Below are 115,343 nucleotides of genomic sequence, written 5' to 3' on the forward strand. Positions count from 1 at the left end.
GGAGATGTGGATAAGATACAGCGGCCAAGACCCCGAACCCGACCTGGACCCCACCTGCCTCGATCCGTGCCGAGCATGCCGCAGATGGTGACATCCTGCCCACCGTGGTGCCGGCTGGGCCGGATAACCCGCTGGGGCCGTTCAAGTTCACCCTGGGCACGCCGGGTTACCTGATCCATGGCTCGAACAAGAAGTTCGGCATTGGCATGCGCACCAGTCATGGCTGTTTCCGCATGCTCAATAACAATGTGTTGGAGCTGTCGAAGATGGTGCCGGTGGGTACGCCGGTACGTATCATCAACGAGCCTTACAAGTTCGGCGTAAGTGGCGGCAAGGTGTATCTCGAGGCCCACACGCCGTTGGACGATCATGGCAATCCGTCGGTGGTCGACAAGCACACGGCGGTTATCAATGCGTTGCTCAAGCGCGAAGACCTGGCCAATAACCTGCGCATGAACTGGGACATGGTTCGTGACGTGGTCGCCGCAGAAGATGGCATGCCGGTAGAAATTGCCGTGCCGGTCAGTAACCAGAACGCAGCACCGATGGTTTCGAGCATTCCGCCCGAACTGCAGTAAGCGTTTTTGCGTCACATCCGGGCCTGCAGCAGGTGAACGCCTGCTGCAGGCCTTTTCATTTGTGCTGGCCGCTTTTGTAGCGGCAATAAAAAAGCCGGCCCACAAGTGGGCCGGCTCCATAACAATCCGCGAGGATTATTACTTGCGGCTGGCTTTGTCCAGCATGCGCAGAGCGCGCTCGTTGGCTTCGTCAGCGGTCTGCTGAGCCTTCTGAGCGGCAGCCAGAGCGTCGTCAGCCTTACGGTAGGCTTCGTCAGCACGGGCTTGAGCGCGAGCTGCTGCGTCTTCAGTCGCAGTCAGACGAGCTTCGGTTTCTTTGGAGACGCTGCTGCAACCGGTAGCCAGAACTGCGGCCAGAGCCAGAGCAGAGAATTTCAGAACGTTGTTCATCGTGTTCCCCTTCAAGGACTTTCTATTAAATAGCCATCTCTCGGAAAAGAGAAACTGGCCGGCGTACATAGTACCCATTACTTGTAGTAAGTAAACTGACAGAGCGCAAGAACTGCAAAAAAAATGTTGCCGTCACGGTGCCCGACAAGATTTGTAGGGCATTTGTGAAAACGCCGTGCAGATGGCGCAAGCGATTGTAGTACGGGAACTTTTTTGTTGAACTAAAGGTGACTTTAACTGTCGGTTAGCGTCTTAAGCCCAAGAGCATCCGGCTGTTGTTGCGGGCATGGCGGGGCAATGGCCCAAGCCACTCGCCCGTGCTACTTTTTAACCGCAATCACCTTGAGCAATCCCGCCTGGCACGCCTACTATTTGAGGTGCTTGCCCTGGTAGAACGATTGCAAGCGAGCCGCGGTCCAAGGGGCAAGAGGTGGCGTAGAGGTTCCTCCGCCGGATAAACCACCATCGGTTAAGGTAAAGGTCTGCCGAAAAGACCTGCGAGGAGTAGTGATGAGTGAAGCGCTGACCATCCACCATGACCAGGCCGGTCATCAGTTCGAGACCACTGTGGACGGTCATCGTGCCTACCTGACGTACATGGACTTGGGTAAGCAGACGCTGGATATCTATCGCACCTTCGTGCCCAACGCCCTGAGGGGGCGCGGTATCGCTGCTGCTTTGACCGAAAAGGCCCTGGAGTACGCCGACCAGATGGGTTACACGGTGATCCCGTCCTGCTCGTACGTGGAGCGCTACATGGAGCGCCAGCAGCGCCATTCGAGCAAGGCCTGACGCCGCGTAGCGCGCACATGCAAAAACGCCGGGCATTGCCCGGCGTTTTCATTGGTGGCCCCCGCTTAGCCGCGCTTGCGCTGCGGCAGCACATCCTTGAGTTTGGCATGCATGCTGCGCAGGGTTTTCTCGGTGGCGGACCAGTCGATGCAGGCATCGGTGACCGACACGCCGTACTGCAGTTCGTCCAGGTTCTTGGGGATCGACTGACAGCCCCAGTTCAGGTGGCTTTCGACCATCAGGCCAATGATCGACTGGTTGCCTTCGAGGATCTGGTTGGCCACGTTCTCCATGACCAGCGGCTGCAGGGCCGGGTCCTTGTTGGAATTGGCATGGCTGCAGTCGACCATGATGTTGGCCTTGATCTTGGCCTTGGCCAGGTCCTGTTCGCACAGCGCAACGCTGACCGAGTCGTAGTTCGGCTTGCCGTTGCCGCCGCGCAGCACCACGTGGCCATAGGGATTGCCCTTGGTGGTGACGATGGACACGCCGCCTTCCTGGTTGATACCCAGGAAACGGTGCGGCTTGGACACCGACTGCAGGGCGTTGATGGCCACGGTCAGGCCGCCATCGGTGCCGTTCTTGAAACCGACTGCCGAAGACAGGCCTGAAGCCATCTCACGGTGGGTCTGGGATTCAGTGGTACGGGCGCCGATGGCCGACCAGCTGATCAGGTCTTGCAGGTACTGCGGGGAAATAGGGTCGAGCGCTTCGGTGGCGGTCGGCAGGCCCATTTCGGCCAGGTCCAGCAGCAGCTTGCGGCCAATGTGCAAGCCATCCTGGATCTTGAACGAGTCATCCAGGTACGGGTCGTTGATCAGGCCCTTCCAGCCAACCGTGGTGCGCGGCTTCTCGAAATACACCCGCATGACCAGGTACAGCGTGTCGGAAACTTCTTCGGCGAGCACCTTCAGGCGCTCAGCGTATTCGTGTGCGGCCTTGATGTCATGGATCGAGCACGGGCCGACCACGACGAACAGGCGATGGTCCTTGCCGTCGAGGATATTGCGCACCACTTCTCGGCCAGCAGTCACGGTCTGCAGGGCCTTGGCGCTGAGGGGGATTTCCTTCTTGAGCTGATCGGGGGTGATCAAGGTCTCGTTGGAGGCAACGTTAAGGTCGTCGATCGGTAAATCAGCCATCGTGTTACTCGTCAGGTCACGGGTGCCGGCCGCCAGCAATCCCCGTGCGGCCCAGCAGCAAGAATGTTCGCAGCGGGGAGCGGAACCTTAACGCGTTACAGGGAGCGCGACAATGGGGTTGCCTGCCGAGGGTGCGCAGAGAGCGCAATCCGGTGTAAAAAAGCCCACCGACCTTTATCTGGAGATCAGCATGGACCCTCGCACACCGCGCATCGGCATCATCGGCAGTGGCGCCATTGGTGGCTTTTATGGGCTGATGCTGGCGCGTGCTGGCTTTGACGTGCATTTTCTGTTGCGCAGTGAGTATGCGGTGGTGCGCGAGCAAGGCCTGAGGCTGGACAGCGCTGTGCATGGGGCTGTGCAAATGACCGTGCAGGCCTATGCCAACGCTGCCGATATGCCGCCATGCGACTGGCTGCTGGTGGGCGCCAAGGCCACCAGCAATGCCGAACTGGCACCGCTGATCGCCCAAGCCGCAGCACCCGATGCCAGGGTGCTGCTGTTGCAGAACGGGCTGGGTGTCGAGGAGCAGCTACGGCCGGCCTTGCCCGGTCACCTGCATCTGCTCGGCGGCTTGTGCTTCATCTGCGTCAACCGCCAGGCCCCTGGCGAAATTCGCCACCAGGCACTGGGCGCCGTCAACCTGGGGTATCACAGCGGGCCCGCCAGCGATGGCGGTACCGCCATCGTCGAGGAGGGGGCGGGGCTGTTCCGGGCCGCAGGGATCGATTCCCAGGCCATGGAAAACCTGGGCCAGGCACGCTGGCAGAAGCTGGTGTGGAACGTGCCCTACAATGGCCTGTCGGTGCTATTGGGCGCCAGTACCGCGCCGTTGATGGCCGATGCCGACAGCCGCGAGCTCGTGAAGGCGCTGATGGCCGAAGTGGTACAAGGCGCGGCGGCCTGTGGCCATCCGTTGCCGGCGGGCTATGCCGAGCACTTGTTCCGGATCACGGAACAGATGCCTGACTACTGGCCAAGCATGTACCACGATCATGTCGGCAAACGGCCACTGGAGCTGCAGGCCATTTACGCCGAGCCGCTGGCCCGGGCCCAGGCAGCCGGCTGTAGCTTGCCCCGTATGCAGCAGCTTTATCAGGCGCTGGCGTTCATTGACCGCAGCAATCGGACCGGCTGAAACCTCTGCAACCCGCGGCGGCAGTGCGCCAGACGACAACGCGAGCGTCTGGCGCACTGCTAAGCTGAAGCTTGCTCTGCCGCAACGGCAGTCGAGGAGGTCGAATGATCCGCTCCATGCTGTACGCCACCGACCTCGGTGTCTATGCCCCGTTCGTCATGCAGCACGCCTTGGCCCTGGCGCGCACCTTCGGTGCGGAGTTGTACCTGATCCATGCTGTCGAGCCGATGGGGCAGTTCGCCGAATCCCTGCTGCAAAGCTATCTCGATGAGCAGACGCTGGATGAGCTGCACAGTGAAGGCGTCAATACGGTAATGGCCAATATCGAGCAGCGGGTGCTCGAGAATTTTCGCGACGAACTGGGCGAGGACGCAGACCTGGCGGTTATCAAGGCGGTGAGGGTGCGCCAGGGCGACCCGGCCCAGGTCATCCTGGAGCAGGCGCAACGGCTGAGTGTCGATCTGTTGATTTTCGGCAGCCACAGTGCGGGCGCCGGGGTGGATGTGCCCATTGGGCGCACCGCGGTGCGCTTGCTGCAATTGTCACCGGTGCCGGTGTACATGGTGCCCCTCTCGCAGCACCTCGGCCGTAGGAAAACGTGAAGCTGGCAGTAGGGTATTTCGGAGATCCGTGTAACAAAATAGTTCTAGTTTTATTTCCAGAACCACTAATATAGTTATATCCCGTCGCTGCCTGCTGCCGCTGACTTACCGCTGATTTGAGGGAAACCTATGAAGCTTCAACAACTGCGCTACATCTGGGAAGTGGCGCACCATGACCTCAACGTCTCCGCGACGGCGCAGAGTCTGTACACCTCGCAGCCGGGGATCAGCAAGCAGATCCGCCTGCTTGAGGATGAACTGGGGGTTGAAGTCTTCGCCCGCAGCGGCAAGCACCTGACCCGCGTCACCCCAGCGGGCGAGCGCATCATCAACACCGCTGGCGAGATTCTGCGCAAGGTCGAGAGCATCAAGCAGATTGCTCAGGAATTCTCCAACGAGAAGAAGGGTACGCTGTCCATCGCCACTACCCACACCCAGGCGCGCTACGCGCTGCCGCCGGTGATCAGCAGCTTCATCAAGCAGTACCCGGAAGTGGCCCTGCACATGCACCAGGGCTCGCCTATGCAGATCGCCGAAATGGCAGCCGACGGTACCGTGGATTTCGCCATTGCCACCGAGGCGCTGGAGCTGTTCGGCGACCTGATCATGATGCCGTGCTACAAATGGAACCGCTGTGTGGTGGTGCCGCAGGGGCACCCGTTGACCAAGCTGCCGAAGCTGACCCTGGAAGCGGTCGCCGAGTATCCGATCGTGACTTACGTGTTTGGTTTCACCGGCCGTTCCAAGCTCGATGAAGCCTTCAACCACCGTGGCCTGACGCCCAAGGTGGTGTTCACCGCGGCGGATGCCGACGTGATCAAAACATACGTACGCCTGGGCCTGGGCGTGGGCATCGTGGCCAAGATGGCGGTGGATACCAAGCTTGATGCCGACCTTGTGGCCCTGGATGCCAGTGAGCTGTTCGAGGCCAGCATCACCAAGATCGGCTTCCGCCGTGGCACCTTCCTGCGGGGGTTCATGTGCGATTTCATCGAGAAGTTCGCGCCGCACTTGACCCGTGAAGTGATGGCCAAGGCCATCCAGTGCCATAACAAGCAGGAACTTGAAGAGTTGTTCGAAGGCGTTGAGCTGCCGGTGCATTAACCGCAGCTACACACCGCCCGTGACAAAAAAGAGCAGCCCGAGCGCGGGCTGCTCTTTTTTTTGGCTGCAGCGCTGCTCTTCAGGCTTTGCTGATCAGGTTGCCGGCATGCAACCCGCATTCTTTCTGGGTTGACTCTTCCCACCACCAGCGGCCTTCGCGCTCATGCTGGTTAGGCAATACCGGGCGGGTGCAGGGCTCGCAGCCAATGCTGATGAAGCCACGCTCATGCAGGCTGTTGTACGGCAGTTCGAGCATGCGGATGTAACCCCATACTTCAGCGCTGGTCATCTGCGCCAACGGGTTGAACTTGTACAAAGTGCGCGCCGGCGTGGAGAACGCGCCGTCGATTTCCAGTGCCGCCACCTGGCTGCGGGTGCCCGGGCTCTGGTCGCGGCGCTGGCCGGTGGCCCAGGCGCTAACGGTGGCGAGCTTGCGCCGCAGGGGTTCGATCTTGCGGATGCCACAGCACTCGCCATGGCCATCCTTGTAGAAGCTGAACAAGCCCTTTTCCTTGACGAACGGGTCCAGCTTGGCGCGGTCCGGGCTGAGAATTTCGATCGGCAGCTGGTACTGCTCGCGCACCTGGTCGATGAACCGGTACGTCTCCGGGTGCAGGCGGCCAGTGTCCAGGCTGAATACCTTGACCTGCTTGTTCAGCTTCCAGGCCATGTCGACCAGCACCACATCCTCGGCGCCACTGAATGAGACCCACAGGTCGTCGCCGAAGTGTTCGAAGGCGAGCTTGAGGATATCCTGCGGGGACTTGTTGGCGTAGGTCGCGGCCAGGGCGGCGACGTCGAAGGGTTGGCTCATCAGGCGGTTTCCATCTTGGCTGTGGCGCTGTGCGCTCGTAATGAGGTGATGGTAACAAAAAATGCCGGGGCAGACGGGCTCAATCGGCGCCTTCCGCTTGGTGGGCAGGGGCGCCCGGGCGGGCTCAGAGCTGCTGCAAGGTCTGCATCAATACCCGCACCTTGGCGATCGATTCCTCGTATTCGGACTGCCAGTCCGAATCCGCCACCACCGCACCGCCCCCCCAGCAATTGACCTGCCCATCCTTGATCAGCAGGCTGCGAATGGCGATTGAGCTGTCCATTTCTCCGCGTACGTCGATGTACAGCAGCGAGCCGCAGTACAGGGCGCGGCGCGTAGGTTCCAGTTCGTCGATGATCTGCATGGCACGAATTTTCGGTGCGCCGGTGATCGAGCCGCCGGGGAAGCTGTCGCCGACCAGGTCCAAGGCATCTTTGCCTGCGGCCAGTCGCCCGGTGATGCTGCTGACCAAGTGGTGAACGTTGGGGTAGCTTTCCAGGCTGAACAGCTCGGGGACCTTCACCGAGCCCGTCTGGCAGGTGCGCCCCAGGTCATTGCGCAGCAGGTCGACGATCATCAGGTTTTCCGAGCGGTCCTTGGGGCTGTTGCGCAGCGCCTCGGCATTGCGCGCATCGATGACCGGGTCTGCCGAGCGTGGTCGGGTACCCTTGATCGGGCGCGTCTCCACCTGGCCTTGGCTGACGCGAATGAAACGCTCCGGAGAAAAGCTCAGCAAGGCACTGCCATCGGCCAGTTGCTGGTAGCCGGAGAACGGTGTCGGGCAGGCCTTGCGCAGAGCCTGGTAAGCCCACCATGGGTCGCCTTGGCAGGGCGCACGGAAGCGCTGGGTGAGGTTGATCTGGTAGCAATCGCCGGCCTGGATGTAGCGTTGCACTCGGTCGAAGGCAGCCTGGTATTGCTCGGGGGTCAGGTCACCTGTCATGGCAGAGAGCAACTGGAAGCTGCTGTTTGCAGCGCTGTCAGGTGTCTTGAACAGGGTAACCAGACGCTCGCGTTGTTCGGCGGCCAGGCTAGGGTGAAACACCAGTTGGCTGGTGGCCAATTGGTGATCGGTGATCAGCGCCCAGTCATAAAGGCCAAGCTGTGCGTCCGGTAGACCAAGATCGTCGTTGGCCAGGCTGGGCAACTGTTCCAGGCGCCGGCCGAAATCGTAGCTCAGGTAGCCGATGAGGCCGCCGGCAAATGGCAACTCGACGCCGGCGGGCAGTTGCGCATTGCCCAGTTGTGCCAGGCCGTCACGCAAACGCTGCAGGAACGTGCGACCGTCCTCACCGGGCTGGGCTTGCAGGTGCTGCAGCGGCCAGGCGCTGAGCAGATCGAAGCGGCCGCGCTCGGCACCGGGGCGGGCACTGTCGAGCAGGATCGCGCCGGGGGCCTGGCGCAGGCGGGCGAAATAGGCGGCGGGGTCGGGCTGGTAGGGCAGGGGGTAAAGCGTACAGGTCGGCATCAGTGTGGACGGCGATGTAAAAGCGAGGAGGGCGATTGTAGACCTGTGTAGGAAATGCGCCTAGCACTGGGCGCGACATTCAAACAGTGTGTGGCGCCGTGGGGCTGCTCGGCAGCCCCTTCGCGGGGCCAGCCCGCTCCTACAGATAACGCGTTAGCCACGCAGCCTGTGCTGACTCAGCGCGGATGCACGTGGCCGAACAGGCTTTGTGCCACCCGCACCCGCTGCTCCGCATCTTCGGTCACGCCGTCCTTGGACAGTGCCTCGATGTGCGCCTCGATGGCATGGGTGCGTTGGGTCAGCCCGGTGTCATTGGCAATCTGGATGTTCAGGCCAGGTCGGGCATTGAGCTCGAGGATCAGTGGCCCCTTTTCCTGGTCCAGCACCATGTCCACGCCGATATAGCCTAACCCGCACAGCTCATAGCAACCGGCCGCCAGCTTCATGAAGCCGTCCCAGTTGGGCAGTTGTACACCGTCCACGGCATTGGTGGTATCCGGATGCTTGCTGATGATGTTGTTCAGCCAGGTGCCGCGCAGGGTCACACCGGTGGCCAGGTCTACCCCTACGCCGATGGCGCCCTGGTGCAGGTTGGCCTTGCCGCCGGACTGGCGGGTCGGCAGGCGCAGCATGGCCATTACCGGGTAGCCCATCAGCACGATGATACGGATGTCCGGTACACCCTCGTAGCTGATGCTCTTGAAGATCTGGTCCGGGGTGACCCGGTACTCGATCAGTGCACGATCGCGATGCCCGCCGAGCGAGTAGAGGCCGGTGAGGATGCTCGAGATCTGGTGCTCGATCTCTTCGTGGCTGATGATCTTGCCCGACACTGTGCGGTAGCGGTCCTCGAAGCGGTCGGCTACCACCAGAATGCCATCACCGCCTGCGCCTTGCGCCGGCTTGATGACGAAATCGTTGCGCCCGCCGATGATCTCGTGGAGCTTGTCGATCTCTTTCTCGGTTTCGATGATGCCGTACATCTCCGGCACGTGAATGCCGGCCGCGAGCGCGCGTTCCTTGGTGATGATCTTGTCGTCGACGATCGGGTACAGGCTGCGCTTGTTGTACTTCAGTACATAGTCCGCATTGCGCCGGTTGATACCCATGATGCCCCGGGCCTCCAGGGCTTTCCAGGTCTTGATCAGGCCGAACATCAGGCGTCAGCCTTCTTCAGGAAAGCCTTGAAGCGCACGAGCTCGGTCAGGCGGTAGCCGCGGTAGCGACCCATCGCCAGCATGAAGCCCACCAGAATCAACAGTACCGCCGGGAAGGTGAAGACGAAGTACACCAGCTCCGGCACCATCATCAGCAGGTGTGCCAGGGAGGCTGCGAACAGGGTGCCGATGGCCACTTTCATGGCATGGCCGCCGCCACGTTCTTCCCAGGTGATCGACAGCCGCTCGATGGTCATGGTCAGGATCACCATCGGGAACAGTGCCACCGACAGCCCGCGTTCCAGGCCCAGTTTGTGGCTGAACAGGCTGATGGCGGCAATCAGCACCACGACGAAGGTCAGCACCACCGACAGGCGCGGCAGCATCTGCAGCTTAAGGTGCTCAAGGTACGAGCGCAGCGACAGGCCCAGTGCGGTGATCACCGTGAACAGCACGATGCCGAAGCCCAGTTGCGTCTCGCGGAAAGCCAGGGCGATCAAGACCGGGGTGAAGGTGCCCAGCGTCTGGATGCCGATCAGGTTGCGCAGTACCAGGATCACCAGCACGCCGATCGGGATCATCACCATGATCATGAAGGTCTGCTGGGTCTGCAGCGGCAGGCCATACAGCGAATACTCGAGGAAGTCGGCGTCGGTGTTCTCGTCGGTCAGCTTGGCCAGGCGGATGGCGTTCATCTCGCTGTTGTTCATGCTGAAGGTGACATTGGCCTTTTTGCCGCCATCGACGGTGATCAGGTTGTCGTCACCGGTCCACCACAGCAGGCGATCGTTGGGCAGGCCCTGCTCGCCGGTGTCCGGGTTGAAGTACAGCCAATCGCTGCCATTGAAGCTGCGCAACCACAGTTCGGGCGTTTGCGGGGTATCGGCCACCAGGCGGATGGTGTGCACCTTCTCCATCGGCACATGGGCGATGGACAGCAGCAGGTCGATCACCTGAGCCTTTTTCATCGACGAGGTATCGCCGGCCAGCAGCAGCTTGACGTTATCGTCGTTGAGGTTGTTGACCCGCTTGATGGTTTCGCTGACGAAGGTCTCGACGTCGGCCGAATGCTGGCGAATAGGCGCCATCAGCGCTTCGGCGGCGATCTTCTCGGGCCCTTCGACCGCCAGGCTGTCACGGAAGGTTGGCCCCTTGATAGTGGTTTTTTCATTGCTGTAGCGCTTGGTCAGCACCAGGCGGTAGTAGAGGGTCTGGTTGCCGCTGGCACGGCGTGCCGACCAGGTGACCTTGCGGTTGCCGTCGGCGCGGTTGACGCTGACCCCGTAGTTGTTGGAGATGAAGCTCTCGTTGAGGCTGACGTAGTCGCGGTTCAGCGGGGGCACGAACATCTGCACCTTGACCGGGTCCTTGGTGCTGGCGACGAACTCGACCTTGGCGTCGATGTTCCACAGGTCATCGGTTTCATCCTCGGTCACCGGGATGCCGAGAACGAGGATCTGATAGGCCGTGACCGCCACGCCGAGCAGCACCAGCACGGTGATCAGGACTTTCAGATGGAGGGTAAGAAAGCGCATCGGGATTACTCTGCTTTGGGAGCGTCGGTGGCACAGGCAGGTTTGCCGGCCGCGTATTTAAGGCTTGGGTCGACCAGCGCGTCGAAGTGCTTGAGCGCCTCGGAGCCGATCAGCAGCGGGAACTGGAAAGCGCTGCGGTCGGTGAGGTTGACTTCGATGGTGCGCCGGGCCTGGCCCATGCAGATTTCGAGTTCGATGACCGGGCGTGCGGTGTAGGCCTTGCCCGACTCCGCATCATAGTCGCCTGCCCGGCGCTTGATCTTGCTGACACGCGCCAGGGGGCGTTCGATCGGGTGCGAATGGGCGGCGTCGATGGCCAGGTAGAAGCGCACCCAGCTTTCGCCGTTGCGCTTGAAACGCTTGATATCGCGGGCGCTCAGGGACGCGGTCTTGGCGCCGGTATCGAGCTTGGCGGCCACTTCCAGGTCAAGGTCGCCAAGGCGGGCATATTCGTTCAGACCATACACGGTCTTGCCCGCCGCCTGGCCAAGGGCCGGCAGCAGGGAAAGGCATAACAGCAATAAAACGGGTGTAAGTCTCATAGTCCTGGCGCGGTGCTGTGCAAGATTCGGGGCAAGGCGACTGGCAACTACTGCGCAAGCTTCCTCGTTAATCTGTCAACAACATGAATTGATGACAAATACACTGTCCATACTCCTTCGGAGGCGCGGCATTCTATCACGCCGATGTCTTGACGCCAGCGCGTCGCGATCTGACAGCGCCGCCGGCGCATAAGTTCGTTCTTAGACGATTGTCGACAATATTGATTTTGTCTTTGACTAGAGCCGCTTGATTCGTTAGTTTCAGCTCAAGAGATTATCAAGGTGTCGACAATATGCTGGACCTCAGCACCCCCAGCGCCACCGCGGCAGACGAAACGGAAACCTTGTCCGAAAACGTCTTCCGGCGCATTCAGGCCGCCATCGTCAAGGGTGATATCGCCCCGGGCAGCAAGATCTCCGAGCCGGAGCTGGCGCGCACCTATGGCATCAGCCGAGGCCCGCTGCGCGAGGCCATCCACCGGCTGGAAGGCCAACGCCTGTTGGTGCGGGTACCCCATGTAGGTGCGCGGGTGGTATCGCTCAACCATGGCGAACTGATCGAGCTGTATGAGATCCGCGAGTCGCTCGAAGGCATGGCCTGCCGCCTGGCTGCCGAGCGCATGAGCCAGGTCGACATCGACGAATTGCGCCGTGTGCTCGATACCCACGAGCGTGATGCCGCGTTTCAGGCCGGGCAGGGCTATTACCAGCAGGAAGGCGACTACGACTTCCACTACCGGATCATCCAGGGCAGTGGCAACCAGACCCTGGTCAAGATGCTCTGTGGCGAGCTTTACCAACTGGTGCGCATGTACCGCATCCAGTTCTCTGCCACGCCCAACCGCCCACGCCAGGCATTCGCCGAGCACCACCGCATACTCGATGCCATTGCCGACCGTGACGGCGAGCTGGCTGAGCTCCTGATGCGCCGCCACATCGGCGCGTCCAAACGCAACATCGAGCGTCACTACCTGGACGCCAACAACAACAGCCCACGAGGTGAGAAATGACTGTGAAGAACACCCCCGGTCAGCGTTTTCGCGACGCCGTTGCCGCCGAACACCCCCTGCAGGTGGTTGGCGCGATCAATGCCAATCATGCGTTGCTGGCCAAGCGCGCGGGCTTCAAGGCCATCTACCTCTCCGGCGGCGGTGTTGCCGCAGGCTCGCTGGGCCTGCCGGACCTGGGCATCACTGGCCTTGACGATGTGCTGACCGACGTGCGCCGCATCACCGACGTCTGCGACCTGCCGCTGCTGGTGGATGTCGACACCGGCTTTGGCGCCTCGGCCTTCAACGTGGCTCGCACGGTGCGTTCGATGAGCAAGTTCGGCGCCGCGGCCATCCACATCGAGGACCAGGTCGGTGCCAAGCGCTGCGGTCACCGGCCGAACAAGGAGATCGTTTCGCAGCAGGAGATGGTCGACCGCATCAAGGCCGCAGTGGATGCCCGCACCGATGACAGTTTCGTGATCATGGCGCGCACCGATGCCCTGGCGGTGGAAGGCCTGAACGCGGCGCTGGACCGCGCTGCAGCCTGCATCGAGGCCGGCGCCGACATGATCTTCCCGGAAGCCATCACTGAGCTTTCGATGTACAAGACCTTCGCCGACCGGGTGAAGGCGCCGATCCTGGCCAACATCACCGAATTCGGTGCCACGCCGTTGTACACCACCCAAGAGCTGGCCGAGGTCGACGTGTCGCTGGTGCTGTACCCGCTGTCGGCGTTCCGCGCCATGAACAAGGCGGCCGAGAATGTCTACACCGCGCTACGCCGTGACGGCACCCAAAAGAACGTGATCGATACCATGCAGACCCGCATGGAGCTCTACGATGCCATTGGTTACCACGCATTCGAGCAGAGCCTCGATGCGCTGTTTGCGCAGAAAAAAGGTTAAGCCTTTGCCAGCCCTTTTGCCGGCAGCCCGGCGATAGGGCGGGGATAGCCACCCGAATTAGCCAGAAAGATATCCATAACAAATTCAAGAAAGGAGAAACACCATGGCCGAAGCAAAAGTTCTCAGTGGCGCAGGCCTGCGTGGCCAGGTAGCCGGCCAGACTGCGCTGTCGACCGTCGGCCAGGCCGGTGCCGGCCTGACCTACCGGGGCTACGACGTGCGCGACCTGGCGGCCGGTGCCGAGTTCGAGGAAGTGGCCTACCTGCTGCTATACGGCGAGCTGCCGAGCAAGGCCGAGCTGGACGCGTACAAGCACAAACTCAAGGGCCTGCGCGACCTGCCGCAGGCACTGAAAGAGGTACTCGAGCGTATCCCGCTCAATGCCCATCCGATGGACGTGATGCGCACGGGGTGCTCGGTGCTGGGCACCCTGGAACCGGAACTGACCTTCGAGGCCCAGCGCGACAAGACCGATCGCCTGCTGGCATTGTTCCCGGCGGTGATGTGCTACTGGTACCGCTTCACCCACCATGGCGTGCGTATCAACTGCACCAGCGACGAGGACACCCTCGGCGGCCACTTCCTGCACCTGCTGCACGGTAAGAAGCCGAGCGACCTGCACGTCAAGGTGATGAACGTTTCGCTGATCCTCTACGCCGAGCACGAGTTCAACGCCTCGACCTTCACGGCCCGTGTTTGCGCCTCGACCCTGTCCGACCTGTACTCCTGCGTCACGGCGGCCATTGGCTCACTGCGCGGCCCGTTGCACGGCGGTGCCAACGAAGCGGCGATGGAGCTGATCGAACGTTTCCAGAGCCCGCAGGAGGCCACCACCGAGCTGTTGCGCATGCTCGAGCGCAAGGACAAGATCATGGGCTTTGGCCATGCCATCTACAAAGAGTCCGACCCGCGCAACGAGGTGATCAAGGGTTGGTCGAAGCAGTTGGCCGACGAGGTGGGGGACAAGGTGCTGTACCTGGTCTCGGAGGCCATCGACAAGACCATGTGGGAGCAGAAGCGCCTGTTCCCCAATGCCGACTTCTACCATGCCTCGGCTTATCACTTCATGGGTATCCCGACCAAGCTGTTCACCCCGATCTTCGTCTGCTCGCGTCTCACCGGCTGGGCGGCGCACGTGTTCGAGCAGCGCGCCAACAACCGCATCATCCGCCCGAGCGCCGAGTATGTCGGCGTCGAGCAGCGCGCGTTCGTGCCGATCGAGCAGCGCTGATACAGGCCCTGTAGCGAACCGGTGGGAGCCGGCTTGCTGGCGATGAAGGCGTCGCCTGATGCGGCCCGATCGCCGCCAAATCGACTCCCACAGTGATCGCAGCGTCTGTGAGCCTTATCCACGACCGTACCGTGACCGAGCCTGATAACGATATGAACACTGCATACCGCAAGAACCTGCCAGGCACTGACCTGGATTATTTCGATGCCCGCGCCGCGGTCGAGGCCATCCAGCCAGGCGCATACGACGGCCTGCCTTATACCTCCCGCGTGCTCGCTGAAAACCTGGTACGCCGCTGCGACCCGCCTACCCTGAATGCCTCGCTTGGTCAACTGATCGAGCGCAAGCGCGACCTGGACTTCCCATGGTTCCCCGCCCGCGTGGTGTGCCACGATATCCTCGGCCAGACCGCATTGGTCGACCTGGCCGGTCTGCGTGACGCCATCGCCGAAAAAGGGGGCGACCCGGCTGCGGTCAACCCGGTAGTGCCGGTGCAATTGATCGTCGACCATTCCCTGGCGGTCGAGTGCGGCGGTTTCGACCCGCAGGCGTTCGACATGAACCGCGCCATCGAAGACCGTCGCAACGAAGACCGCTTCCACTTCATCAACTGGACCAAGAAGGCGTTCAAGAACGTCGATGTCATCCAGCCTGGCAACGGCATCATGCACCAGATCAACCTGGAGAAGATGTCACCGGTGATCCACAACGACCGTGGCGTGGCCTACCCGGACACCTGCGTCGGCACCGACAGCCACACCCCGCATGTAGACGCCCTGGGCGTGATCGCCATCGGCGTCGGTGGCCTTGAAGCCGAAAACGTCATGCTTGGCCGCGCTTCGTGGATGCGCCTACCGGAAATCGTCGGCGTCGAGCTCGGCGGCAAGCTGGCCCCGAACATCACTGCCACTGACCTGGTGCTGGCCCTGACCGAATTCCTGCGCAAGCAGAAAGTGGTCGGCGCCTATCTCGAGTTCTACGGCGAAGGTGCTCGCGCCCTGACGCTCGGCGACCGTGCGACCATCTCCAACATGGCCCCGGAATACGGGGCGACCGCTGCGATGTTCGCCATCGATCAGCAGACCATCGATTACCTCAAGCTGACCGGCCGGGAAGAACAGCAGGTCAAGCTGGTGGAAACCTACGCCAAGGCCACGGGCCTGTGGGCCGACGCCCTGGTCAAGGCCGAGTACGAGCGCGTGCTGCACTTCGATCTGTCGAACGTGGTCCGTAACATGGCTGGCCCGTCCAACCCCCATGCCCGCGTCGCCACCAGCGAGCTGGCGGCCAAGGGCATTGCCGGCGCCTGGGACGACGTGCCGGGCCAGATGCCTGATGGCGCAGTGATCATTGCGGCCATCACCAGTTGCACCAATACCAGCAACCCGCGCAATGTGATCGCCGCTGGGCTGCTGGCGCGCAACGCCAACAAGCTTGGTCTGGTACGCAAGCCCTGGGTCAAGTCGTCGCTCGCCCCTGGCTCCAAGGCCGTGCAGTTGTACCTGGAAGAGGCCGGGCTGGAGAAAGAGCTGGAACAACTGGGCTTTGGTATCGTCGCCTTCGCGTGCACCACCTGCAACGGCATGTCCGGCGCGCTGGACCCTGTGATCCAGCAGGAGATCATCGACCGCGACCTGTATGCCACCGCAGTCCTGTCGGGTAACCGCAACTTCGACGGGCGTATTCACCCCTATGCCAAGCAGGCGTTTCTCGCGTCGCCGCCGCTGGTGGTGGCCTATGCCATCGCCGGCACCATCCGCTTCGACATCGAGAAAGACGTACTGGGCGTGGTCGATGGCCAGGAAATCCGCCTCAAGGACATCTGGCCAAGCGATGAAGAGATCGATGCGGTAGTGCGCGCGGCGGTCAAGCCGGAGCAGTTCCGCAAGGTGTACATCCCGATGTTCGCCATCGAGGAAGACCGCGGGCCGAAAGTGGCGCCGTTGTATGAGTGGCGCCCGATGAGCACCTACATCCGCCGTCCGCCGTACTGGGAAGGCGCGCTGGCCGGTGAGCGCACCCTACGCGGCATGCGCCCGCTGGCGGTGCTGCCGGACAACATCACCACCGACCACCTGTCGCCGTCCAATGCCATTCTGCTCGACAGCGCCGCAGGCGAGTACCTGGCGAAAATGGGCTTGCCGGAGGAGGACTTCAACTCGTATGCGACCCACCGTGGCGACCACTTGACGGCGCAGCGCGCCACCTTCGCCAACCCCAAGCTGTTCAACGAAATGGTGCGCAAGGAAGACGGTAGCGTGAGGCAGGGTTCGCTGGCGCGGATCGAGCCAGAAGGCAAGGTGACCCGCATGTGGGAAGCCATCGAAACCTACATGGCGCGCAAGCAGCCGCTGATCATCGTGGCCGGTGCCGACTATGGCCAGGGTTCGTCCCGCGACTGGGCGGCCAAGGGTGTGCGCCTGGCCGGTGTGGAGGCAATCGTGGCCGAGGGGTTCGAGCGTATTCACCGTACCAACCTGGTGGGCATGGGCGTGTTGCCGCTGGAGTTCAAGCCGGGCACTGACCGCAAGACCCTCGGCCTGGATGGCAGCGAGACCTATGACGTGCTGGGTGAGCGCAAGCCGCGTGCAACCCTGACGCTGGTGGTAACCCGCCGTAATGGTGAGCGCGTCGAGGTGCCAGTGACCTGCCGTCTGGACACTGCCGAGGAAGTGTCGATCTACGAGGCGGGTGGGGTGTTGCAACGCTTCGCCCAGGACTTCCTCGAAGCGACCGCATAGTTGCAGGGGGCTGCAACGCAGCCCCAAGGGTTATCTGCATATCAGACAGGACAACCAAGCAATGGCTCATGTACCGCAAACAAGAATTCCCGCCACCTACCTGCGTGGCGGTACCAGCAAAGGCGTGTTCTTCCGCCTGCAAGACCTGCCCGAACGGGCCCAGGTCCCAGGCCCGGCCCGCGACGCGTTGCTGCTACGGGTAATCGGTAGCCCTGACCCGTACGGCAAGCAGATCGATGGCATGGGCGGCGCCACGTCGAGCACCAGCAAGACCGTGATCCTGTCGAAAAGCCTCAGGCCTGATCACGATGTCGATTACCTGTTCGGCCAGGTGGCCATCGATAAGGCGTTCGTCGATTGGAGCGGCAACTGCGGCAACCTGTCCGCTGCGGTCGGCTCGTTCGCCATCAGCAACGGTCTGGTCGAGCCGGCACGTATCCCGCGCAATGGCACTGCCACCGTACGCATCTGGCAAGCCAACATCGGCAAGACCATCATCGCCCATGTGCCGATCACCGAAGGCGAAGTGCAGGAAACCGGCGACTTCGAACTCGACGGCGTTACGTTTCCAGCAGCCGAAGTGCAGCTTGAGTTCCTCGACCCGGCGGCTGACGAGGACGGCGACGGCGGCGCGATGTTCCCTACCGGCAACCTGGTGGATGACCTGGAAGTGCCCGGCATAGGCACCTTCAAGGCCACCTTGATCAATGCAGGCATCCCGACCATCTTTGTCAACGCGGCCGATATCGGCTACACCGGCACCGAGTTGCAGGATGCGATCAACGGTGACCCACACGCGTTGACCCGTTTCGAGACAATCCGCGCCTACGGCGCCGTGCGTATGGGCCTTATCGAGCATGTCGACCAGGCAGCCGGGCGTCAGCATACGCCGAAGGTGGCTTTCGTTGCGCCGCCGAACTCCTACACTGCGTCCAGTGGCAAGGCCGTTTCGGACACTGATATCGACCTGCTGGTGCGTGCGTTGTCCATGGGCAAGTTGCACCACGCAATGATGGGCACTGCCGCGGTGGCCATCGGGACCGCTGCCGCCATCCCGGGCACGCTGGTCAACCTTGCCGCTGGCGGGGGCGAGCGCAGCGCCGTGCGTTTCGGGCACCCCTCCGGCACCTTGCGGGTCGGGGCCCAGGCGCGGCAGGTGGAAGGTGAGTGGACCGTGACCAAGGCAATCATGAGCCGCAGCGCACGGGTGCTGATGGAAGGCTGGGTGAGGGTGCCTGGCGACAGCTTCTGACGCACCACTGGCGCTTGGTTTTGGCTGAGTCGGGCTGCCCAGCAGCCCCAATTCACAGGAGCTGCAGATGAGCGCCAACGTCGACCTGAATGACCGCCCGGACTATGACCGGGTATTGCAAACCCTCGCTGACTACGTGCTCACCTACCGGGTCGAGTCCCCTGAAGCGCTGGACACCGCGCGCAATTGCCTGATGGACACGCTCGGCTGTGGCTTGCTGGCCCTGCGTTTTCCCGAATGCACCAAACTTCTTGGCCCGCTGGTGGAGGGCACCGTGGTACCCAACGGCGCGCGTGTGCCGGGCACGTCCTACCGGCTTGACCCGGTCAAGGCCGCCTGGGATATCGGCTGTGCCGTGCGCTGGCTGGATTACAACGACACCTGGCTGGCGGCCGAATGGGGCCACCCCTCCGACAACCTCGCAGGCATCCTGGCGGTGGCTGATCACCTGTCACAACGGCGCGTGGCCAGCGGTGAAGCGCCGCTGGTCATGCGTGATGTGCTCCAGGCCATGGTCATGGCCCATGAGATCCAGGGTGTGCTGGCACTGGAGAACGCGTTCAACCGCGTCGGCCTGGACCACGTGCTGCTGGTCAAGGTCGCGTCCACTGCCGTGTGTGCCAAGTTGATGGGGGCCAACCGCGAGCAACTGCTGTCGGCGTTGTCCCATGCCTTTGTCGACGGCCAGGCGTTGCGCACCTATCGCCATGCCCCTAACGCCGGTTCGCGCAAGTCCTGGGCGGCGGGCGACGCCTCCAGCCGCGGCGTGCGCCTGGCCGATATCGCGCTGCGTGGCGAGATGGGCGTGCCGGGTGTGCTGACGGCGCCGCAATGGGGGTTTAACGATGTGTCGTTCAGCCACACCAACAAGGACCTGGCGCTCAAACCTGCGGACCAGCAGGCACTGCGCCTGCCGCAACCCTTGGGTAGCTACGTGATGGAAAACGTGTTGTTCAAGATCAGCTTTCCGGCCGAGTTTCATGCCCAGACCGCCTGCGAAGCGGCAATAATCCTGCACCCGCAGGTGCGCAACCGGTTGCATGAAATCGACCGCATCGTCATCCGTACCCAACAGTCGGCTATCCGTATCATCTCCAAACAGGGCCCACTCGCGAACGCGGCCGACCGTGACCACTGCCTGCAGTACATGGTGGCGGTGCCGCTGATTTTCGGGCAACTGGTGGCCGAACACTACGAGGACGCCTTCCATGCTGCGCACCCAAGCATTGACCGCCTGCGCGAAAAGATGGAAGTGATCGAGGAGCCGCGCTTCAGCCGCGAATACCTGGAGCCGGACAAGCGCTCGATCGCCAACGGCTTGCAGGTGTTCTTCAAGGACGGCAGCAGTACCGAGCCCGTGGTGGTGGAATACCCGCTGGGGCATCGGCGCCGGCGCGGCGAGGGTATACCCTTGCTGGAGCGAAAGTTCAGGGAGAACCTGGCAACGCGGTTCGCGCGGCAGCGCTGTGTGGATATTTTCGAGCTGTGCGAGGATCAGCAGCGGCTGGAGGATACGGCGGTGCACAGGTTTGTGGATTTGTTCGTGATTTGAGAGTGCCCTTGGCCAACGCCAAGCCCTTGCAGAACCCACAAAAAAAGCCCCGGCATCACTGCCGGGGCTTTTGCTTGCTACTTACAATCGCTTACGCCTGGACCACTGGGATCTTGGCGTTGGCTGCCGCTTCACGGAACTCGGCAATCTGGTCGAAGCTCAGGTAGCGGTAGACGTCGGCAGCCATGCTGTCGATGTCCTTGGCGTACTGCATGTACTCTTCGACGGTCGGCAGCTTGCCGATGATCGAAGCGACTGCAGCCAGCTCGGCCGAGGCCAGGTACACGTTGGTCGCGTCGCCCAGACGGTTCGGGAAGTTTCGGGTCGAGGTGGAAACCACGGTCGAACCGGTCTGCACACGTGCCTGGTTACCCATGCACAGCGAGCAGCCTGGCATTTCCATGCGTGCACCGGCTTTGCCGTAGATGCCGTAGTAGCCTTCTTCGGTCAGCTGGTGGGCGTCCATCTTGGTTGGCGGAGCCAGCCACAGACGGGTCGGAATGCCGCCCTTGACCTTGTCCAGCAGCTTGCCGGCAGCACGGAAGTGGCCGATGTTGGTCATGCACGAACCGATGAACACTTCGTCGATCTTCTCGCCCTGTACCGAGGACAGCAGGCGGGCATCGTCCGGGTCGTTCGGCGCGCAGAGCACAGGCTCCTTGACGTCGGCCAGGTCGATTTCGATGATCTCGGCGTATTCGGCATCGGCGTCGGCCGACAGCAGCTCAGGCTTGGCCAGCCAGGCTTCCATGGCCTGGGCACGGCGCTCCAGGGTGCGGGCATCGCCGTAGCCTTCGCCGATCATCCAGCGCAGCAGGGTGATGTTGGACTGCAGGTATTCGGCGATGGCCTTTTCCGGCAGCTTGATGGTGCAACCGGCAGCGGAACGCTCGGCCGAGGCGTCGGACAGCTCGAAAGCCTGCTCGACGGTCAGGTCGTTGAGGCCTTCGATCTCCAGGATGCGGCCGGAGAAGGCGTTTTTCTTACCCTTCTTCTCGACGGTCAGCAGGCCCTTCTGGATGGCGTAGTAAGGGATGGCATGGACCAGGTCACGCAGGGTGATGCCGGGTTGCAGTTTGCCCTTGAAACGCACCAGGATCGACTCTGGCATGTCCAGCGGCATGACGCCGGTGGCGGCGGCGAAGGCCACCAGGCCGGAACCGGCCGGGAACGAGATGCCGATCGGGAAGCGGGTGTGCGAGTCACCACCGGTACCGACGGTGTCCGGCATCAGCATGCGGTTCAGCCAGCTGTGGATGATGCCGTCGCCTGGGCGCAGCGACACGCCGCCACGGGTGCGGATGAAGTCTGGCAGGGTGTGGTGGGTGGTGACGTCGATTGGCTTAGGATAAGCCGCGGTGTGGCAGAACGACTGCATGACCAGGTCGGCGGAGAAGCCCAGGCACGCCAGGTCTTTCAGCTCGTCGCGGGTCATCGGGCCGGTGGTGTCCTGGGAACCGACGGTGGTCATCTTCGGTTCGCAGTAGGCGCCTGGACGCACGCCCTGGCCTTCTGGCAGACCGCAGGCGCGACCGACCATTTTCTGTGCCAGGGTGAAGCCCTTGCCGGAATCGGCAGGTTGCTCTGGCTTCTTGAACAGGTCCGAGGCACCCAGGCCCAGCTCGGCGCGGGCTTTTTCGGTCAGGCCACGGCCGACGATCAGCGGGATACGGCCGCCAGCGCGGACTTCGTCAAGCAGCACTTCGGTTTTCAGCTCGAAGTTGGTGACCAGTTCGTCGCTGTCGTGACGGCGTACTTCACCTTTGTATGGGTACACGTCGATGACGTCGCCCATGGCCAGGTTGGTGCAGTCGAACTCGATCGGCAGGGCGCCGGCGTCTTCCATGGTGTTGTAGAAGATCGGGGCGATCTTGGTGCCGAAGCAGAAGCCACCCGCGCGCTTGTTCGGCACGTAGGGGATGTCGTCGCCGAAGAACCACAGCACCGAGTTGGTAGCCGATTTACGCGAGGAGCCAGTACCGACCACGTCACCGACGTAGGCGACCGGGAAGCCCTTGGCCTTGACCGCTTCGATCTGCTCCAGCGGGCCGACCGAACCAGGCTGCTGTGGCTCGATGCCGTCGCGGGCCATCTTCAGCATGGCCAGGGCGTGCAGCGGGATGTCAGGGCGCGACCAGGCGTCCGGGGCAGGGGAGAGGTCGTCGGTGTTGGTTTCGCCTGGCACCTTGAACACGGTCAGGGTGTATTTGTCGGCGATGGCCGGGCGCGAGGTGAACCACTCGCCAGCAGCCCAGGACTCCAGCACGGCCTTGGCGTGGGCGTTGCCAGCCTTGGCTTTTTCGGCCACATCGTGGAAGGCATCGAACATCAGCAGGGTGTGCTTGAGCTGTTCGGCCGCGACGGCGCCCAGTTCGGCGTCATCCAGCAGCGCGACCAGCGTTTCGATGTTGTAGCCGCCCTGCATGGTGCCCAGCAGTTCGATGGCGTGCTTGCGGTCGATCAGAGGCGACGTGGCTTCGCCCTTGGCGACGGCGGAGAGGAATGCAGCCTTGACGTAGGCGGCTTCGTCCACCCCTGGCGGAACGCGGTTGGTGATCAGGTCTACGAGGAAGGCTTCTTCGCCGGCCGGCGGGTTTTTCAGCAGCTCGACCAGGCCTGCAGTTTGTTCGGCGTTCAGCGGCTGGGGCACGATACCCAGGGCGGCACGCTCTTCGATGTGTTTGCGGTAGGCTTCAAGCACAGTTATTACCCTCATCAGTGGTCCCTAAAGGGAGTCCGGGACGCTCATCCAGCATTCAATGCACCCATGCGCAATCACGGCTTTTTGAGCCGCCCAGCCAGGGTCGCAGAGAATCCTTACAGAAGCTGCTTTCAAAGTTTTACGCCTGCAGAACGGGAGCTGATGAGGGCTGGCGCGGGCATGCGAGGGTGCATGGCCCGGGCCAACGCCGTTCTACCGGATGAACTGTGCTCGTGACGCTTTGAAAACAGCTTCCAACGGACATTGTTGCCTTGAAAAGGCGGGATGATTCTACGGCAAAAAAAGCCCGAACGTAAGGCGGCGAACATGACTTTAACGAGTGACCCTGGTTAGACAAAGGGCTAACATGGGCCTGTGTTCCACCGCCAAGCCGTTGTTTTTCCATGTCCAACTCGTCCATCAAGACCCCTTGCGTCGGCCTTTGCTCTACGGTGTACGGAGACACGGTCTGCCGTGGCTGCAAGCGTTTCCACCATGAAGTAATCCATTGGAACGGCTACGACGATGCGCAGAAACGCGCCGTCTGGCTACGCCTCGAGCAGCTGTTGGCGCAGGTGATGATGGCCAAGCTCGAGGTGTTCGACAAAGGCCTGCTGCGCCAGCAGTTGCAGCAGCGCTCGATCCGCTTCGTCGAGCAGCAGTCTGAGTATTGCTGGGCATACCAGCTGATTGCCCGCGGGGCGCGGATGATCCGCGATCTGGAAGCGTATGGGATGGTCTTGCTGCCCGAGTTCCGCGATTGGGACCTGCCGCAGCTGCGCGATGCCATCGACCGTGAGTTCTTCCTGTTGTCCGAAGCGCACTACCAGCGCTACATCGCACCCGCGTTCCTCAAGCAGACCTTGGAGTGAGGTACTTCCTGGTGCCTGGCTCACCCGCCGTTGCCTAGGGTAGAAGCTCAATGGCCTGACTGAGGAGAGTCAGCATGAGCGAGTACATCTTCAACCCCCGTGAAACCTTTCTGGCCCGCTGCTGGTGGCAGGGCTCGCGCATCAGTGTCGGGCCGCAGACGTGGGCCGATGCGCAAGACCGGTTGGCGGCTCTTTGGGTCGAATCAGGCAGCCAAGGTGCCCGCGGGCATTGGGACAGGTACCTGCAGAGTGAAAAGGATGGCGTGCTGGAAAAGCACCTCGCCCCGTTGGATTACCCGTCATCGACGCAGCAATACTACGAACTGTTCTGGTTTGGTGCCTACACCAAGGGCAGCGTCAGTGATGAAAAAACACGCTATTACGACATCAGGCCGGCAGACCGGGTGTGGACCCTCTCCAACTGGGTGTTGGACGGCAACGCCAGTTTCCTGTCGGGCTACGTTGGCATCTGGGCAGCCGATGCGCCAGCTGCCGCCCTACGCAAACCGCAAGGCAGCCGGCTATGGACGATCGATGGCCTGGGCCGGGAGTTGAAGCGGGGCGAGCGGCAATTCAACCTGCAGTGGGTGACACCGGATGGGGGCGAGCTCAAGCGCTTCAGCTATTACGGGGATCACTTTTTCAACACGCGCAAAGGCGAGGCCGGTTTGATTGCCATGGAAATACTCAGCATTCCTCACCACTTCGAGGAAATCTGAGTGCCAGCCAACCTGAGCGCCGCGCGGCATCAGGTTGGCTGAACGTGGGCTCAATCGCCGGTGTACTCGCAGCCACTGGTGCAGGTTTCGTGGATGCGCACCTTGGACAATTCTGGAAGTAACGGCTTGACCTGCTCCCAGATCCACTTGGCGATGACTTCGCTGGTGGGGTTCTCGAGGCCGGGGATGTCGTTCAGGTAGTTGTGGTCCAGCTGCTCGTAGATCGGCTTGAAGATGGCCTTGATCTCGGAAAAGTCGCGTATCCAGCCAGTGTGCGGGTCGAGCGGGCCGGTCAGGTGCAGGCCGACCTTGAACGAGTGGCCGTGCAGGCGGCCGCACTTGTGCCCGGCGGGCACGTTGGGCAGGCGGTGGGCCGATTCGAACGTAAATTCCTTGAAGATTTCCACGCTGTCAGAACTCTGTGTGTATCAATGATGCGCGCAGTCTACCAGCATGGCCGCTACAAGGCTTGCAACTGATCCTGCAGCCGCCCGGTGGTGATCAGCTCTAGCAGTTCGTCGCCCAGGCGCTGGCTTTCGGCGATGGCTTTGTACCAGTAGCGTTTGCGGCTCGGGGCGTCGCCCAGGAACCGTTTGAAATCGTTGCGGTCGGGCAGTTTGCCGAAGGGCAGGGCGGCCAGGTATTGCGGCGACGGCGTCAGCAGCAGCACGTTCTGCAGGCGCGTGGCATCGCCCTTGCGCCACGGCAGAGCCTTGTCGAACCAGCCGGGCACCACCTTGTCGGTGAAGTGGGGGTAGAGCACCAAGTCGTCGCCGCGGTAGGGCAGGTCGAGGTGATAGTCGAGCAGGCCACCGTCACGGTAGGTGCCGGTACCCACACCGGGGATGTCGCGTACGCCTTCCATCACCATCGGGATCGAGCCCGAAGCGAGCAGGGCATGGCGCAGGTTGGCCAGGGCCAGGGGCAGGCAACGTGAGGGGAAGTCGGTGAGCGCATCGAGCGGCGGTGCAGCGCGCTCGTCGTGCAGGATGATACGTTCGAAGTGCCGGCTCAGGCGCGAGCGGCCCAGCAGATTGTTTGCGATCACCGAGCCCAGGCCCATGCCCAGACGGCCGCGATGGTCGTGGGCCAGTTGCCCATGGCTCTTGACCACCAGCACGTTCAGGCGATAGTGCGGGTTGGCGAGGATCTGCCGGTCGCGGCCCTGCAGCAGGTCGTCGAGCATCTGTTGGCAGCTGCGACTGATCTCGCTGGGCGTGACACCCTTGGCGAAATCCTGCTCGGTATACAGTTCGCCCAGGCGCCGGATGCCCTCGACCGGATCGTCGAGGCAGGCACTGGCAAAGCGCCACGAGCCGATCGAGGCGCCAATCAAGGCGCGCTGGCGTGGCGCCGAAGGCAACCATTCGCCGAACAGCGCCAGGTCCAGGCCCTGGATGCCCAGAGGCTTGGGCCCACCCGCCGCGCCGGGCAGCACACCGACATCGGCCGCCTGCAGGCCGCGCTCGCGGATCTGTCGCAGGGCACGCTGGCCGGCCTTGAACGTCAAGGCGGGAAATTTGATGTGAATGGCGCTCATGGAAGACCTCGGGGCCGGCTAGCCGCACAGTATAAGGCCTGAATGCGACCGTCGGCTGCGCTATCATGGCGCCAAATGTTTTCAGGTTGAGTTAAGGACCGGTGGTTAATCTTAACCCCGTAGACCCATTGCACATCTCGCTGGAGAGACCCCATGAAAACGTTGACTGCCCTGTTCACTGCCGCTGCACTCGCTTTCGGTGCCAACATCGCCCTGGCCAAGGACGTCCAGCCTGACGAAGTGGTCAAGCTGGTCAACGAAAAGACCATCAAGTCGCTGGATGAGCTCAAGGCCGCTGCCGTGGCCAAGCACCCCGGCGCCACCGTCAAGGATTCCGAACTGGAAAACGAATACGGCCGCTACATCTACAAGGTCGAGCTGCGCGACCCACAGAACGTCGAATGGGACGTTGCCCTGGACGCCAAGACCGGTGAGGTGCTCAAGGACGAACAGGACCACTGATGATTCACTTACCCCGGCCAGCGCGTTACCTGGCGCTCTCGCTGCTGGCCGTCTGCTCCCTGGCCGTTGCCCGTGACCTGGACCAGGATGAAGCCCTCAGGCTGCGCCAGAAAGGTATCATCCTGCCGCTCGAACAACTGCTTGAGACCGCCCTGGGGCGTTACCCCGGGGCGCGTCTGCTGGAGGCCGAGCTGGAAGAGGACGATGACCGCTACGAATACGAAGTCGAGCTGCTGACCCCGCAAGGCGTGGTACGCGAGATCAAACTCGACGCCAGCACCGGTGCCCTGCTCAAAGACGAGGAAGACGACTGAATGCGCCTGTTGCTTGTTGAGGACAACGTTCCCCTGGCTGACGAACTGACTACTGCCCTGCAGCGCCAGGGCTATGCCGTCGACTGGCTGGCCGATGGCCGTGATGCGGTGTACCAGGGACAGAGCGAACCCTACGACCTGATCATTCTTGACCTCGGCCTGCCGGGGTTGCCGGGTTTGGAGGTGCTGGGCCAGTGGCGTGCCGGTGGCCTTGCCACGCCGGTGCTGATCCTCACCGCGCGGGGTTCCTGGGCTGAGCGTATCGAAGGGCTGAAGGCCGGAGCTGACGACTACCTGAGCAAACCCTTCCACCCCGAAGAGCTGCAGTTGCGCATCCAGGCGTTGTTGCGCCGCGCCCGCGGCCTGGCCAACCAGCCGACGCTCGAAGCGGCCGGCCTGCACCTGGATGAAGGCCGCCAATGCGTGAGCCGCGACGGGGTGGATATCCAGCTCACCGCCGCCGAGTTCCGCCTGCTGCGCTACTTCATGCTGCACCCGCAGCAGATCCTGTCCAAGAGCCACCTGGCCGAGCACCTGTACGACGGTGAAACCGAGCGCGACTCCAATGTGCTCGAAGTCCACGTCAACCACCTGCGTCGCAAGCTGGGCCGCAGTGTCATCGAGACGCGCCGCGGGCAAGGTTACCTGTACGCCGGGCACAGCGAATGAAGTCGATCCAGGCGCGCCTTAGCCTGGGCCTGGTAGCCGTGCTTGTGGTCGTTGGGGTGGTGCTCGCGCAGCTCACGTTGTGGCTGTTCGAGGCGGGCATGCAGCGCTACCTGGAAAACGGCCTGCGCAAGGAGAGCGAAAACCTGCTGGTGGCGCTGGTGCGCGGGCCAGCGGGCTTGCAGCTGGATGAACGGCGTATCTCCGCGGCTTATCAGCGTCCATTTTCGGGCTACTACTTCCGAATCGATTTCGACCAGGGTACCTGGCGCTCGCGCTCGCTGTGGGACCTGGATATGCCCAAACCCTCAGCGCAGGGCCTTTCCGATAGCCACGAACTGGGCCCGGAAGGGCAACAATTGCTGGCGTTGCGTGCCGACTACCGGCGCTTGGGCCAGGACATTTCGATCACCGTGGCCCAAGACTATTCCCCGGTGCGCGAGGGCTTCAGGCGCCTGCAGCAGATCGGCCTGGGCATGGGGCTGGTGGCGCTGGTGCTGGTGCTGGTGCTGCAACGTATCACCGTTACCCGCTCGCTGCGGCCATTGGAACGCGCTCGCCAGCAGATTGCCCAGTTGCAGCAAGGCCAGCGCTCACAGCTCGATGCCCAGGTGCCCAGCGAATTGGCACCGCTGGTGGACCAGATCAACCATCTGCTGAGCCATACCGAGGACAGCTTGCGCCGCTCACGCAATGCCTTGGGCAACCTTGGGCACGCGCTGAAGACACCGTTGGCGGTGTTGCTGAGCCTGGCGTCCAGCGAGCGTCTGCAGGCCCTGCCCGACGTGCGTGTGCAACTGCGCGAGCAGCTTGAACAGATTCAGCAACGCCTGGCACGCGAACTGAACCGCGCGCGTTTGGCCGGCGATGCGCTGCCCGGCGCGCAGTTCGACTGTGACGCTGAATTGCCGGGGTTGCTTGCCACCTTGGGGATGATCCATGGCGAAGGGCTGCTGCTGGAGCGGGATGTACCGCCCGGGCTGCTGTTGCCGTGGGACCGCGAGGATTTCCTGGAGCTGTTGGGCAACCTGCTGGACAACGCCTGCAAGTGGGCGGACAGCGAGGTGCGGCTGGGGATTGCGCCTGCTGAAAATAGCTACCAGGTCTGGGTCGACGATGATGGCCCGGGGATTCCTGCAGGCCAGCGCCTGCAGGTGCTGGAGCGCGGCTCGCGGTTGGATGAGCAGGTTGATGGGCATGGGTTGGGGCTGGGTATCGTGCGCGATATCGTCGAAGCCTGGGGTGGGACCTTGGCACTGTTGGAGAGCCCGTTGGGCGGATTGCGGGTAAGTCTCGCGTTGCCGCGCAAAGTGCGTTGATTGGCGCGGTGCCCCTGACAGCACTGCAAAAAAATTGCAGTACAGCCTCATTTTTTTGAATTGGCCCCAGCCTGCCGCCAACCGGCACAATCATCCTCACGAAACCTCCCGGTTTCCATCTCTCCACGGACGGAACCCCCTAGGGCCCAGGCCTCTTCTGCTGGGCTTTCTTTTTTAATCCGAAGTACTACGAATACGATCTTGCAAATGTCTGCCTCGCGCTCCGAACGTCTTCTGCAGCGGCTGCTGCCGGCACCCCTGAATATCCCTCCCAAACAATGGCTGCGCGCGGGCATCGGCGCGCTGCTCGGCCTGTTCCTCGCCGGCTGGCTGACCAGCATGGCCTATGGGCCAAGCATCGCCTTGCACCTGCTGGGCCCTTTGGCCGCATCGGCGGTGCTGGTGTTTGCCGTGCATTCCGGGCCATTGGCCCAGCCCTGGCCGGTGGTGGGCAGCTATGCCTTGGCCGGTGCGGTGGGCCTGGCCATGCGCGAGGGCTTTGGCCCTGAACTATGGGTGGCGGCGGCTGCGCTGGGCCTCTCGCTCCTGGTGATGTGCCTGTTACGTTGCCTGCACCCACCGGGCGGCGGTGTGGCGGTGAGCGCGGTGCTGGCTGACTCGGGGCTGACGGCGATGGGGGATCACCTGCTCGAACCGGTGTTGCTCAACGCGCTGATCCTGGTGACGGTGGCGGTGCTGTACAACCGCATGACCGGTGTGCGCTACCCCAAGGGTGTGGCGCCGCGCAAAGACCTGCACCACACCCATGACCCACTGCCCAGCCAGCGTGTCGGCATCAGCGGCGCGGACCTGGACCAGGCCTTGGAAGAACTGGGTGAGTTCGTCGATGTGACCCGTGACGAACTCGAACGCATCATTCTGGCCACCGAACAGCATGCCCTGCAGCGCAGCCTCGGCGGCATCACTGCCGCTTCGGTGATGTCCCGCGATGTGCAGTTCGCCACGCCCGACACAACGCTGGAGCAGGCCTGGAAAATGCTCGACAACCACCACCTGAAGACCTTGCCGGTGCTACAGCAGGGCAAGCTGGTGGGTATCGTCAGCCTCAGCGACCTGGTCGGCCCGGCCATGCAGCGTGGCCGGTTCACCTGGCGCGGCCTGTTCAACCGCAAGGCCGTGCGCATGGAACAGGTGATGAGCCGGCGCGTGGTCAGTGTCAGTGGCGAGCATCCGCTGGAGCGTTTGCTGCCGCTGCTGTGTGAGCAGGGCCTGCACTGCCTGCCTGTACTCGAAAACGGCCTGCTGGTTGGCGTGATTACCCAGACCGACTTGATCGCCGGCCTCAAACGCCAGTTGCTCAGTGCCGCGGGCAATGGTTCAGATCAGCGGGTCCCAGCGTTGTGACCAGTCGCTGGCGCCGGCTGCCACCAGCCGACGCAGCACGGCAAAGGCCTGCTGCAGGGCTTCGCTGTCGCGCTTGCGTGGGTACACCAGAAAGGTCGGGTAAGTGAATTCCGGGGCTTGCGGCACGCGCTCGAAGACCCCGCTGTCCAGGTAGGCCTGCACTACACGGGTACGGAAATAACCACTGCCGCCCTGGTCGAGAATGAACTGCAGGGCCAGCGGCCCGAGGTTGAAACTCAGCGTCGGGCGCGCGCAGTCTGGCAACGCCGCATCGTGCTGACGGCGGAACGCCTCGCCCCAGTCGATATAGATATACGGCTCCGGTTTACCGACCCGGCGCACGCGAATCAGTTTTTCCTCCATCAACTGCTCCACCTGAAGGCCTGGGCCGTAGGTTGGCTGGTACACCAGCGCGGCGTCCAGCAGGCCCATCTCCACCTTGCGCAGCAATGATTCACCGTCGCTCACCTCGCTGCGGATGGCATGGCTGGGCAACTCGCGGTGCAGCGCGCTGACCCATTCGAGCATCATCGGGTTACCCAGGCTTACCTCGCCTGCGATGTGCAGCACCTGCTGGCAGCCCTGGGGCAACGGCAGGTCGCGGCGCGCCGCCTCCCACGTCTGCACCAGCTGGTTGGCATAGCTGACAAAGGCTTCACCGTCGCTGGTCAGGCTGGCGCCGTTGCGGCTACGCACGAACAGCTGGCAGCCCAGTTGCTGTTCCAGGCGCTGCACGCGGGCGGTGATGGCCGTCTGTGACACGAACAGGCGTTCGGCGGCGGCGACCAGGCTGCCGCAACGCACGATTTCCAGAAAGGTTCGGGCCTGATCGATATCCATGGGCTGCTCTGTTGCACGAAAGGTGGCCTATTCTAGAGGCTTTGCCCCGCGATGGGGCGCATTTGCGCTGTCTGCAAATTTGCAGGTCGGTTGTGACTTAAGTCCCATGGCAGGCCCGGCGGGGCGGTCCATACTCAGGATTCGCCCTTCAATAACAACAAGTACCGGGTTTTCCTCAACATGACTTATCAGCACAGCTACGCCCACTCCATTGCCGACCCTGCCACCTTCTGGGCCGCACAGGCCAACCACCTGGCCTGGTACCGCAAACCTGCCCTTACCCTGCAGGAAAACCCCGACGGTACCCACCGCTGGTTTGCCGATGGGCGCCTGAACAGTTGCTACCTGGCCCTCGACCACCAGATCGAGCAAGGCCGCGGCGAGCAGACAGCGTTGATCTATGACTCGCCGGTAACCGGCACGCAGCAGCGTTTGAGCTACAACCAGCTGCGTGACGAAGTGGCGCGCCTGGCCGGCCTGCTGCGCCAGTTGGGAGTGGGCAAAGGGGATGGGGTGATCATCTACATGCCCATGGTGCCCCAGGCGGCCATGGCCATGCTCGCCTGTGCCCGCATCGGCGCGGTGCACTCGGTGGTATTTGGCGGTTTTGCCGCCAACGAGCTGGCCCTGCGCATCGACGATGCGCGCCCGGCGTTGTTGCTGACGGCCTCTTGCGGCCTGGAGTTCGACCGGGTGATCGAGTACAAGCCGCTGGTCGATCGTGCTTTGCAGGTGGCCCGGCACCAACCCCACCATGTGCTGGTGCTGCAACGCCCGCAGGCGCGCGCCCCGTTGCAGCCGGGCCGTGACCTGGACTGGCAGGCGTCACTGCCCAGCGCCGAGCCGGTGGCCCCGGTCGAGCTGGATGCGGCCGACCCGTTGTACATCATGTACACCTCCGGGACCACAGGTAAACCCAAAGGCATCGTTCGCGAAAACGGCGGCAACGCGGTCGCGTTGTGTTACGCCATGCGCCACATTTATGGCATGCAGGCGGGCGACGTGTGGTGGGGCATTTCCGATGTCGGCTGGGTGGTTGGCCATTCGTTGATCGTCTACGGGCCGCTGATGAGCGGCTGCACCACGGTTTTCTACGAAGGCAAGCCCATTCGCACGCCCGATGCCTCGGCGTATTGGCGTGTGGTCGAGCAATACCGGGTCAACGCGCTGTTCTGCGCACCCACCGCCATGCGGGCGATCCGCAAGGAAGACCCGGACGGTGAAATGATCCGCCGACACGACCTCAGCTCCCTGCGGCAACTGTTCCTGGCCGGGGAAAAGCTCGATTCCAGTACCCACGAATGGCTGGAACGGGTCAGCGGCAAGCCAGTGCATGACCACTGGTGGCAGACCGAGACCGGCTGGCCGGTTACCGCACCGTGCGTGGGGCTTGATGGCAGCGCGGCGCGCCCCGGGTCGAGCAACCGCGCGGTACCGGGCTACCACGTGCGCGTGCTGGACGACGAGGGGCACCTGCTCGGCCCTGGCCATCAAGGTTCAATCGTTATCGCCCTGCCGCTACCACCCGGTTGCAGCCAGACCTTGTGGGGCGACCACGAGCGCTACCTGCAGGCTTACTTGCGCACCTACCCTGGCTATTACCACACCGGCGATGGTGGCTACCTCGATGACGATGGCTTCGTTTACATCATGGGCCGAACCGACGATGTGATTAATGTCTCCGGCCATCGCCTGTCCACCGGCGAGATGGAAGACCTGGTAGCGCGTCACCCGGCGGTGGCCGAGTGCGCGGTGATCGGCGTGCACGACGCGATCAAGGGGCAGGTGCCGTTGGCGCTGGTGGTGCTCAAGGATGGCGAGGGCATCGCCGAACCGCAGTTGCTGGTCGAACTGGTGGGCAGTGTGCGCGAAGCGATCGGGGCGCTGGCGTGTTTCAACCGCGTGCGGTTGGTCAAGCGGCTGCCCAAGACCCGTTCCGGGAAGATCCTGCGGGCGGTGCTGCGCAAGATTGCCGATGGCCAGGCCTATGTGCCGCCTTCGACCCTGGACGACCCGGCGGTGCTGGGGGAGATCGAGGCGGTGCTGGCGGACTTGCCTCGGGCTGGGTGATTGTTGGTGGGGCCGCGGTGCGGCCCTTTTGCCATACAAGGCCAGGTCATTCAGGACCTACCTGATGCAACTGCCCCAGCCTGCTGCGGGTCCGCATCAGGTCGGCGATTGCGCCATCCAGGCTTTGCTCCAGCGGTCGCCGGCCGATCACCGTCACGTGCCGGTCCTGGTCATACAGCACGTCCACCAGGTTGATGAAACGCTGTTGCGCCGCCAGCGAGCATTGCGATAAATCATCCAGCCCGTCGATGACCCAGGCATCGTACTGGCGGGCAAGCTGCAGGTAATCGATCACCGCCGTGGGCTGCTCGCACAGGTCGTCGAAGGCGAACATCACCTGTCTGTCGGCGCTGTGCAGCGCCCGCAGGTTGCGTTTATTGACGTCCAGCGTAAGCGGTTGCACGGCGGGCACCTTCAGCGCCTGGCGCTGCGCGGCATTACCGGGCCACACATAGTGCCCCTGGGTAAAGCGCTGGTGCTCACGGTTGGCGGGCAGGCTGCGAAAATCGGTATCGCCGCCCACCTCGAGCACGTCCATGCGGCCATTGATCAGGCGGATCACCGGCAAGAAGCGCTCGTGGTAAAGCGGGTTGGGCAACAGCCCTTCGGGCGCGTAGTTGGAGGTCACCAGCAGGAAGATGCCACGGGCGAACAAGGCATTGAACAAGCGTGTAAGCAGCATGGCGTCGCCGATGTCATGCACATGGAACTCGTCGAAGCACAAGACCCGGCAATTGCCGAGCAGTTCGTCCAGTGTTGCGCCCAGGGCATCGTCCAGGGAACGGTGGCGGTGCATGCCCTGGTGCAGGCGGGCGAAGAAGTCATGAAAATGCAGGCGCTGCTTGGCCTGCACCGGTACCGCCTGGAAAAAGCCGTCCAGCAACCAGCTCTTGCCGCGGCCAACCGCGCCGTACAGATACAGGCTGCGCGGTTGGCCGCCCTGCAATTGCGCAAGTGGCTCGGCCATGCACTGAATGACCCGGCGCTGGCCGGCGCTCAGCTGGTAGCCGCGGCTGCGTGCCGTGTCCTCGAACCAGCCGAGCAGTGGGCTATCGCTGGGCGAAGCGGCGCGTTTGCGCTGGCCGAGCTGAAGTAGCGAGGTAGGGATCCAGGCGGGCACCGCTGAGCTCCTTGGCAATGACAGGGCATGGCGCAGCTTGCCCGAGGGCGTTCCTTTTTAACAGTGGAAAAGTGCTGCGATGTGGATGCCGGGAGCGACTGCTCAGCCTTTGCGTTCCAGTTGACGTTCGATCATGTACTTGATGGTCAGGCGGCGTTCCTTTAGCTGGCGCAAGTCATCATCCTGGAAGTTGCCCGCCGAAATCGATTCGGCGGCCAGAACCTGGTTGTCGATGTCCATGTACTCGTCCAGCAGGCGGTCGAGGTGTTTGTCCTGTTGGCGGCGCTGTTGCACGATTTCACGCGGGTAATGCAGGTCCTGGTACAGATCGTGGGAAACGGGCATGGGGTCCTCCTTGGTAGGCGCAATTGGCTTACCTGATTGGAAAGGCGATAAGTGATTGTGTTGGCGTGAAGCGGTGGAAAAACGACGGGTGGTTACCCCGCTAACCCTACGAACCACGGCAAAGGGCACTAACTTGCTGTTTTAAAGCATTTTTTTTCAAAAAGTGCTTCCCAGGTGAAAAGAATGTTGTTAAAGTGCCGCGCATTCCAAGACAACAACCCAGTTGTCACCTCATTGGAATGGTCAGAGCAGCCATCGCTGCATCCGATACAGGGGCGTCGCCAAGCGGTAAGGCAGCAGGTTTTGATCCTGCCATGCGTTGGTTCGAATCCAGCCGCCCCTGCCATTTTCTCTCGTTCAAATACCCATTCTTGATTCAGTGCAGGCGACGCCCGCGCTGGGATCTTCCGTTTCTGTCGCGCGTGCCAAGCCGTTGGCGGGTTGAACCCGTTCCAACAGGTCGGCGCGCCTGTGGAACGGGTTTACCTGGTGCTATCTGGCAACCCGCAACAGTTCATCAAGCGCCCGGGCCAACTCTTCGGCTTGCACCGGCTTTTGAATCACCAGACTGTCAGGCAGCTCCAGCCCCTGCAGTTCTGCATAGCCGGTCAAAAACACCACGGGCAACTTCGGGTGCCGTTCGCGCGCCGCCAGGGCCAACTGGCCGCCGTTGAATTCGGGCATGGCGAAGTCGGTCAGCAACAGGTCGATCCCCTCGTCCAGCAGCGCCAGTGCCTGTTCGCCATTGTGTGCCTGATGCACCTGGTAGCCATACTGGCGCAATACATCCCCGAGCATGTCACGCACCAGGTGGTCGTCATCTACCAGCAATACAGTGCGATTACGGCCACTGTCGCCGACCGATTGGGGCACCGTCGGCAGCACGGCCACCGGCGCTACCTCATGTTTGACCGCAGGCAGGTACACAGCGACCTGGGTGCCATGCCCAGGTTCGGTATCGATGCGCACGCCACCGCCGGACTGCTTGGCAAAGCCGAACACCTGTGCCAGGCCCAGGCCAGAACCCTTGCCGATGTCCTTGGTGGTGAAGAAAGGTTCGAAGACCTTGGCCAGCACGTCTTCGTTCATGCCGCAGCCGGTGTCGCGGATACTCAGCATCACGTATTCGCCTGGCTCCGGATCTTCCGGGCGCTGGGGGCGGGCTTTGATGCGGGTGTTGCGGGTCGAGAGGGTAAGCTGCCCGCCCTCGGGCATGGCATCCCGGGCATTGATCGCCAGGTTGAGAATGATCATCTCGGTCTGGGTCGGGTCGGTCAGCGCTTGCCACAGGGTGTGGTCCAGGTCCAGGCGCACGGAAATGCTGCCGCCCAGGGTGCGGCGCAGCAATTCTTCCAGGCCGCCCAAGGTACGGTTGAGGTTCAGCGGCACCGGCTCCAGGCGCTGGCGGCGAGAGAAGGCGAGCAACTGCGAGGTCAGCTTGGCTCCCCGCTCACCCGCCTCGCGCACATGCTTGAGGCGCGTTCTGGCCTTGTCCAGATCACCCTTGTCCAGGTCGCGCTCAAGGAAGCTGGTGCCGGTGAGGATGACTGTAAGCAGGTTGTTGAAGTCGTGGGCGACCCCGGCGGTAAGCTGGCCAACCGCTTCCAGGCGCTGCATCTGCTGCAGCGCCGCCTCGATGCGTTCACGCTCGGTGATCTGCTCGCGCAGGCGGTCGTTGGCCTCAGCAAGGCCCAGGGCTGTTTCGCGCTCGCTGGTGATGTCCCTGGCCACCACATAAAGCAGCGTGTCCTCCGGTACTACCACCCACGACAGCCAGCGCAACTGGCCTCCGGCATGCTGGATACGGCCGACGAAACGGGCACTGGTACGGCCGTGGGCGAGAGCGGCCAACTCGGTCAGCAGCGACTCCTGGTCAGGCTCTGGCAGCAATTGCAGCAGCGAGGTCTGGCTTAGCCGCTCGCGCGAGAAGCCCAGGCTGGCCTCCCAGGCGGGGTTGAGCGCCACCGGCGTGAGGTCTTTGTTGAGCACCGCAAGCAAGTCCTGCGACAACTCCCAGGCGCGGTCACGTTCGCGGGTGCGGCGCTCGACACGCTCGCCGAGCATCTCATTGAGTTGCTTGAGCGCCTGGGTGGCCAGGCGCTGGGCGTGGATGTCCTGCAGAACCCCGGAAAAGCGTGTGCACTGGCCGTCGACGAACTGGCACTGGCCGCTGCTAAGCAGCCAGCGCGGCTCCAAGCCATTGGCCTGGGCGCTACGGAACTCGACCCAGTACAGGCCGTCGCTGTCCGGGCGCATGGCGTGTTCCACTGCATTGCGCACCTGTGGCAGGTCGTCGGGGTGGATGCCGGCGTAGAACACCTCCAGGCTCATCTCGGTATCGACCGGTAGGCCGAACAGGATCTTGCAGCGATCATCCCAGACCAGCAGGTCTTCTTGCGGGCGCAGGTCCCAGGTGCCCATGCCGGCGGCGTCGATGGCGATACGTGCGCGCGCCTCGACGTCGGCCAGCGCTTCCTCGGCGCGGCGCCGACGCTGGCGCTCCTGTACTTCGGTCAGCGCCCTGCGCACCGCCTTGGGCAGCAGTGGCAGGTTCTTTTTCAGCACATAATCGGTGGCGCCCAGGCGGATCATCTCTACGGCATGTTCTTCACCGTAGATGCCCGAAAGGAAAATGAACGGTGTGTCCGGCGCCAGGCGCTGGGCGATGGCCAGGACGTCGGTGCCGGAGGAGCCGGGCAGCACGCAGTCACAGAGGATCAGATCATAGCTGGCCTCGCGCAGGGCTTGCTCGGCGGCAACATGGTCGAATACCAGGTGCGACTGCAACTGCAGCCCGCTGCGCTCCAGGCCCAGCAGGGTCAGCTCGGCATCCATCGAGCTGTCTTCGACCATCAACAGTTTCAGCGGCGTTGGCAGCATCTTCGCGGCGGGCCTCAGTTGCTGCCACGCCGGGTCAGGCGCAGCGAGCCGGGTGGGGGTTCGTTGAGCACGGCCCAGAACACGCCAAGGTCTGAAATTGCCGCGACGAACTCCTTGAACTCCACGGGCTTGACCACGTAGGCATTGACCCCGAGTTCATAGGCGCGCAGCAGGTCGGGCTCTTCCCGCGAGGAGGTCAGCATCACCGTAGGGATGCTGCGCAGTTCGGGCGTGCCACGCACCTCCTTGAGCACTTCCAGGCCGTCGACCTTGGGCAGTTTCAGGTCCAGCAGCAACACCGCGGGATTACCGTCGTCGCGTTCGGCATAGGCGTTGCGTCGCAGCAGATAGTCGAGGGCGTCGGCACCGTCGCGCAGGACGATGACTTCGTTGGCCAACTGGCTGCGCTCCAGGGCCAGGAGCGTGAGCTCCAGGTCCCGGGGGTTGTCTTCTACCAGCAGGATAGGTTTGAGCATGATGGTACGGGTGCCTCAGGTAGTCTCTGGATGACGGGGAAGGGTGAAATGGAAACTGGCGCCTTGGTCGACCTGGCCTTGGGCCCAGACGCGGCCATCATGGCGCTCGATGATGCGCCGCACGCTGGCCAGGCCGATCCCGGTGCCCTCGAAGTCTTCCATGCGGTGCAGGCGTTGAAACACACCGAACAGCTTGTTGGCATAGGCCATGTCGAAGCCGACACCATTATCGCGAATATAGACCTCGGTTTCCTCGGCGTGCTCGCAGGCACCGATTTCAATGCGTGCAGGTTCGCGGCCACGGGTGTATTTGATGGCGTTGGCGATCAGGTTGTGCAGCGCCAGGTTGATGAACGCCGGGTCGGCGATCACCTTGGGCAGCGCGGCGATGTCCCAGATGATCTCACGCCCTTCATAGTCAGGCGCCAGGTCCTGGCGGATGGTTTCGACCAGGGCATTGAGGTCGACGTCCGATAGGCGCAGCGCCGAACGGCCCATCTGCGAGAAGTTCAGCAGGTTGTCCACCAGGCTGCCGGCGAAATGCGCGGCCTCCTCGATATGCGTCAGAAAGCGCCGGCCGCGTTCGCTCAGCCCCTGGCCTTCGATCTCGCTGAGCAGTTCGGTGTAACCGGCGATATGCCGCAACGGTGCACGCAAGTCATGGGACACGCTGTAGCTGAACGCTTCGAGTTCCTTGTTCGAGCGGCGCAGTTCGTTGGCCAGCTGGGCCATCTCCTCGGCCTTGCGCAGGACGATGCCGAACACGGCGGTGCGCAGCTCTTGCACGCCTTCGATGACCAGCGGGTCCCAAGGTTCGCAATACCCGCTGACCTGCTCCTGCCAATGCTCGAAACTGTGCCGCGGGCTGAGCGCACCATGGGCCCCGACCTGTTTTTCCGGCCGCCCGGCCCAGTGCACGGTGCGCGCCTGCTCGGGGCGGAACCACAGCAAGTAGTGCGAATGAATTTGCGAGATAGCCACCGCCAGTACGCCACCGGCATGCTGCGCCAGTTCGGGCAGTTCATCGATGTCACGGGTTACATTGTCGCTGTGAAACACTGTCTCTTCACCGCGCTGGGCCAGCCAGTGTACCAGAGCATTGACCTGCGCCGCGGGCGGCGTCTGGCCGATGAGGTCGCAGCGTTCGGCGCAGATCACGGCGGCGCCGCTGGCCCCGGTGAATTTCAGCAGCACATCCGGGAGGGCGCGCAGGCCGTCGCTGACGCTGTCGTGGTCGGCCATGGACGAAATCATCCGCACGATGTGCTGGCGCAGGTCGAGCAATTGGCGGGTTTTGGCGTGGGACTCACGTGATTCGACCTGCAACGACAGCACGCTGGCCAACAGTTCGCAGGCGGTGCGGATGCGCAGGTCCACCGGGTGCGGTTGCTCGTGGTGGCACGACACCAGGCCCCACAACTGCCCGTCGACCACGATCGACAGCGACATCGACGCCAGTGTGCCCATGTTACGCATGTACTGCAGATGGACCGGTGATACGCTGCGCAGGGCGGCGAAACTCATGTCCAACGGCTTGCCGGTAAGCGGGTTGGTGCCTGGTACCAGCGGCGAGGCCTGATAGTTGGCATCTTCGATCACGCGAATGCGGTTCACCCGGTACAGCTCGCGGGCCTGGCGCGGAATGTCCGATGCCGGAAAGCACAGGCCCAGGTAGCGCGGGTAACCCTCATCGGCCTCTTCGGCCAGTACTTCGCCATTGCCCTCGGCGTCGAAGCTGTAGGCCTTGACTCGGCCAAAACCGGTAATGCGCTTGATCTGCCGTACCGTCTGTTGCAGCAGGTCCGCCAGGCTTGCGGCGTTGGTCAGGCTGGCGACAAAACTGCGTACCAGCGGGTAGTAGTCGTCGTGATCGGTCAGGTTGGAGGGCGAGCGTATGGGCTTGAACTCGGCAATCAGCACCTGGTCGTGGCGGTGGGTCAGCAGGCGCAGCTTGTCGATCCAGGGCGCGCCATGGCGCAAGCGCACATCACCGACATGGAACGGGAACACCTGGTCGCCGGGCAGGCGCTCGAGCTGCGCGCACAGGTCGAAGCAGCCGCTGACCACGCTGGCGAATGTGCTCCCTACCAGCGCCTGTGCGGGCACGCCGAGCCAGCGCTCGACGTTTTCGCTGGCCTGAAGGATGCGCAAGCTTGGCTCGTCCAGCACCAGCATGAAGCCGTGCGGCTGGATGCTGCCCGGTACCTGGATCGGCTCCTGGGCGCAGCGTTCCACGGCCTCGGCAAGTGCGATGTCTGCGGTCGTCAATGAATACGCTCCTGTCATGTTCGTCCATGCATGGCGCATGCGTCTGATTCCGGCCCTGTGGCGGTGCTGCACCGTAACAGAATGCGTGCCGCTTTGCCGGCCTATGGCCATTGGAGGCGCGGGAGGTTCATGGGTTCGGTGCCGACAGAAAATTTGTTGAAGACGTTGTGTGAGGGCCTGTTAAGTCTTTGTCGTTAGCACCAAAGAATGGCGTCTGCCAGCCGGTTTGTGCGCCACTGGCTGCTACGCTCAAATTCACCCTATACAAACAAGGAATACGAGGTGAAGGAGCGCTTTCTGGCCGCGTTGTTGGGTCTCTTGCCGGGCGGCTGTGCCGTTGCGGCGGATTTCCTCGTCGAGGTGCGGGTGCAGGTGCAGCGGGGCTGCATGCTGGTCGGCCAGCAGCGCGATGCAGGGGCTCAGGCGCTGGGTCGAATCGACCTGGGCAGCACCGCACGCCTGGATGGCCCGGGTGCACCGGTGAGCGGCGTGCTGCTCAGCCAGCGCCCACCGCGGTTGGAATGTAATCCCGACACGCCTTATCAGGTGCGCGTCGACGGTGGCCAGCATGGCGGCGCTGGCGAGCTGCGCTTTCTTGCCAGCGAAGATGCCAAGGCCCGGCCCATTCCTTATCGCCTCTACCGCGACGCGGCCTGGCGCGAACCGGTGGCTGTCGAGGTGTCCCAGGCGGCGCGGGTGCCGGACAGTGGCACGGTTGAACTGCCGCTGTATGCGCGGATCGACCGGTTGGCTTGGGTGCCGCGCGCCGGGCAGTACGCCGACCTGCTCAAAGTCACGGTCACCTGGTAGCGAGGCCACTCTGCACATGGACGTCACACCATGAACCGCACTTCGCTTCTGCTGCTGACACTCGGCCCGCTGTTGTTGCCCAGCGGTGCGGTGCATGGCACCACCACCGGGTTCATCCAGGCACGCCTGGTCATCAGCGCAGCTTGCCAGATCAGCAGCGGTGACCAACCGCCGGCAACCCTGGGGAACCCGGGCGTGATGGACTTTGGCGAGCGCGGTCCGAACTGGGACCAGCCGCTGCGTAGCCGGGTTGACGAGGTGAGTGGCGAGGGCCGCCTGCAAATCAGTTGCACGCCTGAGGTCAGGGCTTTCAACGTGCGCATCAACGGCGGCCTGAACGGCAGCGATGGCGTGCGGCGCTTGAGCAATGGTCGCCAGATGATTCCCTACCAACTGGCGGTCGACCCCGGCGGCAATAGCCGTTACGGCATCGGCCAGGCCCGCGCCTTCACCATCAGCAGCGCCCAACAGATCCCGATTCCTATTTACGGCGTAGTGGTGGCGCAACCGCGCGCGCTGCCGGCCGGGCTGTACCGCGACACCCTGAGAGTGACCCTGGACTGGTAAACAACGCAAGGAGACCGCCATGCGAACGAACCTCACCCGCTGCATCCTCGCTGGCCTTGGCCTGGCCTTGGCATCCCATGCCCAGGCCGCCACGGTGACCGGGACCATCAGCTCGACCCTGACCTTGACTGCAGCCTGCCAGGTCAATGGCAGTGCCGGTACGTCGGGGTTGAACTTTGGTTCCCTCAACTTCGGCACTCAGGATGCCCTGTTCACCACCGCCAGCGGTCAGGTGCTGGGCGGTGGCGGCGGCGCGATGAGCATCCTCTGCTCGGCTGGCACCGTCCCGGCGATCCGCGTGCGCGCCGGCACCCACGATGGCCAGTCGACAGGGGGCACGCGTGCGCTGGCCGACGGCAACGGTAACTTCGTGGCGTACGACTTCTATACCGACACCGGGCATACCCAGCTGCTCGCCATAGACGGCACCATTACCTTGCCGACCAGTACCGGCGTTGCGCAAACCGTCAACCTGTACGGTCAGGCGCGAGGCAAGGCGGGGTTACCGGCGGGGGTGTACACCGACACGGTGGCCGTCGAGCTGTCGTTCTGAGCCGCCCCCATGCGCGAAGGGCTCGCTGGCTGCCTTGTGGGCCTGGGCCTGCTGCTGGCCACACCGCTCGATGCGGCCACCACCAGCACCTTCCAGGTCTCGGCGCAGATCGTTGCCGGCTGTTTGGTCGTCGGTGGGGTAACCAGCTATGGGGTGCTCAATTTCGGCACGCAGTCGGCATTGTCCACCGGCATTCTCAGCACGTCCCTGGGCGGCACCACCGTGACCTTTCAGTGCACGCCGGGCGTAACCCTGAGCATGAGGCTTGATGGCGGCCAGAACCCGGCCAGCGGCACGCGCAACCTCAAGCGCAATGACGGCACGCAGGTATTGGCCTACCAGTTATACCGCGATGCGGCCTACACCCAGGCCCTGGGCATCGGCCAGAGCGTGACGGTGAGCTACAGCGACCCGATGGCGATCAAGCTGCCGGTATATGGCCGCACCCAACTGAGCGGCACGCTGCCGGCCGGGACCTATAGCGATGTAGTGCAAGTGACGGTGAGCTGGTGATGGCACCGGCAACCTGAGCATCAACCAAGGAGAGTGGTATGCGGGCATGCGCGAAGTGGGCGCGGGGAGTGATCGGGTTTCTGCTGTTGGCGAGCCTGCCGGTGGGGGCGGCAACTTCGGTGCTGATCTGGCCGATCGACCCGGTGCTGGAGGCCGACCAGAAAGCCGGTGCGCTGTGGTTGGAGAACCGCGGTTCGGCCCCGGCCAGTCTGCAGGTGCGGGTGTTCGCCTGGCGCCAGGGCGATTACCAGGAGCAGTTCCAGGCCCAGCGCGAGATCATTGGCAGCCCGCCGGTAGCCACCATTGCCCCAGGCCAGAAGCAACTGATTCGCCTGACCCGCACCGGCAGTTCACCCGCCGGCCAGGAGCAGGCCTACCGCATCATCATCGATGAGATCCCCTCGCCACTGCCGACCGACAATGCCAACCAAGGCACCACGGCAGCCATCCGCCTGCAGATGCGCTACTCGGTGCCGTTGTTCGTCTATGGCGAAGGTTTGTGGGGTAAACCCGACCCGGACGGCAAGCGCAGTGCCAGTGGCGTCGGCAAGCCGCAGTTGAGCTGGCGCCCAGTGACTGTTCAAGGCAAGCCCTATGTGGAGCTGCGTAATACCGGCCCGGTGCACGCGCGGCTGACCGACGTGGTGGTGCAGCAGGGCAGCCAGGCCAGACCTGTGGCCGAGGGCCTGCTCGGCTATGTGCTGCCCGGGGCCAGCATGCGTTGGCCGGCACCTGTGGCGGCCAACAGCAGTGGCGTACTCAAGGGCAGGGTTAACGGCCAGGAAACGGCTGAAGCGATCCGTCAGGGGCAATGAGCGTGCGGCTGAGTGAAGGGCAGGGGCCAGGGAGGACCCGGCAATGGTTGGAATCGGTGTGTGAAATGGCTGTTGCGGGCAACGCGCCGCTGGTGCCTGGGGTTCGTCGTGCTTAGCCCCAGCCTGGCCGTGGCCGACGACCTGCCGCCACCCCCCACGCAGGCCGCTGCCATCGCCGACGCCACGCTCTACCTCGACCTGCTGGTGAATCAGGTGCCCAAGGCTGAGCTGGTGCCGGTGCAGCAACGGGCCGGGCGCCTGTACCTGGGCAGCGACGTGCTGCGGGCGGCGGGCATCAAGCTGCCGGGCAATCCCCTGGGTGAGGTGGCACTGGATGAGGTGGCTGGCCTGCACACCGACTACGACAGCCAAAACCAACGCCTGTTGCTGCAGGTGCCGCCGGCCTGGCTGCCGGACCAGCAGGTCGGTGATCGCAGCCTGTACCCTGCCAGCGATGCGCGCAGCAGCTTTGGCGCCTTGTTCAATTATGACCTGTACCTGAACGACACCGACGACGGCGGCACCTACCTGGCGGCCTGGAACGAACTGCGTCTGTTCGACCGTTGGGGAACCTTCTCCACCACCGGCCAGTGGCGTCAGTCATTCAACGGTGCGCAAGCTGGCGCAAGCCGTCAGGGCTTCCTGCGTTACGACACCACCTGGCGTTTCACCGACGAGCAGCGCCTGCTGACCTACGAAGCCGGTGACGTGGTCACCGCGGCCTTGCCCTGGACCAGCTCAGTGCGTGTCGGCGGCCTGCAGCTGTCACGCGATTTCGCCGCCCGCCCGGACTTGGTCACCTACCCGCTGCCGGCGTTCGCCGGTGAAGCGGCCGTGCCGACCTCACTGGATCTGTTCATCAACGGCTACAAGTCCAGTACCACCGAGTTGCAGCCGGGCCCCTACACCCTGACCAACGTGCCGTTCATCAACGGGGCCGGCGAAGCGGTCGTGGTCACCACCGATGCCCTTGGCCGTCAGGTGTCGACCACCTTGCCGTTCTACGTTACCAGCAGCCTGTTGCAGAAGGGCCTTACGGACTTTTCGGTGGCCGCCGGCAGCTTGCGCCGCGACTACGCCATGGAGGACTTCGGGTATGGCCCTGGTGTTGCCTCGGCCAGCCTGCGTCATGGCGTCAGTGATTTTTTCACCCTGGAAAGTCATGTCGAAACTGCCGAATCGCTGTTGCTCGGTGGATTGGGTGGCACCCTGCGCCTGGGCAACTTCGGTGTGCTCAATACCGCGCTGGCGCAGAGCCAGTTCGACAGTGACAACGGCCACCAACTCGCCCTCGGCTACCAATACAACAGTCAGCGCATCGGCTTCAGCTATCAGCGTCTGCAACGCCACGGCGACTACACCGACCTGAGCCGCGTCGACACCCCCGAGATGCAATTGAGCCAGCGCAGCGAGCAAGTCACGCTCAGCCTCAACCTGGATCGCTACGGCAGCCTCGGAGCCGGTTACTTCGATGTGCGCGCTGGGGACGGTACGCGCACCCGGCTGATCAACCTGAGCTGGAGCAAGCCCCTGTGGGGCAACAGCAGCATGTACTTGTCGGCCAACCGCGAAGTCGGCGACAGCCAATGGGCAGTGCAGGCGCAACTGGTGATTCCGTTCGACTTCAACGGCACGCTTGCCGTGAGCCTGGAACGCAGCAAGGACGGCCAGGACCTGCAGCGCGTCAACTACAGCCGCGCGGTACCGGTGGGCACGGGGGTTGGCTACAACCTCGGCTATGCCACAGGCGGCAACCGCGACGCCTATCGCCAGGCCGATGTCACCTGGCGCCTGCAGTCGGTGCAACTGCAGGCCGGTGTGTACGGCAGCAGCGGCGAAATGACCCGCTGGGCCGATGCCAGCGGCTCGCTGGTCTGGATGGACGCTGGCGTCTTCGCTGCCAACCGTATCGACGATGCCTTCGTGGTGGTCAGTACCAGCGGCTACGCCGACGTGCCGGTGCGCTACGAGAACCAGGCGATAGGCCGCACCGACAAAGGCGGTCACCTGTTGGTGCCCTATAGCAGCGGCTACTACCGTGGCAAATACGAGATCGACCCCATGGGCCTGCCGCCCGACATCCTTGCCCCTCAGGTGGAGCAGCGCGTCGCGGTGCGCCGTGGCAGCGGCTACCTGCTGGAGTTTGACCTCAAGCGCGTGCTGGCGGCGAGCATTGAATTGGTTGATGACAATCAGCAGCCGCTCAAGCTGGGCAGCAAGGTGACCCACCAGGAAAGTGGTAGCCAGGCGGTGGTCGGCTGGGATGGCCTGGTGTACCTGGAAAACCTGTCGCCGCACAACCGCCTGCACGTGCAACTGGAAGGCGCAGGCCAATGCGAGGTCGCCTTCGACTTGCCGCAGGCAGAAGGCTCGATTCCGCTCATCGGCCCGTTGGTGTGTCGATGAGTTCGGTGATCCGCGGCCTGGTATGGGCAGGGTTGCTGCTGCCGGCGGGTTCGGCCTGGGCCTTGTGCACGTCGGTGCCGACCTCGCCCGCGGGTTTCGGCACCGTCAATTCGACCCTGGTACGCACCAACGTACAGGCTGCCTCTACCCTTAACGCGGGGCTGCAATGCACCGGCTCGCTGCTGACGCTGCTCAGTGCCAGCGATCACTTCTACGCCACCATTACCCCTGCCTCGGGCGGCTTGGTGGGGCCAACGGGTGATGTCATCGCCTACACCCTGTATGCCGACAACAGCACCAGCTACCCGATCGCCCGAGGTGTGGCCTTCGACTTCGCCCGCAACGGCATCCTGGATTTGCTGGGGTTGCTCAACGGCACTACCCCAAAAACCGTGCCGCTCTACATGAGAACCCTGATCGGCAGCAACGTCGCGGCCGGGGTGTACAGGGAAAATCTGACCGTGGCCTGGAGCTGGAACTACTGCTCCGGCATAGGTGTCGGTTCGCTCTGCCTGGGTCGCGACATCGGTGCTGGCAGCCAGACCCTGAGTGTCAGCCTGACCGTAAGCAACGATTGCCAGATCACCACGCCCAACATCAACTTTGGCAGTGCGCCGGTGGTGACGGGGTTCGGTACGGTGAACCAGAGCATCAGCTTGTCGTGCACCAAGGGCAGCAGCTATACCGTGGGGCTGGATGACGGCCAGAATGCGGCGGGCGGGCGCCGCCGGATGAAGTCTGCGGCCAACAACTACCTGGCCTACGACATCTTCAAGAGCGCCGGGGCTGTGCGCTGGGGTTCGCTGACGAGTGCGAGACGGTCGAGCAGCGATGCCGATGTGAACCCGGGGGTGGGCACCGGGACTGGGAGCCAGGTATTCAATTACAACGCCAAGGTCTATACCGACCAGGCCACACCGCCGGCCACGAGCTATGCCGATAGCGTGATACTCGATGTGCAGTTTTGACCGTGTCGGCCTGTGTGACCCGCTCTTGGGGAGGCTTGAACGGGGTGAAAACCGCGTAAAAGCCTCGAAGGTATGAACCACGCGCCCGGTTTACGGTGTAAAAGGCATCTTCGGTCGTATACCCGCGAAGAGGCCGGCACCGATCAGCGCAAATCGTCAGCGATCTTCAGCAAGGTTTCAAGCACCGCCCCCGCCAACGCCTTCGACCGCTTACCCGACCAGCCGGTAACCGGGTTGGGCGCATCGTCATGGTCCTTGAAGGGCATTTCCAGGGTCAGGGACAAGCAGTCATACGCCATCCCTACCGCATTGCACGCCAGCGTCGTATTGGCCTGCCCCGGTTCATCACGTGTGTAGCCATGCTTGGTCTGGAAATCCGGCGTAACGCTGCACAACGTAGCGCGAAACTGCGCCTCAAGCTTGGCCAGTCGCGGCGTGTACCCAGGGTTGCCTTCGCAGGCCGCAGTGAACACATGCGGGATTTCCTCATCCCCATGCACGTCGATAAATGCATCCACCCCATATTGCTTCATCTGCGCCTGGGCAAAGAACACCTCAGGGGTCAGCTCGACACTGGCATCCTGCCAAGCTCGGTTGAGGTCTTTGCCGTTGAAATTGGTCCGCAGGTGGCCGAGGAAGGCGCCATCGGGGTTCATGTTGGGGATCAGGTACAGGTCGGCCTTGGCCAGCAGTTGCTGAACGACGTCATCATTCGCTTGCAGCCGATCGATCACACCCTCCATGAACCACTCGGCCATGTGCTCGCCCGGGTGCTGCTGGGCGATCAGCCACAGCTTGCGCTTGCCCGCGCTGCCGTTGCCTGCGCGCAGCAGGGGGATGTCGCGGCCTTGCACGCTGCGGCCATGGGCCAACAGTTCGACCCCTTCGATTTGCCGGGCACGTTCGATCAACTGGTTGTGGCGTGCGCGCGGGTAGGGCTCGAAGTAGGCGAACCAGATCTGCTCGTGCTCGGCCTTGATTTCAAAGACCAGTGCCTTGCCATCGAACTGGCTGGGCACGCGGAACCAAGTGTGCTGGTCGTAGGAGGCCACGGCGTTATAGCCGGCCCAGGCGTTCTTGTAGGAGGACTCGCTGGCGTTGTCCAGGCTGAAGCGATGGGTGTGACCGGGGGTGAGGCCGCTGACCTTGAAGTGGAACCACTGGAAGTGGCCGCTGTGAGTGTCCGGGCGGATGGCCAGGTGGACCAGCGCCGGGTTGCTGGCATCCAGGACCTGAATGTTGCCGGAATCAAAGGCGCAGTCGATCTGCAGGGGGGAAAGCGTCACGGTCATTGGCGAGGCTCCTTGGGCTTTATTGTGGGGGTACTGTACACCCCTTGATGGCCTGGAAGAACGCTCTTGTGCTGATGACCTGCTCTTGGGTTGGGGTGTGAAGGCCTCGCAAATCGAGCACCCCTGTATTGTGGGAAAAATCGTTAAATAAAGGATTTTTGAAGAAAATCCCTACGCGTAGCTTTAACTTTTCCTTCGATAATTATGCTTATGCCTCTTACTCCTGTTAATAGAGGCTGAGGATCTTGTCACGGGCCTACGCCCAATAACCAATCAGCAACAGCGCAGCAACACCCAACCCAACCGCAATCGAGCACCCACCCAACGAAAGCGCCGCGCGCCCTTGCCGGTACCAGCCATCCTGGCCGAGCTCGCGCGCCGGTGCCAGCAGGCTGCGCCAGCGCAGCTCGGTGTCATGGAAGGCTTGCAGGTGGGCGGGGTCGGCATCGAGCCAGCGGCGGAAATCGATGCGTTCACAGGCGGTTGCATCAGGGCTTTGTAGCCGCACATACCATTGCCCGGCAACGCTGGCCAGGGCATCGCCATGGGGGCATGCCGTTTGCAGCGCTTGGTTCATGTTGCGTTCGATGCTCACTAAAGGCAGGTCGAGGCGGCTGGCAATGCTGGCGAAATCCAGCTGGTCGAGGCGGTTGAGCAGGAAGACTTGCTGAACACGACGAGGGAGGCGTTTGAGCCCATGCAGCAGAGCATCCTCGGCCGCATGGCCGGAAGAAGGCGTTGGGTGCTCAAGGGGCAGCAGCAGACGGGTCATGGACAGCTCCTTGCTCGAGGGAAGGGTGGGGGCATCTTCCTTGATGCGGAACCAGAGTAGGCGAAACGAGATTGATTCTCAAGTGCTGATTCCGCAAAGTTTTGTAATGAGCGTTCACGCCCTGACACACTTTTGCTATCATCGCGGCCATCAACGATCTTCATTAGCCTGAAGAGCCAAAAAAATGACCCGGCAAAAAGCCGGGTCAAAAACCGTGATTAGCCTGATGAGGAGATAATCTGAGAGCGACCTAAGCTCCAGGTTATCCAGCGGATCTCGCGATCAGCTGAGTGCAATAATAATCGTTATCATTTGCCAGTCAAATGAATTTTCAGTTATCCGGTAAAAAAGTTTTACCGGAGCGCTTCCTTGTCCCGGCAATCGGGGCATTTGCCGTTCTGGCCATCACGTTCTCCCTACCTGTTTCTTGCCTACAAGCCGCTATCCACGGAGCGCCGGTGCTCCAGCAGCGCCCTGGCCATGTCCATCATGTGCATCAGTGCGAAGGTCAGTTCACGGGTGGTGCCTTCCTGATGAAGGGCCGTTTCCTGGGCAGTGGCGGCAGCACAGCGCAGCAGTGCGATGGCATGTTCCTGCGCTTGTTCGGCGGTGACCCCCTCGTGCAGGGTCCAGATTTTGTTGTGTTCGCTAGGACGGGTCGGGTTGGGGTTGAGGTAATAGTCGAGGGCGCGACGGGCCGCTTCGCTGTCGAGATCTGTTACGTCGTTTTTCGGTGGTTTCATCCTGATACCTGCGAATGCCAATAGGGGAAAGGTCCTGAGTGATACTAATACCTAAAGTATTTTTGCGCTTTCTGATAAATAATACCGAATGTTTATTGAGCGCTCGAAGGCAGTCCGTATCGTGCCAGCGATGAATATGGATAAATGGATTGCCCTCGTCCGTGAGCGGATGGAGGAGCTCGATATCTCCCAGGAGCAGCTCGCCGAACGCGTCGGGGTCTCCCAGGGCAGTGTCGGGCACTGGGTGAACAAGCGGCGACAGCCAAAGGTCGAGTCGATGAACCGGGTATTCGTCGAATTGGGCATGCCGCATTACCACGTCAGCATGCAACTGAGGGTGCTCGGCCAGGTAGGTGAGGACACTGGCCGCTACCTACTGGATGAAGACGATGATGTAGACCTGATGCAATACATCGTGTGCTTCCGTTACCCGGTGCGTGGCTGGGACGCCTTGGCCGAGCCAGAGCTTGATCCGCCCGTGCTGTTCGAGCAGACCGAGTACTTGGCGCAGGGCAAGGCGTTCTGGCTGACCGTAGAAAACGATGCGATGAGTACCGCCAGTGGCCGTAGCGTGCCGCAGGGGATGCGCATTCTGGTGGACCCAGGGCTGGAGGCGGAGCCTGGGCGCTTGGTGATTGCGCGTCAGCCAGGCAAGTCAGCGATTCTGCGCGAGCTCGCCGAAGAGGGCGGGCAGCGGTACCTGAAGGCGCTTAACAGCAGTTATCCGGCGCTGGTGTGTGAAGAAGGGTGTGAGTTTCTGGGCGTGGTCGTGCGGGTGCACGGCGTCTTTTAGAGGGCAGGGGCCGCTAAGCGGCCCCGGTTCAGATCATTCGGCGAGCTCGACCAGCACTGTCCCTTCGCTGACCATTTCCCCCTCATGACAGAACAGCGCCTTCACTGTTCCCCCCTGGGGCGCGCGAATACTGTGCTCCATTTTCATGGCCTCCAGCACCACCAGGGCAGTACCCGCCTCTACCACTTGCCCCGGCTCGACCAGCACGCGGACGATGCTGCCGTTCATGGGCGCGCCAAGCCCACCTTGATGGCTGTGACCGGCCTCGGCTTCGGCGATGGGGTCGAACGCCGTGATGGCATGCATTTCCCCGTCCCAGCGCAGGAACAGCGTGCCACCCCGGCGCACAGCCAGATAACGCTGGCGCATGCCGTTGTTGTCATGACCCAACTGTTCACCGTCCAGCCGCCAGGTGGACGCCGCGCTGCGTTCAAGGGCAACCGCCCGGCGTTCGCCGCCACTGAGCAGGTGCAGGCTGCTGCGCGCCGGCAGCCCCAGGCGCAGGCCATCGCACGCGGCCCAGGGTGAGTGGCGGTCGTCCTCGCGCTGGTACGGTGCCTGGCCCTGCAACCAGGCCTCAGCGGCCGCCTCCCAGAAGGCCACTGGCAGAGGTTGCGGGGCCGGTAGCAAAACCGCGTGATGACGTGGGATGAACCCAGTATCCAGCTCGGCCGCGGCGAACGCCGGGTGGGCGAGAATGCGGCGCAGGAAGGCGATGTTGGTTTTCAGCCCGCCGATGGCGAACTCGTCCAGCATTGCCAGCAACCGCAGGCGTGCTTGTTCGCGGTTCTCGCCCCAGGCGATGAGCTTGCCCAGCATGGGGTCGTAGAAGGGCGAAACCTCGTCTGCTTCACTGACCCCGCTGTCCACCCGGCGACCTTCGCCAGGTGCCGATTCGCGGTACAGCGCCAGGGTGCCGGTGGCCGGCAGGAAGTCATTGGCCGGGTCTTCGGCGTACAGGCGTACCTCGATGGCATGGCCGTGCAGCGGCACCTGCGCTTGGGTGATCGGTAGCGGTTCGCCGCAGGCAACGCGGATCTGCCAGGCCACCAGGTCGAGGCCGGTGATGGCTTCGGTGACCGGGTGCTCCACCTGCAGGCGCGTGTTCATCTCCATGAAGAAGAATTCGCCACGTGCGTCGAGCAGAAACTCCACGGTACCGGCACCCACATAACCGATGGCTTGCGCGGCACGCACTGCAGCCTCGCCCATGGCCTGGCGCAGCTCGGCACTAAGCCCTGGCGCAGGCGCTTCCTCGACGACTTTCTGGTGACGACGCTGGATCGAGCAGTCACGTTCGTTGAGGTACAAGCAGTTGCCGTGCTGGTCGGCGAATACCTGAATCTCCACATGGCGGGGCTTGAGCACGTACTTTTCCACCAGCATCCGTGCATCGCCGAACGACGACTGGGCTTCACGCTGCGCCGAGGCGAGGGCATCGGCCAGTTGGCTCTCGTCCTCGACCACTTTCATGCCTTTGCCGCCACCGCCAGCGCTGGCCTTGAGCAGCACGGGGTAGCCGATTTGCTCGGCGGCGGCACGGAAGGTCTCAAGGTCCTGGGCTTCGTCGTGGTATCCCGGTACCAGCGGCACCCCTGCCGCTTCCATCAGTGCCTTGGCAGCCGATTTGCTGCCCATGGCGTCGATGGCACTGGCCGGTGGGCCGAGGAAGATCAGCCCGGCGTCTTCGATGGCGCGGGCAAAGCCTGCGTTTTCGGAAAGAAAACCATAGCCGGGGTGGATCGCCTGGGCACCGCTGGCCTTGGCCGCCGCGAGCAGCTTGTCGATCACCAGGTAGCTTTCCGACGCCTTGCTGCCGCCCAGGTCGATGCGGATATCCGCTTCACGGGTGTGGCGGGCATCACGGTCGATAGCGCTGTGTACGGCCACAGTGGTCAGGCCCAGGGCCTTGGCGGTGCGCATTACCCGGCAGGCGATTTCGCCGCGGTTGGCGACCAGCAAGGTGGTCAGTGTGGGGCGGCTCATGGGCGCGGCTCCTTCTTGTGCTCGGTTTGCCAGGCAGGCCGGCGTTTTTCCAGGAAGGCGCGTAGGCCTTCCTGGCCTTCGGCGCTGACGCGGATGCGGGCAATGGTGTTTTCGCAGTAGCGGCGCAGGGCTGGGCTGAGTTCGCCGTCGTCCACCTCGCGCAGCAGGTCCTTGGTGGCGCGGAGCGCTTGCGGACTGTTGTGCAGCAGGTTGTCCACCCAGGCCTCGACCTGTGCGTCCAGTTCACTGGCCGGGTACACCTCGGCCAGCAAACCCAGCTCGCGAGCGCGCACGCCGCTGAAACGCTCGGCGGTCAAGGCGTAACGGCGGGTGGCTCGCTCGCCAATGGCCTTGACCACGAAGGGGCTGATCACCGCCGGTGCCAGGCCGATCCGCACTTCCGACAGGCACAGTTGTGCATCCTCGGCACCAATGGCCATGTCGCAGCAACTGATCAACCCCAGGGCACCGCCAAAGGCCGCGCCCTGCACCACGGCCAGGGTCGGAGCCTTGAGGCGGTGCAGGGCGTACATCAGCTCGCCCAGTTCATGGGCGTCATCCAGGTTGGTGTTGAAGTCCAGTTGTGCCGATTGCTGCATCCAGGCCAGGTCTGCACCAGCGCTGAAATGCCGGCCCCGGCCGCGCAACACCAGGAAGCGCAGGCCGGCGTCTTCGGCCAACTGGTCGAGGGCAACGATCAACTCGCGGATCATCTGTGCGTTGAAGGCGTTGTTCTTGTCCTCGCGGCTCAGCCACAGGGTGGCGAAACCGCGCGGGTCGCGGATCACTTCGAGGGTGTTGAAATCGCTCATGGTCACATCCGGAAAATGCCGAAGCGGCTCTGTTCGATGGGCGCGTTCAACGCGGCAGACAATGCCAGGCCAAGCACGTCGCGCGTCTGCGCCGGGTCGATGACACCGTCGTCCCACAGCCGGGCGCTAGAGTAGTAGGGGTGGCCCTGGTGTTCGTACTGATCAAGGATCGGCTGCTTGAGCTTGGCTTCATCCTCGGCACTGAACGCCTGGCCACTGCGTTCGCACTGCTCGCGTTTGACCTGCGCCAGCACCCCGGCGGCCTGTTCGGCGCCCATCACGCCAATCCGTGCGTTGGGCCACATCCACAAGAAGCGCGGGTCGTAGGCGCGACCGCACATCCCATAGTTACCGGCGCCAAAGCTGCCACCGATGATTACCGTGAACTTCGGCACCTGGGCGCAGGCCACCGCAGTGACCAGTTTGGCACCGTGCTTGGCGATGCCGCCTTCCTCGTACTTCTTGCCGACCATGAAGCCGGTGATGTTTTGCAGGAACAGCAGCGGAATGCCGCGTTGGCAGGCCAGCTCGATGAAGTGCGCGCCTTTTTGCGCGGCCTCGGCGAAAAGGATGCCGTTGTTGGCCAGGATCGCGACCGGGTAGCCGTGCAGGTGGGCAAAGCCACACACCAGCGTGGTGCCGAACAGTGCCTTGAACTCGTCGAACACCGACCCGTCGACCAGGCGCGCAATCACCTCGCGCACATCGAACGGTTGCTTGGCATCGGCCGGCACGACGCCATACAGCTCTTCGGCGCCATACAGCGGTGCCACCGGTGCCTGGCGCTGCAGCGTGCCCAGCTTGTGCCAGTTGAGGTTGGCCACGCTGCGCCGGGCCAGGGCCAGGGCGTGCTCGTCGTTGTCGGCATAGTGGTCGGCCACGCCGCTGGTGCGGCAATGCACGTCGGCACCACCGAGGTCTTCAGCGCTCACCACCTCACCGGTGGCGGCCTTCACCAGGGGCGGGCCGGCAAGGAAAATGGTGGCCTGCTGGCGCACCATGATTGCTTCGTCGGCCATGGCCGGTACATAGGCGCCCCCGGCAGTGCAGGAACCCATGACCACCGCAATCTGCGGGATGCCCAGCGCGCTCATGTTGGCCTGGTTGAAGAAGATTCGCCCGAAGTGCTCGCGGTCGGGGAAAACCTCATCCTGGCGCGGCAGGTTGGCGCCACCGGAGTCCACCAGGTAGATGCATGGCAGGCGGTTCTGCAGGGCGATGGTCTGCGCACGCAGGTGTTTTTTCACGGTGAGCGGGTAGTAGGAGCCGCCTTTGACCGTGGCGTCGTTGGCCACAATCATGCATTCCACGCCCTCGACGCGGCCAATGCCGGCGATCACGCCAGCGGCGGGTACGTCTTCGCCATACACCTCGTGGGCCGCCAACTGGCCGATCTCGAGAAACGCCGACCCAGGGTCGAGCAAGCGGTCGATACGTTCACGCGGCAGCAGCTTGCCGCGCGAGGTGTGCCGTTCCTGGGCCTTGGGGCCGCCGCCCTGGGCAATGTGGGCGATCAGGCCACGCAGGGCCTGGACCTGTTCGAGCATGGCCGCGCTGTTGCCGGCGTATTGCGCCGAACGCGGGTTGATCTGTGTATGCAAGGTAGCCATGTGCGCCCGTCCCTTGTGCTCAGCGGGTTTCGTTGAACAGTTCGCGGCCGATCAGCATCCGGCGGATTTCGCTGGTGCCGGCGCCGATCTCGTAGAGTTTGGCGTCGCGCAGCAGGCGGCCGGCCGGGAACTCGTTGATGTAGCCGTTGCCACCGAGAATCTGGATCGCCTCCAGTGCCATTTGCGTGGCGCGTTCGGCGGTGTAGAGGATGACCCCGGCCGCGTCCTTGCGCGTGGTCTCGCCACGGTCACAGGCCTGGGCCACGGCGTACAGATAGGCGCGGCTGGCGTTGAGCTGGGTGTACATGTCGGCAATCTTGCCCTGGATCAGCTGGAACTCGCCGATGCTTTGGCCGAACTGCTTGCGGTCGTGAATATAGGGCACCACCAGGTCCATGCAGCTTTGCATGATGCCGGTGGGGCCGCCGGAGAGCACCACGCGCTCGTAGTCCAGGCCGCTCATCAGCACACGCACGCCGCCATTGAGCTGGCCGAGGATGTTTTCCTGCGGCACTTCGACGTCATCGAAGAACAGCTCGCAGGTGTTGGAGCCGCGCATGCCCAGCTTGTCGAACTTGTTGCTGCGGCTGAAACCTTTCCAGTCGCGTTCGACGATGAACGCCGTGATGCCATGGGCGCCCTTGTCCAGGTCGGTCTTGGCGTAGATCACGTAGGTGTTGGCGTCGGGCCCGTTGGTGATCCAGGTCTTGCTGCCATTGAGCACGTAGTGGTCGCCGCGCTTTTCGGCGCGCAGCTTCATCGACACTACGTCGGAGCCGGCATTGGGTTCGCTCATGGCCAGGGCGCCGATGTGCTCGCCGCTGATCAGCTTGGGCAGGTACTTGAGCTTCTGTTCATGGCTACCGTTGCGGTTGATCTGGTTGACGCACAGGTTGGAGTGGGCGCCATAGGACAGGGCCACCGACGCCGAACCGCGGCTGATCTCTTCCATCGACACCACGTGGGCCAAGTAACCCAGGCCCGCGCCGCCGTATTCTTCCGATACGGTGATGCCCAGCAGGCCCATGTCGCCGAACTTGCGCCACATGTCGGCGGGGAACAGGTTGTCGTGGTCGATCTGTGCGGCGCGTGGTGCCAGTTCGGCAGCGACAAAGGTGCGCACCTGGTCACGGAGCATGTCGATGGTTTCGCCCAGGGCGAAGTTCAGGGAGGGGTAATGCATGCGGGGGCACCTTCTTGTTCTTGAAATATGGATGGCACCGTCGGTTCGTACCTCATCACCTGTGGGAGCGGGCTTGCCCCGCGAATGCGTCGGCAGGGCGACCGTCATTGCCTGAACGATCGCTTTCGCGGGGCAAGCCCGCTCCCACAGGTGGCAATGTAGGGCGAAGTGTAGTGCCGTTTTCACCTTTACGTTAACGTAAACCTGCATTCGGTCACTGTCAATCTGCTCATCACCTTTACGTAAACGTAAATCTGCGCCAGAGTAATTGCGCTTGCTTCAGCCGTGCCCAGAACAACCACAAGAAGGGACACCCATGAGTCAACCTAGCTACACCCGCGGTCGCCAGGACCGAGCCTTACTGACCCAGACCATCGGCCAGGCGTTCGATGCCACGGTGGCCCGCTGTGCCGATGGCGAGGCGCTGGTGTCGCGCCACCAAGGCCTGCGCTATAGCTGGCGGCAGTTGGCCGAACAGGTCGAAATGCATGCCTGCGCGCTTATGGCCCTAGGCGTGAACACCGGCGACCGTGTCGGCATCTGGTCGCCCAACTGCGCCCAGTGGTGCATTTTGCAGTTGGCCAGCGCCAAGGTCGGCGCCATCCTGGTTAACATCAACCCGGCCTATCGCGTGGGCGAATTGGACTATGTGTTGCGTCAGTCCGGCTGCCGCTGGCTGGTGTGTGCCGATGCCTTCAAGACATCTGACTACCACGCCATGGTCCAGGAACTGGTGCCAGAGTTGGCCTGCGCCACGCCAGGTGAACTGGCCAGTGAGCGCCTGCCGGACTTGCGCGGCGTGATCAGCCTGGCCGCCAACCCGCCTGCCGGCTTCCTGCCCTGGCACGCATTGGCCGAGCGGGCAGGGCAGACCTCGACCGATGCCTGCACTGCCCGCCAGCAAAGCCTGCAATTCGACCAGCCGGTGAACATCCAGTACACCTCCGGCACCACCGGGGCGCCCAAGGGGGCCACGCTCAGCCATTACAACATTCTCAATAATGGCTTCATGGTCGGCGAGAGCCTGGGCCTGACCGCACATGACCGCATGGTGATCCCGGTACCGCTGTACCACTGCTTCGGCATGGTCATGGCCAACCTCGGCTGCATCACCCACGGCAGCACCATGATCTACCCCAACGACGCCTTCGACGCCGAGCTCACCCTGCGCGCCGTGGCCGAGGAGCGTGCCAGCATCCTGTACGGCGTGCCGACCATGTTCATTGCAATGCTCGACCATCCGGCCCGCCAAGGCATGGACCTGTCGACCCTGCGTAGCGGCATCATGGCCGGTGCCACCTGCCCGATCGAGGTGATGCGCCGGGTCATCGACCAGATGCACATGGCTGAAGTGCAGATCGCCTACGGCATGACCGAAACCAGCCCCGTGTCACTGCAGACCGGCCCAGACGATGACCTGGAGCTGCGCGTGACCACCGTCGGCCGCACCCAGCCGCAGCTGGAAAACAAATTGGTGGACGCCGACGGCTGCATCGTGCCCAGGGGCCAAATCGGCGAATTGTGCACCCGTGGTTACAGCGTGATGCTCGGCTACTGGGACAATCCGCAGGCCACGGCAGACGCCATCGACCCGGCCGGGTGGATGCATTCGGGCGACCTGGCGGTGATGGACGCGCACGGCCATGTGCGCATCGTCGGGCGCAACAAGGACATGATCATCCGCGGTGGGGAGAACATCTATCCACGGGAGCTGGAGGAGTTCTTCTACACTCACCCGGCGGTAGCGGACGCGCAGGTGGTCGGTATTCCCTGCAGCCGGTACGGGGAAGAGGTGGTGGCCTGGATCAAGTTGCACCCAGGGCACAGCGCCACGGTCGAAGAGTTGCACGACTGGTGCAAGGCGCGCATCGCGCATTACAAGGTGCCCCGACATTTTCGCTTCGTCGAGGAGTTCCCGATGACGGTAACCGGCAAGGTACAGAAATTTCGCATGCGCGAGATCAGTGTGGAGGAACTGTCTGCGATTTGACGGACCCTCTCGCCGGCTTGCCGACGATAAGGCCCCTCAGTTGCGCCCGAACCTCAGACCTTCACCGGCGGTTCATCACTCGGTGGGTCCCCCACCGTCGGCGGTACGGTCGGCTTGATCGGCAGTTCGTCCGGTTCTTCTTCCGGCACAGGTGGCGGCAAGCTAGGGTCGTCGATGTTGGGATCGGGGGTTTCCGGTGGAATGGGAATGTTCATGGCCTGACCTCGCGGGGGTGAATGAAGGGGTGGTGCAGCTTTGATTCGGTGGCTGCGCCATTCGCTCAATTTTTTTGAACCCCTCGCAAGCTCCGCCGCTCTGAATCCTTACCGCCAATGCCAACCGGGAGCCAGGACCGATGTCGCGTAACGAGCCCTTCGAAAGCGTACCGATGGCCAACGATCACCCGGACCAGGCTATCAGCCTGTCCCAGGCGCTGCTGGCGCCGCGTATCGTGATCGAAGACAGCACCCCGGTACTGGACGGCGGCACCTTTGCCGCCAAGGCCATCAGTGGCCAGCCGGTTGCCGTCAGCAGCAAGGTATACAGCGACGGGCACGACCGCCTGGCGGTCATGCTCAACTGGCGCCCGGCCAAGCGCCAAGGCTGGCATTGCGTGCCCATGCATTCGCCGGGAAACGACCTGTGGCTGGCTGAATTCACGCCTACGGAACTGGGCCTGCACCTGTTTAGCGTCGAGGCCTGGATCGACCCGTTCGCCACCTATTGCCATGACCTGGAGAAGAAGTACCACGCCGGCGTCGACGTCACGCTCGAATTGGAGGAGGGCAGGTTGCTGCTTGGCAAGGGTGCCGAGCGCAGCGAAGGGGTGTTGCGCGACCAGATCGGCGCGCTTCAGGCACACCTGCCAAACCTGCCAGTGGACGAACAGGTGGCCTTGTTGCTAGGCCCGGACGCCACGCGCCTGATGACCGAAGCCGAACACCGCAGCTACCTTACCCGCAGTGTCGAATTCCCGGTCGACGTTGACCGTCCGGCAGCGCAGTTTGCCAGTTGGTACGAGCTGTTCCCCCGCTCGATCACCGACAGCCCCCAGCGCCACGGCACGTTCAACGACGTTCATGAGCGGCTGCCGATGATCCGCGACATGGGTTTTGACGTGCTGTATTTCCCGCCCATTCATCCGATCGGCAGGACGCACCGCAAAGGCCGTAACAATGCCTTGCAGGCCGAGCCCAACGATCCGGGCAGTCCCTATGCCATTGGCAGCTCCGAAGGCGGACACGACGCCATTCACCCTGAGTTGGGCAGCCGCGAGGATTTCCGCCGCCTGGTCGCGGCTGCCGCCGAGCATGGTCTGGAAATCGCCCTGGACTTCGCCATCCAGTGCTCCCAGGACCACCCGTGGCTCAAGGAGCACCCCGGCTGGTTCAGCTGGCGCCCCGACGGCACCATCCGCTACGCAGAGAACCCGCCCAAAAAGTACCAGGACATCGTCAACGTCGATTTCTATGCTGCCGAGGCCGTGCCCTCGCTATGGCTGGCCCTGCGCGACGTGGTGGTGGGGTGGGTCGAGGAGGGGGTGAACACTTTCCGCGTCGACAACCCGCACACCAAGCCGCTGCCATTCTGGCAATGGCTCATCGCCAATGTGCGTGCCCAGTACCCTGAGGTGATTTTCCTCGCCGAGGCGTTCACCAAGCCTGCGATGATGGCACGCCTGGGCAAGGTTGGGTACGCGCAGAGCTACACGTACTTCACCTGGCGCAATACCAAGCAGGAACTGCGCGAGTACTTCGAGCAGCTCAACCAGCCGCCGTGGAGCCAGTGCTACCGGCCGAACTTCTTCGTCAATACGCCGGACATCAACCCGTTCTTCCTGCACACCTCGGGGCGTGCCGGTTTTCTGATCCGCGCCGCGCTGGCGACCATGGGGTCTGGCTTGTGGGGCATGTATTCGGGCTTCGAGCTGTGCGAGGCCACGCCGCTGCCGGGCAAGGAGGAGTACATGGACTCGGAGAAGTACGAGATCCGCCCGCGCGACTTCACCCAGCCCGGCAACATCATCGCCGAGATCGCCCAGCTCAACCGCATCCGCCGGCAGAACCGCGCCTTGCAGACCCATCTCGGCGTGGCGTTCTTCAACTGCTGGAACGACAACATCCTGTACTTCGCCAAGCGCACGCCCGAGCGCGACAATTACATCCTCGTGGCGATCAGCCTCGACCCGCACAACGCCCAGGAAGCGAGCTTCGAGCTGCCGCTGTGGGAGCTTGGGCTGGATGACGATGCCGACACGCTAGGCGAGGACCTGATGAACGGGCACCGCTGGACCTGGCATGGCAAGACCCAATGGATGCGTATCGAGCCGTGGCATCAGCCGTTTGGCATCTGGCGTATCGAGAAGTCCGGCTAGGGACCGCTGCGCGCCCCATTCGCGGGGCAAGCCCGCTCCCACCCAAAGGATGAATGCTCTCGTTGTAGGAGCGGGCTTGCCCCGCGAATGGGCTGCAAAGTAGCCACATGAGTCTCCACGGTTTTTGCAGAATTGAAAGGAGTCACCCATGGCCAAGCGTTCACGCCCGGCAGCCTTCATCGACGACCCGCTGTGGTACAAGGACGCCGTGATCTATCAGTTGCACATCAAGTCGTTTTTCGATGCCAACAACGACGGCATCGGCGACTTTGCAGGGTTGATCAGCAAGCTCGACTACATCGCCGACCTGGGCGTGAATACCCTCTGGCTGTTGCCGTTCTACCCCTCACCGCGACGTGACGATGGCTACGACATCGCCGAGTACAAGGCCGTGCACCCCGATTACGGCACCATGGCCGACGCCAGGCGTTTCATCGGCGAAGCGCACAGGCGGGGCTTGCGGGTGATCACCGAGCTGGTCATCAACCACACTTCCGACCAGCACCCCTGGTTCCAGCGCGCCCGCCATGCCAAGCGTGGCAGCAAGGCCCGGGACTTCTATGTGTGGTCCGACAACGACCAGAAATACGACGGCACGCGGATCATTTTCCTCGATACCGAGAAGTCCAACTGGACCTGGGACCCGGTGGCCGGGCAGTACTTCTGGCACCGTTTCTACTCGCACCAGCCAGACCTGAACTTCGACAACCCGCAGGTGCTCAAGGCGGTGATCGGGGTCATGCGCTTCTGGCTCGACCTTGGCGTCGATGGCCTACGCCTGGATGCCATCCCGTACCTGATCGAGCGTGACGGCACCAACAACGAGAACCTGCCCGAGACCCACAAGGTGCTCAAGGCCATTCGCGCCGAGATCGACGCCAACTACCCCGATCGCATGCTGCTGGCCGAGGCCAACCAGTGGCCCGAAGACACTCGCCCCTACTTTGGCGAGGGCGCCGGCGACGAGTGCCACATGGCCTTCCACTTCCCATTGATGCCGCGCATGTACATGGCCCTGGCCATGGAAGACCGCTTTCCGATCACCGACATCCTGCGCCAGACCCCGGAAATTCCCGCCAACTGTCAGTGGGCGATCTTCCTGCGCAACCATGATGAGCTGACTTTGGAGATGGTCACCGACCGCGAACGCGACTACCTGTGGAACTACTACGCCGAAGACCGCCGCGCGCGCATCAACCTCGGCATCCGCCGGCGCCTGGCGCCATTGCTGCAGCGCGATCGCCGGCGTATAGAGCTGCTCACCAGTTTGCTGCTGTCGATGCCCGGCACGCCCACCCTGTATTACGGGGATGAACTGGGCATGGGTGACAACATCTACCTGGGTGACCGCGACGGCGTGCGCACCCCCATGCAGTGGTCACCCGACCGCAATGGCGGCTTCTCCAAGGCCGACCCGCAGCGCCTGGTGCTGCCACCGATCATGGACCCGTTGTACGGCTACCAGACGGTCAACGTCGAGGCCCAGTCCCACGACCCCCATTCGCTGCTCAACTGGAACCGCCGCCTGCTGGCGGTGCGCAACCAGCAGAAAGCCTTCGGCCGCGGCAGCCTGCGCACCCTCACGCCCAGCAACCGGCGCATCCTGGCGTACATCCGCGAGTACACCGACGCCGAAGGCAACAGCGAAGTCATCCTCTGCGTCGCCAACGTTTCCCGGGCCGCGCAAGCCGCCGAGCTCGACCTGTCGCAATACGCCGACAAGGTGCCGGTGGAGATGCTCGGTGGCAGCGCCTTCCCGCCGATCGGCCAGTTGCCGTTTCTGCTGACCTTGCCGCCCTATGCCTTCTACTGGTTCCTGCTGGCGTCCCATGACCGCATGCCCAGCTGGCACGTTCAACCTACTGAGGGGTTGCCGGAATTGACTACATTGGTGCTACGCAAACGTATGGAGGAGCTGCTCGAAGCGCCTTCGCGCGATACCCTGCAAGAGGCGATCCTGCCGCAGTACCTGCCCAAGCGGCGTTGGTTCGCTGGCAAGGAAGGGCCGATCGACCAGGTGCGTCTGCGTTATGGCGTGCGCTTGAACACCGCCACCACACCGGTGCTGCTCAGCGAAATCGAAGTGCTCAGCGAGGGTGTGGCCAACCAGTACCAGTTGCCGTTCGGGTTCTTGCCTGAAGAACAGATCGCCAGTGCCCTGCCGCAACAACTTGCGCTTTCCAGGGTGCGGCGTGGCCGGCAGGTTGGCCTGATCACCGATGCCTTCGTGCTTGAGCCGTTCATCCGCGCTGTGCTGCGCGCCTGCCAGGACGGCATGCGCGTGCCGTGCGGCAACGCTCAGGGCGAACTGCGCTTCGCCTGCACCGGGCAATTGGCTGGCCTGGAGCTCACGCAGGACAGCACCGTGCGCTACCTGAGCGCCGAGCAATCCAACAGCTCGGTGGTGGTCGGCGACCGCCTGGTACTCAAGCTGATCCGCCGGGTCAACCCAGGCATCCACCCAGAACTGGAGATGAGCGCCTACCTTACCGCTGCCGGTTTTGCCAATATCTCGCCGTTGCTGGCGTGGGTCAGCCGTGTGGACGAGGCCAACGCCCCGCACCTGCTGATGATCGCCCAGGGCTACCTGAGCAACCAGGGCGATGCCTGGGCCTGGACCCAGAACACGCTGGAGCGCGCCATCCGTGATGAGATGGAGCCGTCCAGCAGTGATACCGAGGCACACACCGATGCCCTGGCCGAACTCAACGGCTTTGCCGCCTTGCTCGGCCAGCGCCTGGGCGAAATGCACCTGTTGCTGGCCGCGCCCACCGACGATGCGGCCTTCCAGCCGCGGCCCAGCGATCACGAGGACAGCGAACGCTGGAGCCGGCAGATCAGCGCCGAGCTCAACCATGCCCTTGATCTGCTGGTACAGCACCGCGACCACCTCGACAGCGACAGCCAGGCCCTGGTCGACGACCTGCAGCAGCAACGCGACGGCCTCACCCAGCACATCGCCAACCTCGCCGGCCTGGCCCAGGGCGGCCTGTTGATGCGCGTGCATGGCGACCTGCACCTGGGCCAGGTGCTGGTCGTGCAGGGCGATGCCTACCTGATTGATTTCGAGGGTGAACCCTCGCGCCCGCTGGACGAGCGCCGGGCCAAGCACAGCCCGTACAAGGATGTCAGCGGCGTGCTGCGCTCCTTCGACTATGCTGCTGCCATGGTCCTGCGCAGCGCCTCGACGGTAGACCTCTGCGAGGCGGCGCGGCAGGCTCGTCAGCGGGTCGCCCGGCAGTACCTGCACCAGTCCCGCCACGCCTTCGTCGAAGCCTATGGCCTGGCCACCGCCGCGATGCCCCACGCCTGGCAACAGGCCGAGGGCGAGCGCGCGGCACTGGAGCTGTTCTGCCTGGAAAAGGCTGCCTACGAGATCACTTACGAAGCCGAAAACCGTCCGAGCTGGCTGGCCGTGCCTTTGCATGGCCTGCATGGCCTGATCAGTACCTGGGGAGAGTCATAGATGAATGCAACCACGCGTGATAACGGTGGCCTTCGGCAGCGGGAGCTCGATGCCCTTGCCCGCGCCGAGCACGCTGATCCTTTTGCCGTACTTGGCCCCCATGACGATGGCGCGGGCGGCGTGTGGGTGCGGGCGTTCCTGCCCACGGCCCTGAGCGCCCGGATCCTTTCCCGCCATGATGGCCGCGTGCTCGCGGAAATGGTCCAAGGCAGCCTGCCGGGCCTGTTCACGGCGCGCCTGGATGACGCACAGGCGTACCTGCTGCACATCGGCTGGGCCGGTGGCGAGCAGGTCACCGAGGACCCGTACAGCTTCGGCCCGCAGCTGGGTGACGTTGACCTGCACCTGTTCGCCGAAGGCAACCACCGTGACCTGTCCGGGCGCTTTGGTGCGCAACCGACTCAGGTCGATGGCGTCGACGGTGTATGTTTCTCGGTGTGGGCGCCGAATGCGCGGCGGGTTTCAGTGGTCGGCGACTTCAACAACTGGGACGGCCGCCGCCACCCGATGCGCCTGCGCCATGGTGCGGGTGTATGGGAACTGTTCATCCCTCGCCTAGGGGTCGGCGAAACCTACAAGTTCGAAGTGCTGGGCAAGGAAGGCGTGCTGCCGCTCAAGGCCGACCCGCTGGCCCGCGCCACCGAACTGCCGCCCAGCACCGCGTCGAAGGTGGCCGGCGAGCTCAGCCACCCCTGGCAGGACCATGAATGGATGGAGCAGCGCGCGCAGCGCCACGCCTACAGCGCGCCGCTGTCAATCTACGAGCTGCACGCCGGTTCCTGGCAGTGCGAGCTGGATGACCTGGGCGAAGTGTCGCGTTTCTACAACTGGCGTGAACTGGCCGAACGCCTGGTGCCATACGTGCAACAGCTCAACTTTACCCACATCGAGCTGCTTCCGATCATGGAACACCCGTTCGGGGGCTCTTGGGGCTACCAGCCTTTGTCGATGTTCGCACCCACCTCGCGCTATGGCACGGCAGAAGATTTCGCAGCGTTCATCGATGCCTGCCACCAAGGCGGCATCGGCGTGATCCTCGACTGGGTGCCGGCGCATTTCCCCACCGATGAACATGGCCTGGCGCGCTTTGACGGCACGGCGTTGTACGAATACGACAACCCCCTGGAGGGCTTTCACCAGGACTGGAACACGCTGATCTACAACCTGGGCCGCAATGAAGTGCGTGGCTTCATGCTGGCCTCGGCGCTGCACTGGCTCAAGCACTTCCATATCGACGGCCTGCGTGTCGATGCGGTGGCCTCGATGCTGTATCGCGATTATTCACGAAAGGCGGGCGAATGGGTGCCCAACCGCCACGGCGGGCGCGAGAACCTGGAGGCCATTGACTTCATCCGCCACCTCAACGGCGTGGCGGCACTCGAAGCCCCTGGCGCACTGATCATCGCCGAAGAGTCCACGGCGTGGCCCGGCGTCAGCCAGCCGACCCAGCAAGGGGGCCTGGGCTTTGCCTACAAATGGAACATGGGCTGGATGCACGACACCCTGCATTACATCCAGAACGACCCCATCCACCGTACCTACCACCACAATGAAATGAGTTTCGGCCTGATCTACGCCTACTCCGAACATTTCATCCTGCCCATTTCCCACGATGAAGTGGTGCATGGCAAGCATTCGCTGATCGACAAAATGCCGGGTGACCGCTGGCAGAAGTTTGCCAACCTGCGTGCTTACCTGACGTTCATGTGGACCCACCCCGGCAAGAAGCTGCTATTCATGGGTTGTGAATTCGGCCAGTGGCGTGAGTGGAACCATGATCAGCAGTTGGACTGGTACCTGTTGCAATACCCTGAGCACCAAGGCGTGCAGCGCCTGGTGAGTGACCTCAACCGCCTGTATCGCGAGCTGCCAGCCCTGCACGAGCAGGATTGCCAGCCCCAGGGCTTCCAGTGGTTGATTGGCGATGACGCGCACAACTGCGTGTACGCCTGGCTGCGCTGGAGCAGCCAGGGCGAACCGCTGCTGGTGGTGGCCAACTTCACCCCGGTGCCGCGTGAGGGGTACCGGATCGGTGTGCCGTTCGGCGAGCGCTGGCAGGAACTGCTCAACAGTGACGCCGGGCTGTATGCCGGGTCCAATGTGGGCAACCTGGGGGCGGTGGAGAGCGAGCAGGTTGCCAGCCATGGCCAGCCGCTGTCGCTGGCCCTGAACCTGCCGCCGCTCGGGGTGCTGGTGATGAAGCCGGCCTGATGGGTAGTCTGGCCCGGCCGCTTTGCGGGGCAGCCCGCGAAGCGGCCGGAACGGGCTCACCAGCGCATCCGTACACCCAGGCTACCGATCAACCCATTCAAGTCATTGTCATCCACATCGCTGCTGTAATCGGCACTGACAAACAACGCCACCGAAGGCGTCACCCGTGCCACCAGGCCCAACCCCAATTCCACCGTGGTCGAATAGCGCGAACTCGAGATCTTGTCGACCTGGTCCAGCTTGACCTCGTCGGCGTTGCTGAAGTCGTACCAGACGTTGGTTCGTACATAGGGCTCGATGGGCATCCCTCGCACTTCGTAGCGTCCGGACAGCTTGGCACCCACGCGCCCACTCCAGCTGGGCTGGCTGTCGAAGGCTTTCAAGGTGTCAGCCTGCACCTGGTTGCCCGGGAAGAACTGCTGGTTGATCAACTGGGCCTGGGGTTCGATCACCCAACTGCCGCCCAGGCGGATCGGGTAGCCACCCTCAACGGAAAAGGTCATCGCGTGGCCGGAGTCATCCAGGCGCTTGCCGCTGTCGCCGCGGCCCATCACATCGATTCGCGAGCCCATCGCCACGGCATCGAGGTGCCAACCCTGTTCATGGGTCATGCTCCAATACACGCCCAAGCTCTCGCCGCTGAGGTTGACCGCATTGCGCTGCTTGTCGCCCAGCAGCGGGCGGGTGCCGCTGAAGCTGCTTTGCAAGTTGTTATGGCCAACGAAAATCCCGGCGCGGTGTACGTTACCGTCGCCCGTCTCACGCACGAACAGGTCCGGGCCAATCAGCAGTTGCTGGCTGGGCGTTTCCAGTTGGTCGGGTGCTTGTGCGCCAGGGCGAGGGGAACCGGGGAAGAACTGCGTCCACTGGCTGGCCATCAGGTCGGGCACCGCCTGACCATGGCGTTGTCCCATCTTGTCGGAAAACGCCGTCAACATGCCCTGGTTCAGGCCACTGGCGCTGACGGGGTCAAGCGACAGGTGCGGCACCGCCGATTGCTGCAGGAAGCCGGGCGAGCCGGGGTCGTCCCGCAATTCGAACGCGAAGGTTTCCACCGGGGTTGCCAGAAGCATCGACGTGGAAACCGCGTAGAAAATACGATCGAAGCGCAGCGGATTCGAGGTTCTTTTCATGGCGGATCTCCTCTGTTTTTGTTGTACAGCCAAGGTCTGGCCTGTTGTCACGAGCTGTACGACAAAAACAGAGGGCGACCCAAACCAGCACGCCAGCGTTCGCGAGCGCGCACGAAGGCGCGAGCTAGAGGCCCGGCGCAACGTTTTATTGCGAGTGATACTGTTCAGCTAAGGAGAGGACGGGGGTTGCGTCAAGAAAGCGTGAAAGGTTCGTGGCGCCTGCGTATTCGCTATCATCCCGTTGATTTCACGAACAAATGCCGGTGGGATAGCCCGCTTCGCTATTTGCCGCCAGGCTGCTATGCCGAATCATTGTTACAGGTGCACTTCAACCGCCAGCGGCAAATGGTCGGAAAGGTGCGTCCAAGGTTTGTGCGCCAGAATCTGCGGCGCATGGCTATCGGCATTGCGCAGGTAAATCCGATCCAGGCGCAGCAGGGGCAAGCGGGCAGGGTAGGTGCGGGCGAGCAGGCCGTGATGGCGCTCGAAAGCCTCGTGCAGGTCGCGCTGCAGGCCCAAGGTGCGGTTGCCTCGCAGTTGCCAGTCGTTGAAGTCACCGGCAATGATCACCGGGGCATCCTCGGGCAGCGCATCGAGCAGTTGTCGTAGCAGGTGCAGCTGTTTTTGCCGGTGGCTTTCAAGCAATGACAGGTGCACGCAGATCGCATGCACCTGTTGCTTGCCGGGTACATCGAGGATGCAATGCAACAGGCCCCGACGTTCCGGCCCGGTGATCGACACGTCGAGGTTGCGGTGCTCGATGATGGGGTATTTGGACAGCAGTGCATTACCGTGGTGGCCGTCGGGGTAGACCGCATTGCGGCCGTAGGCGAAGTCGCTCCACATGCTGTCGGCAAGAAATTCGTATTGCGAGGTCTGCGGCCAGCCGGGGTAGCGCGTGGCGTGTCGGTCGTGGCTGCCAAGCACTTCCTGAAGGAAGACGATATCGGCCTGGGTACTGCGCACCGCTTCGCGCAGTTCCGGCAGGATGAAGCGCCGGTTGAACGCGGTGAAACCCTTGTGGGTATTGACCGTCAATACCCGCAGGCGATGCACGGCGGGCGCCTGGCTGACGTTGGCGAAACCTGGACTGCCGGTTTCGAGCTTCACGTTGGCTCCTGTTTGTCCTGACTGAAAACACCACCCAACCTCAGTGGGCAGGGCCCGCGAATACGCCAGTTGTGTCACCAACGTCTTCGCGGGTCAGCCCGTTGCCAGAGGTTCGGCGGGGCAACTATTACCTAGGACCGGCCTTCATCGCTTGCGTTCAGTCCTCCTCGTGCTGCAACACCATCAGCAGGAATGAGCGCCCGGTGACCTCGAAGGTACTGTCGAACTGCAGGTGCTGGCCCTTGCGCAGCTCCGGCCGGTCGGTGTCCACCAGGCAGCTCCAGTAGTCGCCTTCAGGCACAGCCGGTAACAGGAATGGCACCGTGTCATGGTGGGCGTTGACGATCAGCAGCACGGTTGCCTCCGCGCCTGGCCGGGCGATGCCACTGACCTGCGCTCGCCCGTCGATCAGCATGCCCAGGCAGCGGCCATGGGGATCTTCCCATTGCTCGACGCTCATCTCGTTGCCGTCCGGTGCCAACCAGGTGACATCTTTGACGCCGATGGCTTCGTTGTAGTCGCCAACCAGAAAACGCGAGCGGCGTAGCACCGGGTAGGCCAGGCGCAGGCGGGTCAGGCGTTTGACAAAGGCCAGCAGCTCCTTGCCTTGCTCGTCCAAGTCCCAGTTGACCCAGCCGATCTCGCTGTCCTGGCAGTAGGCGTTGTTGTTGCCGTGCTGGGTGCGGCTGAATTCGTCACCGGCGACGATCATCGGCGTGCCTTGGGCCAGCAGCAGCGTGGCGAAGAAGTTGCGCATCTGGCGCATGCGCAGCGCGTTGATCTCGGGGTCGTCAGTGGGGCCTTCGGCGCCGCAGTTCCATGACAGGTTGTTGTCGGTGCCGTCCTGGTTGTTCTCGTCGTTGTCTTCATTGTGCTTGCTGTTGTACGACACCAGGTCGCGCAGTGTGAAGCCATCATGAGCGGTAACGAAGTTGACGGAGGCGTAGGGGCGTCGGCCACGGTTGTTGAACATGTCACCGGAGGCGGTCATGCGCGAGGCAAAGTCGGCCAACTGGCCCTCGTCGCCTTTCCAGAACGCGCGAACGGTATCGCGAAAACGGTCGTTCCATTCAGCCCAGCCTGGGGCGAAGTTCCCCACCTGGTAGCCACCGGGGCCGCAGTCCCAAGGCTCGGCGATCAGTTTGACCTGGCTGAGCATCGGGTCCTGGCGGCAGGCGACGAGGAAACCGTGACGTTCGCTGTAGCCGTCATGGTAACGGCCAAGAATGGTCGCCAGGTCGAAGCGGAAGCCGTCCACATGCATTTCGCCGGCCCAGTAGCGCAACGAGTCGGTCACCAGCTGCAGCACGCACGGGTGGCTGAGGTCGAGGGTGTTGCCGGTGCCGGAGTCGTTGATGTAGTAGCGTTTGTCATCGGGCATCAGCCGATAGTACGAGGCGTTGTCGATACCGCGCATGGAGAGGGTAGGGCCGCGCTCGTTGCCTTCGGCGGTGTGGTTGTAGACCACATCCAGAATCACCTCCAGGCCCGCATCGTGCAGGTGCGCGACCATTTCCTTGAACTCGGCGATCTTGCCACTGGCCAGGTAGCGTGGGTGCGGTGCAAAAAAGGCGATGCTGTTGTAGCCCCAGTAATTGTTAAGGCCCTTGTCGAGCAGGTGCTGGTCGTTGACAAAGGCATGGATTGGCAGCAGCTCGATGCTCGACACGCCCAGGTCCTTGATGTGCTTGAGCAACTCGTCGTTGGCCAGGCCCGCGAAGGTGCCGCGCAAGGCTTCCGGCACGGCGGGGTGGCGCATGCTGATGCCGCGGGTGTGCGCTTCGTACAGGATCGTGCGCTCCCAAGGGATCTGTACCCGCTGGTCGCGTCCCCAGGTGAATGCCGGGTCGATGACCTTGCATTTGGGTACGAAGGGCGCGCTATCACGCTCATCGAACGACAGGTCGCCGTCGGGGTGACCAATGGTGTAGCCGAACAGGGCCTCGGACCACTTCAGGCTACCGACCAACTGTTTGGCATAAGGGTCGATCAGCAGCTTGTGGTGATTGAAGCGGTGGCCGTTCTCCGGCTCGTAGGGCCCGTACACACGGTAGCCGTAGACCAGCCCGGGGTGGGCGTCGGGCAGGTAGCCGTGGTAGATCTCATCGGTGTACTCGGGCAGTTCGATGCGCTCGAGCTCTTTCTCGCCGGTGGAGTCGAACAGGCACAGTTCGACCTTGGTTGCGTTGGCCGAGAACAGCGCGAAGTTGACCCCCAGGCCGTCCCACGTGGCGCCGAGGGGGAAAGGCATGCCTTCGCGAATGCGCGAAGGCGCGACGGAGCGATTTTTCTTTGGGGTGCGGGGGCTCATGGCAGTCCTCGGATGGCCGTATAAAGGGGGAGAAGTTGCAACAGTAGCGGCCTGTCGCCGGCGGGCCGGCTCCCACACAAACCCGCTGTCATCAAAGGATCACCGGTGTATCTGTGGGGCCGCCTTGTCGGCGATAAGGCCGCTACAGGCTCAGTCTGCGGCGGTCTTTTTCACTGCACTGGGCTTTTTCGCAGCGGCCGGTTTCACACCGGGCAACGCTGCTGCCTTGGGCTCGGCAGGCGCCTTGGGCTTGGCGGCTGCCTTGGGCTCTGCAGACGCCTTGGGCTTGGCAGGTGCCTTCTTGCGCGGTGCAGCCTTGGGTGCCAGCGCCTCGGCCTCGGCCAGCTTGCGGGCCATTTCCCAGTGGCGTTCCTCCTCGCCCTCAGGTTTACCTTCCGACTCCCAGATCTGGTAGGCGAATTCGCGGATTCGTTTCTCATCGACACTCATCATGACGCTCCTGATGCTCAAGATTGTTGTATCAACACATTGACCGGAAATTCCGACAGCACGGCGCTTAACATCAGCTCCTTTGAAGGGCTGACCGCAGCGCTGGGAAAAAGTCCCGTCGAGTTGGCAGGCGACAAGGCAAACGGCAAAATCACCCGGGTATCGTCCCAGTTCTGTGCCGGGATCAACGGTACGGAGGCGCCGCCCAGCAGGCCGCTGGCCAGGCGCGGGGCAACAACGATGGCGCGTTCGCCTTCACCCAGGCGGGCAAAGGCCACTACTTTGTCGGCGTGCCGGCCCTGAACGCTCAGCGGCAGGTAGGCACCGCGCCGGAACAGTTCGGCATGCGCCTGGCGGCAGTCCAGCACCCGCGAAACCAAGGCCTGTTTGATACGGCCGTCGCGCCAATGCGTGAGCAGCTCGATGGGTGGCGTGGCGTCGTCCAGGGTGCGACGCCTGCAAGCGTAGTCCACAGGGCGACGGTTGTCCGGGTCGACCAGGCTGAAATCCCAGTACTCATTGCCCTGGTACAGATCGGGCACGCCAGGCACGGTCATGCGCAGCAGCGCCTGAGCCAAGCCATTGACGGCGCCGGGGCAGGCAATCAACTGCGCGGCATCGGCCAGTGACTGGCGCAGTTGCTGGTTTTCGCGACCGAGCAACACTCCATCGATGTAGGCTGCACAGGCGCCTTCATAGGCCTCATTCGGCGCGCTCCAGCTGCTGCGCAGCTTAGCCTCGCGCAGCGCCTTCTGTTGCCATTGGCGGATACGTTCGGCGTACTGCTGCAAGGCGTTGGCGTCGTTCAGGTCGAGCGTCAGGGGCCAACTGCCAAGCAGCGTCTGTAACAGCAGCAATTCATCGCCCGGGCTCGGCGCCAAGCCATCGTCCAGCTGCGCGCGCAGGGGGGCGGCCAGCTCGCGCCAGTGCTCTACCCGGCTGGCGAACCAGGGACCGCGCTCACTCAACACCGCCAGGCGCGCACGGGTGTCCTCGCCGCGCTTGTGGTCATGGGTAGCGGTGGCTAACAGGTTGTCGGGGAAGTCACGCAGGCGCCGCTGGGCTTCGTTGTGGAAATACTCGGGGCCGGCACTGAAGCGCTCGGCCTCGAAGCCGACGTCGTTGCGCGACAGCAGTCGGGCAGAGCGGTAGAAGCTGGTGTCTTCCACAGCCTTGGCGGCGCTGGGTGCAGTGAGCTGTTGAAAGCGCACGCAGGCATGGCGCAGGTGCTTGCGTGGCCGGCCCGGTGGCAGCGAGCGCCAAGGTTGGCCACCCAGCCATTGTTCGAGCTGCTCGAGCAGTGGCCAGTCGGCTTCACCGAGGTCCTGGCGGGCATTGCTCAAGGCCTGCTGGAAGAAACGTTCATCCTCTGCCGGGCGGCCGCAGGCATTGAAGTAGGTGCGGTACACCGGGTAGTGCGCAACCAGCGCCTGTAATGCACGGCGGATGGCGCCGAGGGTCAGGTCGCGGGTCATCAGGTCGTCGCGCGCCACCTGCAGCAGGGCCTGGGCCACCGATTCGCAGTCGCCGGCGAGGGTGCCATTGAGCACCAAGTGGCGGGCCAGGCGTACCTCTTCGGCAAATGCCGGGCGCTCGCTGACAGTGGCCCACAGTTCGGTCAGCGGCGCTTCGCCCGCCGGGTCGTGCTGCAGCAGCGACACCTGGTTCATGAACTCGTAGCCGGTGGTACCGTCGGTGAGCCAGTCACGGTGCAGGTGCTCGCCGCTGCCCAGGATCTTTTCCACGTAAATCGGGAAGTGCTCCAGCGCCGCCGCCAGGGGGCGCCGGGCGAGCAGGCTATCGACCCGCCGGCGCAGTTTGCGGCAGTAGCCGCGCGGGTCGGCCAAGCCGTCGATGTGGTCGATCCGCAGGCCGTCCACCAGGCCGCGCTCGATCAGCTCGAACAGCTTGGCATGGGTGGCCTCGAACACCTCCGAGCGCTCCACCCGCAGGCCGCCCAGTTCGTTGATGTCGAAGAAGCGCCGCCAGTTGATGTCGTCGGCGGCCGTGCGCCAGCTGGCCAGGCGGTAGGTCTGGCGCTCGAGCAGCAGGTGCAGGCGTTTCAGGCCGTTTTCGCTGCGGCTGTCGAAGGCCACCAAGGCAGACGCCAGGTCGGCGCCTTCGCCTACCAGGCGCGCCAGCTCGGCCTGCAACGGCACCGCCGCAGCCAAGGGCTCGGGCGCGTCGCCCAGGGCAGTGAAATGCTCGGCCAGGGCTTGCAGCGCGGGCGTGGGGCTTAGTGACAGGATCCAGCCGTAATCGATCGGGCAGATTGGAAAACGGTGCTCGTAGTGGGCGACCTGCAGCACGCCGTGCTCGGCATCGAACTGTAGCGGGATATCGCCGTTTTTCAGCGCTGCACCGTAGTCGCTGCCAAGAAACGGCAACAACAGCTGGCCAGCCAGTAGCGGGTCGCTGGAGTGCCACTGGATGTCGAAGAACGTTGCATAAGGGCTGCGTCGCCCCCAGGCCAGCAGGCTTTGCCACCACGGGTTATCCGCCCCCCCCACCGCCATGTGGTTGGACACGGTGTCGAGGATCAGCCCCATGCCGTGCTGGCGCAAGGCAGCGACCAGGCGTTGCAGGGCCGCCTCGCCGCCGAGCTCCGGGTTGACCTGGGTAGGGTCGACCACATCGTAGCCGTGGCGCGAACCTGCGCGGGCCTTGAGCAGGGGGGAAGCGTACAGGTGGCTGATGCCCAACTGGGCGAAATAGGGCACCAGGGGCAGGGCATCGTCGAGGGTGAAGTCACTGTGAAGTTGCAGGCGCAGGGTCGCGGTCAAGGGTTTCATCGGTCACGCTCCCAGGCTTGTTCGCGCGCTTGGGCCAGCAGCTCCAGGCGGCGCGCGGCGTCTTCATCGTCGAGCAGTTCACGGGCTGGCACGGCAAAGCGTCGGCGCCAGTTGGGGTGGCCCTCGGTGGTGCCGGGCAAGTTGGGTTGCTCGTCGTTGCCGAGCAGGTCTTCCAGCGGAATCAGCACCAGCGGCGCGCGGGTGTGGCCGACGTAGCGGATGGCAGCATCGATCAAGGCATCATCGTCCGGTTGTGGGCCATAGTTGCTTTCCAGGGTGCGGCGCAGGCCGTTTTGCTCGGCCTGGCGGGTTTGGCGCCAGTGTTGTTCGGTGGTGGTGTCGATCAGTTGCAGGCGGTGGCTCCAGTCAATGTCGCGGCTTTGCAGCCAGCCGGCCAGAGGCGCCAGGTCATGGGTCCCGGTGGTGGCCAGGGCGTTGTCCGGCCAGTCCAGAAGCGGTGTGAAGTGGCCGGGCTGGGTTTGTTCGAAAGGCAGTACGCGCATGCCCAGCACGGCCTTGTCTGCCAGTTGTTCCCGCAGGCCTGCCGGCACCGTGCCGAGGTCTTCGCCAAGGATGATTGCCTGGTGGCGTACCGACTCCAGGGCCAGCAGGCGCAGCAAGTCTTCCAGCGGGAAGTTCAGGTAGGCACCTTCGCTGGGCTTGCAGCCGCGCGGGATCAGCCACAAACGGCGCAGGCCCATGGCGTGGTCGATGCGCAGCCCACCGGCATGGGCCAGGTTGGCCCGCAACATTTCAATGAATGCACGGTAGCCGTTGCGCTTGAGGCCTTCGGGGGAGAATGCGCAGATCCCCCAGTCTTGGCCTGCGCGGTTGAGGATGTCGGGCGGGGCGCCGACCTTGAGGTTGGCCAGCAGCTCATCCTGACGGCTCCAGGCCTGGCTGCCGGCACCGTCGGCACCCACCGCCAGGTCGGCGATCAGGCCCACCGCCATGCCATTGCCGCGTGCGGCCTCCTGAGCGCGCTGCACGCTGCGTTCGCTTAGCCATTGGCAGAACGCATGAAACTCTACCTTGGCCGGGTGGCTGTTGGCGAAGGCCTCCACCTCCGGGTGGTATGGGTCGTGCCAGGCGCTGGGCCAGTTGCGCCAGTCGGCCCCCAGGCCGTGGCTCACGGCGTGGGCCTGCAGCACTTCGAAGCGGCAATGGTGCTCCAGGGCCTGGCCGCCCGCCTTGCGAAAACTGTCGAAGTCTTTGCGTTGAGGGTGGTCGCCCTGGCTGAAGTCCTGGTACAGCGCCTCGAGCAGGCGCAAGCGGGCATCGACGGCCTGAGGCCAGTCAACCAGCGGGCGCTGCTCCAGCGCTTCGAGCAGTTGCTCAAGCCCGCAGCTTTCGATCGCCATGCGCACGGCGCGCTCGCCCAGCACTGCGGCGGGGCTGGCGTAGAGGGTGTTGAGCAGCAGTCGGCTGGAGGGTGAATAGGGGCTGTAGTGCTGCTGGTCGACCATCGACAGCGCATGGATCGGGCTGATCGCCAAGGCATCGGCGCCGCGCTCGGCGGCGCTGCGGGCCAGTTGTTCCAATGCCAGGCAATCGCCATAACCGCCATCGCCTGGGCGGCGCAGGCTGTAAAGCTGGACCGCCAGGCCCCAGCAGCGTGGGGGGGATTGCTCGACGGCATCCTCCAGGCTGTAACAGCGCTGCGGGGCTACGGCCAAGGTGAACGTGCGGCCTTCGATCTGGACACGGTGGTAGCCCACTGGCAGATCACCGGGCAGGCGAGCCTGGGTGTCGAGGGCGAGCTCCCGTACGCTTTCATCTTCCAGGGTGCAGCGCACGGCGGCGCCTGGGCTGAAGTAGCGCGCCAGCGCCACTGGCCTGCCCAGGTCGGCGGTCAGCAGCGGCGGCAGGTGTTGGCTGTCTTCGGCGGCCTCGACGCTTTGCAGGCTGGCGCGCAGGGCGCTGTCATCACTGGCCGGATGGCCCAGCCCCTCGAGTACCTTGCGCAGTACCTCATCGGTTACCTGTTGGGGTCGGTCGTTGGCGTCGATCCAGTCGCGGGCCAGCCCGACGCGGGCGGCCAAGCGGTGCAGGGCGTTTTCGCTCATGGGCTCTCCTGGCCAGGTGCAAGCAGGCTGATCACGCAGCTGTACGCGGACAGTGCGGTGTCGGGGTGCTGGGTGTCGCTGCTGTCGAACAGGCGGTGCTCGGCAGCGGGCAGTGTCGTGGGTTGCGGCGTGGCGGCCAGGTTCAGGTCGATGCGCAGCACAGTGCCGTTGCCAAGGCGCCAACGTGCGCTCAGCGCCTTGTCGCCCAGCACCTGGGCGCCCAGGGCGCGGCTGCCGGGCAGGTGGGGGATGACATGCTGCCGACGCAGGTCGAGCAACTGCTGATAGAGGCCGTGCCAGCCGGCGATCACCTCTTTGCGCTGGGGCCTGGAGGCTTCGAAGGTCTGCTCGGCATTGGGGTCGGGGATGCGTTCGCGCTGTTCAGGGTCGGCGAATGCCGCGAAATGGGCGAACTCGCCGCGCCGGCCTTCGCGCACGGCATCGGCCAGCGCGTCGTGAAAATCGGTAAAGAACAAGAAGGGCCGACAGCTGCCATCGTCATCGCCCATGAACAGCAGCGGGATCATCGGCGACAGCAGCAACAGGCCGGTGGCCGCTCGCAGGGCTGCAGGTGGGCACAGGCGGGTCAGGCGTTCGCCCAGTGCGCGGTTGCCGATCTGGTCGTGGTTCTGCAGGAACAGCACGAACGCGCTGGGCTCGAGGTGCCCACTGGGCTCGCCGCGCGGTATGCCGTGGCGGTTGGCTTGCCCCTGGAACACGAAGCCTTCGGACAGGCAGCGGGCCAGCTTGTCGATCGGCTGCACCTGGTAATCGGCGTAGTAGCCTTCGGTTTCGCCGGTCAGCAACACGTGCAGGGCGTTGTGGCCGTCGTCGTTCCACTGCGCATCAAAGCCCTGCTCGAGGAGAAACGCCTGGTTGTGTTCGTTTTCCAGCACCAGCCACACGTGCCGCCCAGGCTCGACTGCCGCACGTACCCGCTGTGCCAGTTCGATGAGGAAGTCAGGTTGGTCGATGGCATGCACGGCGTCCAGGCGCAGGCCATCGCAGCGGTAGTCGCACAGCCACATCAGGGCGTTCTGGATGAAGTATTCGCGCACTTGCGGGCGACGGAAGTCGATGGCTGCCCCCCAGGGTGTCTGCCGGTCTTCACGGAAGAACGGGCTGGCGTACTGGTGCAGGTAATTGCCGTCGGGGCCGAAATGGTTGTACACCACGTCCACCAGCACCATCAGGCCCTGGCCGTGGGCATGGTCGACCAGCGCACAAAGTTGCTCGGGGCTGCCGTAACTGTGTTGTGGTGCATAGGGCAGCACACCGTCATAGCCCCAGTTGCGTTCGCCTGGGAACTGCCCCAGGGGCATCAGCTCGATGGCGCTAATGCCTAACTCGGCCAGGCGTGGCAGGTGGCGGGCAACGCCTTCGTAACCCTCAAGCACGCCGACGTGCAGTTCCTGGATCACTGCCTCGTGCCAAGGCCGGCCCTGCCACGGGTGTTGCCAGGCGTAGGCCTGGGTGTCCACCACTTGGCTGGGCCCCTGCACGCCCTCGGGCTGGTAGCGCGACGCTGGGTCGGCCACCTGCAGCGTGCCATCGATACGGTAGTGGTAACGGTCACCGGCCTGACACGGAGCGACCCCCGTGTACCAGCCATCCTCTGCGGGCAGCAACGCGATGGGCGGTTGCTGCTCCAGTTCCAAGCTCACGCTGCGCGCATCGGGCGCCCACAGGGCGAAGCGCGCCGACGTGGCGTCCAGCAGGTGTGCGCCATGCCTGTGCATCTTCGATTCTCCTGCTCAGTAGTGGCTCAGCTGTGTCTGCTTGACCAGGTCCTCGTAGAGGCGGGCATAGGGTTCGACCGCCTGGCACCAGTTGAACGGCTGGGTCATCGACAGGCAGCGCATGGCATTGAGCAGGTTTTTCTTGCCGTATACATAGAAGGCGCGGCTCAGCGCTTCGCGGTAGCTCTGCACCGTGGACTCGTCGAACAGGAACCCGGTAACGCCATTCTCGATGGTGTCGGCCAGCCCACCGGTGTTGCGCGCCACCGGCAATGAGCCAAAGCGCTGCGCATACATCTGGCTCAGGCCGCAGGGTTCATAGCGTGACGGCATCAGCAGGAAATCGCTGCCAGCGAACATGCGCCTGGCGTCGGTTTCGTTGAAACCAATACGCACACCGATGCGGCCTGGGTGGCGCACCGCCAGCTCACTCATGGCCTGTTCTTCTTCCGGCTCGCCCCGGCCAATGATCGCGATCTGCCCACCTTGTTCGACGATGTAGTCCGCCACGCCCAGGGTCAGGTCCAGCCCTTTCTGGAAGACCAGCCGCGAAACCACCGCGAACAGCGGGCCTTCGGACGGCTCAAGTTCGAACAGGCGGCGGACCTCCTCGGCATTGCGCGCCTTGCCCTCCCAGTCGTTGATACTGAAGTTGTGCTGCAGGTGCGTGTCGGTGGCCGAATCCCAGCTTTCGTCGATGCCGTTGGGGATGCCACCGAGCAGGCCTTGCTGGGCCTTGCTGGCCAGGAAACCGTCCAGGCCGCAGCCAAATTCGGGCGTGGTGATTTCGCGGGCATACGTGGCGCTGACCGTGGTGATGTGGCTGGAGTAGGCCAGGCCTGCCTTGAGAAACGACAGCTTGCCGTAGAACTCCATGCCTTCCTGCTGCATGGCATGGTCAGGGATCGCCAGCTCCGGGCTGCAGCCGCGGCTGTACACGCCCTGGTAGGCAAGGTTGTGAATGGTGAACAGGGTCGGCGTGTTCAGCCCGCGCCAGTGCATGTAGGCCGGGGCCAGGCCGGCAGGCCAGTCATGGGCGTGGACCACTTCGGGCTTCCAGTGGATGCGGCCTTCGCCGGCGGCGATTTCGGCAGCGGCCAGGCCCAGGCGGGCGAAGCGAATGTGGTTGTCGGGCCAGTCGCGGCCATTGTTGGCGCCATAGGGCGAACCGTCGCGCTGGTACAGCTCAGGGCAGATCAGCACATAGATGACCAGTCCGTCGGCCATGTCCATGCGACCGATCTTGCACGGTGGCAGGGCGGCGTGGCCACCGAGTTCACCGACGATATGGATGGGGTTGTCGCTTTCCATTACCTGGCGGTAGCCGGGAATCAGCACGCGAACATCGTGCAGGTGCGCCAGCGCCCGTGGCAATGCCGCGGAAACATCGCCCAAGCCCCCGGTTTTTACCAGGTCGGCGATTTCGGAGGTGACGAACAGGATCTTGCGCTTGTTGGGGTTGTGCTGACGCTGGGCGCCGGGTGCCTTGCCTGTCGTGGCGAAATCCGGGGTAAGCGGTTCGCGGTTGTCCGGTTTGAATGACTCTACGTGAGGTTCGACAGCGGCACTGATCATACTTCTCTCCGTCCCTATTGTGTTGTCCGGGTGCGGGCACCCGTTGCTCTATTCGTGTTGGTTATCTCTGCTTCGTCTGTTCGTCGTGCGGTCCTTGCCCCAGGGTCGTGCGCGCAGGCACAGCGCTATCGGCATTCCGGCCGAAGGCGATTGGACAGATTGGGGTGGCGGGGCTCTAGCGAGGGAAGTCCCTTAAGCCTTGGCCTACTTATGTTGCTGACCTGCCACCGTTTGCAAAAGTTCGACTTATTTATGTCGCTTCTTCCTTGAGCAAATGGCGGGCCGAACGCTGAGTGTAGGAGAGCCGGAGATAAAGATGTGACCCGCTGGTCACTTTCGTTATGACGCGAGATAGACGCAAACGTTGGCGTGTGTGACGGGATGTGAAGGCGGTGTTCAAGCACGGCTCGCGGGCGACATTGCTGTGCGCATTTTTGTGGCAGGGGGTGTTGCTTGCACTGTCAGGGTGCGGCTGAGCAGGCGGGTGACGGCCCAAGCCCGTCACCCTGGCGACGCGTGGCTAGGACTGAGGCAGCAATGAGGAGTGATGGTGGTCGATCAACCAGGCTTGGCCATCCCAGCGGTAGATAAAGGTGTACCTCGCCGCTACCTGTCGACCGGTGGAGGCGAAATCGAAGGTGTACAAGCCGGCGAGGGTGGCCGTGTCGCAGCCACGCTTGAGGTGATGGCTGTTTAGCTTGCCGCTAGGGCGATCAGCAAGGAAGTGGCTGAAATAGTCGACCCGCTCAGCCTGGGTTAGCCGAGGCGCGTTCGACACCGTAGGCAACAGTACCGCGTCGTGCTGATAAAGCTTGGCCACCTTCAGCGGGTCGCCGGTCTTGAGGCTGGCATTCCACTGCTCGAACAGCCCGAGCGCGTCTGCCTCGTTCAACATTTGACAGGAGTGCGGCGTAGCTGCCTGCGCAGGCACGGCAACCACGAGTAGCGCTGCTGGGATGAGGTATTTTAAGGGGAACATGCTGGCATCCGTGGATGCAGGCACCGGGGTGGGCCTGCGGCGCGCTCCAAGGTAAAGAGGGCGCCGCGCGTCAACGAGTGGGCAAATCGTTCAGTAGCTAACGGACTTTTCACCACGGTTGGCTTGCTTGAGCATCAGGGTGAGACGCGCTACTTGTTGTAGCAGCTGTTCACGCTCCTCCTTCAGTTTACGCAGTTCATCACGGCGTACGGAGACATAGAGGGTCTGGGTAGGGGTGGCAGGCATCAAGGTACCCATGGATACACCTCGCAGTTTTGGCTGGTGACAGTTAAAGCGTAGACACTTCACGCGGCGCGCATTCTGAATTCTTTCGCTGCCCATGGGAACTTTTTTGTTTAACGTTGTCGCGCCGTCCGTCGCTGAACCCTCAGGCGGCGCGCTGGACTAATCTGAAACGCTGACTGTGTTGTCATTCATTTTCAAGGGAGCATCGGCTCATGCAATTGGGAATCGTCGGGCTGGGCCGCATGGGCGGCAATATCGCAAGGCGCCTGATGCGCACCGGTCACCGCACCGTGGTCCATGACCGCAACCGTGAAGCCATTACCGGGCTGGAAGGCGAGGGCGCACAAGGGGCGCATGACCTGGGCGCGCTGGTGCAAAAGCTCAAGGCGCCGCGTGCGGTGTGGGTCATGCTGCCGGCTGGAGAACCCACTGAACAGACGATTGCCCAACTGGCCGAGCTGCTCGAGCCGGGCGATGCGATCATCGACGGCGGCAACACCTTCTACAAGGACGACATGCGCCGCGCCGCGCAGTTGGCCAAGCGTGGGTTGCACTACCTGGATGTCGGCACCTCTGGTGGCGTTTGGGGCCTGGACCGTGGCTACTGCATGATGATCGGCGGGGAGAAGGACGTGTTCGAGCGCCTGGAGCCGCTGTTCAAGGCCCTGGCGCCGGGCGTAGGTGACATTCCACGTACCCATGGCCGCGAAGGTGAGCACGACCGCGCCGAACACGGCTACATCCACGCCGGCCCGCCCGGCGCCGGGCACTATGTGAAGATGGTGCACAACGGCATCGAGTACGGCCTGATGCAGGCCTATGCCGAAGGCTTTGACCTGTTGCGCAGCAAGGGGGGCAATGAGTTGCCCGAAGACCAGCGCTTCGACCTGAATGTGGCCGAGATCGCCGAAGTCTGGCGCCGTGGCAGCGTGGTCACGTCCTGGCTGCTCGACCTCACCGCCGACGCCCTGGCGGCCGACCCGCACCTGTCGCAGTTCAGCGGTTCGGTGTCCGACAGCGGTGAAGGCCGCTGGACCATCGATGCCGCCGTCGAGCAGGCCGTGCCGGTACCGGTGCTGTCCAGCGCGCTGTTCGCAAGGTTCCGCTCGCGCCAGCAGCAGGGCACTTACGGTGACAAGGTGCTCTCGGCGATGCGCCTGGGCTTTGGTGGCCACGTCGAGAAGAAAGGCCAATGACCAAAAAGACCATTCCCGCTGCACCGCCTTGCACACTGTTCCTGTTCGGCGCCAATGGTGACCTGGTCAAGCGCCTGCTGATGCCGGCGCTGTACAACCTCAGCCGCGACGGCTTGCTTGACCGCAACCTGCGTATCGTGGGCGTCGACCACAACGCCGCCACGGCAGAGGCGTTCGCCGAGCGCCTGCATGCGTTCATGCGTGAGCGTGACAAAGGCGGCGAGGGGGCCTCCCGATGCGTGGACGACAAGGTGTGGGCACGCCTGGCCAAGCGGCTGGACTACCAGACCGGCGATTTTCTTGACCCTGCCACCTATACGGCGCTGGCCCAACGCATCGACAAGACCAGCCACGGCAACGCGATCTTCTACCTGGCCACCTCACCACGTTTCTTCCCCGAAGTGGCGCAGCGCCTGGGCGATGCCGGCCTGCTCGATGAATCGGCCGGTGGTTTTCGCCGGGTCGTGGTGGAAAAGCCTTTCGGCACCGACCTGGCCAGTGCCGAGGCACTCAATGCATGCCTGCTGAAGGTGATGAGTGAGCGGCAGATTTACCGCATCGACCATTACCTGGGGAAGGAAACCGTACAGAACATTCTGGTCAGCCGTTTTTCCAATGGCCTGTTCGAATCGTTCTGGAACAACCACTACATCGACCATGTGCAGATCACCGCCGCCGAAACCGTCGGCGTCGAGACCCGCGGTGCGTTCTACGACAACACCGGGGCGCTGCGCGACATGGTGCCCAACCACCTGTTCCAGTTGCTGGCGATGGTCGCTATGGAGCCGCCTGCGGCCTTTGGCGCCGATGCCGTGCGCGGTGAGAAAGCCAAGGTGATCGGCGCCATCCGCCCCTGGTCGGCGAAGATGGCCCTGAAGAACTCTGTACGGGGTCAGTACACGGCTGGCAAGCAGGGCCGCAAACACTTGGCGGGGTATCGCCAGGAAGACAAGGTCGCGGCCGACAGCCAGACGGAAACCTATGTTGCGCTCAAGGTCATGATCGACAACTGGCGCTGGGCCGGCGTGCCGTTCTACCTGCGTACGGGCAAGCGCATGAGCGTACGCGACACGGAAATCGCCATCTGCTTCAAGCCCGCGCCTTATGCGCAATTTCGCGAGTCGGAGCTTGAGCGGCCCAAACCGAATTACCTGAAGATCCAGATCCAGCCCAACGAAGGCATGTGGTTCGACTTGCAGGCCAAACGGCCCGGGCCGGAGCTGGTGATGGAAAACGTCGAGCTTGGCTTCGCCTACAAGGACTTCTTCAAGATGCCCCCGGCGACCGGTTACGAGACCTTGATTTATGACTGCCTGACGGGCGACCAGACCTTGTTCCAGCGGGCCGACAACATCGAGAACGGCTGGCGAGCAGTGCAGCCGTTTCTGGATGCGTGGGCCGATGGGGGAGACGTGCATGAGTACCCGGCGGGCGAAGATGGGCCAGAGGCTGGCCATGAGCTGCTGACCCGCGACAAGCGTGAATGGCACAGGTTGGGGTGACAGCACCGGCCTCTACTTCATCAACCCAGGAGACTGCATGCCCGCCCCTATCGAAGACTACGCCTTGCTCGGCAACTGCCGCAGCGCCGCCCTGGTCAGCCGTGATGGCTCCATCGACTGGCTGTGCCTGCCGCGTTTCGACGCCCCAGCGGTGTTCGCCGCGCTGCTGGGCAACGAAGAGAACGGTCGATGGCGGCTGGCCCCCAGCGACCCGGTCGAGCACACCCAGCGCGCCTACCTTGATGACACCCTGGTACTGGAAACCACTTGGGTCACCGCCAGCGGCCGTGCCCGTGTGCTGGACTTCATGCCCGTGCAGGGGGACATCAACTCGGTGGTGCGCATCGTCGAGGGTGTTGCTGGCCAGACCAACTTCGAAATGGACCTGGTGCTGCGCTTCGACTACGGCCGCAGCGTGCCCTGGGTGGAAAAGCTCGACCCTCTGACGCTCAGCGCCGTTGCTGGCCCCGACTGCCTGGTCATGAGCAGCACCGTACCCTCGCATGCCCGCGATCATCACACGGTGGCCCGCTTTCGGGTCGGGGCCGGTGAACGCCATGTGTTCAACCTGCGCCATCAGCCTTCGCACCTGCCGGTGCAGCCTGACTGTGATGTGGAACAGGCCTTGGAGCACACCATCAGCCAGTGGCAGGCCTTTGCTGCGCGCTGCCCGGAGGTGGGGCCTTACAGCGCCCAGGTGCGCCGTTCCCTGATCACCCTCAAGGCCATGACCTACGCGCCCACCGGGGGCATGGTCGCTGCGGTGACCACGTCGTTGCCCGAAAGCATCGGCCACGAGCGCAACTGGGATTACCGCTTCTGCTGGTTGCGCGATGCCACCATGACCTTGCTGGCGTTCATGAACCTGGGGTACTTCGAGGAGGCGCAGGCCTGGCGCGAGTGGCTGCTGCGGTCGGTGGCCGGCAACCCCGAACAGATGCAGATCATGTACGGCCTGGCCGGTGAGCGCGACCTGCAGGAATACACCTTGCCGTGGCTGCCCGGGTACGAGCACTCCCAACCCGTGCGCGTGGGCAATGCCGCTGCACAGCAGCGGCAGCTGGACATCTACGGCGAACTGGCCGACGCCATGAGCCAGGCCATCAAGGGCGGGCTGCCCCGACACCCGCGCAGCGCTGCGATCTCGCGCCTGATCCTGCCGTACCTGGAGCGCATCTGGCGCGAGCCGGACGAAGGCATCTGGGAGGTACGCGGTGGCCAGCAGCACTTCGTGCACTCGAAAGTCATGGCCTGGGTGGCCTTTGACCGCTCGGCAGGGCTGGCAGACACCACCGAAGAAGGCCGTGAGCGGGGCCAGCACTACCGCAAGGTGGCGGATGAAATCCGCCGCGAAGTGTGCGAACACGGCCTTGACGCCAGCGGCCAGTATTTCGTCCAGGCCTATGGCGCCAACGAGATGGATGCCAGCCTGCTGCAGATCGCCCTGACCGGTTTCCTGCCGGTCGAGGATGAGCGATTCCTGCGCACCCTCGAGCAGATCGAGCAGCGTCTGTTGAAGAACGGCTTGCTGCTGCGCTACGACACCGACACCTGCAGTGACGGGCTGACACCCGGAGAGGGCACGTTCCTGGTGTGTTCGTTCTGGTTGGCCGATGTGTATGTGCTGCTGGGGCGCCAGGAGGAAGCCCAGGCGCTTTACGAGAAACTGACCGGTCTGTGCAATGACGTGGGCCTGCTGGCCGAGCAGTATGACCCGGCCGGCCAGCGCATGCTCGGCAACTTCCCCCAGGCATTCAGCCATGTCGGCATCATCAATACAGCGTTGAACCTGTACCGGGCACATTGCCCGGTCCGGGACCGGGCGACGTGTGGCTGAGTGCAAAGAGGGCGTGATGCCGGGCGCCACTTATGCTATTTCAAGGCGAACAGATCAGGGCCGTTGAGGCGGCCCATCATAGGCAAGCCAGCGTCTACAAGGGGCGCGTGGTATTAGGAACGGCATGGCCAACCACAAGATCGAAATTCGCCGACGCAACGTCGAAAAAATTCTCGTCGCCGCAGAAAAGGTGTTCGCCGAGAAGGGGTACGGCGCCACCTCCATGGGCGATATCGCCGAACAGGCCGAGCTGCCGCGCTCCAACCTGCATTACTACTTCAGCACCAAGGATGAGCTGTTTCGCGCGGTGTTGCAGGACCTGCTGGATGTGTGGAAGCAGGATGCGCTGTGTTTCGAGAACTTCGACGACCCGCGCGTGGTGCTCACCAGCTACATCCGCGCCAAGATGGGCCATTCGCGTTCGCGGCCGCTGGGCTCGAAGATCTGGGCTGAAGAGATGCTGCACGGCGCCCCGCTACTGGGGGTGAACCTCGATGACAGCCTGGTGCCGTGGGCCAAATTGAAGGAAGACAAGATCCGCCGCTGGGTGGAGGAGGGGCGGATCCTGGCGGTGGAGCCTTCGGCGCTGCTGTACATGATCTGGGCGTCGACCCAGCACTATGCCGACTTTGGTTACCAGGTGGCACTGCTCAATGGTGGTGAGCCGCTGTCGGACGGGGCGTTCGAGCGGGCGGTCCAGACGGTGACATGCGTGATCCTGCGTGGGATAGGGCTGGAGCCTTGATGGCTGGCAAACGCCGGCAAGCCCGCTCCCACATCAAACATGTCCCCGCCATGGTGTACCTGTCCTGTGCAGCGCATCGAGGCGGATAACAAAGCGCCCCGCGCAATCTCAACTGGCTTCGCGGTAGGGGTTACGCGGGTCCTGCGTCCAGTTCAGGTACGGTTTGCCCGTCTCCTGCGCCACCATCTCGATGCAATTTTCCACCGGGCAGGTGATCTGGCACAGGTTGCAGCCCACGCATTCGTCCTCGATCACCGTGTAGGCATGGGTCCCGTCAGCCTTCAGGGTGCTGGCAATGGCCTGGTGCGAGGTGTCCTCGCAGGCGATGTGGCAGCGCCCACAGCCGATGCAGGCCGCCTGGTCGATATGCGCCACCGATTTGTAGTTGATGTCCAGGTACTTCCAGTCGGTGGTGTGGCCCACCGCCTGGCCACGGAATGCCTCCAGGTTGCGGTGCCCGTGCTGGTCCATCCAGCGCGCCAGCCCGTCCTTCATGTCTTCGACAATGCGAAAACCATGCAGCATCGCCGCTGTACATACCTGCACGGCACCGCTGCCCAGGGCGATGAATTCGGCGGCATCCCGCCACGTGCCGATCCCCCCGATGCCGCAGATCGGCAGCCCGTGCGTTTCCGGATCGCGGGCAATCTCGGCCACCATGTTCAGCGCGATGGGTTTTACCGCCGAGCCACAATAACCACCGTGGGTGCTCTGATCACCGACGATCGGGTGGGCGACCATGCGGTCCAGGTCGACACTGGTAATCGAGTTGATCGTGTTGATCAGCGACACGGCATCCGCCCCGCCGCGATGCGCCGCGCGTGCCGACTGACGGATGTCGGTGATATTGGGCGTGAGCTTGACGATGACCGGTAACGAGCAGTGCTGCTTGCACCAGCGGGTGACCATCTCCACATACTCGGGTACCTGGCCGACCGCTGCGCCCATGCCGCGCTCGGGCATGCCATGTGGGCAGCCGAAGTTCAGTTCGATGCCGTCGGCACCGGTGGCCTCCACCAGCGGCAGGATGAATTTCCACGATTGCTCGACGCACGGCACCATCAACGACACGATCAGCGCACGGTCGGGCCAGTCCTTTTTTACCTGGGTGATTTCGCGCAGGTTGATCTCCAGTGAACGGTCGGTGATCAACTCGATATTGTTGATGCCCTGCACCAGGCGGTTGGCGCCGTAGTGCGCCGAGTAGCGCGACGATACGTTGACCGCTGCCGGGTCTTCGCCCAGGGTTTTCCAGACCACGCCACCCCAGCCGGCCTCGAACGCGCGAACCACGTTGTAGGCCTTGTCGGTGGGTGGCGCGGAAGCCAGCCAGAAAGGGTTGGGTGCCTTGATGCCGGCGAACACGATAGACAAGTCGGCCATTTATGCAGCCTCCACGTTGAGCATGAGTTGGGCATGGATGGCTTCGGCTGCCAGCTTGCCGTGTTGCACGGCCTGGACGGTGAGGTCCTGGCCCAGGGCAGTACAGTCGCCGCCGGCATAAACACCCGGCAGGCTGGTGCGCATGTGTTCATCGACGCGAATGCGTTCACCGTCGCGGACCAGTTGCGCGGCCAGCGGGTCGCTCAGGGCTTGCTCGTCGAAGCGTTGGCCGATGGCCTTGAAGATCGCATCGGCGGCCAGCTCGAAGGTTTCGCCGGTATCGCCCAGGCGGCCTTCGACCAGCGCCGTGCGAGCGAAGCGCATGCCGCGAACCTGGCCGTTGTCGTCCAGCAGCACGGCGTCGGGGCGGGCCCAGGTGTGCAGGCGCACCTGGTTGGCTTTGGCGATGTCTTGCTCATGACCGGTGGCGCCCATGTCGGCAGGGCCGCGGCGGTACACCAGGTTGACATCGTGGGCGCCGAGGCGGCTCATCTGCACCGCCATGTCGATGGCAGTGTTGCCGGCACCGATGACCAGGCAGCGGCCGGCCAGCGGCAATTGCGTGAGGTCGTCCGCCTGGCGCAGTTCGCGGATGTAGTCGGTGGCAGCCAGCAGGCCTGGCGCGTGCTCCTCTGGCAGGCCCAACTGACGCACGGCATTCAGGCCAAGGCCAAGGAACACCGCCGCGTACTGGTCGCGCAGCTCGGCCAGGCTCAGGTTGCTGCCCAGGCGTTGGCCATGGCGGATTTCGATGCCGCCGATTCCGAGCAGAAACTCGACTTCGCGCTGGGCATAGTCGTCCACCAGCTTGTAGCGTGCGATGCCGTATTCATTCAGGCCCCCGGCCTTGTCACAGGCCTCGAACACCACCACCTCATGCCCATGCATGGCCAGGCGGTGGGCGCAGGACAGCCCGGCCGGACCGGCCCCGACCACGGCAATGCGCTTGCCGGTGGCGGGCGAGCGCTTGAACGGGTGCTCGCTGAACCCGGCATTGTCCAGGGCGTAACGCTGCAGCTGGCCGATCAGCACGGGCGCGCATTCCTGGGCGTTGTTGCGCACGCAGGCTTGTTGGCAAAGGATCTCGGTGGGGCATACGCGGGCGCAACTGCCGCCCAGAATGTTGGCCGAGAGAATGCGCTCGGCGGCTCCTTGCAGGTTTTCGTCGCTGATGCGGTGAATGAACGACGGGATGTCGATCTCGCTCGGGCAGGCGTTCACGCAGGGGGCGTCGTAACAGTACAGGCAGCGGGCGCTTTCCACGGCGGCCTGGCGCGCGGTGAGGGGTGGCGCGAGGTCACTGAATTGCTCGGCCAGTTGGTCGGCGCCGGCCCGGGGGCGCGGCAAATGGTTCAGGGCATCGATCACGGTTGTAGCCTCTCTTTTCTTTTTGGATGTGGCAGTCAACGGCAATACGGCGCCGTCCGGCCTCTGAGGGCCGGTTCGGCAGTGCGGGGTGGCTCAGCGCTGAACGGGGGTCGGGCGCTGCTGCTCGGCGCGTCGGCCCAGTACCTCGTACACCGAGGGGTAGGCCGGGCGCTCCACGTAACGACCCGCGCCAGGCTCGGCGCGCAGGTCGCCATCGGCCCAGAGCACGCGGCCCTGGCTGATGGTGTGGCTGGGGATGCCGCGTACGGTGCGGCCTTCGAAGATATTGAAATCCACCCGCTGGTGGTGGGTTTGGGCAGAAATGGTACGTGTGCCCTGCGGGTCCCACAGCACCAGGTCGGCATCGGCGCCGATGCGGATGGCGCCCTTGCGTGGGAACAGGTTGAAAATCTTCGCGGTGTTGGTGGAGGTCAGTGCGACGAACTCATGCATGGACAGGCGCCCGCTGTTCACACCGGCGTCCCACAACACGGCCATGCGATCCTCGATGCCGGCCGTGCCGTTGGGGATGCGGCTGAAGTCGTTGCGGCCCATGGCTTTCTGTTCGGCGCAGAAGCAGCAGTGGTCGGTGGCGGTGGTGTGCAGGTTGCCCGATTGCAGCCCACGCCACAGGGCCTCTTGGTGCTCACGCGGGCGGAACGGCGGGCTCATCACGTAGCCGGCGGCGGTGGCCCAGTCGGGGTTGCGGTAGACGCTGTCGTCGAGCAGCAGGTGGCCGGGCAGTACTTCGCCGTACACCGGTTGGCCTTTGGCCCGGGCGTAGGTGATTTCATCCAGCGCTTCGCGGCTGGAAATGTGTACCACGTACAGCGGTGTACCAATGGTTTCGGCAATACGAATGGCCCGGCTGGCCGCCTCGCCTTCGACTTGCGACGGGCGCGACAGCGGGTGTGCCTCCGGGCCGGTCAGCCCCTGGGCCAGCAGTTTCCGTTGCAGGTGGTACACCAGTTCGCCGTTTTCGGCGTGCACGGTAGGTACTGCGCCCAGTTGCAGGCAGCGCTCGAAGCTGGCGACCAGGGTGTCGTCGGCCGCCATGATGGCGTTCTTGTAAGCCATGAAGTGCTTGAAGCTGTTGACCCCGTGCTGGGTCACCAACTCGCCCATTTCTTCGGCTACCTGCTCACTCCACCAGGTGATGGCGACATGGAAACCATAGTCGGATGCACTTTTTTGCGCCCAGCCGCGCCAGGTGTGGAAGGCCTCCAGCAGCGACTGCTGCGGGTTGGGGATGACGAAGTCAATGATCGAGGTGGTGCCGCCGGCCAGCCCCGCGGCGGTGCCGCTGAAAAAGTCCTCGCTGGCCACGGTGCCCATGAACGGCAACTGCATGTGGGTGTGCGGGTCGATGCCCCCGGGCATCAGGTACTGGCCGCTGCCGTCGAGGGTCTCGCAGTCGGTAGGGGGGACAAGGTCTTTGCCGATGGCGCGGATCTGGCCATCGACACACAGGACATCAGCGGGATAACGCTCTTCGTGGGTGACCACGGTGGCGCCACGGATCAACAGGGACATGCCGTCTTCCTCGCAGGCTGACCGGTCTGTGCCGGTTCTTGAAATTGTTATGTGCCAGTGGCTGGAGGCGGGGCTTTAATCCTGTCAGACCTGACAAGAATGGAATCTAGATGCTGATTGTGGATTGTTCAAGAAATTTTTTTATGAGCTTATAACCGTAATAAGTCATTGATATTAAAGTAATAATTTATGAAATCACCAAAATGGTGAGGTGCTTCACCATTTTGACGCACTTGACAAGAAGCCAAATTGGTCAAGATTTTCCATGCAAAATCAGCCGCTTGAAACCTGGCTCCGAGGCGCAGCCGCGCCGCTGAAAAATCAGGCTGCACCAGATTGAAACCTGATGCAGGGGCCAGGGCCGGCCCATGGCGGTGAGCGCGCCAGTCGAGGGGATAACCGTGCCTTCGCCTGTAGCAGAAAAATGCCTTGCAGATCAGTTGATTACCTCCGGTCGGCGGCGGCCGGCCGGGCAGCCTCAGGCTCGCCCGGCACGCAATTTGAGTACGGCCACAACCGCCAGGCCGGACCGGAGGAGCAGTACTGGTGGTGTGTGTACTCCGGCCATCGCGTTAGCCCGATGAGCAAACAATTAGAAAAATCTGGAGAAGGCCCCATGCAACAGAACAGATCGGAAGTGATCGAGCAGGCTGGCCTGTTCGAGCTGTCCGCAGGCAGTGACGTCCTCGACAGCCCGCGCTACAACCACGATATCGCGCCGACCAAGGTGCACCAGCGCACCTGGAACAAATGGCACATCACTGCGCTGTGGGTGGGCATGTCCATCTGCGTGCCCACCTACACCCTTGGCGGCGTGCTCACGGCCTACTTTGGCCTGAGCGTGGGCGAGGCATTGCTGGCGATTCTGCTGGCCAATCTCATCGTGTTGATCCCATTGACCCTCAATGCCTTTCCCGGCACCAAGTACGGTATTCCCTTTCCGGTGTTGCTGCGGTCCTCGTTCGGCATCCTCGGCTCCAATGTGCCGTGCCTGATCCGTGCGGTGGTCGCCTGTGGTTGGTTCGGCATCCAGACGATGTTCGGCGGGTTGGCCATCCACCTGTTCCTGGGCTCCATCTTCGACGGTTGGAAAGCCCTGGGCGGTACCGGCGAGGTGATCGGCTTCATGATCTTCTGGGCCATCAACCTGTGGGTGGTGCTGCGTGGCGCCGAGTCGATCAAGTGGTTGGAGACCCTGTCGGCCCCGTTGCTGGTGGCGGTGGGGTTCGGCCTGCTGTTCTGGGCGCTGCCGCACATGTCCATGACCGAGCTGCTGGCGCAGCCGCCCAAGCGCCCGGAAGGGGCCAGCGTGGTCAGTTATTTCTGCGCCGGGCTGACGGCGATGGTCGGGTTCTGGGCCACGCTGTCACTGAACATACCCGACTTCAGCCGTTACGCCAAAAGCCAGAAAGACCAGATTCTGGGGCAGATCTTTGGCCTGCCACTGACCATGTTCCTGTTCGCCGCCCTGGGGGTGGTGATGACGGCAGCGTCGGCGTCGCTGGTGGGCGAAACGGTGTCCGACCCGGTGAGCCTGATCGGCAAGATTCACAGCCCCGGCTGGGTGGCGCTGGCCATGGCGTTGATCGTGGTCGCCACGTTGTCGACCAACACCGCCGCCAACATCGTCTCACCGACCAACGATTTTCAGAACATCGCGCCACGCCTGATCGGGCGTAGCCGTGCAGTATGGCTGACCGGCTTCATCGGCCTGGTGCTGATGGGCCATGAGTTGCTGAAGAAGCTTGGCTGGATCGTTTCCGATCTGAGCCTTGAGAGTGTCTATTCCAACTGGTTGCTGGGCTATTCCAGCCTGCTTGGGCCGATTGCCGGGATCATGGTGGTGGATTACTTCCTGATCCGACGGCAGAAGCTGGACTTGGCCGGCTTGTACCGTGATGACGTTTACCCAGCCTGGAACTGGGCAGGGTTTGCCGCCTTTGCGTTGCCGGTGGCGCTGACCGTGATGGCCATCGGCAACAGCAGTTTCAGCTGGTTCTACGACTATGGCTGGTTCACCGGATCGCTGCTTGGCGGGGCGCTGTACTACGCCCTGGGCGGTTTGGCCGTGCGTGGGCCAGTGCAGCCGGTGATAAGTGCAGACAACAAAAACGCCTGAGGAGACCTTACCCATGACCCCAGCCCAACATGCCCTGCAATCGACTGAACGCCACGTGAACAGTGACCGCCTGTGGCAATCGCTGATGGACCTCGCCCGCCTCGGGGCCACACCCAAGGGCGGTGTCTGCCGCCTGGCGCTGACCGACCTCGACCGCCAGGCCCGCGACCTGTTCGTTGATTGGTGCGAGGCGGCCGGGTGCAGCGTCAGCGTCGACGCGGTCGGCAATATCTTTGCCCGCCGCCCCGGGCGCAACCCCAAGCTGCCTCCGGTGATGACCGGCAGCCACATCGACACCCAACCCACCGGCGGCAAGTTCGACGGTTGCTTCGGGGTGATGGCTGGGCTGGAGGTAATCCGCACCCTCAATGACCTGGGCATCGAGACCGAGGCACCGTTGGAGGTGGTGGTGTGGACCAACGAGGAGGGCTCGCGATTTGCGCCCTGCATGATGGGGTCTGGGGTCTTTGCCGGCAAGTTCACCCTCGAGCAGACCCTGGCCAAGCGCGATGCCCAGGGGATAACGGTGGGCGAGGCGTTGAACGCTATCGGCTATGCCGGCCAGCGGGCAGTGCTTGGCCACCGGGTCGGGGCCTACTTCGAAGCACACATCGAGCAGGGCCCGATCCTCGAAGACCAGGCCAAGACCATCGGCGTGGTGCTCGGTGCCCTGGGGCAGAAGTGGTTCGACCTGACCCTGCGCGGTGTCGAAGCCCATGCCGGCCCTACGCCGATGCACCTGCGCAAGGATGCCTTGGTGGGCGCCGCCGCCGTGGTCGAGGCGGTCAATCGTGCAGCGCTTGGCCATCAGCCACATGCCTGCGGCACGGTCGGTTGCCTGCAGGCCTATCCCGGTTCACGTAACGTGATCCCGGGTGAGGTGCGCATGACCTTGGACTTCCGTCACCTTGAAAGCGAGCGGCTGGATACGATGATCGCGGATGTGCGGGCGGTCATCGACGCCACCTGTGCCAAACACGGCCTGAGCCATGAACTGATCCCCACAGCCGACTTCCCGGCGCTGTACTTCGACCGGGGTTGCGTCGATGCCGTACGCGAATCTGCCCAGGCGCTTGGTTTGCCGCACATGGACATCGTCAGTGGGGCAGGGCATGACGCAATCTTCCTGGCCGAACTAGGGCCGGCGGGGATGATCTTCGTACCGTGCGAGAACGGCATCAGCCACAACGAGATCGAGAACGCCACGCCGCAGGACTTGGCGGCAGGCTGCGCCGTGTTGCTGCGGGCGATGCTGGCGGCGTCGGAGGCGATTGCCAGCGGGCGGTTAGCCGCTTAGTGCCAGCACCGGCCCCGTGAAGGGGCCGGTGCTGCAGGCCCAGGCGCCCCTCTGTTTGAACGTGATTACGAGGCGGACAGACGCCCATCGCGCCCGATGTGATAGCGCTGCAGGTCCTGAGCCAGGGTGAGGTGACCGCTGTAGTGGGCCTGCGCTTCAACTCGCACGTCCTCGATATTCGGGCTGCGCCGCGGGTCGGATTGGTAGCGGGCGCTGAAGTGGGTCAGCACCAGGTTGCGCACGCCGGCGGTTTCGGCAAAGCGCGCCACCGTCGCCGCGCTGCTATGGCCGAACGTGGCGCCGGTGCGCTCGATGATTGCCTGGGTGAAGGTCGCTTCGTGCACCAGTACATCCACATCCCTGGCCACCTCGGCCAGCAGTTCAGGGGTGTCATTGTCGCCGCAGACGATCACCCGCCGCGCCGGTCGTGAGGCGCGCAAGTAATCCTGGCCGCGCAGTACCTGCCCGGCATGTTCTACCACTGCGCCCTTGGCCAGGGCGCCCCACAGTGGCCCGCGCGGGATGCGCTCGGCGTCGAGGCGCTGCACGTCCAGGCGTGGTTCGGGATTGCGCTCGGTGAAGATGAAACCGACGCTCGGCACTCGGTGTGACAGCACGACACGTTCGACCTTGACCGTGTCGCTGGACCACCCCTCGAAAACCTCGACGGCGAACAGGCGCAGCTCGAAAGGCAGAAAGGTGTCACTGGCTGCCAGGCTCAGGCGTACCCAGTCATGCAGCGCGGCGGGCATGATCAGGTCCAGCGCATGGGTGCGTCCGCTCATACCGGCACTGGCCAGTAGTCCCGGCAGGCCGAAGCAATGGTCGCCGTGCACATGGGTGATGAAGATCGCGCGCAGGTCGCGCACCGACAGCGAGGTGTGCAGCAACTGGTGCTGGGTGCCTTCGCCACAGTCCACCAGGTACCAGTGGCTGCCATTGGCTTCGATGACGGCGGTGGCGCTGACGTTGCGCCCCTTGGTTGGCACCCCCGCCGAGGTGCCCAGAAACTGCAGGTCCAAAGCCGGGCTCCAGAAGTTGCGGGCTTACACAGTAGCCCGGTTGTCAGGGCTTGGCGAGGTCATCCTGGCGCCAGATCAACTTGCTGGTGTCGTAACCCTGTTTCTGGGCAACCGCCAGCAGTTGCTCACGCGTCTGGTCGGTGATTGCCGGTGTGCGCGACAGCAGCCACAGGTATTCCCGATTCGGGTGACCGACCAGCGCCACGCGGTAGTCCTTGTCGTGGTAAAGCACCCAGTATTCGCCCCTGGTCAGCCCCGGCGCCAGGCGGCTGAACCAGTTGTCGAACTGTACCCAGAGCTTATCGGTCCTGCCGGGCTGCTGGGCTTGGGCGACGCCCTTGGCTTCATTCCACTGGCCGTCCTTCTCCTTGCAACGGTTGGTCACATCGATGCGGCCGTCTTCGCGCAAACCATAGTGCGCCTCGGACTGCACGCAGTTGCGCTGGAAGAACATCGGCAGGCGCGCTAGCTCGTACCAGGTGCCCTGGTAGCGTTGCAGATCGACCTGTTGGGTGGTGGGTGGCGAGCGGTGTTCGTCGTCTGACCCGGCGCAGCCAGCGATGGCCAGCGTCATGCAGGAAACGATCAGGGCTGTACGCAACGCCATGGCAAACCTCCTGAAAGCGGATGAGGGCTTACCTGTGTTCGATGCGCGCACGCTGTAAAAGTTGTATTGAATCAGCCCTCGTCAGCGGGCAGTTCGAACGATCCGGTCTGCACCTTCCCTGCGCGAAGGTAACGGGCGATGATCACGCCCTTGGGCGACACCTGCGAGTGTTGCAAGGTGAAAGCCGCTGCGACGGCGTCGCAGCCGAACAGGCGCCTGCCGTGGCCAAGCAGCAACGGGTGGATCAGCAGGTGCAGTTCATCCACCAGGTCGGCCGCCAGCAGTTGCTGCACCAGCTCGGCACTGCCCTGGGTCAGCAGCGCAGCGCCATCCTGTTGCTTAAGGGCACGCACGGCGCCGGTCACGTCGCTGCCCAGGGCGTGGCTGTTGGACCAGACAAGGGTGTCGGGGGAGTGGGTGGCGACGTGTTTGGGTACGCTGTTGAACAGGTTGGCGATGGAGAAATCTTCGGTGTCGTCTTTCACCTTCGGCCAGTAGCTGGCGAAGATGTCATAGGTGCGCCGGCCCAATAGCAGCTCGAACGGCTGGCTGAACAGCGCTTGCATGGCCTGGCCGAAGACGGCTTCGGCGTAGGGCACGATCCAGCCGCCGTAGGCGAAGCCGCCGCGGGTGTCTTCCTGTGGGCCGCCGGGGGCCTGCATGACGCCGTCGAGGCTGATGAAGGCGGCAACGATGAGTGTGCGCATGGTGGGCTCCTGGGCGATGGCCTGTGGGTCTACAGGCCTTACGCTTAGTCGAACCGCATCAGGCGATTTCGACAGCGGTGGCCAGCCGTCCCGCTTTTGGCACAAGCGCGGCAACCGGCCTGGGTTACCATCCTGGGTTGTGAACCTTTCCCCCCCACAGGAGTGCAGCCCGTGACCGAGTACAGCGCATTCAAGGTCGAACTGACCGACAACATTGCCCACGTACAGATCAATCGCCCGGAAAAGATCAACGCGATGAACGCCGCGTTCTGGGAGGAAATCGTCGCCATCTTCCAGTGGATCGATGACACCGACGCGGTGCGTGCCGTGGTCATCAGTGGTGCGGGCAAGCACTTCTCGTCGGGCATCGACCTGATGATGCTGGCCTCGCTTGCAGGCCAGATGGGCAAGGACGTGGGCCGTAACGCGCGCTTGCTGCGCCGCACCATCCTGCGCCTGCAGGCTTCGTTCAATGCCGTGGACAACTGCCGCAAGCCAGTGCTGGCGGCCATCCAGGGCTACTGCATCGGCGGCGCCATCGACCTGGTCTCGGCCTGCGACATGCGCTATTGCAGCCGCGATGCGCAGTTTTCGATCAAGGAAATCGACATGGGCATGGCTGCCGATGTCGGAACCCTGCAACGTTTGCCACGTATCATCGGCGACGGCATCATGCGGGAGCTGGCCTACACAGGGCGTAACGTCGAGGCCGATGAGGCACTGTGCATTGGCTTGGTGAACCGGGTCTATGATGATCAGGCTGGATTGCTCGACGGAGTCTTTGCCATTGCCCGCGAGATTGCCGCAAAATCACCGATCGCCGTGGCGGGCACCAAGGAGATGCTCAGCTACATGCGCGACCATCGTATCGACGATGGCCTGGACTACATCGCCACCTGGAACGCTGCGATGCTGCAGTCCGAAGACCTGCGCGTGGCCGTGGCGGCGCACTTGAGCAAACAGAAACCGACGTTCGCCGACTGACCGGGCCGGGGGACGCAGCAAAGGAACCCCGACATGTCAGCACGCTGGACTACCGCAGTACTCGACCCGCAGATCACCGGGGGCTGGGCGGTCGCCCGTAGCCCGGACGGGTTCCTGGTGGACGCCAACGGTGCGTTGTTCCCCCGCGACTGGCTCAAGCGCCAGGACCTGGATGTACTGAGCGAACATGGCATCGGTCACTTCGACGGCGAGCCGGTATTCTTGCTGGAGCTGCGCAGCACGGCCGAGTTGCCAGGCTGCAGTTGGCGCGGTCTGCGGGCGTTCATGCTCGAAGGCGATTTCGATACCTACAAAGTGCTCGGCTATGCCGCGCAGATCGGTACCTGGGCCCGCGAGCACCGCTTCTGCGGCAGTTGCGGCCAGGCGATGACACAGATCCGCTGGGAGCGTGCGATGTACTGCCAGCCCTGTGACCTGCGCAGCTACCCGCGTATTTCGCCGAGCATGATCGTGCTGGTGACCCGCGGCGACGAAATTCTGCTGGCGCGTTCGCCGCGCTTCGTCCCCGGTGTCTACAGCACCCTGGCGGGCTTTGCCGAACCGGGTGAGTCGGCCGAGGACTGCCTGGTGCGCGAGGTGCGGGAAGAGGTCGCGGTCGAGGTGCGGAACATCCAGTACGTCGGCAGCCAGTGCTGGCCGTTCCCGCACTCGATGATGCTGGGCTTCCACGCCGAGTATGCCGGTGGCGACATCGTCATGCAGCCGGACGAGATAGAGGACGCCCAGTGGTTCAATGTGCGTGACCTGCCGCCGCTGCCGGCCGGGCGCTCCATCGCCCGGTACCTGATCGACCTGTACGTGGCGCGCCGCTCAGGCCTGCCCGAACCAGTGCTGCCACGCTAAGCGCACGGTCAGCGCCAGCACCACGGTGATGAATACGGGGCGGATGAACTTGCTGCCACCGCTGATCGCCGTGCGTGCGCCAAAGAATGCACCGACCATCACCGACAGGCCCATGCACAGGCCGACGACGTAGTCCACCTGCCCGGAAATGACGAACACCGTCAGCGCGGCGATGTTGCTGACGAAGTTCATGCTGCGCGCCACGCCGCTGGCGCGGACCAGGTCGATGGGGTAGAGCAGCAGCGTACTCACGGTCCAGAACGCACCGGTGCCGGGGCCGGCCACGCCATCATAGAAGCCCAGGGTGAAGCCCTGTGGGAGCTGCCATTTCTTCTTGATGGGCGCATCGGCGTCCAGCGGCGCCTTGGGCGTGCCACCGAACAACAGGTAGATGCCGCACGCGAAGACGATCACGGGCAGCATCTTGTTCAGCCATTCGGCGGGCATGTAGTGGGCGATGATCGCGCCGATCGACGCCCCGAGCAGAGTGGCGAACAAGGCCGGGCGCCACTGCGCCGGGTGGAACAGCTTGCGCTTGTAGTACGTGAAGCCGGCAGTGGCTGAGCCGAAGGTCGAGCTGAGCTTGTTGGTGCCCAGCACCAGATGTGGCGGCATGCCGGCAGTGAGCAGCGCCGGGGTGGTGAGCAGGCCGCCGCCGCCGGCAATCGCGTCGATGAAACCGGCAACGAAAGCGACCACGGCAAGGATCAGTAGGGTGAGCGGTTCTACGGTGAGTTCGAAGGGCATCGGCGTTTGCCAGGCAGTAGGATGAACGCGGCAAAACCGCCGCAAGGCGAGGGCTGCATGGTAATCCGCCTGCCAGGGAAACGCACTACTTCTGGCAGTTCTGGGAGTTCACTCCAGGCATCAGTCGCGGATACAACTGGGCGGCGGTGGCAACTTCTTGCCACCCTCACCCGGAAGAAAAATCACCATGCAAGATTATTTGGAAAGCCCAGTCAGTGATTCCCAAGCGACACAGAGAAGCCCCGCGACACCGTTTGATTTCAAACTTGAAGCACTGTCCGATACGGTCGGCAAGTTCTACTACAAGCAGCCCGCCAGCGATATTCCGATCAAGCGTTGGGAAATCGAGCGCAGTGAGGATAGGTTTGCGACCAGCCCATTCAATCGTTCCATTGCCCAGCTCGAAATCGCGTTCACTGAACGCCGCCGTACCTGGGCCGGGATGAAACCAGACACCGCCTATGCATTTCGCATTCGCACTCGCGGGGTGAACAATGTCGCTTCTCCCTGGAGTGAGATTGTACTTGGGCATACGCTTGGGTTAGGCGGTGTCCCCAGCACCCCGAAGAAGCTGCGCATACTGGCCAATACCGGGCAGCGCCTGGATTTGACCTGGGAGGCTTGCGTAGCAGCAACATCGATCAAGGAATATTCGATCTATCGCGATGGGCGGGTGGTCGGGCGTGTGCCCGGTGAGCACTTGACCTTCCAGGATTCCGGGCTCAAGCCTGGTGCGCTGTACACATATGTCGTCGTTGCATGTGATCAAGTGGGGCAGGTATCCACGCCAAGTGCCACGTTGAGCGCACGGACCGAAGGCAGCAATGGGCAGGCGCAGTGGCAGGTCAACCAGCGCTACGAGATCGGTGACATCGTCACTCATCAAGGCAGCCTATGGCAATGCGTGCAGGCTCATGTCGCCTATAGCCCCGACTGGGCACCGGGGCTGCCCGGCATTGAAGTGCTGTGGCAATTGCTTGGTTGACGTTGGTCAGCGTACCGAATGGCTACTGGTTGTCTGCGCGGCACGCCCGCGCAGACAACCAGCTACCTGCAGCGGCCTCAGCTTCGAATGAAGGCGAGCAAATCGGCATTTATCACGTCGGCATGGGTGGTCGGCATGCCATGGGGGAAGCCTTTGTACGTCTTCAACGTGCCATTGGGCAGTAGTTTCGCCGACAGCGGCCCGGCGTTTTCATAAGGCACGATCTGGTCATCATCGCCATGCATCACCAGCACTGGCTGGCGGATATTTTTGAGGTCCTGGGTAAAGTCGGTTTGCGAAAAAGCCACGATTCCGTCGTAGTGAGCCTTAGCACTGCCAATCATGCCTTGCCGCCACCAGTTGGCAATGACCCCTTCGGCAGGCTTGGCGCCTGGCCGGTTGTAACCGTAGAACGGCCCGCTGGGTACATCCCGGTAAAACTGCGCGCGGTTACTCGCCACCTGCACCTGGAAATCGTCAAACACCGATTTGGGTAACCCGCCGGGGTTGTCCGGTGTCTTTACCATCAGCGGTGGTACAGCAGCGATCAACACCGCCTTGGCTACCTTATCGTCAGGGTAGCGGGCCATGTAGCGCACCACTTCGCCGCCGCCCGTGGAGTGGCCGACGTGCACTGCACCCTGGATACCCAGGTGTTCGACCACGGCCGCCGCGTCATCGGCATAGTGGTCCATGTCGTGCCCGTCCCACACTTGGCTGGAGCGTCCGTGACCACGCCGGTCATGGGCCACCACGCGAAAGCCGTGGGCGAGGAAGAACAACAGCTGCGCGTCCCAGTCGTCGGCGCTCAGGGGCCAGCCGTGGTGGAAGTGAATGACCTGCGCGTCGCGCGGGCCCCAGTCCTTGTAGAAGATCTGAACGCCATCTTTGGTAGATACGTAGCTCATGGTCGTGTCTCCTCTGTACAGGGGATTGCCGAGTGAGCTATTGAGAATAGGAGAGATTTTTGTCTTGTCAGTGCAGCCCTGTCGCAGGGCACGCCTGCGAAAGGGCTGGAAGGCTCACCGGAAGGTCTACAGGAACCACCGGTACTCCCTGGCACTGACTTCCTGCATGAACGCGAGATGGTCCTGCCGCTTGTTCTCGCAATACACCATCACGAATTCATCCCCCAGCCCTTCGTTCACTGCCGGGTGCGCACGCATGGCCGTGACTGCTGCAAGCATGTCCTTGGGAAAGTCCACGCCGCTGGCGCGGTCTTCGTTCAGTGGGGCAATCGGCTCCTGTCCAGCCTGCAGCCCGTGCTCCATCCCACACAAAATCGCTGCCAGTACCAGGTACGGGTTAGCATCCGCCCCCGCCAGGCGGTGTTCGATACGCAGGTTGCCGGCATCCGAGTCGGGAATGCGAATGCACGCATCACGGTCTTCGAAACCCCAGCTGGCGCGGCTTGCAGCATTGACCATGGCACCGTAGCGGCGAAACGCGTTGTGGTTGGCGGCAAAAATCGGCATGCAGTGCGGCAGCAAGGCCAGGCAGCCGGCCACGGCATGGCGCAAGGGGCGTTGCTGGTCGGCTGCCAGCAGGTTGTTGCCGGCCTGATCGTAAAGGCTGACGTGCACATGCATGCCGCTGCCCGGCGCTTGCAGGTACGGCTTGCTCATGAATGAGGCACGTAGCCCGTGCTTGCGTGCCACGCCCCGCGTGCTACGGCAGAACAGGGCGGCCCAGTCGGCGGCGCGCAGGCCGTCGTCGCAGTGACCGAAGTTGATTTCGAACTGGCCCGGGCCCAGCTCGGCGGTGATGACATTGGCATCGACCCCTTGGGTATTGGCGGTTTCTACCATGTCGTGGAGCACGTCGCTGAACCGCGACAAGCGTTCTATATGCAGGTTCGGCTGGTCGTCCGGGTCATCGCTGCTCGGGTCGTGGGGGAACTGTGGCAGGCCTTCCTTGAGTGCCCGGTCGAACAGGTAGAATTCCAGTTCAAATGCTACTACCGGGCGAATGCCACGGCGCTCCAGGCGTTGCAATACACGGGCGAGTACCTCACGTGGCTCGAACTCAATAGGCGCAGCGGTGCCATCGGAACTGATCAGCATCTGGCCCAGCGGTTGGCGCTCCCAATTGACCGGTTTGAGGGTGCCAGGAATCAGGCGCCGCAGCGCATCCGGGTCGCCATCGTTGAAGCAGTAATCGCTTATCGGGAACAGTCCGCCTTGCACCCCCAGCAACGCGCAGTTCTGCGGCAGCTTGAGCGGGCTGCCGGCGGCGACCTTTTCCAGCATGTCGATGGGGTAGCGTTTACCGTAGAAATGCCCGGGAATGTCCAGGCTGAGCAGATCGACGTGGCGCACTTCGGGGTAGCGGGTGCGGAAGGCGCGGACTTCACTGAGCAGGTCGGCAGCGGCTGTAGGTAGTGTTGTCATGCTGTGCTCTCATCGGAAGACCCAGAGGACACGGGTCGTCTGGTCGGTCAGGTTGGCGTAGCGGAACTGGCTGTGCGGCGGTAGCTGAAAGCTGTCGTTGGGGCCTAGCGTCACCGCTTGTTCATGGCCTTCGAGCCACAGGGTCAGCTCGCCTTCAAGCACGAAACCACCCTGTTCGGCGCTGTCATTCAGGTGTCCCTCGCCACTGCTGGCGCCGGGCGCCAGGTGGCTTTCGAGCATGGCGAAGCTGCCGGTGAGCGTGGGCGACACCAGCACGTCGCTGATGCCTGCGGCGTAGTAGAGGGTACGGCGCTCGCCCGGCCGGGTTACCCAGTCCAGCGGGCGCGGTTGGCTGGGCTGGTAGAAGTAAGTGGTCGGTACATGCAGCGCTTCGCTGATGGCGGTAAGGTCGGCCACGGTGGGCTGCGACAGGCCGCGCTCGACCTGGGACAGGAACCCGAGCGAGCGCTTGACCTTGACGGCCAGCTCGCCAAGGGTCAGCCCACGGTGTTTGCGCAGGTCGCGGATCAGTAATGCCAGGCCCTGGGCATCTTCAGACATGATCGCGCATCCTGTACCAGGCCTTGGCGGCCGCCTCCAGTGGCGCGGCCAGCAGGTCGCCGCCGAGGAAGCGGCCATTGTCGATACCCTGGTATAACGCCAGCAGGTCGTCGTCGCCAAGAATCGCATCGCTGACTGCCCGTGCCCCGGCCAAGGTTGGCAGCACACCGTGGCCAGAAAACCCCTGCAGCCAGTAGCGCTGGCCCTCGCGGCCGATATCGGGCGTGCGCTGGATGCTGCAGTCGATGTGGCCACCCCAGGCGTAGTCGATGGCCACGCCGGCCAGTTGTGGGAACACGCGCTCAAGGTAAGGACGGGTTGCACTGGCCACATCCTTGGGGATACCGCCCAGGTAGGTACAGCCACCGCCGAACAGCAAGCGATGGTCGGGGGTGAGGCGGAAGTAGTCGGGCACGAACTGATTGTCGATCACACAGCTGTTGCGCGGCAGCAGCGAGCGGGCGAAGTCCGCCTCCAGGGGCGCAGTGGCCACCTGGTACGAACCGACCGGCAGCAACCGGCGGGACAGGGTGCGGTCGAGCTGGTCGATGTAGGCGTTGCACGCCAGTACCAGCACGTCACAGTGCACCTCGCCATGGTCAGTACGGGCAACATAGCCATCCGTGGTCTGCTGGTAGTTGATGACTTGGCTTTGCTCGAAGATCTGCCCGCCAGCGGTCTCGATCGTGGCGGCCAGCCCTTGGGCCAGTTTCAGCGGGTTCAGGTGCGCGCCCCTGGCGTCATACAGCGCGGCCTGGTAGCGCGGGCTGTCGACCCATTGCCCCAACTCGTCGCGGCTGATCAGTCGTAGGGCGTCATAGCCCCATTTGTGCTCGGCGTCGTACAGGGCTTGCTCGAGCATTTTCACCCGGCGTGCCAGTACTGCCGTCCAAAGGCTGCCCACCCGATAATCGATATCGAAGCCGTGGCGCAGCGGCAGTTCACGCATCTCGTCGGCGGCCCAGCACATGCTGTCCCAGAGGCGGCGGGTGCGTTCCACGCCCAACGCCTTTTCGAGCGGCGGCATGTCGCACGACCAGCCCAGCAGCGCCTGGCCACCATTACGCCCAGAGGCGGCCCAGGCTACCCGGCTGGCTTCCAGCAGGGTCACGCGCTTGCCGACCACGGCCAGGCGCAGGGCAGTGTGCAAGCCGCTGAAACCGGCGCCGATGATGAGTACATCGGTGTCGTGCCGGCCTTTCAGGGTCGGGCGCAGGGGAATACTGACCGGGTAGGTCTGGGCGTAGTAACTGGCGACGTGCTGGGCGGATTGCTTGAACATGCCGGGCCTCATGAAATTTATTGTGATTATTTTCATGAAAATCTAGCAGGTAATTTTCACCGCGCCAGTCAAACCGGGTGGCGGTTCGATCGGCAGCCCTTCGCGGGCCACTCATGGGCAAGCCCGCCCGCCTGTAAGGCAGCGAGCAGACCGAAACCGGCAACCCTCTCAACCGGACTTTTTTGTTGCCTTGCGCTTCGGTTGCCTTGGCTTGCCTGCAGCCGCCTTCCTAGGCTTTTTCTTCCACGGCGCTGCTTTTGCCACCGCGGGCCCGGTGATAGTCATGCGCATGCCGCTGCAACGCTCCACCAGCTTGCCCATCCACGCCGACTGCCGGGCAACGAATTCCTCCAGGCTCATCTCGCCACGCTGCACCATGTCCAGTGCCTGCTCCCAGATCGCCGTGGTGCCGGGGTCGGCGATGGCGCGGGGGACGGCGTCGATCAGGCTGAAGGCGGCCGGAGTGGCGGCCAGTGCCTTGCCGTGCTTGACCAGGTAGCCGCGGTCGAGCAGGCCCTGGATGATGCTGGCACGGGTCGCTTCTGTGCCGATGCCGGTGGTTTCCTTGAGCTTCTGTTTGAGTCGCGGGTCGTCCACCAGCTTGGCCACGTTCTTCATGGCCTTGATCAGGTCGCCTTCAGTGAACGGTTTGGGTGGCTGGGTCCACAGGTCTTTGAGTTGCAGGCCTTGCACCGTGCAGTCCTGGCCTTCGTGCAGCGCAGGCAAGACCTGGGCCGGCGGTGCCTCGCGGCCCTTGGCCGGTGCCAACGCCTCGGGCAAGGCGCGGCGCCAGCCCGGCTCGACGATCTGTTTACCTACGGCGCGCAGGGCGTGGCCTGCACAGTCGAACTCAGCCTGGGTGCGGTCATACTCATGGTGGGGGAGAAACTGCGCCAGGTAGCGGGCGCGGATCAGGGTGTAGACCGCCTTGTGCTTGGCGGGCAGGCGCGAAGGGTCGCTGGCGGCAGCGGTGGGGATAATGCCGTGGTGGGCGCTGACCTTGGCATCGTTCCAGGCCCGCGAACGGCGCTGGGGTTGGAGGTGCGCTTGCAGTGGCGTCAGGGTGGCGTCGGCGCGCTGCAAGGCACTGATGATCGCTGGCGCTTCGCCGTGCTGGCTGAGGGGCAGGTAGCCGCAATCGCTGCGCGGGTACGTGATCAGTTTGTGGGTTTCGTACAGCGCTTGGGCGATGTCGAGGGTTTCCTGGGCACCGAGGCCGAACTTTTTTGAGCACAGCTCCTGCAGGGTGCCGAGGTCGAAGGGCAGGGGCGCTGCCTCGCGTACGCGCTCGGTGGCGACTTCGAGCACCCGCGCCCTGCCGGCGTTGCCGATGTCACTGGCGGCCTGTTGCGCCAGGGCCTGATTGAGGCAGCGGCCCTGGTCGTCGCAGGCGTCTTCCGGCGCGCGCCATTGGGCGTTGAAGCCTTGCTCGGCATGTTCGAGCTGCACGTCGATGGCCCAGAACGGTACTGGCACGAAATCGGCGATGCTGCGGTCGCGGTCGACCACCAGGCGCAGTGTCGGGGTTTGCACCCGGCCCACCGGCAGCACACCCTGGTAGCCGGACTGGCGGCCTAGCAGGGTGAACAGCCGGCTCATGTTCATGCCGATCAGCCAGTCGGCCCGTGAGCGGCCTAGCGCCGAGTGGTAGAGGTTGAAGGTTTCCTGGCCGGGCAGCAGACGCGCCAACGCCTTGCGGATGGACGCGTCGTCCAGTGCCGACAGCCACAAGCGCTGAATCGGGCCGCGGTAACGGCAGTGTTCGACCAACTCGCGGGCGATCATCTCGCCTTCGCGGTCGGCGTCGGTGGCGATCACCAGTTCACGGGCCTCGCCGAGCAGGCGCTTGACGGCCTTGAACTGGCTGGCGGTCTTGGGCTTGACCAGCATCTTCCATTTTTCCGGAATGATTGGCAGGTCGGCCAGGTTCCAACGCTTGTAGCGCTCGTCGTAGCTGTCGGGTGGGGCGGTTTCGAGCAGGTGGCCGATGCACCAGGTTACGCAGACGTCGGTGCCTTGCCAGCAGCCGTCGCCCTTACGCTGGGCGCCGAGGACTTTGGCGATGTCTTTGGCCTGGGAGGGTTTTTCGCAGAGGAACAGGCGCATGGCCGCAAACGCTTCATCGGGAGTGATGGGCACTAGGATGCGCAAGCGGGGGCGCTGAGGCAAGTTTTATCTGGATGGATGTACAGGTTTTTGTCAGTGGGAATGTTGCTGTGTTCACCGGCCCTGTCCCCGGCAAGCCGGCTCCTACAGGTTGATCACCGCCTTTCAGGGCGATGGGTACGTGTGGGAGCGCAGCGTGCCGGGGTGGGGCGGTCAGCTCAACATCTGCCGGGCTCAGGCGATATCGCAGGAGTCACGCACCATGTCCACATGCGGGATGCCGGCTTCGAGGAACTCCTCGCTGACCACCCGAAAGCCCAGCCGCTCGTAGAACGGCGTGGCGTGCACCTGAGCACTGAGCATCTGCTGCTTGAGGTCGCGGTTCTGCGCTTCGACGATCACCGCATTGACCAGCGCATCGCCAACCTTCAACCCGCGCCAGTCCTTGAGCACCGAGATGCGGCCAATGGTGCCGTCGGACAGCAGACGGGCAGTGCCAACCGGATAATCGCCTTCAAGGGCCAGGAAGTGCAGCGCGTCCTGGTCTTCCGAGTCGAACTCAAGCTCCGGCGGAATATGCTGTTCGGCCACAAACACGGCCTCACGAATACGGCGGATATCAGCGTTGTCCTTCTGCCAGTCAGCGAGGCGCACACGAATCTTATTCATTGGCGAATCCCAGGCTTCCTTGTTTGATCAGTTGCTGTACCAGCATAAGGCCATCTTCATCCTGCAACCACTCTTCAAGGTTGTCGATGTGTAACGCGTCGGCGGCGCAGACCAGCTTCAGCAGCTCGCGGAGCTTGGCGGGCAGCGGGCAACTGCGGCCGCTGGCGAACAGCATCAGGTCATCGTTGAGCTCGGACCAGGCCATGCGCGCGCTGGGGTTGCGGATCAGGATGGCACCGTCTTCCAGGGCTTCGATCAGTTCTTCCTCGCTCAGCGCTTCACCCACGACCTGCTCCGGGTAGCGCGGCTCGGTCATGAACTGGCCAAACCAGGTCAGCAGCAGGTCCTTGTCGCTCATGTGCTTGTCGAGCAATGCCTTGAGGCGGTCGAGGGCGTCGTGCTGGATCTGGTGCGGGTCGCTGACCGGTTGGGCGTCGGCGTCGCTGTAGCGCTCTTCGTCCGGCAGGAACTGGCCGAGGAAGTCGGTGAAATGGGTCAGCACTTCGGCGGCGCTCGGGGCGCGGAAACCGACCGAGTAGGTCAGGCAGTCGTCCACGGCCACGCCGTAGTGAGCCAGACGAGGCGGCAGGTAGAGCATGTCGCCAGGCTCCAGGGTCCACTCGCCGCTCTGTTCGAATTCGGCGAGGATGCGCAGGTCGGCATGCTCGAGCAGCGGGCTGTCGCTGCTGCACATCTGACCGATCTTCCAGTTGCGCTTGCCATGGCCCTGCAGCAGGAATACGTCGTAGTTGTCGAAGTGCGGGCCGACGCTCCCACCCGGGGCGGCGAAGCTGATCATCACGTCATCGATGCGCCAGCTCGGCAGGAAGCGGAAAGGCTCCAGCAGTTCGGCCACTTCTGGCACGAACTGATCTACCGCCTGCACTAGCAGGGTCCAGTCTTTTTCTGGCAGCTCGGCAAAAGTGTCTTCGTTGAACGGGCCGCGGCGCAGCTCCCACGGGTGGGCGCCGTGCTCGAGCACGATGCGCGACTCGACTTCCTCTTCCAGGGCCAGGCCGGCCAGCTCGTCGGGGTCGATCGGGCTTTCGAAGTCCGGGAACGCCTGGCGCACCAGCAGCGGCTTCTTCTGCCAGTAGTCGCGCATGAATTCGCGGGCCGAGATGCCGCCGAGCAGCTGCAGTGGAGTATCAGGATTCATGTTCAACCTATTGAAAAAACGTAATTTTCGTCCGGGAATAAAAACGCCCGGCGAGGCCGGGCGTTGAACGCGACGGTCAGCTTAGATGCGTTTGGCCTGTGCTGTGGCGTTACCGATATAGCTGGCAGGGGTCAATTGCTTGAGCTCGGCCTTGGCTTCGGCTGGCATGTCCAGGCCGTCGATGAAGGTCAGCAGCGCTTCAGGCGTGATGCCCTTGCCACGGGTCAGCTCCTTGAGCTTCTCGTAGGGGTTCTCGATGTTGAAGCGGCGCATTACGGTCTGGATCGGCTCGGCGAGCACTTCCCAGCAGGCGTCCAGGTCGGCAGCGATGCGGGCGGCGTTGACTTCCAGCTTGCCGATGCCTTTGAGGCTGGCTTCATAGGCGATGACGCTGTGGGCAAAACCGACGCCCAGGTTGCGCAGCACGGTCGAGTCGGTCAGGTCACGCTGCCAGCGCGAGATCGGCAGCTTGCTGGCCAGGTGCTGGAACAGCGCATTGGCGATACCCAGGTTGCCTTCGGAGTTCTCGAAGTCGATCGGGTTGACCTTGTGCGGCATGGTCGACGAGCCGATTTCGCCAGCAACGGTCTTCTGCTTGAAGTAGCCCAGCGAAATGTAGCCCCAGACGTCGCGGTCGAAATCGATGAGGATGGTGTTGAAGCGGGCAATGGCGTCGAACAGCTCGGCGATGTAGTCGTGCGGTTCGATCTGGGTGGTGTAGGGGTTGAACACCAGGCCCAGTTCGTCTTCGATGAAGGCGCGGGCGTTCTGCTCCCAGTCGATCTGCGAGTAGGCCGACAGGTGGGCGTTGTAGTTACCCACGGCGCCGTTGATCTTGCCCAGCAGCGGCACGGCGGCCACCTGAGCGATCTGGCGCTCCAGGCGATACACGACGTTGGCCAGCTCTTTGCCCAGGGTAGTCGGCGACGCCGGCTGGCCGTGGGTGCGCGACAGCATCGGCACGTCAGCGTGGGCATGGGCCAGCGAGCGGATAGCTTCGGCAATCTGACGCATCAGCGGCAGCAGCACTTCGTCACGGCCGGCGCGCAGCATCAGGGCGTGGGACAGGTTGTTGATGTCCTCACTGGTGCAGGCGAAGTGGATGAACTCACTGACCTTGGCCAGCTCAGGCAGCTGCGCGGCCTGCTCCTTGAGCAGGTACTCGATGGCCTTGACGTCGTGGTTGGTGGTGCGCTCGATTTCCTTGACGCGTTCGGCGTGCTCGAGCTTGAAGTCGGTGGCCAGGCTGTCCAGCAGGGCGTTGGCTTCGGCGGAGAATGCCGGCACTTCGCCGATTTGCGGGTGAGCGGCCAGGCGCTGGAGCCAGCGCACTTCGACCAGGGCGCGGAAACGGATCAGGCCGAATTCGCTGAAAATGGGGCGCAAGGCCTGGGTTTTGCCGGCGTAACGGCCGTCTACAGGGGAAACCGCAGTGAGCGAAGAGAGCTGCATGGGGTGTTCTCGGACAGTCAGGCTTTTGGAAGGGCGCATATCATACATGAAAAATGCGCCCAGGTCGGGTGGCTGACCAAAGGTCAGGCCAATCCGTTACGGCTTTATTGCCGGAACGGTCAGAACCCCATCAGGAGGGGCTGCGCATCATGTCGTACAGTTCGTTGAGCAGCTTGCGCCGGCTGAATACCAGCTGCCAGCGGTGCCCGCCCAGTTGGCGCCACAGGCGTGCGGCGCGGATGCCGGCCAGCAGCAGGGCGCGGATCTTCGAGGCGTTGCTGGATTGCTGCAGGAAGCGCATGTCGCCGTGCACCTGGATGCGCTGGCGCAGGGTGCTCAGGGTGTCCTGGTACAACGCACCACTGGAGGCGATCACGTTTTCGTGAACCAGGCCGAAGTGGTCGGCCTGGGACTGGATCTGTGGCAGGCGGTTGCCGATGGTGTCGAGCAGGTCACCGCGCTTGTTGAGCTGGCGCTCGAGACCGAGCATCGACAGGGCGTAGCGCAGTGGTTCGCGCTGCAGGCTGCTGGGGTCGCGCTCCAGGGCGCCGACCAGCGCGCGGTAGCCGTCACGCAGGTTAAGGTCGTCACCACCGAACACCTCCAGGGTGTTCTTGGGGTCGCGCACCAGCAGGCTACCGAGCATGCAGCCGATGTTGGCCTCGCTGGCCTGGCCGGTCCGAGCAATACGGTCGACCAGCACGGCAGCCTGGAATACGCCACCCAGGGCAATCAATTGCTCCTGCAGGTTGCTCATGCGCGCGGGCTCCATGGCTCGGCGGTTTCGATCACGCCGCCTCCCAGGCAGACCTCGCCGTCGTAGAACACCACCGACTGGCCCGGCGTAACGGCGCGTTGCGGTTCGTCGAACACCGCGCGATAGCCGCTTGCGGTGCGTTCCAGGGTGCAGTGCTGGTCACTCTGGCGGTAGCGCACCTTGGCGGTGAGCGTGCGCGGGCTGCTGAGGTCGATCGGGTTGACCCAGAAAATCTCCGAGGCGAGCAATGCGCGGGAGAACAACCACGGGTGTTCGTTGCCCTGGCCGACCACCAGCACGTTGCGGGTCAGGTCCTTGTGCAGGACGTACCAGGGTTCGTCGCCGGCGTCCTTGAGGCCGCCAATGCCCAGGCCTTGGCGCTGGCCGATGGTGTGGTACATCAGGCCGTGGTGGCGGCCGATCACTTCACCTTCGGTGGTTTCGATGTCGCCAGGCTGGGCCGGCAGGTACTGCTTGAGAAAGTCGCTGAAACGGCGCTCGCCGATGAAGCAGATGCCGGTGGAGTCCTTCTTCTTGGCGGTAGCCAGGCCATGCTTCTCGGCAATGGCGCGTACTTCGGGCTTTTCCAGTTCACCCACGGGGAACAGAGTGCGGGCGATCTCTTTGCCACCGACAGCGTGCAGGAAGTAGCTCTGGTCCTTGTTCGGGTCCAGGCCCTTGAGCAATTCAGTGAGCTCGCCCGTGTCGCGGCGGCGCACATAGTGGCCGGTGGCAATCAGGTCGGCGCCCAGCGACAGGGCGTAGTCGAGGAACGCCTTGAACTTGATTTCACGGTTGCAGAGGATGTCTGGGTTGGGCGTGCGGCCAGCCTTGTACTCCTCGAGGAAGTGCTCGAAGACGTTGTCCCAGTACTCCGCGGCGAAGTTGGCGGTGTGCAGCTTGATACCGATGCGGTCGCACACGGCCTGGGCGTCGGCCAGGTCTTCCCGGGCGGTGCAATATTCCGTGCCGTCGTCTTCCTCCCAGTTCTTCATGAACAGCCCTTCCACCTGGTAGCCCTGCTCGATGAGCAGAAGGGCGGAGACGGAAGAGTCCACGCCGCCGGACATGCCGACGATGACGCGGGTCTTGGCGGGGTCTTTGAGTGCTGGGCTGGTCATGGCTACCGATGTGTATCAGAGGGGAAAAACGCCGATTCTATCAAAACCGAGGCTGCGCGTCAGTCGCGTAGCAGGGCAAGGCTGTGCAGCGGGCCGGCCAGGTAGTCGTCGAGGCAGCGTGGCACCAGTTCGCTGCGCCAGCGCGAGGGCTCGGCCAGCAGTTCCTCGCGGGTCAGCCAGACGGCGCGGACGATGTCGCTGTCCAGGGCCAGATCGTCGTGATGGCGCACGGGGCGTGCGGCGAAGCAGATGCGCTGGTAGGTCACACCATTGCTGGGCGCCGTGTACAGGTAAATACCGACCACGCCGGTGAGCTCGACTTCCCAGGCCGTTTCTTCCAGGGTTTCGCGCAGGGCGGCCTGGGGCAGGGTCTCGAAAGGTTCCAGGTGGCCAGCAGGTTGGTTGAAGACGTGCTGGCCGGCCTTGAATTCTTCGACGAAAAGGAATTTGCCCTGGTCTTCGACGACGGTGGCGACGGTGATATGGGGTTGCCAGGTCATAGGCCTGTCCTTCAATCGCTGGGGCTGCGTAGCAGCGCCGATTCCCAGAAAGCACAAACCCCGGTGCGTGGCCGGGGTTTGTGCTGTTACTTCAAGCGAACCTTACAGTGCCGCGATGGCGCTGTTCAGGGTCTGGCTTGGGCGCATCACCTTGGCGGTCAGCGCGGCATCCGGTGCGTAGTAGCCACCGATGTCGGCCGGCTTGCCCTGGACGGCGTTGAGCTCGGCGACGATGGTCGCTTCGTTCTCGGCCAGGGTTTTTGCCAGGGGGGCGAAGCGCGCTTGCAGGGCGGCGTCGTCAGTCTGGGCGGCCAGGGCTTCTGCCCAGTACAGGGTCAGGTAGAAGTGGCTGCCGCGGTTGTCGATGCCACCGACTTTACGCGAAGGCGACTTGTTGGTGTCCAGGAACTTGCCGGTAGCCTGGTCCAGGGTGTTGGCCAGGACCTTGGCGCGCGGGTTGTCGTAGGTGTTGCCCAGGTGCTCCAGGGAAGCGGCCAGGGCCAGGAACTCACCCAGCGAGTCCCAACGCAGGAAGTTTTCTTCGACCAGCTGCTGCACGTGCTTCGGTGCCGAACCGCCAGCGCCGGTTTCGAACAGGCCACCGCCGTTCATCAGCGGAACGATCGACAGCATCTTGGCGCTGGTGCCCAGCTCCATGATCGGGAACAGGTCGGTCAGGTAGTCGCGCAGCACGTTGCCGGTCACCGAAATGGTGTCCTTGCCTTCGCGAATGCGTGCCAGGGAGAACTTGATGGCCTCGACCGGTGCCAGGACGCGGATGTCCAGGCCAGTGGTGTCATGGTCCTTCAGGTACTTCTGCACCTTCTCGATCATCACGCCGTCGTGGGCGCGAGCCGGGTCCAGCCAGAACACCGCCGGGGTGTTGCTCAGGCGGGCGCGGTTGACGGCCAGCTTGACCCAGTCCTGGATCGGCGCGTCTTTGGTCTGGCACATGCGGAAGATGTCACCGGCTTCGACGTTCTGCTCCAGAACGACCTTGCCCTTGCTGTCGACCACGCGCACGACGCCGTCGGCCTTGACCTGGAAAGTCTTGTCGTGGGAGCCGTACTCTTCGGCCTTCTGCGCCATCAGGCCGACGTTCGGTACGCTGCCCATGGTGGTTGGGTCGAAGGCGCCGTTAGCCTTGCAGTCTTCGATGGTGGCCTGGTAGATGCCGGCGTAGCAGCGGTCCGGGATGATCGCCTTGGCGTCCTGCAGTTCACCGGCGGCGTTCCACATTTTGCCCGAGTCGCGGATCATGGCCGGCATCGATGCGTCGACGATAACGTCGCTTGGCACGTGCAGGTTGGTGATGCCTTTGTCGGAGTTGACCATGGCCAGCGCAGGACGCTCGGCGTACAGGGCCTGGATGTCGGCTTCGATCTCGGCCTGCTTGTCGGCTGGTAGGTCTTTGATGCGGGCATACAGGTCGCCGATACCGTTGTTGGCGTTGAAGCCGACTTCAGTCAGGGCAGCAGCATGCTTGGCCAGCACGTCGCCGTAGAACGCTTCGACGATGACGCCGAACATGATGGGGTCGGAAACCTTCATCATGGTGGCCTTCAGGTGAACCGACAGCAGTACACCGGCGGCCTTGGCATCGGCGATCTGCTCGGCGATGAAGGCTTTCAGGGCATTGCGGCTCATCGTGGCGCAGTCGATGACCTCGGCAGCTTTGACGGCGGTCTTTTCTTTCAGGACGGTGGTGGTGCCGTCTTTGGCGACCAGCTCGATGCGCAAGCTGTCGTCAGCCTCGATCAGTGCGGCCTTTTCGCTGCCGTAGAAGTCGCCCTGGGTCATGTGGGCCACGTGCGACTTGGAGTCGGCGGCCCAGGCGCCCATCTTGTGCGGGTGCTTGCGTGCGTAGTTCTTCACCGACAGCGGTGCGCGGCGGTCAGAGTTGCCTTCGCGCAGCACGGGGTTCACGGCGCTGCCCTTGATGCGGTCGTAGCGCGCGCGGGATTCTTTTTCTTCGGCGGTAGCCGGCTCGTCGGCGTAGTCCGGGATGTTGAAGCCTTTGCCCTGCAGTTCCTTGATCGCGGCCTTGAGCTGCGGTACCGAGGCGCTGATGTTCGGCAACTTGATGATGTTGGCTTCAGGGGTGGTAGCCAGCTGGCCCAGTTCCGCCAGGTGATCGCCTACTTGCTTCTCTGCGCCCAGTTGCTCCGGGAAAGCCGCGAGGATACGGCCAGCCAGGGAGATGTCGCGAGTTTCGACGGCGATGTCAGCCGAGGCGGTGAACGCTTCGACGATCGGCAGCAGCGAGTAAGTGGCGAGGGCGGGGGCTTCGTCGGTGAAGGTATAGATGATCTTGGAACGGGTGGGCATGCGGGTTAACTCTCTATGTGCTGAGCGTACTCGAGTCTCGAGGTGCGCAGGGTAGGCGCTTCGCCCTGGCGACGCCATGAGCGGAAAGTCGAGAGGCTGCGAGCGGTGATGGTGGATGCATCAGTCGAGCGTCAAGTGCTGAACTGCGGTAACAGCCCAGGCTTCGTGGCCGTTCTTGGCCAAGGGCGAGCCGCATTTTCCAAGGGTTCGCCCCAATGACCCTACGGTCGCGGCGCAGTATATCAAACCAATCGGGCTAATCAGCAAGGCGAAGTGACATCGGTGCCATTTATAAGACCAAAGACGTAGGGGCAATGTGGTGGATTGCCGCAGGGCAGGCCTTGGCAAAAGGGCTGCCGAAGGCGGCACAGGTTCGGCCGCTTGCAGGTCGGCAGATGTGGTTTAGGCTCAGTGGATCGCATGATGTCCAATCACACCCGAACGCGGAGTAGTGCAAGCATGGGATACCAGAAAATCAAGGTTCCGACCGACGGCACCAAGATCACCGTCAATGCAGACCATTCGCTCAATGTGCCCGACAACCCCATCATTCCTTATATCGAAGGCGACGGGATTGGCGTCGATGTCTCGCCGGTGATGATCAAGGTCGTGGATGCTGCCGTGCAGAAGGCCTACGGCGGCAAGCGCAAGATTGCCTGGATGGAGGTGTACGCCGGGGAAAAGGCCACCCAGGTCTATGACCAGGACACCTGGCTGCCCCAGGAAACCCTCGACGCGGTGCGCGAGTATGTTGTCTCGATCAAGGGGCCTCTGACCACGCCGGTCGGTGGTGGCATCCGTTCATTGAACGTTGCCCTGCGCCAGCAGTTGGACCTGTATGTATGCCTGCGCCCGGTGCTGTGGTTCCAGGGCGTGCCGAGCCCGGTGAAGAAACCCGGTGATGTCGACATGGTGATCTTCCGCGAGAACTCCGAAGACATTTACGCCGGCATCGAGTGGAAGGCCGGCTCGCCCGAGGCGAACAAGGTAATCAAGTTCCTCAAGGAGGAAATGGGCGTCACCAAGATCCGCTTCGACCAGGACTGCGGTATCGGCGTCAAGCCGGTGTCCCGCGAAGGTACCAAGCGTCTGGTGCGCAAGGCCCTGCAATACGTGGTGGACAATGACCGTGAATCACTGACCCTGGTGCACAAGGGCAACATCATGAAATTCACCGAGGGCGCCTTCAAGGATTGGGGCTACGAGGTGGCCAGGGATGAGTTCGCAGCCGAGCTCCTCGACGGTGGGCCGTGGATGAAGTTCAAGAATCCCAAGAGCGGCCGTGAAGTCATCGTCAAAGATGCCATTGCCGATGCGATGCTCCAGCAGATCCTGCTGCGCCCGGCCGAGTACGACGTGATCGCCACGCTCAACCTCAACGGTGACTACCTGTCCGATGCGCTGGCGGCGGAAGTCGGGGGGATCGGCATTGCCCCGGGGGCCAACCTGTCAGACACTGTGGCCATGTTCGAGGCGACCCACGGCACCGCACCCAAGTATGCGGGGCAGGACAAGGTCAACCCGGGGTCGGTGATTCTTTCTGCGGAAATGATGCTGCGCCACATGGGCTGGACCGAGGCGGCGGACCTGATCATCAAGGGCACCAATGGCGCGATTGCGGCCAAGACCGTGACCTATGACTTCGAGCGCCTGATGGACGGTGCGACACTGGTCGGCAGCTCCGGCTTCGGTGATGCGATGATCAAGCACATGTAGGGCAAAGGAAAACCGGTCGTCCTGTTACAAGGGCGACCGGTTGTTCGGGTGCCGGCAGATGGCAGGGTTCAGACTTCAGCGGTGCTGGTTGGGTGCGAGACTCCGGTCGAGGTGTTGGCGGTAGCATTGGTGATTTCGGTCGCGTGCAGGCCCTTGGGGCCCTGGACGATCTCGAAGGTCACAGCTTGTCCGGCCTTGAGGGTCTTGTAACCGTCCATTTTGATCGCCGAGTAGTGGGCGAACAGATCG

General features: G+C 63.3%; 94 protein-coding genes, 1 tRNA gene and 1 pseudogene (1 of these 96 running past the window's edge). 42 read left to right on the plus strand and 54 right to left on the minus strand.

All coding sequences use genetic code 11. The features are described 5' to 3' along the window. Positions 1 to 23: 23 nt before the first annotated feature. Positions 24 to 578 (plus strand): annotated as a pseudogene (locus L6D80_RS11490) (L,D-transpeptidase family protein); the annotation flags it as partial. A gap of 138 nt (positions 579 to 716) precedes the next feature. Here L6D80_RS11490 and oprI read toward each other — a convergent pair. Beyond that, complete coding sequence (gene oprI, locus L6D80_RS11495) at positions 717 to 968, minus strand: outer membrane lipoprotei OprI (RefSeq protein WP_003259780.1); 252 nt, start codon at positions 966 to 968, stop codon at positions 717 to 719. 510 nt (positions 969 to 1,478) lie between these two features. Here oprI and L6D80_RS11500 point away from each other — a divergent pair. Beyond that, the gene (locus L6D80_RS11500) at positions 1,479 to 1,760 is read left to right on the plus strand and encodes a GNAT family N-acetyltransferase (protein ID WP_054901726.1); all 282 of its coding nucleotides are present in this window, start codon (positions 1,479 to 1,481) and stop codon (positions 1,758 to 1,760) included. A 65-nt stretch (positions 1,761 to 1,825) separates the two neighbouring features. Here the strand turns inward: L6D80_RS11500 and L6D80_RS11505 are convergent, their stop codons facing one another. Next, entirely contained in the window at positions 1,826 to 2,902 is a 1,077-nt protein-coding gene (locus tag L6D80_RS11505; protein ID WP_054901725.1) for a 3-deoxy-7-phosphoheptulonate synthase, read from the minus strand. A gap of 190 nt (positions 2,903 to 3,092) precedes the next feature. Here L6D80_RS11505 and L6D80_RS11510 point away from each other — a divergent pair, with 190 nt between their 5' ends. The 3 genes from L6D80_RS11510 to cysB all read left to right on the plus strand — a co-directional run bounded on the left by L6D80_RS11510 (position 3,093) and on the right by cysB (position 5,746). Beyond that, positions 3,093 to 4,040: a putative 2-dehydropantoate 2-reductase gene (locus L6D80_RS11510; RefSeq protein WP_176513775.1), complete on the plus strand. Its 948-nt coding sequence runs from the start codon at positions 3,093 to 3,095 to the stop codon at positions 4,038 to 4,040. Positions 4,041 to 4,144: 104 nt separating this feature from the next. After that, positions 4,145 to 4,642 (plus strand): universal stress protein, encoded by a 498-nt coding sequence (locus tag L6D80_RS11515; RefSeq protein WP_176513773.1) that lies wholly within the window; start codon positions 4,145 to 4,147, stop codon positions 4,640 to 4,642. Between the two features lie 129 nt (positions 4,643 to 4,771). Then, positions 4,772 to 5,746, plus strand: a complete 975-nt coding sequence (cysB, locus tag L6D80_RS11520; RefSeq protein ID WP_054901723.1) for an HTH-type transcriptional regulator CysB — start codon at positions 4,772 to 4,774, stop codon at positions 5,744 to 5,746. Between the two features lie 79 nt (positions 5,747 to 5,825). Here the strand turns inward: cysB and L6D80_RS11525 are convergent, their stop codons facing one another. The 5 genes from L6D80_RS11525 to rloA all read right to left on the minus strand — a co-directional run bounded on the left by L6D80_RS11525 (position 5,826) and on the right by rloA (position 11,262). After that, positions 5,826 to 6,560, minus strand: coding sequence for a phosphoadenylyl-sulfate reductase (locus L6D80_RS11525; RefSeq protein WP_176513771.1), 735 nt, complete (start codon positions 6,558 to 6,560; stop codon positions 5,826 to 5,828). Between the two features lie 124 nt (positions 6,561 to 6,684). After that, positions 6,685 to 8,028, minus strand: a complete 1,344-nt coding sequence (gene pabB / locus L6D80_RS11530) for an aminodeoxychorismate synthase component I (RefSeq protein WP_176513770.1) — start codon at positions 8,026 to 8,028, stop codon at positions 6,685 to 6,687. Between the two features lie 176 nt (positions 8,029 to 8,204). Beyond that, the gene (locus L6D80_RS11535; protein ID WP_054901720.1) at positions 8,205 to 9,185 is read right to left on the minus strand and encodes an alpha-L-glutamate ligase-like protein; all 981 of its coding nucleotides are present in this window, start codon (positions 9,183 to 9,185) and stop codon (positions 8,205 to 8,207) included. Further along, positions 9,185 to 10,720 (minus strand): osmotic stress tolerance membrane protein RloB, encoded by a 1,536-nt coding sequence (gene rloB, locus L6D80_RS11540; RefSeq protein ID WP_176513768.1) that lies wholly within the window; start codon positions 10,718 to 10,720, stop codon positions 9,185 to 9,187. The genes L6D80_RS11535 and rloB overlap by 1 nt, the downstream gene beginning before the upstream one ends. A 5-nt stretch (positions 10,721 to 10,725) precedes the next feature. Beyond that, entirely contained in the window at positions 10,726 to 11,262 is a 537-nt protein-coding gene (rloA, locus tag L6D80_RS11545) for a retropepsin-like aspartic peptidase RloA (protein WP_054901718.1), read from the minus strand. A 293-nt stretch (positions 11,263 to 11,555) separates the two neighbouring features. On the opposite strand from rloA, the gene L6D80_RS11550 reads away from it, so the two are divergent. The 6 genes from L6D80_RS11550 (at position 11,556) to prpD (ending at position 19,935) form a co-directional block, all read left to right on the plus strand. Then, positions 11,556 to 12,272, plus strand: a complete 717-nt coding sequence (locus L6D80_RS11550; RefSeq protein ID WP_176513766.1) for a GntR family transcriptional regulator — start codon at positions 11,556 to 11,558, stop codon at positions 12,270 to 12,272. Next, complete coding sequence (gene prpB, locus L6D80_RS11555; protein ID WP_054901716.1) at positions 12,269 to 13,159, plus strand: methylisocitrate lyase; 891 nt, start codon at positions 12,269 to 12,271, stop codon at positions 13,157 to 13,159. The genes L6D80_RS11550 and prpB overlap by 4 nt, the downstream gene beginning before the upstream one ends. 103 nt (positions 13,160 to 13,262) lie before the next feature. Continuing rightward, a complete protein-coding gene (gene prpC / locus L6D80_RS11560) occupies positions 13,263 to 14,390 on the plus strand; it encodes a bifunctional 2-methylcitrate synthase/citrate synthase (protein WP_176513764.1) in 1,128 nt (375 codons plus the stop codon). A gap of 152 nt (positions 14,391 to 14,542) precedes the next feature. Further along, the gene (acnD, locus tag L6D80_RS11565; RefSeq protein ID WP_176513762.1) at positions 14,543 to 17,131 is read left to right on the plus strand and encodes a Fe/S-dependent 2-methylisocitrate dehydratase AcnD; all 2,589 of its coding nucleotides are present in this window, start codon (positions 14,543 to 14,545) and stop codon (positions 17,129 to 17,131) included. Between the two features lie 61 nt (positions 17,132 to 17,192). Continuing rightward, the gene (gene prpF / locus L6D80_RS11570) at positions 17,193 to 18,383 is read left to right on the plus strand and encodes a 2-methylaconitate cis-trans isomerase PrpF (RefSeq protein ID WP_176513760.1); all 1,191 of its coding nucleotides are present in this window, start codon (positions 17,193 to 17,195) and stop codon (positions 18,381 to 18,383) included. 67 nt (positions 18,384 to 18,450) lie between these two features. After that, positions 18,451 to 19,935, plus strand: coding sequence for a 2-methylcitrate dehydratase (gene prpD, locus L6D80_RS11575; RefSeq protein WP_176513758.1), 1,485 nt, complete (start codon positions 18,451 to 18,453; stop codon positions 19,933 to 19,935). Positions 19,936 to 20,026: 91 nt separating this feature from the next. Here the strand turns inward: prpD and acnB are convergent, their stop codons facing one another. Beyond that, positions 20,027 to 22,636 (minus strand): bifunctional aconitate hydratase 2/2-methylisocitrate dehydratase, encoded by a 2,610-nt coding sequence (gene acnB, locus L6D80_RS11580; RefSeq protein WP_176513783.1) that lies wholly within the window; start codon positions 22,634 to 22,636, stop codon positions 20,027 to 20,029. A 404-nt stretch (positions 22,637 to 23,040) separates the two neighbouring features. Here acnB and L6D80_RS11585 point away from each other — a divergent pair, with 404 nt between their 5' ends. After that, on the plus strand, positions 23,041 to 23,508 hold the full coding sequence (locus tag L6D80_RS11585) for a DUF1289 domain-containing protein (protein WP_054901710.1): 468 nt from the start codon (positions 23,041 to 23,043) through the stop codon (positions 23,506 to 23,508). Positions 23,509 to 23,582: 74 nt separating this feature from the next. After that, positions 23,583 to 24,227 carry a hypothetical protein gene (locus tag L6D80_RS11590; protein WP_054901709.1) on the plus strand — a complete coding sequence of 215 codons (645 nt, stop codon included), beginning with the start codon at positions 23,583 to 23,585 and terminating at the stop codon, positions 24,225 to 24,227. Between the two features lie 50 nt (positions 24,228 to 24,277). Here L6D80_RS11590 and queD read toward each other — a convergent pair whose 3' ends face one another. After that, positions 24,278 to 24,634, minus strand: a complete 357-nt coding sequence (gene queD, locus L6D80_RS11595; protein ID WP_054901708.1) for a 6-carboxytetrahydropterin synthase QueD — start codon at positions 24,632 to 24,634, stop codon at positions 24,278 to 24,280. Between the two features lie 53 nt (positions 24,635 to 24,687). Beyond that, complete coding sequence (locus tag L6D80_RS11600; RefSeq protein WP_176513756.1) at positions 24,688 to 25,767, minus strand: patatin-like phospholipase domain-containing protein; 1,080 nt, start codon at positions 25,765 to 25,767, stop codon at positions 24,688 to 24,690. Positions 25,768 to 25,920: 153 nt separating this feature from the next. Here L6D80_RS11600 and L6D80_RS11605 point away from each other — a divergent pair, with 153 nt between their 5' ends. The 5 genes from L6D80_RS11605 (at position 25,921) to L6D80_RS11625 (ending at position 29,893) form a co-directional block, all read left to right on the plus strand. Next, the gene (locus L6D80_RS11605) at positions 25,921 to 26,229 is read left to right on the plus strand and encodes a PepSY domain-containing protein (protein WP_054901706.1); all 309 of its coding nucleotides are present in this window, start codon (positions 25,921 to 25,923) and stop codon (positions 26,227 to 26,229) included. After that, positions 26,229 to 26,543: a PepSY domain-containing protein gene (locus L6D80_RS11610; RefSeq protein WP_054901705.1), complete on the plus strand. Its 315-nt coding sequence runs from the start codon at positions 26,229 to 26,231 to the stop codon at positions 26,541 to 26,543. The genes L6D80_RS11605 and L6D80_RS11610 overlap by 1 nt, the downstream gene beginning before the upstream one ends. Further along, a complete protein-coding gene (locus tag L6D80_RS11615) occupies positions 26,544 to 27,212 on the plus strand; it encodes a response regulator transcription factor (protein WP_176513754.1) in 669 nt (222 codons plus the stop codon). It abuts the gene before it with no gap. Beyond that, complete coding sequence (locus tag L6D80_RS11620) at positions 27,209 to 28,528, plus strand: ATP-binding protein (protein ID WP_176513751.1); 1,320 nt, start codon at positions 27,209 to 27,211, stop codon at positions 28,526 to 28,528. The genes L6D80_RS11615 and L6D80_RS11620 overlap by 4 nt, the downstream gene beginning before the upstream one ends. A gap of 207 nt (positions 28,529 to 28,735) precedes the next feature. Then, the gene (locus tag L6D80_RS11625) at positions 28,736 to 29,893 is read left to right on the plus strand and encodes an HPP family protein (protein WP_054901702.1); all 1,158 of its coding nucleotides are present in this window, start codon (positions 28,736 to 28,738) and stop codon (positions 29,891 to 29,893) included. Here L6D80_RS11625 and L6D80_RS11630 read toward each other — a convergent pair. Beyond that, entirely contained in the window at positions 29,867 to 30,733 is an 867-nt protein-coding gene (locus tag L6D80_RS11630; protein ID WP_054901701.1) for a LysR family transcriptional regulator, read from the minus strand. The two genes, L6D80_RS11625 and L6D80_RS11630, sit on opposite strands and share 27 nt — an antisense overlap. A gap of 180 nt (positions 30,734 to 30,913) precedes the next feature. On the opposite strand from L6D80_RS11630, the gene L6D80_RS11635 reads away from it, so the two are divergent. Continuing rightward, positions 30,914 to 32,803 (plus strand): propionyl-CoA synthetase, encoded by a 1,890-nt coding sequence (locus L6D80_RS11635; protein ID WP_176513748.1) that lies wholly within the window; start codon positions 30,914 to 30,916, stop codon positions 32,801 to 32,803. A gap of 46 nt (positions 32,804 to 32,849) precedes the next feature. Here the strand turns inward: L6D80_RS11635 and zapE are convergent, their stop codons facing one another. Both zapE and L6D80_RS11645 read right to left on the minus strand, forming a co-directional pair. Then, positions 32,850 to 33,923, minus strand: a complete 1,074-nt coding sequence (zapE, locus tag L6D80_RS11640; protein WP_176513745.1) for a cell division protein ZapE — start codon at positions 33,921 to 33,923, stop codon at positions 32,850 to 32,852. Between the two features lie 102 nt (positions 33,924 to 34,025). Continuing rightward, positions 34,026 to 34,268 (minus strand): hypothetical protein, encoded by a 243-nt coding sequence (locus L6D80_RS11645; RefSeq protein WP_054901698.1) that lies wholly within the window; start codon positions 34,266 to 34,268, stop codon positions 34,026 to 34,028. Between the two features lie 271 nt (positions 34,269 to 34,539). On the opposite strand from L6D80_RS11645, the gene L6D80_RS11650 reads away from it, so the two are divergent. Then, positions 34,540 to 34,614: transfer RNA gene (locus L6D80_RS11650), tRNA-Gln, on the plus strand. Positions 34,615 to 34,760: 146 nt separating this feature from the next. On the opposite strand, the gene L6D80_RS11655 is transcribed toward L6D80_RS11650, so the two are convergent. From L6D80_RS11655 to L6D80_RS11665, 3 genes are read right to left on the minus strand one after another with little or no spacing between them, the layout of a single operon-like run. After that, positions 34,761 to 37,148: a hybrid sensor histidine kinase/response regulator gene (locus L6D80_RS11655; protein WP_176513742.1), complete on the minus strand. Its 2,388-nt coding sequence runs from the start codon at positions 37,146 to 37,148 to the stop codon at positions 34,761 to 34,763. Positions 37,149 to 37,162: 14 nt separating this feature from the next. After that, the gene (locus tag L6D80_RS11660; RefSeq protein WP_054901696.1) at positions 37,163 to 37,624 is read right to left on the minus strand and encodes a response regulator; all 462 of its coding nucleotides are present in this window, start codon (positions 37,622 to 37,624) and stop codon (positions 37,163 to 37,165) included. A gap of 15 nt (positions 37,625 to 37,639) precedes the next feature. Then, entirely contained in the window at positions 37,640 to 39,910 is a 2,271-nt protein-coding gene (locus L6D80_RS11665) for an ATP-binding protein (RefSeq protein WP_176513781.1), read from the minus strand. A gap of 264 nt (positions 39,911 to 40,174) precedes the next feature. Here L6D80_RS11665 and L6D80_RS11670 point away from each other — a divergent pair, with 264 nt between their 5' ends. The 7 genes from L6D80_RS11670 (at position 40,175) to L6D80_RS11700 (ending at position 46,524) form a co-directional block, all read left to right on the plus strand. Continuing rightward, positions 40,175 to 40,702, plus strand: a complete 528-nt coding sequence (locus tag L6D80_RS11670; RefSeq protein ID WP_054901695.1) for a Csu type fimbrial protein — start codon at positions 40,175 to 40,177, stop codon at positions 40,700 to 40,702. Between the two features lie 30 nt (positions 40,703 to 40,732). Continuing rightward, positions 40,733 to 41,269, plus strand: coding sequence for a Csu type fimbrial protein (locus L6D80_RS11675; protein WP_054901694.1), 537 nt, complete (start codon positions 40,733 to 40,735; stop codon positions 41,267 to 41,269). 19 nt (positions 41,270 to 41,288) lie between these two features. Then, positions 41,289 to 41,822: a Csu type fimbrial protein gene (locus L6D80_RS11680; protein WP_054901693.1), complete on the plus strand. Its 534-nt coding sequence runs from the start codon at positions 41,289 to 41,291 to the stop codon at positions 41,820 to 41,822. Between the two features lie 9 nt (positions 41,823 to 41,831). After that, positions 41,832 to 42,335 (plus strand): Csu type fimbrial protein, encoded by a 504-nt coding sequence (locus L6D80_RS11685; RefSeq protein WP_176513739.1) that lies wholly within the window; start codon positions 41,832 to 41,834, stop codon positions 42,333 to 42,335. A gap of 38 nt (positions 42,336 to 42,373) precedes the next feature. Further along, positions 42,374 to 43,150, plus strand: coding sequence for a fimbrial biogenesis chaperone (locus L6D80_RS11690; RefSeq protein ID WP_176513736.1), 777 nt, complete (start codon positions 42,374 to 42,376; stop codon positions 43,148 to 43,150). A 69-nt stretch (positions 43,151 to 43,219) separates the two neighbouring features. After that, a complete protein-coding gene (locus L6D80_RS11695) occupies positions 43,220 to 45,556 on the plus strand; it encodes a fimbria/pilus outer membrane usher protein (RefSeq protein WP_302474963.1) in 2,337 nt (778 codons plus the stop codon). Then, positions 45,553 to 46,524 carry a Csu type fimbrial protein gene (locus tag L6D80_RS11700; protein ID WP_176513730.1) on the plus strand — a complete coding sequence of 324 codons (972 nt, stop codon included), beginning with the start codon at positions 45,553 to 45,555 and terminating at the stop codon, positions 46,522 to 46,524. The genes L6D80_RS11695 and L6D80_RS11700 overlap by 4 nt, the downstream gene beginning before the upstream one ends. A 143-nt stretch (positions 46,525 to 46,667) precedes the next feature. Here the strand turns inward: L6D80_RS11700 and L6D80_RS11705 are convergent, their stop codons facing one another. From L6D80_RS11705 to L6D80_RS11715, 3 genes are all read right to left on the minus strand, one after another. Next, positions 46,668 to 47,816, minus strand: a complete 1,149-nt coding sequence (locus tag L6D80_RS11705; RefSeq protein ID WP_176513727.1) for a M14 family metallopeptidase — start codon at positions 47,814 to 47,816, stop codon at positions 46,668 to 46,670. A gap of 256 nt (positions 47,817 to 48,072) precedes the next feature. Then, complete coding sequence (locus L6D80_RS11710; RefSeq protein ID WP_054901687.1) at positions 48,073 to 48,588, minus strand: DUF4880 domain-containing protein; 516 nt, start codon at positions 48,586 to 48,588, stop codon at positions 48,073 to 48,075. 431 nt (positions 48,589 to 49,019) lie between these two features. After that, positions 49,020 to 49,331, minus strand: a complete 312-nt coding sequence (locus L6D80_RS11715; protein WP_054901686.1) for a DUF6124 family protein — start codon at positions 49,329 to 49,331, stop codon at positions 49,020 to 49,022. An 88-nt stretch (positions 49,332 to 49,419) separates the two neighbouring features. Between L6D80_RS11715 and L6D80_RS11720 the strand changes: the two genes are divergently transcribed. Further along, positions 49,420 to 50,124 carry a LexA family transcriptional regulator gene (locus L6D80_RS11720; RefSeq protein ID WP_176513725.1) on the plus strand — a complete coding sequence of 235 codons (705 nt, stop codon included), beginning with the start codon at positions 49,420 to 49,422 and terminating at the stop codon, positions 50,122 to 50,124. 33 nt (positions 50,125 to 50,157) lie between these two features. Here L6D80_RS11720 and L6D80_RS11725 read toward each other — a convergent pair whose 3' ends face one another. From L6D80_RS11725 to L6D80_RS11740, 4 genes are read right to left on the minus strand one after another with little or no spacing between them, the layout of a single operon-like run. Further along, the gene (locus L6D80_RS11725; RefSeq protein WP_176513724.1) at positions 50,158 to 52,110 is read right to left on the minus strand and encodes an acetyl/propionyl/methylcrotonyl-CoA carboxylase subunit alpha; all 1,953 of its coding nucleotides are present in this window, start codon (positions 52,108 to 52,110) and stop codon (positions 50,158 to 50,160) included. Then, entirely contained in the window at positions 52,107 to 52,922 is an 816-nt protein-coding gene (locus L6D80_RS11730) for a gamma-carboxygeranoyl-CoA hydratase (RefSeq protein ID WP_176513722.1), read from the minus strand. The genes L6D80_RS11725 and L6D80_RS11730 overlap by 4 nt, the downstream gene beginning before the upstream one ends. Before the next feature lie 2 nt (positions 52,923 to 52,924). Continuing rightward, positions 52,925 to 54,532 (minus strand): carboxyl transferase domain-containing protein, encoded by a 1,608-nt coding sequence (locus tag L6D80_RS11735; protein WP_176513719.1) that lies wholly within the window; start codon positions 54,530 to 54,532, stop codon positions 52,925 to 52,927. Positions 54,533 to 54,551: 19 nt separating this feature from the next. Beyond that, complete coding sequence (locus tag L6D80_RS11740; RefSeq protein WP_054901681.1) at positions 54,552 to 55,715, minus strand: isovaleryl-CoA dehydrogenase; 1,164 nt, start codon at positions 55,713 to 55,715, stop codon at positions 54,552 to 54,554. Between the two features lie 316 nt (positions 55,716 to 56,031). Here L6D80_RS11740 and L6D80_RS11745 point away from each other — a divergent pair, with 316 nt between their 5' ends. Next, positions 56,032 to 57,705: an AMP-binding protein gene (locus L6D80_RS11745; RefSeq protein WP_176513717.1), complete on the plus strand. Its 1,674-nt coding sequence runs from the start codon at positions 56,032 to 56,034 to the stop codon at positions 57,703 to 57,705. Positions 57,706 to 57,758: 53 nt separating this feature from the next. Here the strand turns inward: L6D80_RS11745 and L6D80_RS11750 are convergent, their stop codons facing one another. After that, a complete protein-coding gene (locus L6D80_RS11750; protein ID WP_176513714.1) occupies positions 57,759 to 57,920 on the minus strand; it encodes a hypothetical protein in 162 nt (53 codons plus the stop codon). Positions 57,921 to 58,060: 140 nt separating this feature from the next. On the opposite strand from L6D80_RS11750, the gene L6D80_RS11755 reads away from it, so the two are divergent. From L6D80_RS11755 to glgB, 3 genes are all read left to right on the plus strand, one after another. After that, complete coding sequence (locus tag L6D80_RS11755; protein WP_176513712.1) at positions 58,061 to 60,079, plus strand: alpha-1,4-glucan--maltose-1-phosphate maltosyltransferase; 2,019 nt, start codon at positions 58,061 to 58,063, stop codon at positions 60,077 to 60,079. Between the two features lie 148 nt (positions 60,080 to 60,227). Beyond that, positions 60,228 to 63,545: a maltose alpha-D-glucosyltransferase gene (gene treS / locus L6D80_RS11760; RefSeq protein ID WP_176513710.1), complete on the plus strand. Its 3,318-nt coding sequence runs from the start codon at positions 60,228 to 60,230 to the stop codon at positions 63,543 to 63,545. Next, entirely contained in the window at positions 63,546 to 65,756 is a 2,211-nt protein-coding gene (gene glgB, locus L6D80_RS11765; RefSeq protein ID WP_176513707.1) for a 1,4-alpha-glucan branching protein GlgB, read from the plus strand. A gap of 56 nt (positions 65,757 to 65,812) precedes the next feature. Here the strand turns inward: glgB and L6D80_RS11770 are convergent, their stop codons facing one another. From L6D80_RS11770 to L6D80_RS11815, 10 genes are all read right to left on the minus strand, one after another. After that, positions 65,813 to 66,889 (minus strand): autotransporter domain-containing protein, encoded by a 1,077-nt coding sequence (locus tag L6D80_RS11770; RefSeq protein ID WP_054901676.1) that lies wholly within the window; start codon positions 66,887 to 66,889, stop codon positions 65,813 to 65,815. A 315-nt stretch (positions 66,890 to 67,204) separates the two neighbouring features. Then, positions 67,205 to 67,999 (minus strand): endonuclease/exonuclease/phosphatase family protein, encoded by a 795-nt coding sequence (locus L6D80_RS11775; RefSeq protein WP_054901675.1) that lies wholly within the window; start codon positions 67,997 to 67,999, stop codon positions 67,205 to 67,207. Positions 68,000 to 68,156: 157 nt separating this feature from the next. Then, positions 68,157 to 70,310 (minus strand): glycogen debranching protein GlgX, encoded by a 2,154-nt coding sequence (gene glgX, locus L6D80_RS11780; RefSeq protein ID WP_054901674.1) that lies wholly within the window; start codon positions 70,308 to 70,310, stop codon positions 68,157 to 68,159. 150 nt (positions 70,311 to 70,460) lie between these two features. Next, entirely contained in the window at positions 70,461 to 70,763 is a 303-nt protein-coding gene (locus L6D80_RS11785) for a DUF2934 domain-containing protein (RefSeq protein WP_176513704.1), read from the minus strand. A gap of 14 nt (positions 70,764 to 70,777) precedes the next feature. Further along, positions 70,778 to 73,552, minus strand: a complete 2,775-nt coding sequence (locus L6D80_RS11790; RefSeq protein WP_176513702.1) for a malto-oligosyltrehalose synthase — start codon at positions 73,550 to 73,552, stop codon at positions 70,778 to 70,780. Beyond that, positions 73,549 to 75,618, minus strand: a complete 2,070-nt coding sequence (gene malQ, locus L6D80_RS11795) for a 4-alpha-glucanotransferase (RefSeq protein ID WP_176513698.1) — start codon at positions 75,616 to 75,618, stop codon at positions 73,549 to 73,551. Before malQ ends, L6D80_RS11790 begins: the two co-directional genes overlap by 4 nt. Then, positions 75,615 to 77,357: a malto-oligosyltrehalose trehalohydrolase gene (gene treZ / locus L6D80_RS11800; protein WP_054901670.1), complete on the minus strand. Its 1,743-nt coding sequence runs from the start codon at positions 77,355 to 77,357 to the stop codon at positions 75,615 to 75,617. The genes malQ and treZ overlap by 4 nt, the downstream gene beginning before the upstream one ends. Before the next feature lie 15 nt (positions 77,358 to 77,372). Next, positions 77,373 to 78,932, minus strand: coding sequence for a glycogen synthase GlgA (glgA, locus tag L6D80_RS11805; protein ID WP_054901669.1), 1,560 nt, complete (start codon positions 78,930 to 78,932; stop codon positions 77,373 to 77,375). 520 nt (positions 78,933 to 79,452) lie between these two features. Continuing rightward, positions 79,453 to 79,827: an SgcJ/EcaC family oxidoreductase gene (locus L6D80_RS11810; RefSeq protein WP_223849164.1), complete on the minus strand. Its 375-nt coding sequence runs from the start codon at positions 79,825 to 79,827 to the stop codon at positions 79,453 to 79,455. A gap of 174 nt (positions 79,828 to 80,001) precedes the next feature. Then, positions 80,002 to 80,169, minus strand: a complete 168-nt coding sequence (locus tag L6D80_RS11815) for a DUF6026 family protein (RefSeq protein ID WP_176513693.1) — start codon at positions 80,167 to 80,169, stop codon at positions 80,002 to 80,004. Positions 80,170 to 80,333: 164 nt separating this feature from the next. On the opposite strand from L6D80_RS11815, the gene gnd reads away from it, so the two are divergent. From gnd to L6D80_RS11835, 4 genes are all read left to right on the plus strand, one after another. Further along, entirely contained in the window at positions 80,334 to 81,353 is a 1,020-nt protein-coding gene (gnd, locus tag L6D80_RS11820) for a phosphogluconate dehydrogenase (NAD(+)-dependent, decarboxylating) (protein WP_223849243.1), read from the plus strand. Continuing rightward, entirely contained in the window at positions 81,350 to 82,855 is a 1,506-nt protein-coding gene (gene zwf, locus L6D80_RS11825) for a glucose-6-phosphate dehydrogenase (protein ID WP_054901666.1), read from the plus strand. Before gnd ends, zwf begins: the two co-directional genes overlap by 4 nt. Positions 82,856 to 82,892: 37 nt before the next feature. Beyond that, a complete protein-coding gene (locus tag L6D80_RS11830; RefSeq protein WP_176513686.1) occupies positions 82,893 to 84,692 on the plus strand; it encodes a glycoside hydrolase family 15 protein in 1,800 nt (599 codons plus the stop codon). A gap of 124 nt (positions 84,693 to 84,816) precedes the next feature. Continuing rightward, positions 84,817 to 85,437 (plus strand): TetR/AcrR family transcriptional regulator, encoded by a 621-nt coding sequence (locus L6D80_RS11835; protein ID WP_054901664.1) that lies wholly within the window; start codon positions 84,817 to 84,819, stop codon positions 85,435 to 85,437. 108 nt (positions 85,438 to 85,545) lie between these two features. Here L6D80_RS11835 and preA read toward each other — a convergent pair whose 3' ends face one another. From preA to hydA, 3 genes are all read right to left on the minus strand, one after another. Then, a complete protein-coding gene (preA, locus tag L6D80_RS11840; RefSeq protein ID WP_054901663.1) occupies positions 85,546 to 86,820 on the minus strand; it encodes an NAD-dependent dihydropyrimidine dehydrogenase subunit PreA in 1,275 nt (424 codons plus the stop codon). Continuing rightward, positions 86,821 to 88,188 carry an NAD(P)-dependent oxidoreductase gene (locus tag L6D80_RS11845; RefSeq protein ID WP_176513683.1) on the minus strand — a complete coding sequence of 456 codons (1,368 nt, stop codon included), beginning with the start codon at positions 88,186 to 88,188 and terminating at the stop codon, positions 86,821 to 86,823. A gap of 93 nt (positions 88,189 to 88,281) precedes the next feature. After that, positions 88,282 to 89,721 (minus strand): dihydropyrimidinase, encoded by a 1,440-nt coding sequence (gene hydA, locus L6D80_RS11850; protein WP_176513680.1) that lies wholly within the window; start codon positions 89,719 to 89,721, stop codon positions 88,282 to 88,284. A 616-nt stretch (positions 89,722 to 90,337) separates the two neighbouring features. On the opposite strand from hydA, the gene L6D80_RS11855 reads away from it, so the two are divergent. Continuing rightward, positions 90,338 to 91,840, plus strand: coding sequence for an NCS1 family nucleobase:cation symporter-1 (locus tag L6D80_RS11855; protein WP_176513676.1), 1,503 nt, complete (start codon positions 90,338 to 90,340; stop codon positions 91,838 to 91,840). A gap of 13 nt (positions 91,841 to 91,853) precedes the next feature. Beyond that, positions 91,854 to 93,137 carry a Zn-dependent hydrolase gene (locus L6D80_RS11860; protein WP_054901659.1) on the plus strand — a complete coding sequence of 428 codons (1,284 nt, stop codon included), beginning with the start codon at positions 91,854 to 91,856 and terminating at the stop codon, positions 93,135 to 93,137. Between the two features lie 65 nt (positions 93,138 to 93,202). Here the strand turns inward: L6D80_RS11860 and L6D80_RS11865 are convergent, their stop codons facing one another. The 3 genes from L6D80_RS11865 to L6D80_RS11875 form a co-directional block, all read right to left on the minus strand. Next, entirely contained in the window at positions 93,203 to 94,159 is a 957-nt protein-coding gene (locus tag L6D80_RS11865) for an MBL fold metallo-hydrolase (RefSeq protein ID WP_176513674.1), read from the minus strand. A gap of 43 nt (positions 94,160 to 94,202) precedes the next feature. Beyond that, positions 94,203 to 94,766 (minus strand): lipocalin family protein, encoded by a 564-nt coding sequence (locus tag L6D80_RS11870; protein WP_176513672.1) that lies wholly within the window; start codon positions 94,764 to 94,766, stop codon positions 94,203 to 94,205. Between the two features lie 71 nt (positions 94,767 to 94,837). Further along, complete coding sequence (locus L6D80_RS11875) at positions 94,838 to 95,473, minus strand: dihydrofolate reductase family protein (protein WP_176513668.1); 636 nt, start codon at positions 95,471 to 95,473, stop codon at positions 94,838 to 94,840. 171 nt (positions 95,474 to 95,644) lie between these two features. On the opposite strand from L6D80_RS11875, the gene L6D80_RS11880 reads away from it, so the two are divergent. Together L6D80_RS11880 and nudC are read left to right on the plus strand one after the other, a co-directional pair. Next, on the plus strand, positions 95,645 to 96,457 hold the full coding sequence (locus L6D80_RS11880; RefSeq protein ID WP_176513665.1) for a crotonase/enoyl-CoA hydratase family protein: 813 nt from the start codon (positions 95,645 to 95,647) through the stop codon (positions 96,455 to 96,457). A 33-nt stretch (positions 96,458 to 96,490) separates the two neighbouring features. Beyond that, a complete protein-coding gene (nudC, locus tag L6D80_RS11885; RefSeq protein WP_176513663.1) occupies positions 96,491 to 97,321 on the plus strand; it encodes an NAD(+) diphosphatase in 831 nt (276 codons plus the stop codon). Here nudC and L6D80_RS11890 read toward each other — a convergent pair. Then, complete coding sequence (locus L6D80_RS11890) at positions 97,289 to 98,068, minus strand: TSUP family transporter (RefSeq protein WP_054901653.1); 780 nt, start codon at positions 98,066 to 98,068, stop codon at positions 97,289 to 97,291. The genes nudC and L6D80_RS11890 overlap by 33 nt on opposite strands. 187 nt (positions 98,069 to 98,255) lie before the next feature. On the opposite strand from L6D80_RS11890, the gene L6D80_RS11895 reads away from it, so the two are divergent. Next, positions 98,256 to 99,053 (plus strand): carbohydrate-binding protein, encoded by a 798-nt coding sequence (locus tag L6D80_RS11895; protein WP_176513661.1) that lies wholly within the window; start codon positions 98,256 to 98,258, stop codon positions 99,051 to 99,053. A gap of 77 nt (positions 99,054 to 99,130) precedes the next feature. Here the strand turns inward: L6D80_RS11895 and L6D80_RS11900 are convergent, their stop codons facing one another. From L6D80_RS11900 to L6D80_RS11955, 12 genes are all read right to left on the minus strand, one after another. Beyond that, a complete protein-coding gene (locus L6D80_RS11900) occupies positions 99,131 to 99,961 on the minus strand; it encodes an alpha/beta fold hydrolase (RefSeq protein WP_054901651.1) in 831 nt (276 codons plus the stop codon). A gap of 126 nt (positions 99,962 to 100,087) precedes the next feature. Next, positions 100,088 to 101,443, minus strand: a complete 1,356-nt coding sequence (locus L6D80_RS11905; RefSeq protein WP_176513657.1) for a glutamine synthetase family protein — start codon at positions 101,441 to 101,443, stop codon at positions 100,088 to 100,090. A gap of 9 nt (positions 101,444 to 101,452) precedes the next feature. Then, complete coding sequence (locus L6D80_RS11910) at positions 101,453 to 102,004, minus strand: helix-turn-helix domain-containing protein (protein WP_176513654.1); 552 nt, start codon at positions 102,002 to 102,004, stop codon at positions 101,453 to 101,455. Next, on the minus strand, positions 101,997 to 103,286 hold the full coding sequence (locus L6D80_RS11915) for an NAD(P)/FAD-dependent oxidoreductase (RefSeq protein WP_176513651.1): 1,290 nt from the start codon (positions 103,284 to 103,286) through the stop codon (positions 101,997 to 101,999). Before L6D80_RS11915 ends, L6D80_RS11910 begins: the two co-directional genes overlap by 8 nt. Positions 103,287 to 103,454: 168 nt before the next feature. After that, positions 103,455 to 105,392, minus strand: a complete 1,938-nt coding sequence (locus L6D80_RS11920; RefSeq protein WP_176513779.1) for a DNA topoisomerase III — start codon at positions 105,390 to 105,392, stop codon at positions 103,455 to 103,457. Positions 105,393 to 105,626: 234 nt separating this feature from the next. Further along, complete coding sequence (locus L6D80_RS11925; RefSeq protein WP_054901646.1) at positions 105,627 to 106,061, minus strand: GNAT family N-acetyltransferase; 435 nt, start codon at positions 106,059 to 106,061, stop codon at positions 105,627 to 105,629. Next, positions 106,054 to 107,220, minus strand: coding sequence for a ribosomal protein uL16 3-hydroxylase (locus tag L6D80_RS11930; RefSeq protein ID WP_054901645.1), 1,167 nt, complete (start codon positions 107,218 to 107,220; stop codon positions 106,054 to 106,056). The genes L6D80_RS11925 and L6D80_RS11930 overlap by 8 nt, the downstream gene beginning before the upstream one ends. Positions 107,221 to 107,301: 81 nt before the next feature. Further along, positions 107,302 to 108,672: an adenylosuccinate lyase gene (gene purB, locus L6D80_RS11935; RefSeq protein ID WP_176513649.1), complete on the minus strand. Its 1,371-nt coding sequence runs from the start codon at positions 108,670 to 108,672 to the stop codon at positions 107,302 to 107,304. 130 nt (positions 108,673 to 108,802) lie between these two features. Further along, on the minus strand, positions 108,803 to 109,429 hold the full coding sequence (hflD, locus tag L6D80_RS11940) for a high frequency lysogenization protein HflD (RefSeq protein ID WP_054901643.1): 627 nt from the start codon (positions 109,427 to 109,429) through the stop codon (positions 108,803 to 108,805). Continuing rightward, positions 109,426 to 110,550 carry a tRNA 2-thiouridine(34) synthase MnmA gene (mnmA, locus tag L6D80_RS11945; RefSeq protein WP_054901642.1) on the minus strand — a complete coding sequence of 375 codons (1,125 nt, stop codon included), beginning with the start codon at positions 110,548 to 110,550 and terminating at the stop codon, positions 109,426 to 109,428. Before mnmA ends, hflD begins: the two co-directional genes overlap by 4 nt. 59 nt (positions 110,551 to 110,609) lie before the next feature. Then, positions 110,610 to 111,050 (minus strand): NUDIX hydrolase, encoded by a 441-nt coding sequence (locus L6D80_RS11950; RefSeq protein ID WP_054901641.1) that lies wholly within the window; start codon positions 111,048 to 111,050, stop codon positions 110,610 to 110,612. 102 nt (positions 111,051 to 111,152) lie between these two features. Beyond that, positions 111,153 to 113,378 (minus strand): NADP-dependent isocitrate dehydrogenase, encoded by a 2,226-nt coding sequence (locus L6D80_RS11955; RefSeq protein WP_054901640.1) that lies wholly within the window; start codon positions 113,376 to 113,378, stop codon positions 111,153 to 111,155. A 459-nt stretch (positions 113,379 to 113,837) separates the two neighbouring features. Here L6D80_RS11955 and icd point away from each other — a divergent pair, with 459 nt between their 5' ends. After that, positions 113,838 to 115,094, plus strand: coding sequence for an NADP-dependent isocitrate dehydrogenase (gene icd, locus L6D80_RS11960; protein WP_054901639.1), 1,257 nt, complete (start codon positions 113,838 to 113,840; stop codon positions 115,092 to 115,094). Between the two features lie 68 nt (positions 115,095 to 115,162). Here icd and cspD read toward each other — a convergent pair whose 3' ends face one another. Next, positions 115,163 to 115,343, minus strand: the 3' portion of a protein-coding gene (cspD, locus tag L6D80_RS11965) for a cold shock domain-containing protein CspD (protein WP_176513646.1). The gene runs 74 nt beyond the window's last position; 181 of the gene's 255 nt are visible here — the last part of the coding sequence; its start codon lies off the right edge, out of view; its stop codon occupies positions 115,163 to 115,165.

It is taken from the genome of Pseudomonas ceruminis (genome assembly GCF_021602025.1).
In the GTDB taxonomy this organism is placed as follows: Bacteria; Pseudomonadota; Gammaproteobacteria; order Pseudomonadales; family Pseudomonadaceae; genus Aquipseudomonas; species Aquipseudomonas ceruminis.

Bases quoted from the DNA above. Each gene is read 5' to 3' on its own strand.
- oprI (WP_003259780.1), bottom strand. From the start codon at position 968: ATGAACAACGTTCTGAAATTCTCTGCTCTGGCTCTGGCCGCAGTTCTG.
- L6D80_RS11500 (WP_054901726.1), top strand. From the start codon at position 1,479: ATGAGTGAAGCGCTGACCATCCACCATGACCAGGCCGGTCATCAGTTC.
- L6D80_RS11505 (WP_054901725.1), bottom strand. From the start codon at position 2,902: ATGGCTGATTTACCGATCGACGACCTTAACGTTGCCTCCAACGAGACC.
- L6D80_RS11510 (WP_176513775.1), top strand. From the start codon at position 3,093: ATGGACCCTCGCACACCGCGCATCGGCATCATCGGCAGTGGCGCCATT.
- L6D80_RS11515 (WP_176513773.1), top strand. From the start codon at position 4,145: ATGATCCGCTCCATGCTGTACGCCACCGACCTCGGTGTCTATGCCCCG.
- cysB (WP_054901723.1), top strand. From the start codon at position 4,772: ATGAAGCTTCAACAACTGCGCTACATCTGGGAAGTGGCGCACCATGAC.
- L6D80_RS11525 (WP_176513771.1), bottom strand. From the start codon at position 6,560: ATGAGCCAACCCTTCGACGTCGCCGCCCTGGCCGCGACCTACGCCAAC.
- pabB (WP_176513770.1), bottom strand. From the start codon at position 8,028: ATGCCGACCTGTACGCTTTACCCCCTGCCCTACCAGCCCGACCCCGCC.
- L6D80_RS11535 (WP_054901720.1), bottom strand. From the start codon at position 9,185: ATGTTCGGCCTGATCAAGACCTGGAAAGCCCTGGAGGCCCGGGGCATC.
- rloB (WP_176513768.1), bottom strand. From the start codon at position 10,720: ATGCGCTTTCTTACCCTCCATCTGAAAGTCCTGATCACCGTGCTGGTG.
- rloA (WP_054901718.1), bottom strand. From the start codon at position 11,262: ATGAGACTTACACCCGTTTTATTGCTGTTATGCCTTTCCCTGCTGCCG.
- L6D80_RS11550 (WP_176513766.1), top strand. From the start codon at position 11,556: ATGCTGGACCTCAGCACCCCCAGCGCCACCGCGGCAGACGAAACGGAA.
- prpB (WP_054901716.1), top strand. From the start codon at position 12,269: ATGACTGTGAAGAACACCCCCGGTCAGCGTTTTCGCGACGCCGTTGCC.
- prpC (WP_176513764.1), top strand. From the start codon at position 13,263: ATGGCCGAAGCAAAAGTTCTCAGTGGCGCAGGCCTGCGTGGCCAGGTA.
- acnD (WP_176513762.1), top strand. From the start codon at position 14,543: ATGAACACTGCATACCGCAAGAACCTGCCAGGCACTGACCTGGATTAT.
- prpF (WP_176513760.1), top strand. From the start codon at position 17,193: ATGGCTCATGTACCGCAAACAAGAATTCCCGCCACCTACCTGCGTGGC.
- prpD (WP_176513758.1), top strand. From the start codon at position 18,451: ATGAGCGCCAACGTCGACCTGAATGACCGCCCGGACTATGACCGGGTA.
- L6D80_RS11585 (WP_054901710.1), top strand. From the start codon at position 23,041: ATGTCCAACTCGTCCATCAAGACCCCTTGCGTCGGCCTTTGCTCTACG.
- L6D80_RS11590 (WP_054901709.1), top strand. From the start codon at position 23,583: ATGAGCGAGTACATCTTCAACCCCCGTGAAACCTTTCTGGCCCGCTGC.
- L6D80_RS11600 (WP_176513756.1), bottom strand. From the start codon at position 25,767: ATGAGCGCCATTCACATCAAATTTCCCGCCTTGACGTTCAAGGCCGGC.
- L6D80_RS11605 (WP_054901706.1), top strand. From the start codon at position 25,921: ATGAAAACGTTGACTGCCCTGTTCACTGCCGCTGCACTCGCTTTCGGT.
- L6D80_RS11610 (WP_054901705.1), top strand. From the start codon at position 26,229: ATGATTCACTTACCCCGGCCAGCGCGTTACCTGGCGCTCTCGCTGCTG.
- L6D80_RS11615 (WP_176513754.1), top strand. From the start codon at position 26,544: ATGCGCCTGTTGCTTGTTGAGGACAACGTTCCCCTGGCTGACGAACTG.
- L6D80_RS11620 (WP_176513751.1), top strand. From the start codon at position 27,209: ATGAAGTCGATCCAGGCGCGCCTTAGCCTGGGCCTGGTAGCCGTGCTT.
- L6D80_RS11625 (WP_054901702.1), top strand. From the start codon at position 28,736: ATGTCTGCCTCGCGCTCCGAACGTCTTCTGCAGCGGCTGCTGCCGGCA.
- L6D80_RS11630 (WP_054901701.1), bottom strand. From the start codon at position 30,733: ATGGATATCGATCAGGCCCGAACCTTTCTGGAAATCGTGCGTTGCGGC.
- L6D80_RS11635 (WP_176513748.1), top strand. From the start codon at position 30,914: ATGACTTATCAGCACAGCTACGCCCACTCCATTGCCGACCCTGCCACC.
- L6D80_RS11645 (WP_054901698.1), bottom strand. From the start codon at position 34,268: ATGCCCGTTTCCCACGATCTGTACCAGGACCTGCATTACCCGCGTGAA.
- L6D80_RS11655 (WP_176513742.1), bottom strand. From the start codon at position 37,148: ATGCTGCCAACGCCGCTGAAACTGTTGATGGTCGAAGACAGCTCGATG.
- L6D80_RS11660 (WP_054901696.1), bottom strand. From the start codon at position 37,624: ATGCTCAAACCTATCCTGCTGGTAGAAGACAACCCCCGGGACCTGGAG.
- L6D80_RS11665 (WP_176513781.1), bottom strand. From the start codon at position 39,910: ATGACAGGAGCGTATTCATTGACGACCGCAGACATCGCACTTGCCGAG.
- L6D80_RS11675 (WP_054901694.1), top strand. From the start codon at position 40,733: ATGAACCGCACTTCGCTTCTGCTGCTGACACTCGGCCCGCTGTTGTTG.
- L6D80_RS11680 (WP_054901693.1), top strand. From the start codon at position 41,289: ATGCGAACGAACCTCACCCGCTGCATCCTCGCTGGCCTTGGCCTGGCC.
- L6D80_RS11685 (WP_176513739.1), top strand. From the start codon at position 41,832: ATGCGCGAAGGGCTCGCTGGCTGCCTTGTGGGCCTGGGCCTGCTGCTG.
- L6D80_RS11690 (WP_176513736.1), top strand. From the start codon at position 42,374: ATGCGGGCATGCGCGAAGTGGGCGCGGGGAGTGATCGGGTTTCTGCTG.
- L6D80_RS11700 (WP_176513730.1), top strand. From the start codon at position 45,553: ATGAGTTCGGTGATCCGCGGCCTGGTATGGGCAGGGTTGCTGCTGCCG.
- L6D80_RS11705 (WP_176513727.1), bottom strand. From the start codon at position 47,816: ATGACCGTGACGCTTTCCCCCCTGCAGATCGACTGCGCCTTTGATTCC.
- L6D80_RS11710 (WP_054901687.1), bottom strand. From the start codon at position 48,588: ATGACCCGTCTGCTGCTGCCCCTTGAGCACCCAACGCCTTCTTCCGGC.
- L6D80_RS11715 (WP_054901686.1), bottom strand. From the start codon at position 49,331: ATGAAACCACCGAAAAACGACGTAACAGATCTCGACAGCGAAGCGGCC.
- L6D80_RS11720 (WP_176513725.1), top strand. From the start codon at position 49,420: ATGTTTATTGAGCGCTCGAAGGCAGTCCGTATCGTGCCAGCGATGAAT.
- L6D80_RS11725 (WP_176513724.1), bottom strand. From the start codon at position 52,110: ATGAGCCGCCCCACACTGACCACCTTGCTGGTCGCCAACCGCGGCGAA.
- L6D80_RS11730 (WP_176513722.1), bottom strand. From the start codon at position 52,922: ATGAGCGATTTCAACACCCTCGAAGTGATCCGCGACCCGCGCGGTTTC.
- L6D80_RS11735 (WP_176513719.1), bottom strand. From the start codon at position 54,532: ATGGCTACCTTGCATACACAGATCAACCCGCGTTCGGCGCAATACGCC.
- L6D80_RS11740 (WP_054901681.1), bottom strand. From the start codon at position 55,715: ATGCATTACCCCTCCCTGAACTTCGCCCTGGGCGAAACCATCGACATG.
- L6D80_RS11745 (WP_176513717.1), top strand. From the start codon at position 56,032: ATGAGTCAACCTAGCTACACCCGCGGTCGCCAGGACCGAGCCTTACTG.
- L6D80_RS11750 (WP_176513714.1), bottom strand. From the start codon at position 57,920: ATGAACATTCCCATTCCACCGGAAACCCCCGATCCCAACATCGACGAC.
- L6D80_RS11755 (WP_176513712.1), top strand. From the start codon at position 58,061: ATGTCGCGTAACGAGCCCTTCGAAAGCGTACCGATGGCCAACGATCAC.
- treS (WP_176513710.1), top strand. From the start codon at position 60,228: ATGGCCAAGCGTTCACGCCCGGCAGCCTTCATCGACGACCCGCTGTGG.
- glgB (WP_176513707.1), top strand. From the start codon at position 63,546: ATGAATGCAACCACGCGTGATAACGGTGGCCTTCGGCAGCGGGAGCTC.
- L6D80_RS11770 (WP_054901676.1), bottom strand. From the start codon at position 66,889: ATGAAAAGAACCTCGAATCCGCTGCGCTTCGATCGTATTTTCTACGCG.
- glgX (WP_054901674.1), bottom strand. From the start codon at position 70,310: ATGAGCCCCCGCACCCCAAAGAAAAATCGCTCCGTCGCGCCTTCGCGC.
- L6D80_RS11785 (WP_176513704.1), bottom strand. From the start codon at position 70,763: ATGATGAGTGTCGATGAGAAACGAATCCGCGAATTCGCCTACCAGATC.
- L6D80_RS11790 (WP_176513702.1), bottom strand. From the start codon at position 73,552: ATGAAACCCTTGACCGCGACCCTGCGCCTGCAACTTCACAGTGACTTC.
- malQ (WP_176513698.1), bottom strand. From the start codon at position 75,618: ATGAGCGAAAACGCCCTGCACCGCTTGGCCGCCCGCGTCGGGCTGGCC.
- treZ (WP_054901670.1), bottom strand. From the start codon at position 77,357: ATGCACAGGCATGGCGCACACCTGCTGGACGCCACGTCGGCGCGCTTC.
- glgA (WP_054901669.1), bottom strand. From the start codon at position 78,932: ATGATCAGTGCCGCTGTCGAACCTCACGTAGAGTCATTCAAACCGGAC.
- L6D80_RS11810 (WP_223849164.1), bottom strand. From the start codon at position 79,827: ATGTTGAACGAGGCAGACGCGCTCGGGCTGTTCGAGCAGTGGAATGCC.
- L6D80_RS11815 (WP_176513693.1), bottom strand. From the start codon at position 80,169: ATGGGTACCTTGATGCCTGCCACCCCTACCCAGACCCTCTATGTCTCC.
- zwf (WP_054901666.1), top strand. From the start codon at position 81,350: ATGACCAAAAAGACCATTCCCGCTGCACCGCCTTGCACACTGTTCCTG.
- L6D80_RS11830 (WP_176513686.1), top strand. From the start codon at position 82,893: ATGCCCGCCCCTATCGAAGACTACGCCTTGCTCGGCAACTGCCGCAGC.
- L6D80_RS11835 (WP_054901664.1), top strand. From the start codon at position 84,817: ATGGCCAACCACAAGATCGAAATTCGCCGACGCAACGTCGAAAAAATT.
- preA (WP_054901663.1), bottom strand. From the start codon at position 86,820: ATGGCCGACTTGTCTATCGTGTTCGCCGGCATCAAGGCACCCAACCCT.
- hydA (WP_176513680.1), bottom strand. From the start codon at position 89,721: ATGTCCCTGTTGATCCGTGGCGCCACCGTGGTCACCCACGAAGAGCGT.
- L6D80_RS11855 (WP_176513676.1), top strand. From the start codon at position 90,338: ATGCAACAGAACAGATCGGAAGTGATCGAGCAGGCTGGCCTGTTCGAG.
- L6D80_RS11860 (WP_054901659.1), top strand. From the start codon at position 91,854: ATGACCCCAGCCCAACATGCCCTGCAATCGACTGAACGCCACGTGAAC.
- L6D80_RS11870 (WP_176513672.1), bottom strand. From the start codon at position 94,766: ATGGCGTTGCGTACAGCCCTGATCGTTTCCTGCATGACGCTGGCCATC.
- L6D80_RS11875 (WP_176513668.1), bottom strand. From the start codon at position 95,473: ATGCGCACACTCATCGTTGCCGCCTTCATCAGCCTCGACGGCGTCATG.
- nudC (WP_176513663.1), top strand. From the start codon at position 96,491: ATGTCAGCACGCTGGACTACCGCAGTACTCGACCCGCAGATCACCGGG.
- L6D80_RS11890 (WP_054901653.1), bottom strand. From the start codon at position 98,068: ATGCCCTTCGAACTCACCGTAGAACCGCTCACCCTACTGATCCTTGCC.
- L6D80_RS11895 (WP_176513661.1), top strand. From the start codon at position 98,256: ATGCAAGATTATTTGGAAAGCCCAGTCAGTGATTCCCAAGCGACACAG.
- L6D80_RS11900 (WP_054901651.1), bottom strand. From the start codon at position 99,961: ATGAGCTACGTATCTACCAAAGATGGCGTTCAGATCTTCTACAAGGAC.
- L6D80_RS11905 (WP_176513657.1), bottom strand. From the start codon at position 101,443: ATGACAACACTACCTACAGCCGCTGCCGACCTGCTCAGTGAAGTCCGC.
- L6D80_RS11910 (WP_176513654.1), bottom strand. From the start codon at position 102,004: ATGTCTGAAGATGCCCAGGGCCTGGCATTACTGATCCGCGACCTGCGC.
- L6D80_RS11915 (WP_176513651.1), bottom strand. From the start codon at position 103,286: ATGTTCAAGCAATCCGCCCAGCACGTCGCCAGTTACTACGCCCAGACC.
- L6D80_RS11920 (WP_176513779.1), bottom strand. From the start codon at position 105,392: ATGCGCCTGTTCCTCTGCGAAAAACCCTCCCAGGCCAAAGACATCGCC.
- L6D80_RS11925 (WP_054901646.1), bottom strand. From the start codon at position 106,061: ATGAATAAGATTCGTGTGCGCCTCGCTGACTGGCAGAAGGACAACGCT.
- L6D80_RS11930 (WP_054901645.1), bottom strand. From the start codon at position 107,220: ATGAATCCTGATACTCCACTGCAGCTGCTCGGCGGCATCTCGGCCCGC.
- purB (WP_176513649.1), bottom strand. From the start codon at position 108,672: ATGCAGCTCTCTTCGCTCACTGCGGTTTCCCCTGTAGACGGCCGTTAC.
- hflD (WP_054901643.1), bottom strand. From the start codon at position 109,429: ATGAGCAACCTGCAGGAGCAATTGATTGCCCTGGGTGGCGTATTCCAG.
- mnmA (WP_054901642.1), bottom strand. From the start codon at position 110,550: ATGACCAGCCCAGCACTCAAAGACCCCGCCAAGACCCGCGTCATCGTC.
- L6D80_RS11950 (WP_054901641.1), bottom strand. From the start codon at position 111,050: ATGACCTGGCAACCCCATATCACCGTCGCCACCGTCGTCGAAGACCAG.
- L6D80_RS11955 (WP_054901640.1), bottom strand. From the start codon at position 113,378: ATGCCCACCCGTTCCAAGATCATCTATACCTTCACCGACGAAGCCCCC.
- icd (WP_054901639.1), top strand. From the start codon at position 113,838: ATGGGATACCAGAAAATCAAGGTTCCGACCGACGGCACCAAGATCACC.